The 115,343-nt window shown below is 72.2% G+C and carries 94 protein-coding genes, 1 tRNA gene and 1 pseudogene (1 of these 96 running past the window's edge); 37 read left to right on the plus strand and 59 right to left on the minus strand.

Translation table 11 applies throughout. The annotated features are described in order from the left end of the window. Positions 1 to 233 precede the first annotated feature (233 nt). Complete coding sequence (locus tag OTB19_RS05360; protein WP_420716802.1) at positions 234 to 1,682, plus strand: MFS transporter; 1,449 nt, start codon at positions 234 to 236, stop codon at positions 1,680 to 1,682. A 27-nt stretch (positions 1,683 to 1,709) separates the two neighbouring features. On the opposite strand, the gene OTB19_RS05365 is transcribed toward OTB19_RS05360, so the two are convergent. From OTB19_RS05365 to OTB19_RS05375, 3 genes are all read right to left on the minus strand, one after another. Then, positions 1,710 to 3,122 carry a cytochrome P450 gene (locus OTB19_RS05365; RefSeq protein WP_267796833.1) on the minus strand — a complete coding sequence of 471 codons (1,413 nt, stop codon included), beginning with the start codon at positions 3,120 to 3,122 and terminating at the stop codon, positions 1,710 to 1,712. Positions 3,123 to 3,296: 174 nt separating this feature from the next. Then, positions 3,297 to 4,826, minus strand: coding sequence for a helix-turn-helix domain-containing protein (locus OTB19_RS05370; protein ID WP_267796835.1), 1,530 nt, complete (start codon positions 4,824 to 4,826; stop codon positions 3,297 to 3,299). A gap of 319 nt (positions 4,827 to 5,145) precedes the next feature. Beyond that, on the minus strand, positions 5,146 to 7,041 hold the full coding sequence (locus OTB19_RS05375; protein ID WP_267796837.1) for an amidohydrolase: 1,896 nt from the start codon (positions 7,039 to 7,041) through the stop codon (positions 5,146 to 5,148). Positions 7,042 to 7,295: 254 nt separating this feature from the next. On the opposite strand from OTB19_RS05375, the gene OTB19_RS05380 reads away from it, so the two are divergent. The 5 genes from OTB19_RS05380 to OTB19_RS05400 all read left to right on the plus strand — a co-directional run bounded on the left by OTB19_RS05380 (position 7,296) and on the right by OTB19_RS05400 (position 14,888). Next, positions 7,296 to 8,297 carry a LacI family DNA-binding transcriptional regulator gene (locus tag OTB19_RS05380; RefSeq protein WP_267796839.1) on the plus strand — a complete coding sequence of 334 codons (1,002 nt, stop codon included), beginning with the start codon at positions 7,296 to 7,298 and terminating at the stop codon, positions 8,295 to 8,297. Between the two features lie 155 nt (positions 8,298 to 8,452). Then, positions 8,453 to 11,167, plus strand: coding sequence for an aconitate hydratase AcnA (gene acnA, locus OTB19_RS05385; RefSeq protein WP_324289515.1), 2,715 nt, complete (start codon positions 8,453 to 8,455; stop codon positions 11,165 to 11,167). A 339-nt stretch (positions 11,168 to 11,506) separates the two neighbouring features. Then, positions 11,507 to 12,958 carry an N-acetylglucosamine/diacetylchitobiose ABC transporter substrate-binding protein gene (ngcE, locus tag OTB19_RS05390; protein ID WP_267796842.1) on the plus strand — a complete coding sequence of 484 codons (1,452 nt, stop codon included), beginning with the start codon at positions 11,507 to 11,509 and terminating at the stop codon, positions 12,956 to 12,958. A 43-nt stretch (positions 12,959 to 13,001) separates the two neighbouring features. Further along, a complete protein-coding gene (locus OTB19_RS05395) occupies positions 13,002 to 13,946 on the plus strand; it encodes a carbohydrate ABC transporter permease (protein WP_267796843.1) in 945 nt (314 codons plus the stop codon). A gap of 12 nt (positions 13,947 to 13,958) precedes the next feature. Next, positions 13,959 to 14,888, plus strand: coding sequence for a carbohydrate ABC transporter permease (locus tag OTB19_RS05400; protein WP_267796845.1), 930 nt, complete (start codon positions 13,959 to 13,961; stop codon positions 14,886 to 14,888). On the opposite strand, the gene OTB19_RS05405 is transcribed toward OTB19_RS05400, so the two are convergent. After that, positions 14,881 to 15,603: an MgtC/SapB family protein gene (locus tag OTB19_RS05405; protein WP_267796846.1), complete on the minus strand. Its 723-nt coding sequence runs from the start codon at positions 15,601 to 15,603 to the stop codon at positions 14,881 to 14,883. The two genes, OTB19_RS05400 and OTB19_RS05405, sit on opposite strands and share 8 nt — an antisense overlap. Positions 15,604 to 15,684: 81 nt before the next feature. Continuing rightward, positions 15,685 to 18,402 (minus strand): magnesium-translocating P-type ATPase, encoded by a 2,718-nt coding sequence (gene mgtA / locus OTB19_RS05410; RefSeq protein WP_267796847.1) that lies wholly within the window; start codon positions 18,400 to 18,402, stop codon positions 15,685 to 15,687. A 588-nt stretch (positions 18,403 to 18,990) separates the two neighbouring features. Between mgtA and OTB19_RS05415 the strand changes: the two genes are divergently transcribed. The 7 genes from OTB19_RS05415 (at position 18,991) to OTB19_RS05445 (ending at position 28,099) form a co-directional block, all read left to right on the plus strand. Continuing rightward, a complete protein-coding gene (locus OTB19_RS05415; protein ID WP_267796848.1) occupies positions 18,991 to 20,205 on the plus strand; it encodes an ROK family transcriptional regulator in 1,215 nt (404 codons plus the stop codon). 117 nt (positions 20,206 to 20,322) lie between these two features. Then, the gene (locus OTB19_RS05420) at positions 20,323 to 21,435 is read left to right on the plus strand and encodes a sugar ABC transporter substrate-binding protein (protein ID WP_267796849.1); all 1,113 of its coding nucleotides are present in this window, start codon (positions 20,323 to 20,325) and stop codon (positions 21,433 to 21,435) included. A 204-nt stretch (positions 21,436 to 21,639) separates the two neighbouring features. Further along, entirely contained in the window at positions 21,640 to 22,428 is a 789-nt protein-coding gene (locus tag OTB19_RS05425; RefSeq protein ID WP_053684862.1) for an ATP-binding cassette domain-containing protein, read from the plus strand. A gap of 26 nt (positions 22,429 to 22,454) precedes the next feature. Then, positions 22,455 to 23,744, plus strand: a complete 1,290-nt coding sequence (locus tag OTB19_RS05430) for a sugar ABC transporter permease (RefSeq protein ID WP_385642081.1) — start codon at positions 22,455 to 22,457, stop codon at positions 23,742 to 23,744. Positions 23,745 to 23,994: 250 nt separating this feature from the next. Beyond that, entirely contained in the window at positions 23,995 to 25,911 is a 1,917-nt protein-coding gene (gene dxs, locus OTB19_RS05435) for a 1-deoxy-D-xylulose-5-phosphate synthase (protein WP_267796850.1), read from the plus strand. A 116-nt stretch (positions 25,912 to 26,027) separates the two neighbouring features. Beyond that, entirely contained in the window at positions 26,028 to 27,545 is a 1,518-nt protein-coding gene (locus OTB19_RS05440) for an amino acid permease (RefSeq protein ID WP_267796851.1), read from the plus strand. A 56-nt stretch (positions 27,546 to 27,601) separates the two neighbouring features. After that, complete coding sequence (locus OTB19_RS05445) at positions 27,602 to 28,099, plus strand: GNAT family N-acetyltransferase (RefSeq protein ID WP_267796852.1); 498 nt, start codon at positions 27,602 to 27,604, stop codon at positions 28,097 to 28,099. Between the two features lie 47 nt (positions 28,100 to 28,146). On the opposite strand, the gene OTB19_RS05450 is transcribed toward OTB19_RS05445, so the two are convergent. Next, entirely contained in the window at positions 28,147 to 29,238 is a 1,092-nt protein-coding gene (locus OTB19_RS05450) for an LCP family protein (protein ID WP_267796853.1), read from the minus strand. Between the two features lie 130 nt (positions 29,239 to 29,368). Here OTB19_RS05450 and OTB19_RS05455 point away from each other — a divergent pair, with 130 nt between their 5' ends. Continuing rightward, entirely contained in the window at positions 29,369 to 30,544 is a 1,176-nt protein-coding gene (locus OTB19_RS05455) for a hypothetical protein (protein WP_267796854.1), read from the plus strand. Here the strand turns inward: OTB19_RS05455 and OTB19_RS05460 are convergent. From OTB19_RS05460 to OTB19_RS05510, 11 genes are all read right to left on the minus strand, one after another. Then, complete coding sequence (locus OTB19_RS05460; protein WP_267796855.1) at positions 30,514 to 32,103, minus strand: glycosyltransferase family 2 protein; 1,590 nt, start codon at positions 32,101 to 32,103, stop codon at positions 30,514 to 30,516. The two genes, OTB19_RS05455 and OTB19_RS05460, sit on opposite strands and share 31 nt — an antisense overlap. A 16-nt stretch (positions 32,104 to 32,119) precedes the next feature. After that, positions 32,120 to 32,932: an Ig-like domain-containing protein gene (locus OTB19_RS05465; protein WP_267796856.1), complete on the minus strand. Its 813-nt coding sequence runs from the start codon at positions 32,930 to 32,932 to the stop codon at positions 32,120 to 32,122. After that, positions 32,929 to 33,774, minus strand: a complete 846-nt coding sequence (locus tag OTB19_RS05470; RefSeq protein ID WP_267796857.1) for a rhamnogalacturonan acetylesterase — start codon at positions 33,772 to 33,774, stop codon at positions 32,929 to 32,931. The genes OTB19_RS05465 and OTB19_RS05470 overlap by 4 nt, the downstream gene beginning before the upstream one ends. A gap of 2 nt (positions 33,775 to 33,776) precedes the next feature. Further along, a complete protein-coding gene (locus OTB19_RS05475) occupies positions 33,777 to 35,282 on the minus strand; it encodes a bifunctional cytidylyltransferase/SDR family oxidoreductase (RefSeq protein WP_267796858.1) in 1,506 nt (501 codons plus the stop codon). A gap of 76 nt (positions 35,283 to 35,358) precedes the next feature. After that, positions 35,359 to 37,353 carry a hypothetical protein gene (locus tag OTB19_RS05480; RefSeq protein ID WP_267796859.1) on the minus strand — a complete coding sequence of 665 codons (1,995 nt, stop codon included), beginning with the start codon at positions 37,351 to 37,353 and terminating at the stop codon, positions 35,359 to 35,361. Between the two features lie 160 nt (positions 37,354 to 37,513). After that, positions 37,514 to 38,566 (minus strand): signaling protein, encoded by a 1,053-nt coding sequence (locus OTB19_RS05485; RefSeq protein ID WP_267796860.1) that lies wholly within the window; start codon positions 38,564 to 38,566, stop codon positions 37,514 to 37,516. 152 nt (positions 38,567 to 38,718) lie between these two features. After that, positions 38,719 to 40,857, minus strand: a complete 2,139-nt coding sequence (locus OTB19_RS05490; protein ID WP_267796861.1) for a 3-hydroxyacyl-CoA dehydrogenase NAD-binding domain-containing protein — start codon at positions 40,855 to 40,857, stop codon at positions 38,719 to 38,721. Further along, on the minus strand, positions 40,854 to 42,080 hold the full coding sequence (locus OTB19_RS05495; RefSeq protein ID WP_267796862.1) for a thiolase family protein: 1,227 nt from the start codon (positions 42,078 to 42,080) through the stop codon (positions 40,854 to 40,856). The genes OTB19_RS05490 and OTB19_RS05495 overlap by 4 nt, the downstream gene beginning before the upstream one ends. A gap of 228 nt (positions 42,081 to 42,308) precedes the next feature. After that, the gene (locus OTB19_RS05500) at positions 42,309 to 43,589 is read right to left on the minus strand and encodes a ribonuclease D (protein ID WP_267796864.1); all 1,281 of its coding nucleotides are present in this window, start codon (positions 43,587 to 43,589) and stop codon (positions 42,309 to 42,311) included. Between the two features lie 181 nt (positions 43,590 to 43,770). After that, positions 43,771 to 44,433 carry a helix-turn-helix transcriptional regulator gene (locus tag OTB19_RS05505; RefSeq protein ID WP_007267191.1) on the minus strand — a complete coding sequence of 221 codons (663 nt, stop codon included), beginning with the start codon at positions 44,431 to 44,433 and terminating at the stop codon, positions 43,771 to 43,773. Positions 44,434 to 44,731: 298 nt separating this feature from the next. Continuing rightward, complete coding sequence (locus OTB19_RS05510) at positions 44,732 to 45,388, minus strand: DUF3000 domain-containing protein (protein ID WP_053684722.1); 657 nt, start codon at positions 45,386 to 45,388, stop codon at positions 44,732 to 44,734. A 91-nt stretch (positions 45,389 to 45,479) separates the two neighbouring features. Between OTB19_RS05510 and hemE the strand changes: the two genes are divergently transcribed. Further along, a complete protein-coding gene (hemE, locus tag OTB19_RS05515; protein ID WP_267796870.1) occupies positions 45,480 to 46,544 on the plus strand; it encodes a uroporphyrinogen decarboxylase in 1,065 nt (354 codons plus the stop codon). A gap of 86 nt (positions 46,545 to 46,630) precedes the next feature. Here hemE and OTB19_RS05520 read toward each other — a convergent pair whose 3' ends face one another. Continuing rightward, positions 46,631 to 48,013 carry an FAD-dependent oxidoreductase gene (locus OTB19_RS05520; protein ID WP_267796871.1) on the minus strand — a complete coding sequence of 461 codons (1,383 nt, stop codon included), beginning with the start codon at positions 48,011 to 48,013 and terminating at the stop codon, positions 46,631 to 46,633. A 73-nt stretch (positions 48,014 to 48,086) separates the two neighbouring features. Beyond that, positions 48,087 to 49,118, minus strand: coding sequence for a DUF4349 domain-containing protein (locus OTB19_RS05525; protein ID WP_267796872.1), 1,032 nt, complete (start codon positions 49,116 to 49,118; stop codon positions 48,087 to 48,089). Positions 49,119 to 49,256: 138 nt separating this feature from the next. Here OTB19_RS05525 and hemG point away from each other — a divergent pair, with 138 nt between their 5' ends. Then, positions 49,257 to 50,735 carry a protoporphyrinogen oxidase gene (gene hemG, locus OTB19_RS05530; protein WP_267796873.1) on the plus strand — a complete coding sequence of 493 codons (1,479 nt, stop codon included), beginning with the start codon at positions 49,257 to 49,259 and terminating at the stop codon, positions 50,733 to 50,735. 4 nt (positions 50,736 to 50,739) lie between these two features. After that, entirely contained in the window at positions 50,740 to 51,453 is a 714-nt protein-coding gene (gene hemQ / locus OTB19_RS05535; RefSeq protein ID WP_267796874.1) for a hydrogen peroxide-dependent heme synthase, read from the plus strand. Positions 51,454 to 51,568: 115 nt separating this feature from the next. On the opposite strand, the gene OTB19_RS05540 is transcribed toward hemQ, so the two are convergent. The 4 genes from OTB19_RS05540 to OTB19_RS05555 form a co-directional block, all read right to left on the minus strand. Continuing rightward, on the minus strand, positions 51,569 to 53,227 hold the full coding sequence (locus tag OTB19_RS05540) for an alpha/beta fold hydrolase (RefSeq protein WP_267796875.1): 1,659 nt from the start codon (positions 53,225 to 53,227) through the stop codon (positions 51,569 to 51,571). 146 nt (positions 53,228 to 53,373) lie between these two features. Next, on the minus strand, positions 53,374 to 54,444 hold the full coding sequence (locus OTB19_RS05545; protein ID WP_267796876.1) for a TIGR04222 domain-containing membrane protein: 1,071 nt from the start codon (positions 54,442 to 54,444) through the stop codon (positions 53,374 to 53,376). Then, positions 54,441 to 55,736 (minus strand): DUF692 domain-containing protein, encoded by a 1,296-nt coding sequence (locus OTB19_RS05550; protein ID WP_420716799.1) that lies wholly within the window; start codon positions 55,734 to 55,736, stop codon positions 54,441 to 54,443. The genes OTB19_RS05545 and OTB19_RS05550 overlap by 4 nt, the downstream gene beginning before the upstream one ends. Positions 55,737 to 55,910: 174 nt before the next feature. Beyond that, positions 55,911 to 56,804 carry an aminoacyl-tRNA hydrolase gene (locus tag OTB19_RS05555; protein ID WP_267796877.1) on the minus strand — a complete coding sequence of 298 codons (894 nt, stop codon included), beginning with the start codon at positions 56,802 to 56,804 and terminating at the stop codon, positions 55,911 to 55,913. Positions 56,805 to 56,875: 71 nt separating this feature from the next. Here OTB19_RS05555 and OTB19_RS05560 point away from each other — a divergent pair, with 71 nt between their 5' ends. Genes OTB19_RS05560 through OTB19_RS05570 form a run of 3 tightly spaced genes read left to right on the plus strand, consistent with a single transcriptional unit; the run spans position 56,876 to position 57,899 of the window. Beyond that, entirely contained in the window at positions 56,876 to 57,550 is a 675-nt protein-coding gene (locus tag OTB19_RS05560; RefSeq protein WP_267796878.1) for an AIM24 family protein, read from the plus strand. After that, a complete protein-coding gene (locus tag OTB19_RS05565; RefSeq protein ID WP_267796879.1) occupies positions 57,547 to 57,687 on the plus strand; it encodes a hypothetical protein in 141 nt (46 codons plus the stop codon). The genes OTB19_RS05560 and OTB19_RS05565 overlap by 4 nt, the downstream gene beginning before the upstream one ends. A gap of 14 nt (positions 57,688 to 57,701) precedes the next feature. Next, on the plus strand, positions 57,702 to 57,899 hold the full coding sequence (locus tag OTB19_RS05570; RefSeq protein ID WP_267796947.1) for a hypothetical protein: 198 nt from the start codon (positions 57,702 to 57,704) through the stop codon (positions 57,897 to 57,899). An 82-nt stretch (positions 57,900 to 57,981) separates the two neighbouring features. Here OTB19_RS05570 and OTB19_RS05575 read toward each other — a convergent pair whose 3' ends face one another. The 5 genes from OTB19_RS05575 to zapE form a co-directional block, all read right to left on the minus strand. Then, positions 57,982 to 58,881, minus strand: a complete 900-nt coding sequence (locus tag OTB19_RS05575; RefSeq protein ID WP_267796939.1) for a polysaccharide deacetylase family protein — start codon at positions 58,879 to 58,881, stop codon at positions 57,982 to 57,984. Between the two features lie 23 nt (positions 58,882 to 58,904). Continuing rightward, entirely contained in the window at positions 58,905 to 59,735 is an 831-nt protein-coding gene (locus OTB19_RS05580; protein ID WP_267796940.1) for a PPK2 family polyphosphate kinase, read from the minus strand. A 217-nt stretch (positions 59,736 to 59,952) separates the two neighbouring features. Beyond that, a complete protein-coding gene (locus OTB19_RS05585; protein WP_267796880.1) occupies positions 59,953 to 61,305 on the minus strand; it encodes an alkaline phosphatase PhoX in 1,353 nt (450 codons plus the stop codon). 227 nt (positions 61,306 to 61,532) lie between these two features. Further along, positions 61,533 to 61,958 (minus strand): OsmC family protein, encoded by a 426-nt coding sequence (locus OTB19_RS05590; RefSeq protein WP_267796881.1) that lies wholly within the window; start codon positions 61,956 to 61,958, stop codon positions 61,533 to 61,535. 93 nt (positions 61,959 to 62,051) lie between these two features. Beyond that, positions 62,052 to 63,161: a cell division protein ZapE gene (gene zapE, locus OTB19_RS05595; RefSeq protein ID WP_267796882.1), complete on the minus strand. Its 1,110-nt coding sequence runs from the start codon at positions 63,159 to 63,161 to the stop codon at positions 62,052 to 62,054. Positions 63,162 to 63,197: 36 nt separating this feature from the next. Between zapE and OTB19_RS05600 the strand changes: the two genes are divergently transcribed. The 4 genes from OTB19_RS05600 (at position 63,198) to msrB (ending at position 66,437) form a co-directional block, all read left to right on the plus strand. Continuing rightward, positions 63,198 to 63,971 (plus strand): pyrimidine reductase family protein, encoded by a 774-nt coding sequence (locus OTB19_RS05600; RefSeq protein ID WP_267796883.1) that lies wholly within the window; start codon positions 63,198 to 63,200, stop codon positions 63,969 to 63,971. Positions 63,972 to 64,105: 134 nt separating this feature from the next. Next, on the plus strand, positions 64,106 to 64,573 hold the full coding sequence (locus OTB19_RS05605) for an indole-3-glycerol phosphate synthase (protein WP_267796884.1): 468 nt from the start codon (positions 64,106 to 64,108) through the stop codon (positions 64,571 to 64,573). A gap of 46 nt (positions 64,574 to 64,619) precedes the next feature. Continuing rightward, positions 64,620 to 66,014, plus strand: coding sequence for a UDP-N-acetylmuramate--L-alanine ligase (gene murC, locus OTB19_RS05610; protein WP_267796885.1), 1,395 nt, complete (start codon positions 64,620 to 64,622; stop codon positions 66,012 to 66,014). A 15-nt stretch (positions 66,015 to 66,029) separates the two neighbouring features. Continuing rightward, on the plus strand, positions 66,030 to 66,437 hold the full coding sequence (msrB, locus tag OTB19_RS05615; protein ID WP_053684759.1) for a peptide-methionine (R)-S-oxide reductase MsrB: 408 nt from the start codon (positions 66,030 to 66,032) through the stop codon (positions 66,435 to 66,437). Positions 66,438 to 66,537: 100 nt separating this feature from the next. On the opposite strand, the gene OTB19_RS05620 is transcribed toward msrB, so the two are convergent. The 7 genes from OTB19_RS05620 to OTB19_RS05650 form a co-directional block, all read right to left on the minus strand. After that, entirely contained in the window at positions 66,538 to 67,866 is a 1,329-nt protein-coding gene (locus OTB19_RS05620; RefSeq protein ID WP_267796886.1) for a protein kinase domain-containing protein, read from the minus strand. Beyond that, the gene (locus tag OTB19_RS05625; RefSeq protein ID WP_267796887.1) at positions 67,863 to 68,753 is read right to left on the minus strand and encodes a protein phosphatase 2C domain-containing protein; all 891 of its coding nucleotides are present in this window, start codon (positions 68,751 to 68,753) and stop codon (positions 67,863 to 67,865) included. Before OTB19_RS05625 ends, OTB19_RS05620 begins: the two co-directional genes overlap by 4 nt. Before the next feature lie 36 nt (positions 68,754 to 68,789). Beyond that, positions 68,790 to 69,455, minus strand: a complete 666-nt coding sequence (locus OTB19_RS05630) for a vWA domain-containing protein (RefSeq protein ID WP_267796941.1) — start codon at positions 69,453 to 69,455, stop codon at positions 68,790 to 68,792. Between the two features lie 156 nt (positions 69,456 to 69,611). Next, positions 69,612 to 71,192: a TRAFAC clade GTPase domain-containing protein gene (locus tag OTB19_RS05635; protein ID WP_267796888.1), complete on the minus strand. Its 1,581-nt coding sequence runs from the start codon at positions 71,190 to 71,192 to the stop codon at positions 69,612 to 69,614. After that, entirely contained in the window at positions 71,189 to 73,849 is a 2,661-nt protein-coding gene (locus tag OTB19_RS05640; RefSeq protein ID WP_267796889.1) for a GTPase-associated protein 1-related protein, read from the minus strand. The genes OTB19_RS05635 and OTB19_RS05640 overlap by 4 nt, the downstream gene beginning before the upstream one ends. Then, complete coding sequence (locus tag OTB19_RS05645; RefSeq protein ID WP_267796890.1) at positions 73,846 to 75,279, minus strand: TRAFAC clade GTPase domain-containing protein; 1,434 nt, start codon at positions 75,277 to 75,279, stop codon at positions 73,846 to 73,848. The genes OTB19_RS05640 and OTB19_RS05645 overlap by 4 nt, the downstream gene beginning before the upstream one ends. 1 nt (position 75,280) lies before the next feature. Further along, complete coding sequence (locus tag OTB19_RS05650) at positions 75,281 to 77,533, minus strand: hypothetical protein (protein WP_267796891.1); 2,253 nt, start codon at positions 77,531 to 77,533, stop codon at positions 75,281 to 75,283. A gap of 194 nt (positions 77,534 to 77,727) precedes the next feature. Here OTB19_RS05650 and OTB19_RS05655 point away from each other — a divergent pair, with 194 nt between their 5' ends. Both OTB19_RS05655 and OTB19_RS05660 read left to right on the plus strand, forming a co-directional pair. After that, positions 77,728 to 79,788 (plus strand): phosphocholine-specific phospholipase C, encoded by a 2,061-nt coding sequence (locus OTB19_RS05655; protein ID WP_267796892.1) that lies wholly within the window; start codon positions 77,728 to 77,730, stop codon positions 79,786 to 79,788. Between the two features lie 164 nt (positions 79,789 to 79,952). After that, positions 79,953 to 80,708, plus strand: coding sequence for an alpha/beta fold hydrolase (locus OTB19_RS05660; RefSeq protein ID WP_267796893.1), 756 nt, complete (start codon positions 79,953 to 79,955; stop codon positions 80,706 to 80,708). 76 nt (positions 80,709 to 80,784) lie between these two features. Here the strand turns inward: OTB19_RS05660 and OTB19_RS05665 are convergent. Next, positions 80,785 to 80,857, minus strand: a tRNA-His gene (locus tag OTB19_RS05665). A 183-nt stretch (positions 80,858 to 81,040) separates the two neighbouring features. Between OTB19_RS05665 and OTB19_RS05670 the strand changes: the two genes are divergently transcribed. Beyond that, positions 81,041 to 82,177: an aminopeptidase P family protein gene (locus OTB19_RS05670; protein WP_267796894.1), complete on the plus strand. Its 1,137-nt coding sequence runs from the start codon at positions 81,041 to 81,043 to the stop codon at positions 82,175 to 82,177. 23 nt (positions 82,178 to 82,200) lie between these two features. Here the strand turns inward: OTB19_RS05670 and treZ are convergent, their stop codons facing one another. Continuing rightward, on the minus strand, positions 82,201 to 83,952 hold the full coding sequence (treZ, locus tag OTB19_RS05675) for a malto-oligosyltrehalose trehalohydrolase (RefSeq protein WP_420716800.1): 1,752 nt from the start codon (positions 83,950 to 83,952) through the stop codon (positions 82,201 to 82,203). Between the two features lie 110 nt (positions 83,953 to 84,062). Here treZ and OTB19_RS05680 point away from each other — a divergent pair, with 110 nt between their 5' ends. Further along, entirely contained in the window at positions 84,063 to 84,626 is a 564-nt protein-coding gene (locus tag OTB19_RS05680; protein ID WP_267796896.1) for a DUF1707 and FHA domain-containing protein, read from the plus strand. Between the two features lie 43 nt (positions 84,627 to 84,669). Here the strand turns inward: OTB19_RS05680 and OTB19_RS05685 are convergent, their stop codons facing one another. Beyond that, positions 84,670 to 84,852: a DUF397 domain-containing protein gene (locus tag OTB19_RS05685; RefSeq protein ID WP_267796897.1), complete on the minus strand. Its 183-nt coding sequence runs from the start codon at positions 84,850 to 84,852 to the stop codon at positions 84,670 to 84,672. Next, positions 84,849 to 85,676, minus strand: coding sequence for a helix-turn-helix domain-containing protein (locus OTB19_RS05690; RefSeq protein WP_267796898.1), 828 nt, complete (start codon positions 85,674 to 85,676; stop codon positions 84,849 to 84,851). Before OTB19_RS05690 ends, OTB19_RS05685 begins: the two co-directional genes overlap by 4 nt. Positions 85,677 to 85,782: 106 nt before the next feature. Here OTB19_RS05690 and OTB19_RS05695 point away from each other — a divergent pair, with 106 nt between their 5' ends. Genes OTB19_RS05695 through OTB19_RS43370 form a run of 3 tightly spaced genes read left to right on the plus strand, consistent with a single transcriptional unit; the run spans position 85,783 to position 87,067 of the window. Continuing rightward, positions 85,783 to 85,956: a hypothetical protein gene (locus tag OTB19_RS05695; protein WP_267796899.1), complete on the plus strand. Its 174-nt coding sequence runs from the start codon at positions 85,783 to 85,785 to the stop codon at positions 85,954 to 85,956. Continuing rightward, entirely contained in the window at positions 85,953 to 86,081 is a 129-nt protein-coding gene (locus OTB19_RS05700; RefSeq protein ID WP_267796900.1) for a hypothetical protein, read from the plus strand. Before OTB19_RS05695 ends, OTB19_RS05700 begins: the two co-directional genes overlap by 4 nt. Continuing rightward, on the plus strand, positions 86,078 to 87,067 hold the full coding sequence (locus OTB19_RS43370) for a GNAT family N-acetyltransferase (RefSeq protein WP_324290502.1): 990 nt from the start codon (positions 86,078 to 86,080) through the stop codon (positions 87,065 to 87,067). Before OTB19_RS05700 ends, OTB19_RS43370 begins: the two co-directional genes overlap by 4 nt. Here OTB19_RS43370 and OTB19_RS05710 read toward each other — a convergent pair. From OTB19_RS05710 to treY, 3 genes are all read right to left on the minus strand, one after another. Continuing rightward, positions 87,057 to 88,310 (minus strand): M14 family zinc carboxypeptidase, encoded by a 1,254-nt coding sequence (locus OTB19_RS05710; RefSeq protein WP_420716801.1) that lies wholly within the window; start codon positions 88,308 to 88,310, stop codon positions 87,057 to 87,059. The genes OTB19_RS43370 and OTB19_RS05710 overlap by 11 nt on opposite strands. 128 nt (positions 88,311 to 88,438) lie before the next feature. Further along, positions 88,439 to 89,185: an LppU/SCO3897 family protein gene (locus tag OTB19_RS05715; protein WP_267796902.1), complete on the minus strand. Its 747-nt coding sequence runs from the start codon at positions 89,183 to 89,185 to the stop codon at positions 88,439 to 88,441. Between the two features lie 211 nt (positions 89,186 to 89,396). After that, a complete protein-coding gene (gene treY, locus OTB19_RS05720) occupies positions 89,397 to 91,676 on the minus strand; it encodes a malto-oligosyltrehalose synthase (protein ID WP_267796903.1) in 2,280 nt (759 codons plus the stop codon). A gap of 81 nt (positions 91,677 to 91,757) precedes the next feature. On the opposite strand from treY, the gene OTB19_RS05725 reads away from it, so the two are divergent. Beyond that, positions 91,758 to 93,062 carry an MFS transporter gene (locus OTB19_RS05725; RefSeq protein WP_267796904.1) on the plus strand — a complete coding sequence of 435 codons (1,305 nt, stop codon included), beginning with the start codon at positions 91,758 to 91,760 and terminating at the stop codon, positions 93,060 to 93,062. Here the strand turns inward: OTB19_RS05725 and glgX are convergent. Continuing rightward, entirely contained in the window at positions 93,047 to 95,161 is a 2,115-nt protein-coding gene (gene glgX, locus OTB19_RS05730; RefSeq protein ID WP_267796905.1) for a glycogen debranching protein GlgX, read from the minus strand. The genes OTB19_RS05725 and glgX overlap by 16 nt on opposite strands. 285 nt (positions 95,162 to 95,446) lie before the next feature. On the opposite strand from glgX, the gene OTB19_RS05735 reads away from it, so the two are divergent. Continuing rightward, the gene (locus OTB19_RS05735) at positions 95,447 to 96,706 is read left to right on the plus strand and encodes an SAV2148 family HEPN domain-containing protein (protein WP_267796906.1); all 1,260 of its coding nucleotides are present in this window, start codon (positions 95,447 to 95,449) and stop codon (positions 96,704 to 96,706) included. A gap of 107 nt (positions 96,707 to 96,813) precedes the next feature. Next, positions 96,814 to 97,536 carry a 3'-5' exonuclease gene (locus OTB19_RS05740; protein WP_385643344.1) on the plus strand — a complete coding sequence of 241 codons (723 nt, stop codon included), beginning with the start codon at positions 96,814 to 96,816 and terminating at the stop codon, positions 97,534 to 97,536. A 47-nt stretch (positions 97,537 to 97,583) separates the two neighbouring features. On the opposite strand, the gene OTB19_RS05745 is transcribed toward OTB19_RS05740, so the two are convergent. Beyond that, entirely contained in the window at positions 97,584 to 98,438 is an 855-nt protein-coding gene (locus OTB19_RS05745) for a phosphotransferase enzyme family protein (protein ID WP_267796908.1), read from the minus strand. Positions 98,439 to 98,565: 127 nt separating this feature from the next. Here OTB19_RS05745 and mgt point away from each other — a divergent pair. Both mgt and OTB19_RS05755 read left to right on the plus strand, forming a co-directional pair. Next, positions 98,566 to 99,827 (plus strand): annotated as a pseudogene (gene mgt, locus OTB19_RS05750) (macrolide-inactivating glycosyltransferase). Continuing rightward, positions 99,824 to 100,375 carry a DUF1697 domain-containing protein gene (locus OTB19_RS05755; RefSeq protein WP_267796910.1) on the plus strand — a complete coding sequence of 184 codons (552 nt, stop codon included), beginning with the start codon at positions 99,824 to 99,826 and terminating at the stop codon, positions 100,373 to 100,375. Before mgt ends, OTB19_RS05755 begins: the two are co-directional and overlap by 4 nt. A 92-nt stretch (positions 100,376 to 100,467) precedes the next feature. Here the strand turns inward: OTB19_RS05755 and OTB19_RS05760 are convergent, their stop codons facing one another. Continuing rightward, the gene (locus OTB19_RS05760) at positions 100,468 to 101,316 is read right to left on the minus strand and encodes an aldo/keto reductase (RefSeq protein WP_267796911.1); all 849 of its coding nucleotides are present in this window, start codon (positions 101,314 to 101,316) and stop codon (positions 100,468 to 100,470) included. 44 nt (positions 101,317 to 101,360) lie between these two features. Between OTB19_RS05760 and OTB19_RS05765 the strand changes: the two genes are divergently transcribed. Beyond that, entirely contained in the window at positions 101,361 to 102,362 is a 1,002-nt protein-coding gene (locus OTB19_RS05765) for a ketopantoate reductase family protein (RefSeq protein WP_267796912.1), read from the plus strand. An 18-nt stretch (positions 102,363 to 102,380) separates the two neighbouring features. Here OTB19_RS05765 and OTB19_RS05770 read toward each other — a convergent pair whose 3' ends face one another. The 14 genes from OTB19_RS05770 to OTB19_RS05830 all read right to left on the minus strand — a co-directional run. Beyond that, positions 102,381 to 103,142, minus strand: coding sequence for a sirohydrochlorin chelatase (locus tag OTB19_RS05770; protein ID WP_267796913.1), 762 nt, complete (start codon positions 103,140 to 103,142; stop codon positions 102,381 to 102,383). Between the two features lie 5 nt (positions 103,143 to 103,147). Beyond that, positions 103,148 to 104,047: an ABC transporter permease gene (locus OTB19_RS05775; protein WP_267796914.1), complete on the minus strand. Its 900-nt coding sequence runs from the start codon at positions 104,045 to 104,047 to the stop codon at positions 103,148 to 103,150. Further along, the gene (locus OTB19_RS05780; protein ID WP_267796915.1) at positions 104,034 to 104,825 is read right to left on the minus strand and encodes an ABC transporter ATP-binding protein; all 792 of its coding nucleotides are present in this window, start codon (positions 104,823 to 104,825) and stop codon (positions 104,034 to 104,036) included. The genes OTB19_RS05775 and OTB19_RS05780 overlap by 14 nt, the downstream gene beginning before the upstream one ends. Before the next feature lie 34 nt (positions 104,826 to 104,859). Next, the gene (locus OTB19_RS05785) at positions 104,860 to 105,990 is read right to left on the minus strand and encodes an aliphatic sulfonate ABC transporter substrate-binding protein (protein WP_267796916.1); all 1,131 of its coding nucleotides are present in this window, start codon (positions 105,988 to 105,990) and stop codon (positions 104,860 to 104,862) included. A 202-nt stretch (positions 105,991 to 106,192) separates the two neighbouring features. After that, on the minus strand, positions 106,193 to 107,533 hold the full coding sequence (locus OTB19_RS05790; protein WP_267796917.1) for a sulfate adenylyltransferase subunit 1: 1,341 nt from the start codon (positions 107,531 to 107,533) through the stop codon (positions 106,193 to 106,195). Positions 107,534 to 107,535: 2 nt separating this feature from the next. Beyond that, on the minus strand, positions 107,536 to 108,474 hold the full coding sequence (cysD, locus tag OTB19_RS05795) for a sulfate adenylyltransferase subunit CysD (RefSeq protein ID WP_267796918.1): 939 nt from the start codon (positions 108,472 to 108,474) through the stop codon (positions 107,536 to 107,538). Next, positions 108,471 to 109,016, minus strand: coding sequence for an adenylyl-sulfate kinase (cysC, locus tag OTB19_RS05800; RefSeq protein ID WP_267796919.1), 546 nt, complete (start codon positions 109,014 to 109,016; stop codon positions 108,471 to 108,473). The genes cysD and cysC overlap by 4 nt, the downstream gene beginning before the upstream one ends. 44 nt (positions 109,017 to 109,060) lie before the next feature. Continuing rightward, the gene (locus OTB19_RS05805) at positions 109,061 to 109,762 is read right to left on the minus strand and encodes a phosphoadenylyl-sulfate reductase (RefSeq protein WP_267796920.1); all 702 of its coding nucleotides are present in this window, start codon (positions 109,760 to 109,762) and stop codon (positions 109,061 to 109,063) included. After that, positions 109,759 to 109,938 carry a hypothetical protein gene (locus OTB19_RS05810; protein WP_053684819.1) on the minus strand — a complete coding sequence of 60 codons (180 nt, stop codon included), beginning with the start codon at positions 109,936 to 109,938 and terminating at the stop codon, positions 109,759 to 109,761. The genes OTB19_RS05805 and OTB19_RS05810 overlap by 4 nt, the downstream gene beginning before the upstream one ends. Next, a complete protein-coding gene (locus tag OTB19_RS05815) occupies positions 109,935 to 111,647 on the minus strand; it encodes a nitrite/sulfite reductase (protein ID WP_267796921.1) in 1,713 nt (570 codons plus the stop codon). Before OTB19_RS05815 ends, OTB19_RS05810 begins: the two co-directional genes overlap by 4 nt. Before the next feature lie 226 nt (positions 111,648 to 111,873). Then, positions 111,874 to 111,957, minus strand: a complete 84-nt coding sequence (locus tag OTB19_RS43375; protein WP_323178918.1) for a putative leader peptide — start codon at positions 111,955 to 111,957, stop codon at positions 111,874 to 111,876. Between the two features lie 153 nt (positions 111,958 to 112,110). Continuing rightward, positions 112,111 to 112,674, minus strand: a complete 564-nt coding sequence (locus OTB19_RS05820) for a GNAT family N-acetyltransferase (protein WP_267796922.1) — start codon at positions 112,672 to 112,674, stop codon at positions 112,111 to 112,113. A 5-nt stretch (positions 112,675 to 112,679) separates the two neighbouring features. Further along, entirely contained in the window at positions 112,680 to 113,972 is a 1,293-nt protein-coding gene (locus tag OTB19_RS05825) for a GAF domain-containing protein (RefSeq protein WP_267796943.1), read from the minus strand. Between the two features lie 359 nt (positions 113,973 to 114,331). Next, on the minus strand, positions 114,332 to 115,343 hold the 3' portion of the coding sequence (locus OTB19_RS05830) for an acyl-CoA dehydrogenase family protein (RefSeq protein ID WP_267796923.1). Its footprint extends 632 nt past the window's final position; 1,012 of the gene's 1,644 nt are visible here — the last part of the coding sequence; the start codon falls outside the window, past its right edge — the gene reads right to left on this strand; its stop codon occupies positions 114,332 to 114,334.

Raw genomic sequence — 115,343 nt, forward strand, 5'->3', positions numbered from 1 at the left:
CCACCTCCGACCTGGACGATCTCCTGGCCAGGCTCGACCAGCACACCGCCGATCACCCAGAAGAATCCTCCGCCGCCAAGGCCGCGTGATCAACCCCCGAAGGACTTACGACGCAGACCACTTAGCGTCGAACAGTGGACCCGAACCAACAGCCCGGCGGCGCCGGGACCGACGGCAGGCTCCGAAGCGGGGGACACACGCTCGCGCTGCTCGTGATCGCCTCGTGTCAGCTCATGGTCGTTCTCGACATCACCATCGTGAACATCGCGCTGCCGCACATCCAGACCGCCCTCGGTTTCTCCACCGAGAGCCTCTCCTGGGTCGTGAACGCCTACACGCTGACCTTCGGCGGCCTGCTGCTCCTCGGCGGACGAGCCGGCGACATCCTCGGACGCCGACGCGTGTTCATGTTCGGCGTGCTGCTCTTCGGCCTCGCCTCGCTGTTGGGCGGATTCGCGCAGAACGCCGGGCAGTTGATGGGCGCCCGCGCCCTCCAGGGCGTCGGCGCGGCCATCGCCTCCCCGACCGCCCTGGCACTGATCACCAGCACCTTCCGCGAAGGCCCCGAACGCAACAGGGCCTTCGGCGTGTTCGCCGGCGTCTCGGCCGGCGGCGGCGCCATCGGCCTGCTGGCCGGCGGCATCCTCGTCGAATGGCTCAACTGGCGCTGGGTCCTCTTCGTCAACGTCCCCATCGCCCTGATCATCGCCGTCGTGACGCCCCGGGTCATCCGCGAGTCCGAACGCCACTCCGGCCACTTCGACCTGGCCGGCGCCCTGCTGTCGACCTTCGGCATGGTCGCGCTGGTCTACGGGTTCATCAGCGCGTCCCAGGAGGGCTGGTCCGATCCGGTGACCCTGGGCTCCTTCGGTGCGGCCGTCGTCCTGTTGACCCTGTTCATCGCCAACGAACGGCGCTCGCCACAGCCGATCACCCCGCTGCACATGTTCGCCGACCGCAACCGGGCCGGAACCTACGCGATCATGCTCTTCTTCGCCTGCGCGATCTTCGGCATGTTCTTCTTCCTGACGCTCTTCGTGCAGAACGTGCTGGGCTTCAGCCCCCTGCGGGCCGGCCTCGCCTTCCTGCCGGTCAGCGCGATGATCGCGGTGATGGCGGGGGTCACCTCCCAACTCCTGCCCAAGTACGGGCCGAAGCCGTTCATGGTCACCGGCTCGCTGTCCGCGGCCGGCGGGCTGGCGTGGCTGACGCAGATCGACGTCGGCTCGACGTACCTGGGCAGCATCCTGGGCCCGATGCTCCTGTTCAGCGCCGGCATGGGCATGCAGTTCGTCTCCCTGACGCTGATGGCGCTCTCCAACGTCCCCGACCGGGAGTCGGGCGCCGCCTCCGGACTGCTGAACGCCATGCAGCAGGTGGGCGGTTCGCTGGGCCTGTCGATCCTGGTCACGGTCTTCGGGACGGCCAGCCGCAACGAGGCCAAGGACCAGGTGGGCTCCTTCCTCGGCACGGCCACCCCGGAACAGAAGGCGTTCTTCGCCCGGACGAAGCAGTTCCCGAAACCCTGGAGCGACCAGGTCCTCACCTCGGGCGTGAGCGCGGCGTTCGTGGCCGCGGCGGCCTTCACCCTGCTCACCGCGTTGATCGCGCTCTTCGTCATCCAGGTCCGCCCCTCGGACCTGGAGCGACTCCAGGGCAAACACACCCCGACGGCCGTCTGAGCGCCGCCGCGCCCCTGGTCGAACCCGCTACCCGGCCACCCTGCGGATCCGGCAGCGCATGGGCCCCCGCGTCCGCAGCGTGATCCCGGCGCTCACCGACACCTCCTCGTCCACGGCCTCGAAGCGGTACTCCCGCAGGACCATCGCCAGCGCGAGCACCGATTCCAGCATCGAGAAGTGCTGCCCGATGCAGGCGCGCGGGCCGCCGCCGAAGGGGAACCAGGCGTAGCGCGGCCGGGCGGCCTCCGCCTCCGCGGTGAAGCGCTCGGGGTCGAAGCGGTCCGGGTCGGGCCAGTAGGCGGGGTGCCGGTGCGTCACCCACGGCGCGAGGATCACGTCGGCGCCCGCCGGCACCGCATGGCCCGCCACCTCGGTGGCGGCGACGGCCCGGCGGCCGATCACCGGCGCGGCGGGGTAGAGCCGCATGGCCTCCTTGAGCACCCGGGTGAGGTACGGGAGCCGGTCCAGGTCGGCGGCCTCCGGCATCCGGTCGCCGAGCACGCGGGAGATCTCCTCGCGGGCCCGCGCCTGCAGATCGGGGTGGAGGGCCAGCAGGTGCAGGGCGAAGGCGAGGGAGGTGGCGGTGGTCTCGTGCCCCGCGAGCAGGAAGATCAGTACCTGGTCACGGAGTTCGCCGGCGTCGAAGGACCCGTCGTCCGAACTCTGCGCCGCGGCGAGCAGGGTCAGCAGGTCCTCCCCCTCCCCGCTCCCGTCCCCCTCCAGGCCCGCGCGCCGGCGCTCCGCGATGATCCGGTCGCAGACCCCGTAGAGCTCGTCCATCGCGGCGGCGGCCCTCCGGTTGCCCGGAGTGGGCCAGCCGCGCGGGATGTTGGCGGGGGAGTAGCCGCGCCGCAGCACGTACTCCGTGATGATCGGGAAGCTCCTGTCGACCACGTCGACGGTGGCGTCCACGTCCGCGCCGAACAGGATCCGGGCCACCGCGCGCAGGGCCAGGTGCGTCATCTCGTCGCAGACGTCCACGATCCCGTCGGCGGCCTCCTCCCAGGAGGTCAGCGTCGAGAGGGTCTCGGCGGCGACCGCGTGCGCGTAGCCGTCCACCCGGCGTCGGGTGAACAGCGGCTGGACCAGCCGGCGCTGTCGCAGGTAGTCCTCGTCCTGACTGGTCAGCAGGCCGTTGCCGAAGGATTCCCGGACCTCCTGGTAGAAGGAGTTGTCCTTGCGGAAGTTGGCCGATTCCGATGCCAGGACCTGCTGGGCGCCCTCCGCGGAGAAGACGCAGTACAGCTCGGCACGCAGCCCGGGAGGACCGGCGGTGATCCGTACGACGTCGCCCTGTTCGCGGTGGGCGCGCAGGTAGGTGCCCAGCGAGTCCGCCTTGAGGGCCGGCAGCGACCCCACCAGCGGGAGCCCGGAGAGCACCGGAGGCGCCGTTCCCGCACCCGCGTCCGCACCGGTGTCCGCGATCCTGTCCGTAGCCATGGTCGGCCCCCGCCCCCTCGACGACTTCACGATCACCCGATTCTGCCGGGCCCCGGCCGTCACGGCGAGGGCCCGCACGTCATCAGGCCAGGGCGCGGCGGGGCCCCCGTTCCTCCACCGACGGAGGAACGGGGGCCCCGGACCGCTTGCGCCCGGCCCGCCGGACGGAACGGGTCAGATGTCGCGGAAGATCTCGATCTGGGCGCCGACGGAGTTGAGGCGCTCGGCCAGTTCCTCGTACCCGCGGTTGATGACGTAGACGTTGCGCAGCACCGAGGTGCCCTCGGCGGCCATCATCGCCAGCAGGACGACCACCGCCGGACGCAGGGCCGGCGGGCACATCATCTCCGCCGCCCGCCAGCGGGTGGGCCCCTCCACCAGGACGCGGTGCGGGTCCAGCAGCTGGAGGCGGCCGCCGAGGCGGTTGAGGTCGGTGAGGTAGATCGCCCGGTTGTCGTACACCCAGTCGTGGATCAGGGTCTGGCCCTGCGCGACGGCGGCGATGGCCGCGAAGAAGGGGACGTTGTCGATGTTCAGCCCGGGGAACGGCATCGGGTGGATCTTGTCGATCGGGGCTTCGAGCTTCGACGGGCGGACCGTCAGGTCCACCAGGCGGGTACGGCCGTTGTCGGCGGTGTACTCAGCGGAGCGGTCGTGGTCCAGGCCCATCTCCTCCAGGACCGCGAGCTCGATCTCCATGAACTCGATCGGAACCCGGCGGATGGTCAGCTCCGACTCCGTGACCACGGCGGCGGCCAGCAGGCTCATCGCCTCGACCGGGTCCTCGGAGGGGGAGTAGTCCACGTCCACGTCGATGTTCGGGATGCCGTGGACGGTGAGGGTGGTGGTGCCGACGCCCTCGACCTTGACGCCGAGCGCCTCCAGGAAGAAGCACAGGTCCTGGACCATGTAGTTGGAGGAGGCGTTGCGGATGACGCTGACGCCGTCGTGGCGCGCGGCGGCCAGCAACGCGTTCTCGGTGACCGTGTCCCCGCGCTCGGTCAGCACGATCGGGCGGTCGGGGGAGACTCCGGCCTCGACCTGCGCGTGGTAGATGCCCTCGGTCGCGGTGATGTCCAGGCCGAACCGGCGCAGGGCGATCATGTGCGGCTCGATGGTGCGGGTGCCGAGGTCGCAGCCGCCGGCGTAGGGCAGCTTGAAGTGGTCCATCCGGTGCAGCAGCGGGCCCAGGAACATGATGATGCTCCGGGTCCGGCGGGCCGCGTCCGCGTCCATGGCGTCCATGTCGAGGCGGGCCGGAGGGACGATCTCCAGGTCCACGCCGTCGTTGATCCAGCGGGTGCGCACACCGATGGAGTTCAGGACCTCCAGGAGGCGGTAGACCTCCTCGATGCGGGCCACGCGCCGCAGCACGGTACGACCCTTGTTGAGCAGCGTGGCGCACAACAGCGCGACACACGCGTTCTTGCTCGTCTTGACGTCGATGGCGCCGGACAGCCGCCGGCCGCCGACGACCCGCAGGTGCATCGGTCCCGCGTAGCCCAGAGAGACGATCTCGCTGTCGAGAGCTTCACCGATTCGGGCGATCATCTCAAGGCTGATGTTTTGATTGCCGCGTTCGATCCGATTCACGGCGCTCTGGCTGGTGCCGAGAGCATCGGCAAGTTGACTCTGTGTCCAGCCACGATGTTGCCGGGCGTCACGGATGAGCTTGCCGATGCGTACGAGGTAGTCGTCTGCCATGGGTGCACGGTATCTCAGATATGAGATGGTGATCGCGTCGGGTGCGGCAGACGGGTGTTACCGACCGTCAGATCGCGGCCCTGCGTGAGGATGCGCGTGGTGCGCGTGGTGTCCGACGGTCGGACCGGGAGGCCGTGTGGGCCGCCCCCGTCCGGTCGCGCACGAGGGTGCCGTGTGTTCCCCCTGTGCCATATGGGGGAGTTGTTCCTTTTCGAGTGGTCTGCGCCGGCCCGGCGCGGCCTGCCACCCGACCCCCGACCCCCGACCCCCTCGCGCCCGCCGAAGGCAGGGGTCGGGATCGGGGCCCGGGCCGGCGTCGTCAGTGCCCGCAGGCGTGGTGCCGGCCGCCGTGCACCGCCGCGTACGAGGCCGGGCGCGGCGCGGTCCGCGCACGCGAGGCCCGCGCCGCGGCCGCCCGGCCCGCCGAGGAGTCCGCGTCGTGCACGACACGCCCCCCGACCAGGGTCATCCGTACGCCCGTTCCGCTGATGTCGGCCACCGGGCAGCGGGTCACGTCACGGTCCAGCAGCACCAGGTCCGCCGCCCTGCCCGCTTCGACCGTGCCCGTCAGGGCCTCCTGGCGCAGTTGCCACGCCGTCCCCGAGGTGTGCATCCGCAGGACCGTGTCCCGCCCGAGGCCCTCCAGCTTCCGGTACAGCTCGCCCGCGCCGTGGGCGCCCTGCCTGTCGATCGCCGTCCGCAGCTGGTTCCACACCTGGAGCGCGTCCACGGGCCAGTCGGAGCCGCCCGTCAGACGGGCCCCCGCCTTCTCCAGGCTGCGCGCCGGGTACATCCACCGGTGCCGCTCCGGCCCGATGTACGGCAACAGGGCCTCCATCGTCCAGGTGTCCTTCGCGGCCCACTGGAGCTGCATGCAGGCGGCCACGCCGAGCCGCGCGAAGCGCCGCAGGTCCGCCGGGTCGACGAGCTGGAGGTGCGCGATCGCGTTCCGCGGGTCCCGCCGCCCGGTCGCCCGCAGGGCGTACTCGTACCCGTCCAACGCGGTGCGCACCGCCCGGTCCCCGAGGCCGTGGGCGTGCATCTGCCATCCGGCCGAGTTGAAGGCCGCGGTCAGCCGGCCGTACTCGGCCGCGGAGGTGTACAGCTCGCCCCGGTTCGTCGTCGGCCGGCCGTTGCCGTCCAGGTACGGCTTCAACAGCGCGGCCGTCTGCGCCGGGTGCTCGATGACCCCGTCCAGGAACACCTTGACCATCCCGAACCGCAGGCCCGGCACGCCCTCGAACTCCCGGCGCAGCCCGCGCGCGTACGCCAGGGCCGCCGCGGGATCCTTCGTGTGCCCCACCTCCAGACGGATGGCCGGCACGATGCGCTGCGGCAGCCGCCCCGCCGCGGACAGGGCCCGGTACAGCTCCAGCTCGTGCCGCCCGACCAGGGCGTCCATCATCGTCGTCACCCCCGAGGCCGCCGCCAGCCCCAGCACCTCGGCGCAGGCCGCGACGAGTTCCGCGCGGGAGGGTTCCGGCACGTGCCGCTTCACCAGCACTTGGGCGTCGTCCTTGAGCACGCCCGTCGGCTGTCCGTCGGGCCCCTTGACGATCCTGCCGCCCACCGGGTCGGGGGTGGCCGCCGTGATCCCCGCGATGTCCAGGGCCCGCTGGTTGGCCCACAGGTTGTGCCCGTCGCCGCCGACCAGCGCGATCGGCCGGCGGGTGGGCAGGGCGTCCAGCAGCGAGTGGTGCGGGGCGGTGCCGACGGGCAGCAGTCCGACCGGGTTCCAGTCCTCCACGACCAGCCAGCCGTCGGGCTCCGCGCCCGGGCCGGCGGTGTCGGCCAGGAAGCCGCGCAGGATCTCGGAGAGTTCGGCCACGGTGGTCTCGGCGCCCTCCAGCGAGGGCCGCAGGGACCGTTCCCCGGCGCCCAGCGGATGGGTGTGCCCGTCGTGGATGCCGCTCATCACGGTGTTCCCGCGGGCGTCGACGACCTCGGTGTCCCGGCCCGCGTGCCGCCGCACCACCGAAGCGTCGCCGGTGGCCAGGATCCGGCCGTCCCGTCCGACGGCCACCGCCTCCACCGGCCGCCCGCCGGGCAGGCCGGTGAACACCCGGGCGTTGTGGAACACCAGGGCCGCCGAGCCGCGCCGGCCGGTCGGCGCGGCGGCCGTGGCCGAGGCCGGGCCGGCCCCGAGCAGGCCCGCGGCGCCGGCGGCCCCCACGGCGGAGAGGAGTCCCCGGCGGGACAGCGGTGAAGAGGTCATGGCCACTCCCAGAGTCGGTAGGTGGCCTGGAGACTCGATGGTTAACCCCTTAACCGGAACCCGCCCCGGACGACGGAATCCGCAGCCGAGGCCCGTACCCGGCACCCGGACTCGGCATCCGTGCCCGGAGCCGGCGTGCCCGGAGCCCGCGTGCCCGGCGCCCGCACCCGGCGTCCCTGCCTGGCGTCCGTGACGACTCCCGTGCCCGGCCCCCGTACCTGTACCCGCCGCGCCCCGCTCCGTACGATGACCGCGTGCCAGGCCCCGGACCGACCCTCGCCGACATCGCGCGCGCCGCGGAGGTCTCCACCGCGACCGTCTCCCACGCGCTCGGCGGCACCGGCCGGCTCGGCGAGGGCACCCGCCGCCGGGTCCGCGAGGTCGCGGCCGCCCTCGGCTACGGCACCCGGCGCGGGCCGCTCACCCGCAGCCTCGGCATCGCCGTCACCACGTACGCCGGCTCGCCCTGGGACTTCGCCGGGGTCGCCTACTTCTCCCGGCTGCTCACCGCCGCCACCTCGGCCGCGCACACCCGCGGCTACGCCCTGACCACCCTGCCCGCCGCCCGGGGCGGCGATCCCCTCTGGCACACCCTCGCCGTCGACGGGATGCTGCTGCTGGACAGCCCGGCCGGGGACCCGGTGCTCCGGGCCCTGCGGGCGCGCGGGCTGCCGGTGGTCTTCGACGGCCGGCCCGCCGACCCGTGGCCCGGGGACGCGTGGGTGGACAACGACCACGTCGCCACCACCCGTGAGGTGCTGGACCACCTCGCGGCCTCCGGCGCCCGCCGGATCGCCCTGCACGCCGGGTACGGCCGGGAGTTCTACACCGGGGCCGTCACCGCGGCCTACGCCGATTGGTGCGCCGAGCGGGGTGCCCCCGAGCTGGTCGTCGCCTTCGACCCCGAGGACGTGCCGGGCCACGCCTTCGACGCCGCCTTCGCGGCGCGCGAGCGGCCGGACGCGGTCTACACGGTGTACGACCCGGGCGGCAGACAGGTGCTCGCGGCGGCCGCGCGTCACGGCCTGCGGACGCCGGGAGACCTGCTGCTGGTCTGCGCGAGCGAGGATCCGGGGTACGGGGAGAAAGAACTCTCCGTGACCACCGTCACGCTGAATCCCGAGCGGATCGCCGCATGTGCGGTGTCCTTGCTGGTCACGTTGGTGGAATCCGGGCATGCGGAATCCCCCGGCCAACTGACCGTTCCGGCGGGCATGCGGGTGCGCGCCTCGTCCCTTCCCCCGGACATGTACTAGAGTTATCTCGACATCGAGATATCTGCCGAAGGCGTACCGCAGCCGCCCCCGCTGGTAAGGGTTACCTAACTTAGCCTTACCTTAGCGGATTGGCCAAGGGGCGTGGCGGCAGGATTGCGGTAATACGCGCGAATTCATGCATGAAGGAGACTGTCGTGTCGGCGAACAGCTTCGACGCCCGCAGCACGCTGCAGGTGGGCGACGAGTCGTACGAGATCTTCAAGCTGGACAAGGTCGAGGGCTCCGCCCGTCTTCCCTACAGCCTGAAGGTCCTGCTGGAGAACCTGCTCCGTACCGAGGACGGCGCGAACATCACCGCCGACCACATCCGGTCGCTCGGCAACTGGGACTCGCAGGCCCAGCCCAGCGAGGAGATCCAGTTCACGCCGGCCCGCGTGATCATGCAGGACTTCACCGGTGTGCCGTGTGTCGTCGACCTCGCCACCATGCGCGAGGCCGTCAAGGCCCTCGGCGGCGACCCGGCGAAGATCAACCCGCTCTCGCCCGCCGAGATGGTCATCGACCACTCGGTGATCGCCGACAAGTTCGGCACGAAGGAAGCCTTCGCGCAGAACGTCGAGCTGGAGTACGGCCGCAACAAGGAGCGCTACCAGTTCCTGCGCTGGGGCCAGACCGCCTTCGACGACTTCAAGGTCGTCCCCCCGGGCACCGGCATCGTCCACCAGGTCAACATCGAGCACCTGGCCCGCACGGTCATGGTTCGCAATGGCCAGGCGTACCCCGACACCCTCGTCGGCACCGACTCGCACACCACCATGGTCAACGGCCTGGGCGTGCTGGGCTGGGGCGTCGGCGGCATCGAGGCCGAGGCCGCGATGCTCGGCCAGCCGGTCTCCATGCTGATCCCGCGCGTCGTCGGCTTCAAGCTGACCGGCGAGCTGCCGGCCGGCACCACCGCCACCGACCTGGTCCTCACGATCACCGAGATGCTGCGCAAGCACGGCGTCGTCGGCAAGTTCGTCGAGTTCTACGGTGAGGGCGTCGCCGCCACCTCGCTCGCCAACCGCGCCACCATCGGCAACATGTCGCCGGAGTTCGGCTCCACCGCCGCGATCTTCCCGATCGACGACGAGACGCTGAAGTACCTGCGCCTGACCGGCCGTGACGCCCAGCAGGTCGCCCTCGTCGAGGCGTACGCCAAGGCCCAGGGCCTGTGGCTGGACCCGGCCGCCGAGCCGGACTTCTCCGAGAAGCTGGAGCTCGACCTCTCCACGGTCGTCCCCTCCATCGCCGGCCCGAAGCGCCCGCAGGACCGCATCGTCCTCGCGAACGCCGCCGAGCAGTTCGCGGTCGACGTGCGCAACTACGTCAGCGACGACGAGGAGGCCGGCAAGGAGTCCTTCCCGGCGTCCGACGCCCCGGCGTCCTCCAACGGTGTGCCCACCAAGCCCACCCTGGTGACCCTGGCCGACGGCACCTCCTTCGAGATCGACCACGGCGCCGTCACGGTCGCCGCGATCACCTCGTGCACCAACACCTCGAACCCCTACGTCATGGTCGCCGCGGCGCTCGTGGCCAAGAAGGCGTCCGAGAAGGGCCTGACCCGCAAGCCGTGGGTCAAGACCACCCTGGCCCCGGGCTCGAAGGTCGTCACCGACTACTTCGACAAGGCCGGCCTGACCCCGTACCTCGACAAGATGGGCTTCAACCTCGTCGGGTACGGCTGCACCACCTGCATCGGCAACTCCGGTCCCCTGGACGAGGAGATCTCGAAGGCGATCAACGAGGCCGACCTCGCGGTCACCTCGGTGCTCTCGGGCAACCGCAACTTCGAGGGTCGCATCAACCCCGACGTCAAGATGAACTACCTGGCCTCCCCGCCGCTGGTCGTCGCGTACGCCATCGCGGGCTCCATGAAGGTGGACATCACCCAGGACGCGCTGGGCACCGACACCGACGGCAAGCCGGTCTTCCTGGCCGACATCTGGCCGTCGGAGGCCGAGGTCAACGACGTCGTGGCGAACGCCATCGGCGAGGACATGTTCAACAAGTCCTACCAGGACGTCTTCGCGGGCGACGCCCAGTGGCAGGCGCTGGAGATCCCGACCGGCAACACGTTCGAGTGGGACCCCCAGTCCACCTACGTCCGCAAGCCCCCCTACTTCGAGGGCATGACGATGGAGACCACCCCGGTCTCGGACATCGCCGGCGCCCGCGTCCTGGCCAAGCTGGGCGACTCGGTCACCACCGACCACATCTCCCCGGCCGGTGCCATCAAGGCCGACACCCCGGCCGGCAAGTACCTCACGGAGCACGGCGTCGAGCGCCGCGACTTCAACTCGTACGGTTCCCGCCGAGGCAACCACGAGGTCATGATCCGCGGCACGTTCGCGAACATTCGCCTGCGCAACCAGATCGCCGCGGGCACCGAGGGCGGCTTCACCCGCGACTTCACCGTCGACGGGGCGCCGGTCGCCTTCATCTACGACGCCTCGCAGAACTACCAGGCCGCCGGCATCCCGCTGGTCATCCTGGCGGGCAAGGAGTACGGCTCCGGCTCGTCCCGCGACTGGGCGGCCAAGGGCACCGCGCTGCTCGGCGTCAAGGCCGTCATCGCCGAGTCCTACGAGCGCATCCACCGCTCGAACCTGATCGGCATGGGCGTCCTGCCCCTGCAGTTCCCCGAGGGTGCCACGGCCGCCTCGCTGGGCCTCACCGGCGAGGAGACCTTCGCCTTCACCGGTGTGGAGGAGCTGAACAACGGCACCACCCCGCGCACCGTCAAGGTGACCACCGACACCGGTGTGGAGTTCGACGCGGTCGTCCGCATCGACACGCCGGGCGAGGCGGATTACTACCGCAACGGCGGCATCATGCAGTACGTGCTCCGGAACCTCATCCGAGGCTGATAGCGCGCCAGGCGGAGCGATCCGCCGGCAGTCGGCACCATAGGGCCGTACCCCCGTCAAGGGGGTGCGGCCCTTCCGCTTGTCCGGGCGGTCGGGTATCGGCCAGGCAGGTGACGGTGAGGTCTCAACTCGGAAAAGCCGGGGCAGATACTTGTGCACGATCTTGCTCACCCGAGCGGAAGTGGACTATACCTGTGCCCGTCCGGACCACCGCGAAACGAGCGGCCCCGGACCGGGGGACGGCGGGGACCTGCGGCGATGTCCGCATGCACGGCTACCGCTTGCGGCTGCCGTTTTCCCTTCCTCCTTCACACTCCTGACGAAGGCGAGGACTTGAGCATGGGATCCACCTCCGCCCACGGCGAGAACAGCACCGGTGACGGCCTCGGCCGCCGGGACCTGATCAAGCGCTCCGCGGCACTCGGCCTGATCGCCGTACCGACGATGAGCTTCCTGTCCGCCTGCGCCTCCGGCGGTGAGGAGGCTCCCGAGGGCGGCGCTCCCAAGGGCGCGGTCACCAAGGAGAACCCCTTCGGCGTGGCCAAGGGCAGCAAGATGGACGTCGTCGTCTTCAAGGGCGGATTCGGTGACGACTACGCGAAGGCCTGGGAAGCGGCCTTCGACAAGAAGTGGGGCACCACCAGCACCCACCTCGGCACGCAGGAGATCACCGCCAAGCTCCAGCCGCGCTTCAACGGCGGCAACCCGCCGGACGTCGTCGACGACTCCGGCGCCCAGCAGATCAAGATCGACGTCCTCGCCAAGGGCGGTCAGCTCGCCGACCTCACCCAGGTGCTCGACTCGCCCTCGCTCGACGACCCGAGCAAGAAGGTGCGCGACCTCCTCATCGCCGGCACCGTCGAACAGGGCACCCAGGGCGGCAAGTTCGTCGCCCTCAACTACGTCTACACCGTGTTCGGCCTCTGGTACTCCGGCAAGCTCTTCAAGGAGAAGGGCTGGACCGAGCCCAAGACCTGGGACGAGTTCCTCGCGGTCTGCACCAAGGCCAAGGAGGCCGGCATCGGCGGCCTCGCCCACCAGGGCAAGTTCCCGTACTACATCAACGTCGTCATCATGGACCTGATCGCCAAGAAGGGCGGCCTGGACGCCATGAAGGCGATCGACAACCTCGAACCGAACGCGTTCGAGGGCAACCCGGCCGCCCTCGCCGCGGTCGAGGCGGTGTACGAGGTGGTGGAGAAGGGCCTCCTGATGCCGGGCACCAACGGCCTCACCCACACGGAGTCCCAGACGGCCTGGAACCAGTACAAGGCCGCCTTCATCCCCTCCGGCTCCTGGCTGGAGAACGAGCAGCTCAAGCAGACCCCCGAGGACTTCGACATGAAGTTCCTCCCGGTCCCGGTGCTCGCGGACAGCAAGCTGCCCTTCGAGGCGATCCGCGCCGGCGCCGGCGAGCCGTTCATCGTCCCGGAGAAGGCCGCGAACAAGGCCGGCGGCCTGGAGTTCCTCCGCTCGATGCTGTCCCGCGAGTGGTCCACCCTCTTCGCCCAGCAGGCCAACTCCCTCACCGTCGTCAAGGACGGCGTGGACCCGAACGTGAAGCTGCGCCCGGGCACCCAGTCGGCCGTCGGCGCCCTCAAGGGAGCCGGCACCAACACGTTCAACTACCTGTACCCCGACTGGTACAGCGAGATGGACGCCGAGATCCAGAACGCCTCCAACGAGCTGATGGCCAAGCGCATCCAGCCCAAGGAGTGGATCAAGCGGGCCCAGGCCGCGGTCGACAAGGCCGCCAAGACCCCGAACGCCAAGAACAACAAGCGCAGCTGACACCGCGTCCACCGGTCACCCGGCACCTCCAGGGACGGACACCATGAGCCAAGTAGCCCAGAGCAGGGGAAGGCTCGGTTTCATCACCGGCTTCCTCGTCCTGCCTCTCGCGCTGTATCTGACCTTTGTCATCTGGCCGTACATCCAGACGTTCGGCTACTCCTTCACCGACTGGTCGGGCCAGTCGCCGACGTTCCGGTTCGTCGGCGTCGAGAACTACACGGCCCTGATGAAGGACGAGGTCTTCCGAGGCGCCCTGTGGCACAACCTGCTGCTCCTGGTGTTCGTCCCGACGATCACCATCCTGCTGTCCCTGTTCTTCGCCTTCATGCTGAACGCGGGCGGCCGCGGCGGGGCCGGCGGGGTCAAGGGCGTCCGCGGGTCGGCCTTCTACAAGGTGGTCTACTTCTTCCCGCAGGTCCTCTCCCTCGCCATCCTCGCGGTGCTCTTCGGCGCCGTGTACCGAAGCGACGAGGGCGGCCTCCTCAACGGCTTCCTCACCAAGATCGGCATCGTCGACGCGGCCCGCCCCGTCGAGTGGCTCAACGAACCCGACCTGGTGCTCTGGTGCCTGCTGATGGTGGTCGTCTGGCACGGCGTCGGCTTCTACCTGGTGCTCTTCTCCGCGGCCATGCAGTCCGTGCCGAAGGACATCTACGAGGCCGCGCTGCTCGACGGCGCGGGACGCGCCCAGACCTTCTTCAAGGTCACCCTGCCCCTGCTGTGGGACTCTGTGCAGACCTCCGCGGTCTACCTGGGCATCGCCGCCATGGACATGTTCGTCCTCGTGTCGACCATGACCTCGGGCCAGTTCGGCGGCGGACCCGACCATCACAGCGAGGTCATGGCCACGGTGCTGATGCGCAACTTCCTCTACTTCGGCAAGAGCGGATACGCCTGCGCCATGGGCGTGGTCATGCTGATCCTGACCATGATCCTTTCTCTCATCACGCTGCGCGCCACCCGCCGCGAGCGCATCGAGTTCTGAGCGGGAGACACGATGACCACAGTGACCAAGACCGCCGGCACGACCGAGGCCGAGCGGTCCGGCGGAGGCCGACGCGTCAAGAAGGACGGCGGGAGCCCCCCGTCCGAGGGCGTGGCGCTCAATGTCTTCTCGCACGGCTTCCTGGCCGTCTGGGCGGTGCTGATCGTCCTGCCGCTGGCCTGGCTGATGCTCGGCTCCTTCAAGACCGACTCCCAGATCGGCGGCTCGGCACTCAGTTGGCCCTCGAACTGGCACCTCGACGCCTTCTCCCGCGCCTGGGACAAGGGCATCGGCGACTACTTCGCCAACACGATGATCGTGATGGTGTTCTCGGTTCCGCTGACCATGCTGCTCGGCTCGATGGCGGCGTACGTACTGGCCCGCTACCCCTTCCGGGGGAACCGGATCATCTACTACTTCTTCGTGTCCGGGGCGATGTTCCCCGTGTTCCTGGCGCTGGTACCGCTGTTCTTCATGGTCAAGCGCCTGGACATGCTGAACACGTACCAGGGCCTGATCATGGTCTACGTCGCCTACTCGATGCCCTTCACCGTCTTCTTCATGTACTCGTTCTTCCGCACGCTGCCCACGGCGGTGCACGAGGCGGCGGTCATCGACGGGGCCTCCGACACGCGGATCTTCTTCCAGGTGATGCTGCCGATGGCCAAGCCCGGCCTGATCAGCGTCGGGATATTCAATGTCCTGGGCCAGTGGAACCAGTACATCCTGCCCTCGGTGCTCATGCAGCCCCAGAGCGGATCGGACCCCGAGCGCTACATGCTCACCCAGGGCCTGATCCAACTCCAGTACCAGATGGGCTACGAGACGGACCTGCCGGTGCTGTTCGCCGGCGTGACCATCGCGATGATCCCGATGCTGGTGGTCTACCTGTCCTTCCAGCGGCAGATCCAGGCCGGCCTGACCTCCGCCACCCTCAAGTAGCGGGGTCCGGGACCACCGACCAGCCGGCCGCCGAGACCGAGGGGTCGAGCGAGAGGGTGCTGACCGCGTCCTCCAACGCCCGACCCCCCTCGCCCTCGGCGGTCAGCAGCGCGGACACCGTCACCCGACCCGGCACCGGGCCGTCCTGGCTGCGGATCGAGCGCAGCTGGTAGCCGGGCCGGGCCAGGGCGTCGACCACGCGGCGGCGGATGTGGGCCTCTTCCTCCTCCAGGCACACGGCCTCGAAGTGGAAGTCGGTGGCCACCTCCGCCCCACCGCGCGGCTCCCGGTCCAGGCGCCGACCCAGCGGGCGCAGCAGGAGGTTGGCCCCCACCACGCCCACCGTGCCGAAGGCGGCCAGGACGAACATCCCGGTCCCGGCCAGGCAGCCCACCGCCGCCGAACACCACAGGGTGGCGGCCGTGTTCAAGCCCCGAACGCTCAGCCCGTCGCGCATGATCACGCCGGCGCCGAGGAAGCCGATCCCCGACACGATCTGGGCCGCGACCCGCGAGCCGTCGTACTGCACCTCGGAGACGGTGCCCATGAACCCGTACTGCGAGAGCAGCACGAACAGCGCCGCCCCGCCCGCCACGAGGGCGTTGGTCCGCAGGCCTGCCATCCGGGCCCGCCACTGACGTTCCAGGCCGATCGCCGCCCCGAATCCGAGCGCGGCGGCCAGGTGCCCGGCCATCTCCCATTCGTCGAGCGCCATGTGCCCTCCCCTCCCTCGGTTGTGCGGATTCCTGCGGTCGTGTCGATCCCCGGGGCGTGTCGAACCCCCTGATCGTGTCGATCAGAGCCAGGTGCCGAAGCGGCGGATGTACCAGGTCTTCACGACCTGGGTGAGCGTGCAGTACGCGAGGAGTACGCCGATCAGCCAGGGGAAGTACCCGGCCGGCAGGGCCACGAAGCCCAGCGAGCCGGCCAGCGGGGAGAAGGGCAGCCAGAGCCCGGTCAGCACCGCGAGGACGGTCATCACCATCACCGGCCACGAGGCGCGGGACTGGATGAAGGGGATCTTCCGGGTGCGGATCATGTGGACGATCAGGGTCTGCGACAGCAGCCCCTCGATGAACCAGCCGGACTGGAAGAGCGCCTGCCCGGCCTCGCTGTTCGCGCCGAAGACGTGCCACATGATCAGGAACATCGAGATGTCGAAGATCGAGCTGACGGGGCCGATGGTCACCATGAAGCGGCCGATGCCCTTGGCGTCCCAGTTGCGGGGCTTGCGCAGGTACTCCTCGTCCATCCGGTCCCACGGGGTCGCCAGCTGCGAGATGTCGTAGACCAGGTTCTGTACCAGCAGCATGATCGCGAGCATCGGCTGGAACGGGATGAACGCGCTCGCGACCAGCACCGAGAAGACGTTGCCGAAGTTCGAGGACGCGGTCATCTTGATGTACTTGATCGTGTTGCCGAAGGTGGTCCGGCCCTGGATCACACCCTGCTCCAGGACGGTCAGGTCCTTCTCCAGCAGGATGATGTCCGCCGACTCCTTCGCGATGTCGACGGCGGTGTCCACCGAGATGCCGACGTCGGCGTCGCGCAGCGCGGCGGCGTCGTTGATGCCGTCCCCGAGGAAGCCGACGGTGTGACCGTCCGCCTGCAGGGCCCGTACGATCCGGGCCTTCTGGACCGGGTTGACCCTCGCGAAGACCGTCGTACGGGCGGCCGTCGCGCGCAGGCCGGCGTCGTCCAGGGTGTCGATCTCGGTACCGAGCACCACGCGCCCGACGTCGAGGCCGACGTCCGCGCAGACCCGCGCCGCGACCAGGTCGTTGTCCCCGGTGACCACCTTGACCTCGATGCCCTTGTCGGCGAGGGCCCGCAGGGCCCGGGCCGCGTCGGCCTTCGGCGGGTCGAGGAAGGCGAGGAAGCCGACCAGGGTCAGCCCGTGCTCGTCGGCGACCGTGTAGGTGTCGCGCGGGCCGACGAACGTACGGGTGGCGACGGCCAGGACGCGCAGGCCCCGACGGTTGTTGTCCTCGGCGATCCGGGTGACGCGGCCACGCAGCGCCTCGGTCAGCTCGACCCGCTCGCCGCGGTCCGTCATGTGGGTGCACAGGGACAGGACTTCCTCGACCGCGCCCTTGGTGACCAGGACGTGCTCGGCGCGGGCGCCGCCCACGATGCCGTTGCGGTTCAGCACCACGGACATCCGGCGCCTGGCGAAGTCGAAGGGGATCTCGTCGACCATCGAGAACCGTGCGTCGACGACAACCTCCTCGGCCTCGTCGACGCGGTCGATGACCGCCCGGTCCATGAGGTTCCTCAGGCCCGTCTGGAAGTGCGCGTTGAGGTAGCCGTACTCCAGGACCTCGCCGTCCTCGTCGCCGTGCACGTCGAGGTAGCGGTCCAGGACGATCCGGTCCTCGGTGAGGGTGCCGGTCTTGTCCGTGCACAGCACGTCCATCGCGCCCAGGTTCTGGATCGCGTTGAGCCGCTTGACGACCACCTTGCGCCGGGACATGGCGACCGCGCCGCGCGCCAGGTTGGCGGAGACGACCATCGGCAGCATCTCGGGGGTCAGGCCCACCGCGACGGCGATGCCGAAGAGGAACGCCTCGTCCCAGTCGCCCTTGGTGAAGCCGTTGATCATGAAGACCACGGGGACCATGACCAGCATGAAGCGGATCAGCAGGAAGCTGACCTTGCGCACCCCGGTGTCGAAGTTGGTCTGCGGGCGTTCGCCGACGAGGGAGCCGGCCATCGAACCGAACCAGGTGTCGGCGCCGGTGGCGACGACGACCCCGGTGGCGGTGCCGGAGGTGACCGAGGTGCCCATCAGGACCAGGTTGTCGGCCTCGACGGGGTCGCGCGTCAGCGTCTGACCGGGGTCGTCCGCGCGGGTGTCGGCCTTGGCCACCGGCAACGACTCGCCGGACAGGGCGGCCTGGGAGACCATCAGGTCCTTGGAGGTGACGAGCCGCAGGTCGGCCGGGATGAGGTCGCCGGCGGCCAGCCTGACCAGGTCGCCCGGGACCACCTGGTCCATGGGCACCTCGAAGGTGGTCGGGGCCGAGCCCCCGCCGGCGCGGCGCTGCACCGCGCAGGTGGTGGTGACGAGCTTCTTCAGCGCGTCGGCGGCCCGGCCGGAACGGAACTCCTGCCAGAACCGCAGCAGTCCGCTGATGCCGATCATCACGGAGAGGATGACGACGCCCGGGTCGGCCGGGTCCTGCCAGTACATGATCCCGGCCAGGAAGAGGAGGACGGCGATGAAGGGGTTGGCGTACGCCTTCGCCAACTGCGCGTACCAGCGCGGGGCGCGCTCCCGGGCGACCACGTTGGGGCCGTGTCGCTCCAGGCGCAGGGAGACCTCGTCGTGGGTGAGGCCGTGGCGGCCGGCGGACAGGTCCCGCAGGACCTGGCCGCCGGGGCGGGCGCTGAGGTCGGCGAGCCGTTCGCCGGCGAGACGGGTGCGCGCCTCCAACTCGGCGCTCTTGCGTTCGCGGCGGGCCCGGCCCGGCGGTGCGAGCTTCGTCGGGGTGCGCGGGGTGAGCATGGTCATGGCAATCACCTCCCTCCACGATGTCCGGGCAGCGCGAAGCCGCGCGGTCACGTGGAGTGATCACAGGTCGGTGGGGGGCGGCGCGAAGCGGCCGCGGGCACACCGAGGGGCATGGATGACGCACATCCGTCGAGGGATCCGGGGATCCGGGACGTGCGGAGGGAAAGGGGCGGCGGGCCGAAGGGTCCGCCGGACACACGGAGACGGCGCGGGGGCCGCGGTCGTGCGGAGAGGAAGTGGATCAGTCGACGGACTGATCAGCCGGCGAGGGCGCGGCAAGGACTTCGATCGGGACTCATCCCGAACACCTCCTTGCGTAGCGCCGTCACGTGAGGCGCCCGGTCCGGCCGGAAAGGCCGCAGAGGATCGGCGCCTCAGCGACCGTAGCACGATGTTGAGGGGGTTCTTTCATACTTATGACCGGTAGTGGCTGTTTCGTGCTGCGTCAGCCTCTTGACGTGTGGAGGGCCAAAGGCTCGACTTAAGGTTCACAAGTTGGAGAGACGCCGGGGTCTCGGAGCACACAGCCGCGACTGCCGGCCGGGGGGCGACGGCTCGCCGTCGCTACAGGGCAGGAGTGGATGAGTCGTGCAGACTCCCGGATCGCAGTCCTCGCTGCATCGCGCGAATCTTGAACGGGTCGTGCGGGCGGTGCGCCTCGCGGGTTCGCTGACCCAGGCGGAGATCGCCCGTACCACCGGACTGTCGGCGGCCACGGTCTCCAACATCGTCCGCGAGCTCAAGGAGGCCGGGACCGTCGAGGTCACCGACACCTCGGCCGGTGGCCGGCGGGCGCGCAGCGTCTCGCTCAGCGGCGACGCGGGCATCGTGATCGGCGTGGACTTCGGCCACACCCACCTGCGGGTGGCCGTCGGAAACCTCGCGCACCAGGTGCTGGCCGAGGAGTCCGAGCCCCTGGACGTGGACGCGTCCTGGGTGGAGGGCTTCGACCGGGCGGAGGCGCTGGTCGGGCGGCTCGTCGAGGGCATCGGGGTGAGCCGGGACAAGGTCATCGGGGTCGGGCTCGGCGTGCCCGGCCCGATCGACGTCGAGTCCGGAACCCTGGGCTCCACCGCGATCCTGCCGGGCTGGGCGGGCATCAACCCCCGCCAGGAACTCTCGCAGCGGCTGGGCGTACCCGTGTACGTGGACAACGACGCGAACCTCGGAGCCCTCGGGGAACTGGTCTGGGGGAGCGGACGCGGGGTCAAGGACCTCGCGTACATCAAGGTCGCGAGCGGCGTCGGCGCGGGCCTGGTGATCAACGGTCAGATCTACCGGGGCCCCGGCGGCACGGCCGGCGAGATCGGGCACATCACCCTCGACGAGTCGGGCCCGGTCTGCCGCTGTGGCAACCGGGGTTGCCTGGAGACCTTCGCCGCGGCCCGGTACGTGCTGCCCCTCCTCCAGGGCACCCACGGCCCGGAGCTGACGATGGAGCGGGTGGTGGAGCTGGCCCGCGAGGGCGACCCGGGCTGCCGTCGGGTCATCACCGACGTCGGCCGGCACATCGGCAGCGGCGTGGCGAGCCTGTGCAACCTCCTGAACCCGAGCCGGGTGGTCCTCGGCGGCTCCCTCGCGGACGCCGGTGAACTGGTGCTGGCCCCCATCCGTGAATCAGTGGGGAGGTACGCGATCCCCAGCGCGGCCCGGCAGTTGTCGGTCCTCACGGGGTCGCTGGGCGGACGTGCGGAGGTGCTGGGGGCGCTGGCCCTCGTCCTCAGCGAGATGGGCGATTCGACGCTTTTGGCAGAGAACGGCGTGGGTCTGCGGACACTCACCACCATGTCTTCAGTTAGATAACGGATGGCACCGTTGTCATCTCGTTAAGGATTCACTCCTTGACGGCAAAACGCGGCCGGGGTTGACTCACATCCACCTCGGCCGCAGTGTTGCGGCCTCGTCAGGGAGGTTCAAGTAATGAACACTCGTATGCGTAGAGCCGCCGTAGCCGTCGCCGCCGGCGCCATGGCCGTATCGCTTGCCGCTTGTGGCAGTGCGAAGGAGGCCGGCGACAAGCCGAAGGACTCGGGCGCCGCCAAGGGTGACGCGATAAAGATCGGTCTGCTCCTCCCGGAGAACCAGACCGCGCGCTACGAGAAGTTCGACAAGCCGCTGATCGAGAAGAAGGTCGCCGACCTCACGGGCGGCAAGGCCGAGGTCGTCTACGCGAACGCCAAGCAGGACGCGACCACGCAGAACTCGCAGGTCGACACGATGATCACCAACAAGGTGAACGTCCTGATCATCGACGCCGTGGACGCCAAGGCCATCGCCGGTTCCGTCAAGCGGGCCAAGGACGCCGGCATCCCGGTCGTGGCCTACGACCGCCTCGCCGAGGGCCCGATCGACGCCTACACCTCCTTCGACAACGAAGAGGTAGGCAAGGTCCAGGGCAAGGCGCTCCTGGAGGCGCTGGGCGACAAGGCCAAGGACGGCCAGATCGTCATGATGAACGGCTCCGTCACCGACCCGAACGCCGCCCTGTTCAAGAAGGGCGCGCACTCCGTCCTCGACGGCAAGGTGAACGTCGGCAAGGAGTACGACACCAAGGAGTGGAAGCCGGAGAACGCCAACACCAACATGGCGGGCGCGCTCTCCGCGATCGGCAAGGACAAGGTCATCGGCGTCTACTCCGCCAATGACGGCATGGCCGGCGGCATCATCACCGCCCTCAAGGCGGCCGGCCTGTCCCCCCTGCCCCCGGTCACCGGTCAGGACGCCGAACTCGCCGGTGTGCAGCGCATCGTCGCCGGTGAGCAGTTCATGAGCGTGTACAAGCCGTACGCTCCGGAGGCCGCCGCCGCGGCCGAGATGGCCGTCGCCCTCGCCAAGGGCGAGAAGATCGACGGAATCATCAACCAGAAGGTCGACAGCCCGACCACCAAGGGCGTCCCGTCCGTGCTGATCCCGGTCGTCTCGCTCACCAAGAACAACATCAAGGACACCGTCATCAAGGACGGCGTCTACACGGCCGACGAGATCTGCACCGACAAGTACGCGGCCAACTGCACCACCCTCGGCCTGAAGTAAGGCCCCGTCGCTCCGCTCTTCGAGTCTTCGAGGCGAGCCGACCCCCACGCCTGTCCGGCGCCCCGCCCTTCTCTTCCCCGCCACCGCGGGGCGCCGGGCAGAAACGTTTGCTCCACGCTTTACCCCCACGCTCCACCCGTCCCACCCCCCATTCGCGTTCCTGCTCTTTTGCACGACATCCCCGCCGGTCAGGCGGCGAAGGAGATGGTTCATGTGTCCGCTGCGCCCGTGCTGGCGTTGCGAGGGGTCTCGAAGCGGTTCGGCGCCGTTCAGGCCCTGACCGACGTAGAACTCGAGATCCACTCCGGCGAGGTGGTCGCCCTCGTCGGCGACAACGGCGCCGGCAAGTCCACGCTGGTCAAGACCATCGCCGGCGTGCACCCCATCGATGACGGGGTCATCGAGTGGGAGGGCCGCCCGGTCTCGATCGGCAAGCCCCATGACGCCCAGAACCTGGGCATCGCGACGGTCTACCAGGACCTCGCGCTGTGCGACAACATCGACGTCGTCGGCAACCTCTTCCTGGGCCGCGAGCTCAAGCGCCGCGGCATCCTCGACGAGGTGGAGATGGAGCGCCGCGCCCGCGAGCTCCTGACCACCCTGTCGATCCGGATCCCCAGTGTCCGCATCCCGATCGCCTCGCTCTCCGGCGGTCAGCGCCAGACCGTGGCGATCGCCCGCTCGATGCTCGGCGAGCCCAAGCTGGTCATCCTCGACGAGCCCACCGCCGCCCTCGGCGTCGAGCAGACCGCACAGGTCCTCGACCTGGTGGAGCGGCTGCGCGAACGCGGTCACGCCGTCATCCTCATCAGCCACAACATGGCCGATGTGAAGGCCGTCGCCGACAAGGTGGCGGTTCTGCGGCTCGGCCGCAACAACGGCGTCTTCAGTGTCGCCGACACCTCGCAGGAAGAGATCATCTCCGCCATCACCGGTGCCACGGACAACGCCGTGACCCGCCGGGCGGCCCGCACCGGGGAGGCCCGCAAGTGAGCACCCAGAACCCTGCCGCCGGACCGCTGGACAAGGGCCCGGCCGACCGCGTCGGGCACGTGGACCCGGTCAACCCGGCGGCGGCGGCCGACGCCATCCCGGCCGTCGACCCCCGCCTGCTCGTGCGCGAGCAGGGCTTCGCCGGCTACCTGAGCGAGTTCGGCCGCAAGATGAAGGCGGGCGACCTGGGATCCCTCCCGGTCGTCGTCGGCCTGATCGTCATCTGGAGCATCTTCCAGAGCCTGAACTCGAACTTCCTCGGCCCCGAGAACCTGACCAACATCGCGATCACGATGGTCGCCACCGGCATGATGGCCGTCGGCATCATCTTCGTGCTGCTGCTCGGCGAGATCGACCTCTCGGTCGGCTCGGTCAGTGGTGTGTCGGGAGCGATCGTCGCCGTCCTCGCCGTCACCCACGGCGTGAACGAGTGGCTCGCGATCCTCGCCGCCGTCGCGGGCGGCGCCCTCATCGGCGCGATCCACGGCTTCTTCTTCGCCCGGATCGGCGCCCCGGCCTTCGCCGTCACCCTGTCGGGCCTGCTGTTCTGGTCCGGCGCGATGCTGCAGATCCTCGGCAGCAACGGCACCATCAACCTCGACTCCGAGGGCGTGGTCGGTCAGCTGACCACGTACTTCTTCTCGGACGTGGCGGTCGGCTACGGCCTCGCGGCCCTGGCCGTGGTCGGATACTTCCTGGCCACCTACTTCGACAACCGGCGCCGGCAGGCCGCGGGCGTCCCCGCCCGGCCGCTCACCGAGATCCTGCTGCGCACCGGCGTCCTCGCGGTGTTCACCTTCGGTCCCGCCGTCGTGTTCAACCAGTACAAGGGTCTGCCGCTCGCGGTGGTGCTCTTCCTGCTGGCCCTCGTCGGCACGGACTTCCTCCTGCGCCGCACCTCCTTCGGCCGTCAGGTGTTCGCGCTCGGCGGCAGCGTCGAGGCCTCCCGTCGCGCCGGCATCAACGTGAACCGGGTGCGGATCACGGTCTTCGCCATCGCCGGCACCTTCGCCGCCGTCGGCGGGCTCTTCTGGGCCTCCAAGATCGCGGCCGCCAACCAGAGCGCCGGCGCCGGCGACCTGCTGATGAACGTGATCGCCGCGGCCGTCATCGGCGGCACCAGCCTCTTCGGTGGCCGGGGCCGGACCTGGAACGCCCTCCTGGGCGTCATGGTCATCACCTCCATCCAGTACGGTCTGGCCCTGGAGGGCATCGCCACCCCGATCCAGTACATGATCACGGGTGCGGTCCTGCTGGCCACGGTCGTGATCGACTCGGTCACCCGCAAGACCCAGAAGACGGCCGGACGCGCCTGACCTTCGTCCCAGGCAGTACCCGGCGGTAAGACCCGTCACAGTGCCCGGTGCCACTTCCAGTGGTGCCGGGCGCTCGTGCGTACATTCGTGGGTACAACTGTGCGGGTATACACCCGTTTGGGATGTGTGATTTGGCGATCAGGTGTACAGGTATGACAAAGGCGTGACCCACCCGGTACCGCCCGATGATGCTCGTCGCGAGCGGAACATTAGACTCGACAGACCAGCAAGCAACTGCAAGGAGGCACGGGTGCTGCTGACCCGCATCAAGGGACCGCGCGATTTGGACCGGCTCAGCCAGGAGGAGCTCGAACAGCTCGCCGCCGAGATCAGGTCCTTCCTCGTCGACGCCGTCTCCAAGACCGGCGGGCACCTCGGCCCCAACCTCGGTGTCGTCGAGTTGACGATCGCCCTGCACCGGGTCTTCGACTCGCCGAAGGACAAGGTCCTCTTCGACACGGGCCACCAGGCCTACGTCCACAAGCTGCTCACGGGCCGCCAGGACTTCGGCGGCCTGCGCACCAAGGGCGGCCTGTCCGGCTACCCCTCGCGCGCCGAGTCCGAGCACGACGTCATCGAGAACTCCCACGCCTCCACCGTGCTGGGCTGGGCCGACGGCCTGGCCAAGGCCAACGAGGTGCTGGGCCGCGAGGACCACCACGTCGCCGCCGTCATCGGCGACGGCGCGCTGACCGGAGGCATGGCCTGGGAGGCGCTGAACAACATCGCCGCCGCCAAGGACCGCCCGCTGGTCATCGTGGTGAACGACAACGAGCGCTCGTACGGTCCCACGATCGGCGGCCTCGCCAACCACCTGGCCACCCTGCGCACCACGGACGGCTACGAGCGCTTCCTGGCCCGCGGCAAGGACCTCTTGGAGCGTACGCCGGTCGTCGGCAAGCCGCTCTACGAGACCCTGCACGGCGCCAAGAAGGGCCTCAAGGACTTCATCGCCCCGCAGGGCATGTTCGAGGACCTCGGCCTGAAGTACGTCGGCCCGATCGACGGCCACGACATCGAGGCCCTGGAGTCCGCGCTCCAGCGCGCCAAGCGCTTCGGCGGCCCGGTCATCGTGCACTGCCTCACCCAGAAGGGCCGCGGCTACCAGCCGGCCGTCCAGGACGAGGCCGACCGCTTCCACGCGGTCGGCGTCATCCACCCGGACACCGGCCTCCCGGTCAAGACGGCGGCCGCCAGCTGGACCTCCGTCTTCGCCGACGAGATGGTCAAGCTCGGACAGGAGCGCGCGGACATCGTCGCGATCACCGCGGCCATGCTCCAGCCCGTCGGCCTGAAGAAGTTCGCGGACGCCTTCCCCGGGCGCATCTTCGACGTGGGCATCGCGGAGCAGCACGGCGCCACCTCGGCCGCCGGACTGGCCACCGGCGGGGTCCACCCGGTCTTCGCCGTGTACGCGACCTTCCTCAACCGCGCCTTCGACCAGGTGCTGATGGACGTCGCCCTGCACAAGTGCGGGGTCACCTTCGTCCTGGACCGCGCGGGCGTCACCGGTGACGACGGCGCCTCCCACAACGGCATGTGGGACATGTCGATCCTCCAGGTCGTGCCCGGCCTGCGGCTCGCCGCCCCGCGCGACGCCGAGCAGCTGCGCGCCCAACTGCGCGAGGCCGTCGAGGTCAAGGACGCGCCGACCGTCGTGCGCTACTCCAAGGGAGTCGTCGGCCCGGCCGTGCCGGCCGTCGGCAGGATCGGCGGCATGGACGTACTGCGCACCCCGGCCCCCGAGGTCACCCGTCCGGACGTACTGCTCGTCTCCGTCGGCGCCCTGGCCCCGATGTGCCTGGAGATCGCCGATCTGCTGGACAAGCAGGGCATCTCCACGACCGTGGTCGACCCCCGTTGGGTCAAGCCCGTGGACGAGGCCCTGGCTCCGCTCGCGGAGCGGCACCGGGTCGTCGTCACCGTCGAGGACAACGGCCGCACCGGCGGCGTGGGCGCCGCCGTCTCGCAGGCCCTGCGGGACGCGGGCGTCGACGTACCGCTGCGGGACTTCGGCATCCCGCAGCGCTTCCTCGACCACGCGCTGCGCAAGGAGATCCTGGCCGAGATCGGCCTGACCGCCCCGGACATCGCCCGGCAGGTGACCGGCCTGGTCGCCAAGCTGGACGGGCGCTACGACAGCGAGCCGGCCGCCACCGTCGACTAGTCGACGGGCCGTCGAGCCCCCGACGCGCGGTTGCGTCCGACGGGCCGGGAGATCACCCTTTAAGGGTGGGCCTCCCGGCCCGTTTCGCGTACGCGTCACCTTTCGGAGGTGCGTCGGTGAGCACGGATCGCAACAGTCCTTTCCGCACCAAGTCGGTGGAACAGTCCATCCGCGACACGGAGGAGCCCGAACACGCCCTCCGCAAGTCGCTCTCCTCCTGGGACCTGATGGTCTTCGGCGTCGGTGTCATCATCGGCACCGGCATCTTCGTCCTCACCGGCAAGGTCGCCAAGGAGAACGCCGGCCCGGCCACCGCCCTGGCGTTCGTGGCCGCCGGCATCGTGTGTGGGCTCGCCGCCCTGTGCTACGCCGAGTTCGCCTCGACCGTCCCGGTCGCCGGTTCGGCGTACACCTTCTCCTACGCCTCGATCGGCGAGCTTCCCGCCTGGATCATCGGCTGGGACCTGGTGCTGGAGTTCGCGCTGGGCACCGCGGTCGTCGCGGTCGGCTGGTCCGGGTACGTCCGTTCGTTGATGGACAACGCCGGCATCCATCTACCCGCGGCCCTGGAGGGGCCGGACGTGCCGGGCGGCACCTTCGACCTGCTCGCGTTCCTGCTGGTCCTGGTCCTGACGGTGGTCCTCGTCATCGGCGTGAAGCTGTCCGCGCGCATCACCGCGATCGTCGTGGCGATCAAGGTCACGGTGGTGCTCATCGTGATCATCGCGGGCCTGTTCTTCATCACGGGCAGCAACTACAAGCCGTTCATCCCGGAGGCGGTGCCCCAGGAGGGCGGCGCGGGATTCGACGCGCCACTGGTCCAGCTGATCTTCGGCTACGAGCCGACCAACTTCGGCGTCATGGGCATCTTCACCGCGGCCTCCGTCGTGTTCTTCGCCTTCATCGGCTTCGACGTGGTCGCCACCGCCGCCGAGGAGACCAAACTGCCGCAGCGCGACATGCCGCGCGGCATCCTCGGCTCGCTGCTGATCTGCACGGTGCTGTACGTGGCGGTCTCCCTCGTGGTGACCGGCATGCAGCACTACACCGAACTGTCGGTGAGCGCGCCGCTGGCCGACGCCTTCAAATCCGCCGGACATCCGGTGTACGGAGGCATCATCAGCTTCGGCGCCGCGGTGGGCCTGACCACGGTCTGCATGATCCTGTTGCTGGGTCAGACCCGCGTGTTCTTCGCGATGAGCCGTGACGGCCTGCTGCCGCGCTTCTTCTCGCGCACGCACCCGCGGTTCCGCACCCCGTACCGGCCGACGATCCTGCTCGGTGTGATCATCGCGATCGTCGCCGGATTCACCAGCATCAACGAACTGGCCACCCTGGTGAACATCGGCACCCTGTTCGCCTTCGTGGTCGTCGCCCTCGGCGTGATCATCCTGCGCCGGAGCCGCCCGGACCTGCACCGGGCCTTCCGGACCCCGTGGGTGCCGTTCGTGCCGATCGTGTCGATCGCCGCCTCGGTGTGGCTGATGCTCAACCTGCCGGCCGAGACCTGGCTGCGGTTCGTCGTGTGGATGCTCATCGGCATCGCCGTGTACTACCTGTACGGGCGCAAGCACAGCCGACTGGGCCGGGGCGAGGGCGTGGGCCTCGACCCGCACCACGAGGAACAGCGCTAGAGGTCATCCTCGTACGACCCTGTCCCGCGGCGCGTCCCACGATTAGCCTGGGCGCCATGAAGATCACGTTGGAAGCCTGGGCGGAAGACGACCACTGGCTGCTGCTCCGCAAGAACGAGCCGGTCATGACCGCACACCTCGGCGGCCCGGAGACCGAGGCCAAGCTCCGCGACCGGCAGAGCCGTTACCTGGCGCTCAGCGCCCGGGAGCCCGCGGCCGGCCGGATGTTCCGCGTCGTCGCCGACGGGGAGAGCGTGGGCAGCATCGGCTTCTGGGAGCGCACCTGGAAGGACGAGGAGGTCTACGAGACGGGCTGGGGCATCCTGCCCGAGCACCAGGGCCGCGGCCTGGCCGCGGCCGCGGCCCGCACCCTCATCGCCCACGCGGCCACGCACGGCACGCGCCGCCACCTGCACGCCTTCCCGCCCGTCGACCACGGGGCGTCGAACGCCGTCTGCCGCAAGGCCGGCTTCGTCCTGCTGGGCGAGGTCCCGTTCGAGTACCCCCCGGGCCACTGGGAGACGAGCAACGACTGGCGCACGGTACTGCGCTAGGGGCGTCGTCCAGGAGTGTCGTCGGAGCCTCGCCCGGCCCGACGCGGCTACGGCTTGGCGGCCGTGCCGCCCTTGGCGGGGGACTTCTTCGCGGAGGCCGGGACCTTCTGGTCGGTGCGCAGGGCCTCCCACAGTTGGCCGGCCTGCGGTTCGGCGACGACCACGCGGTTCGGGTCGACCTTGTCGTAGGCCACCGGCAGCATGATGGTCTCCATCGTCGCCGGGTCCACGGCCTTCATGCTCCGCGCGAAGTCGGACAGCGCGGTGAGGGACGCCAGATCGGAGTCGGTGGTCAGCGACTTGGTTCCCGCGTCGGCCAGCTTGTACAGCCGGGCCGGGTTGCCGAGGGCGTCCTGCTTCTTGATCTCCGACAGCATGGCGAGCATGAACTGCTGCTGGAGGCCGATGCGTCCGAGGTCGCTGCCGTCGCCGTAGCCGTAGCGGGTCCGGACGAACTTCAGCGAGTCGGTGCCGTTCAGCCGGTGCGTGCCCGCGTCGAGCTTGAGGCCGCCCTTGGCGCCGCTCATCGGCTGGTCGAGGGTGACGGTGACCCCGCCGAGGGCGTCGACCAGGCCCTTGAAGCCGGCGAAGTCCACCTCGACGAAGTGGTCCACGCGGACTCCGGACATCTGCTCCACGGTCTTCACGACGCAGGCGGGGCCACCGAGGGAGTAGACCGAGTTGAACATGACCCGCTTCGCGGCGGGCGCGGTGCCGCCGTCGTTGTCCTTGCACTCGGGCCGGCTGATCAGGGTGTCGCGGGGGATGCTCACCGCGGTGGCCCTGGAGCGGCCCTCGGGTATGTGCACCAGCATGGCGGTGTCGGAGCGGGCGCCGCTGACGTCGCCGTGGTCGAGGTCGCCGTTGGCCCCGGCCCGTGAATCGGACCCGAGGACCAGCACGTTCTGGGCGTTCTCGACGACCTTCTTCGGGCGGTTGTCGCCGATCGCCTGGTTCAGGTCGACGCTGGAGATGTTCGAGTTGAGGTGGCTGTAGGTCCACCAGCCGGCGCCGCCGACCGCGAGGACGAGCAGGGCCGCCACCGAGAGCACGATCCACAGGACGCGCCTGCCGCGTCGCGGCTTTCGCCGGGAGACAGGGGAGGAGGCCGGGGCCGGTGCCGAGGGCCGGTCAATCATGGAGGCGGAGCCCTTCTATTATAGATGGGGTGAATCATAGGACACGCTTTCGAGTGGCTGGTCCTTTTCGGTGAAAGGCCGTCGGAGGAACGACGGACAGCACTCGACGGAAGGGCGGATGGACGGCGTGATGCGAGGCAACAGCGCCGGTCGGACGGCTTTCTCCGCGCGCGGCGCGGCGTCCGGCGACGCGGGCCGACCGGCCCTTCCGCCGGTCCGACCCCCGGCCGGAACATGGCTGTTCACGGGCGGCGACGGCCGCCTGACGGCCTACGCCTGCGGGCCGGACGGACTGCTGCGCTGGACCGAGGCCGCCGCCCCTGCCTCCGGGTGGACGGGCCCGGAGAGGTTCGAGGTTCCCGGGTGGACCGGCTCCGCGGCCATGGCCCGAAGCCGTGAGGGATATGTCCACTTCGCCGCGCCGGTCACCGCCCGGGACGGTTCGGGCAGACCGGAGATCGCCGTCTCCACCCAGTTCCAGTCAGGCCGCGCCCTCACCGATTGGCGTGGCCTCGGTGTTCCCCACGTCCGCGGCGGCCCCACCGACGACGTGCCGACCGGCCCGCCCCGCGTCGCCGTCAACCAGCGCTCCGGCTCCGTGCACGTGCTGGTGTCCCTGCGCCACGGGGGCATCCTGCGGTGCAGCCGCAACGCCGAGGGCGTGTGGGGTGGTTGGAAGCAGTTGTCCCCGGACCCCTACGAGGGCGAGGTCACCCCGCTGATGCCCGTGGGCGGCCCGCTGGAACTGCTCGCCCTCGGCCCCGCCGGCGCCGACCGCTGGACGGGCGCCGGACAGGGCCGGTTCCGGCACGCCGACCGGGTGCCGTCCCCCGTGGTCCCCGGCACGACCGCGGTGTGCGAGACGGGCCCCCGCCGGGTGACGTACTTCTGGCGCTACCCGGGCGACGGCTCGCTGGTCGCCTGGCGCGCCGGCGAACAGGGGCTCCAGGGAACACTGGTGGGCCTCGGCGACGCCGGCGGCCGGGGCGCGCCGGGCGTGGTCCGCACGATGCTCGGCGGCTACGACTGCACGGTCCTCACGCACATCGGTGCGGACGGCGGCGTCGAACTCACCGCCTACGTCACCGAGAACGAGGCCTACGGCACCTGGCGGGCCTCCCTCGGCGGCCACGGCGCGCTGACCCCCCAGCCCGCCGTCGACGCGGCCGGGCGGATCGTGGTGGCCGCCTTCGACCGCGACGGCGCGCTCGTCCTCACGCGACAGGACCCGGCCCAGGGGCTGGTGTTCGGCCCCTGGGACACCGTCGGGTCCCCTCAGCCGCGACCCGGTACCGGGAAGCGCTGAGCGACCTCGACGCACAAGCCGCCCGTCTCGGTGTAGAACGGCGTCGCCACCAGCTCCGTCTCCGGGGCGTCGGGCGAGGCGGCGACGCGGACCGGCATCCGGGCCGTCGGGTCCACCTCGGCCGCCCGCTTCGGGCCGAGCCGCACCTCTCGGGACACTCCCTCGAAACTCACGGCGAGGTGGACCTCCCAGATGCCCGGCGGGAGCGGCCGGCCGATCGCGGTCTGCGCCAGGTTGATCCGGGCCGAGAAACGGCCCATCGCCCGCGCGTTGCCCTTGGCGTTGGTGAGGGTGTCGTCCCGCCGCGCGGTCACGGCGTACGTCTCCTGGGCGCCGGTGGTCCGCTCCCGCAGCACCACGCGGGTGGCCCGCTCCTTCGTCGACAACTGCTCGAAGAACCCGTACCCGTCGAGCAGCAGCATCGCCCCGTCCCAGCGGAGCTTCTGCAACTCGTGACTGACCGTCATGTCGTCGGTGATGTCGAAGAGTTCGTCCGGCAGGCCGACCTGCGGATCGCGGAAGAACGGCAGCCCGGTGTACACCCGGCCACCCTCCACGGTCTTGCGGACGCCCGGCCGGTTCTTGTCCGCCTCGAAGGCGGCCATCGACCGGGCCTCGGCGATCCTGCCCTGCGCCAGCAGCGCGAACCGCACCGCGAGCGTGCGCGGCAGCAGCGCGAGCGCCCCCGCACGGGCCTGGGTCCGCAGCACCTCGGCCGCCGCCCACAGGGCCTGCTCGGCCTCCGTGGGATCCGTGGCGGACAACAGCGCGGCCGCGGTCGCCTTGCCGAGCTCCACCTCCAGGTGGCGGGAGTGCAGGCGGTCCCGGCGCGGCCCCTCCGGCACCTGGGCGTCGACCAGCGCCAGCATCCGCGAGACCAGGGCCACCCGATCCGCGAGCCCCGCCGGGGAGGCGGGCGAGGCCCCCTTGACCACACAGGTCGCGTCGCCGACGACGGAGACGTTGTCCGCCCCGATGAACGCGGCGGCGGTGAAGGCCTGGTCGTCGCCGATCAGCATGTCGGTGGGGAAGGCCAGCCCGCGCCGCTGGAGCATGCTGGTGCGGAACAGCTTGTCCGGGGTCAGCGACCAGTAGACGCGGGAGGCGTCCACGTCCGTGTAGGGCTGGTTCTTGCGGAACATCGACGTCGCGACGGTGTGCCGGCCCGAGCTCTCCAACTTGCCGAGCACCACGTCGGCCTCGTTGGTGTCCGCCGCCGTGACCATCCGTTCCAACGCGTCGGGCGCCAGCCGGTCGCAGGCCTCCAGGAAGATCACGTACCGTCCGCGCACCTGACTCAGCGCCCAGTTGCGGGCCGCCGCCGGGCTCTGCCCGTGGGTGACCAGGCCCATGCGCAGGAAGGGGTACTGGTGCGCGGCCCTGGCCAGGACGGATCCGCTGTCGTCCGTGGACCCGTCGTCGACGGCGATGATCTCCAGCCGGTCCGTGCCGATCGACTGCCCGACGAGGGAGGCCAGACAGGCGTCGAGTTCGGCGGCCTGATCGCGGACCCGGACGGCGACCGTCACGTCGATGACGTTCACGACGGCTGTGTTCATGGTCGAGTGATCCTCTTCAGTTCTGCGGGGACCGCTGGGGCGCGGGCACGGGCCACGGCATCTCGCCGGTCAGTTCGGGCCACTGCCAGGGGCGGAAGGCGACGTCCGTCGTGTGTTCCGGGAACGCGCCCGGCGTGGCGGCGAGTTCGCCGACGAAGACGTTGACGTGCGAGGTCTGCTCGCCCGCCCCGGGGGTGCCCACCACGTACGCGAAGCGGTCGTACCCGACGAAGCCCGGGTCGGGCGTGTAGGTCACCCACCCGTCGTACGACAGCTGCGCGTCTCCGTGACCCGGCCGGGTCACGGAGACCGCCGCGGACCCCGCGGGCGCGCCCGACAGCACGTGCACCGCGCCGGGGGTGTTCGGCTCGGTCGCGATGCGCAGGCCGCGCGCGGCGGGCCGGCGCAACGGCAGGGCCTGAGTGTCGAGTCGGGCCGTACGGACCATCTTGCGTCCGGTCGCGTCCGGGACGCCCACCATGATCTGGGGACGGATCCGGGGGGCCTTGGCGTTCTCGGCGGCCCGCAGCTGCAGGACACCGGTACCGGTCTCACCCGCCTCCGCGCGCACCCGGAACCAGCGCTGCCGGGGGAAGTACTCCAGCCCCTGGAGGCCGACGATCTCGCCGGCGGCGGTCAGCGGGGCCGCCAGGAGGTACGCGCAGCCGCGCGAGCCCGTCCGGTCCACCGCGACCGAGAGGCCGAACTGGACGACCTCGCCGGGGGCCACGCCGAGTCGCGGGTCCGCCGAGGAGTACAGGCCCGCGTAGGCGGCGCCCTGGGAGGGATCCGAGCCGAGGGCCCGGCCCCGGCCGAGGAGGTGGTTCACGCGCCGGACTCCTTGTTCGCGGGGGCGCCGGCCGGGGCCCCCGGCATCTTCGACACACGGGTCTTGGTGCGGTGCCAGAAGGTCTCCTCGTCCAGCCAGCCCAGTTCCTCGTACGAGAAACGGGTCCGGTCGAGGTCACGGCCCCAGTGCGCGGGGATCACGCCCTGCTCCAGCATGCTGCGGGCGATGAAGCGCGCGCACTCGATCGCGCCCTCGGCCCGCAGGTGCACGTTGTCCCCGTCCAGCACGTGCTCCTGGAGGGGCTCGCCCGGCCGCAGGTAGGTGAAGACGGCCTTGGAGGCCTCCGGCCCGAGTTCCTCCCACCACTGGAGGCTCTGCTCGTACAGGTCGACGACCGGAACGTGCTCGTCCTCGGCCAACTGTCGCGCGGCGACCGGGTAGTCCCCGAGGAAGCGCGCGACGTTGCCGTGCCGGTCGATCCGCCGCCGCTCGTACGGCAGCAGGATCACCGGGTGCGCACCGCGCTCGCGGGTCCCGTGGACGTACGCCGTCATGTGCTCCAGGAAGGTGGAGAACGGCTCGGTGTGCAGCCCGGGGTCCGGCTTCCAGTCCGTCTGCCCGAACCCGAAGAGCAGGTAGTCACCCGGCCGCATGGTGTCCAGGATCCACTGGAGCCGGCCGCGCTCCCGGAAGCTCTTGGAGCTGGCGCGCGCCCGGGAGCAGTTCACCACCTCCACCGCCTCGTGGAGGAACAGCGGCAGCGCCTGGGTCCAGCCCGCCATCGGCAGGAAGCTGAAGGGCCGGTCGACCGCGTTCGAGCCGCCCGCCACGAAGATCCTCGGGCGGTGCTGCTCCTGGCCCGGTCCGGGTGCGTACGTCACGCCTAGACTCCCTCGTCCCCGGCCGTCTGGACCAGGACCGCCGCCAGCGCCGCCTCGAAGGCCGACCGCTGCGCCGCGTTGGTCGTCGGGTCCTGCCGGCGCACGTCGACGACGTGTCCGGTCATCGTGGACAGCAGGACGTCCAGCGAGGTCAGCGCCACCGCCTCGGAGCTCAGCAGGGAACCGGTCGGCTCCTCGCCGAAGGCCTTGACGCGCATCGGGGTGGCGGTGCGCTCCGGGTTCACGCAGTTCACCCGGATGTGGTCCTCGGCCCACTCGTCGGCCAGCGCCTGCGTCAGGTTGACCATGGCGGCCTTCGCCGACGAGTACAGGCTGTAGTTCGCGCGGCCCCGGGTGTAGCTGCTGGAGGTGAACAGCAGCAGCTGCCCCTCGGTCTTGCCGAGGTACTTGTGGGCGGCCCGCGCGATCTGCACGGGGGCCAGGTAGTTGACCTCCAGCGCCTGCCGGATCGTGTCGTCGTCCGTCTCGTCGAGGCGGCCGACCCGCAGCACGCCCGCGGTGTTCACCACGTGGTCGATCCGGCCGGTCTGCGCGTACGCCTCGGCCAGCGCCGCCTCGACGTGGTCGGGGTTCTCCACGTGGGTGCCGGTGGTGGAACGCCCCAGGGCGAAGACCCGGGCGCCGAAGCTCTCGGCGATCCGCGCGATGTCGGCGCCGATCCCGTACGAGCCGCCGAACACCACCATCGTCTTGCCGGACAGCTGCTCGCGGTAGGCGGCCTCGTCGGCGTGCGCGGGTGCGGCGTGCGAGGCGAGCTGGAACAGCTTGTCGGCGATGAACACGTCGACCGGCTGGGTGACCTTCATGTTGTACTCGTCGCCCGTGACCACGTGGACGGGTACGTCGGGCAGGTACTTGACGACCACGGAGCAGTCGTCGGTGGCCTGGAAGAACGGGTCGGCGGCCGCCCGCTCGTACGCGCTGCGGATCGTGGCCAGCCGGAAGCCCTGGGGGGTCTGGCCCCGGCGCAGCCGGGAGCGGTCCGGAACCTCGGTGATGAACTCGCCGTCGTCCCCGTGGGTGCGCGTCACGATCACGGTGTCGGACGACGGGATGGCCACGTCGACGGCCTGGTAGCGCTCCAGGGACTCGACGCACTCGCGGACCACGCGCTGCGAGAGCAGCGGGCGCACGGCGTCGTGGAAGAGCAGGTTGACGTTCTCGTCGGCCTCACGTCCCTGCGAGGCGGCGGCGATGGCGATGCGAGTGGTCTCGCTCCGCGTCGACCCGCCGGCCAGCACCCGGGAGACCTTGGTCAGGCCCGCGTTCTCGACGATCCGGCGGGCCTCCTCCACGTGGTCGGGCGTCATGAGGAGGAGGACCTCGTCCACGTCGGCCGCGGACTCGAAGATGTGCAGCGTGTGCTCCAGGATCGGCTTTCCGGCGATCTTGAGCAGTTGCTTCGGTATCTCGAGCCCGATGCGTTGGCCGGTCCCCCCTGCGAGAACAACGGCGATGGTACGGCGGGGGGTGGTACTGGACGGCACGGTCTCCTTCTTCCTCTGGGCTGGGGATGGGGCCACGGCCGTGCGGGTGTGATGCGGCCGTGTAAGGGTGCGCCGGCTAGGCGGGGAAGGGCGCCGGCTCCGGGTACTCGATCGGGAAGTCGGCGACTCCACGTCGGTAGAGGTCGTTCGCGGCGTCGTTGAAGCGAACGACCGACGGCGGGTACTCCGCGCCGAGGAGGTACTCCTTGAGCTGCTCCCGGTAGGGGGCCATGTGGTCCTCGGCCGGGTTGAGCATCGCCTCGATCGCCTCGGACAGGCCGTTGCAGTCGGCGTCGAGCAGGTACGAGGCGTACGCCGTGCGCTGCTCGTTGCGGAACTCCTGGTCCGGCAGACCGTCGAGGTTGAAGATCGCGTACGGCTTGAGGGTGGCGACGAAGTCGGACACCACGCTCGACATGTCGCCGATGAGCAGGTCGGAATGGTTGAAGCAGTCGTACAGCGCGGGGATCCGGCCGGTCACCACGTGGTGCGCGGCGTCGGGCATCGCGCTCCAGTACAGGGCCCCGGCCTGGTTGCGGGTGCGCCGGATGCGGGCGGTCCGCTCCTCTTCGGTGAGGTCGGGGAACGGGGAACGGACACCGCGCTCGGAGAGGTCGGCGATGCGCTGGTCGAGGCGGGCCAGCTTCCGGCTGGCGGCCTTGGAGTCGCTCACGTTGCGGCCGAAGCGCCGGGCGTTGTCCTCCTCCAGGAGGGCGATGACGCGTCGGTGCGCGGCGGCGGCCTGCGGCGAGCGGGAGCCGGTCAGCGGGTGCGGCTTGTAGATCACCCGGATGTCGAGCTCGTGGTCGAGCAGCGCCCGGATCAGCTTCTCGCCGGCCGGCAGCACCGAGGTGTAGCAGGCGTCGTCGGTCCAGCCCTCCCAGGTGGGGGCGTAGATGACGGTGGGCACGGGGTTGACGGCCCGGCCCGTCCAGCGGTGCAGGGGCATCAGCTGGGGGCGGCCGACCTCGACGATCTGGTTGTGCGTCACCGCGTGCTTGATGCGCTCGTAGCGGTCGCGACCGGCCCGGCCGGCCACCCAGATCTCGTCGAAGACCTTGCTGACGCGGTTGCTGCTGGCGAGCTTGTCGCTGTCGCCGTGGCCGATGAAGACGTGCTTGACCTCGGCGCGCTGGAGCATGTGCACGTTCTTGCCCGCGTTGCCGGGGTAGAGGGCGACGCGGAGTTCGTGCATCTCGATGCGCGCGAGGTTGTCCGCCTTGGGCACGCAGATGACGGGAACCGACGTGGCGTCCAGGTACCGCAGGGTGGCCCGCTCGCGCAGCACGATGAGGGGGCGCAGCTCCAGGGCCTCCAGGGCCTCCAGCCACATGTTCACCTGGTACATGAAGTCTTTGGAGATGGCGGCGAAGGTGAAGTAGAGCGCCACCTGGGGACGGTATTCGGCCAGCTGGTGGTTCAGCTCGTCGATGGCCTCGTCGGTGGTCGGCAGCTTGAGCGCGTTGCGCGCGTCGGGCAGCAGCACCAGCAGGGACAGGTAGGCGAGGAAGACCGTGGTGATCATCCCGTACGTGACCCAGCGCCAGTTGTCGGTCGCGATGGTGGCGAGGGCCCCGGCCACCAGGGGGATGTCCAGGTGCAGCGTCTTGCGGACGTGCTTGTCCACCAGGAACGGGTGCGGCATGCGGCGGATGCCCAGCGCGTCCAGGTCCAGCCCGCGGGTGGTGAACGGCAGTTCGTTGCGCTGCTTGCGGACGTGCTTGAGGAGGGCGCCGTACGCGAGTTGCAGGATGAACAGGAGGAGCAGACCGATGGTCGTCATCTGCGCCACGAACGACTCGATGTCGGCGATGGCCCCGCACAGGCCCAGCAGCAGGAACTGCCGGATCAGGAAGCGCATGGTCAGGCCGAAACGCGAGTCGCGCAGCCGCTCCAGGGTGGTCGACTCGGTGCTGTGCAGCATCAGGTCGGCCGCGTAGCTGAGGGCCGCGCAGTAAGCGAACATCGGCAGGGAGACGGTCGCGACCGCCGCCATCATCCCGAGGAAGCTGAGGATGAGCCCGGCGCTGATCAGAACGCCGGTGACGGCGTGCAGTCGTTTGGGGCCCATCGTGGAAGGCCTCCCCGTGGAGGTGTTGAGTTTCGGCGGAAGTGTCGCAGTAGTATAAGCAGCCGTATGGACGAGTTAAGAACGCGAGGTGACGCTCGGGCCAATGATTGGTGGCCCTTGTGGGTACACCTGTGGCCTTCGTCCCTCAAGGTCCGATTCTTCACCCCGTAAAGCGATACACCGTCAGCTCGCGCCGGTCCTCGGCCTTGATGGAAAAGCCCACGCACAATGCGGGACGGGAATCCGCGGAGCCGATCGCCATTCCCTCCGGTTCCCGGAAGGGAAGATCCGGCGCCACGGTCACCTTGTGCCGGCCCTGGGCCCGTCCCGTACGGATGTCGATCGCCGAGACGTGCGTGTTCCCGCCGGACTTCCGCGGATTGTTCCCGTCCTTGGCCGTGTACGGGCGGCCGGTGAGGATGTAGACGAAGTTCCCGTGCAGGGCGCAGCCCTGGAACCACTCCTCTTCCTTCACCTGGACACCGGCCCGCACGGAGTGCACGGGGTCGAAGCGCCCGGCGAGGAAGTCCGCCATCCGGTACACGGACAGCCGGTGTTCCCCGTCGATCTCATGGCTCACCAGCACGCGACCGCCGGCCAGGTCGAGGGCGGGGGAGACGTCGGCCGCGCCCGGGACCGGATCGTAGTGCGGCACCCGCCGGTCGGACCCGTCGACCACGCCACCGTCGTCGAACAGCACGCGGGCGACCTGGGTCCCGTAGCCGCTGTCCGCGTCGGGCCTGCTCTCCACCCATATGTAGGTGTGCTTCCCGACGGGCTCGACACCGAAGGAAATTCCGTGCCCGAAGCCGCGGAGATACATGTGCCCGAGGGATATCCCCGTACTGCTCATCCTGGTCAGACACATATCGCCGGCGGTCTTTCGGTCGCCGGAAGTCAACGGCTCAGACTCGTCGTCCAGGCGTATGTCGCTCTGAATGGTCTGAAGGGTGTAGACCAAACCGTTGGCATCGTCGAAGGCGAACGACTGCGGACCCGTCGTATTGAATAGCGGCGTCGGTGCCAGCAGTTCGGCGCCCGTCCGCATGTCGAAGTCGCCGGCCGTAGGCTGAGGGTCGGGTTCCTCCCGGGCGGGCTCGTCCGGTTCCGACGAGAGCGCCCACGTCAGGCCGCTCGCGGCCAACCCGGCGGCGACCGCGCCGCCGCCGAACATCAGGGTCCGGCGGCTGAAAAGTGTCGTGTCATCCGCCATGCAGACATTCTGCCGGCCCTCGTGCGGGCCGACGTCGCCGCCCCCGCGCAAGACCCCGCGCGACCCCGCCAACGGCGGAGTCGGCGGAAACGGCGGACGCCCGCCCCCTCTCGGGGGACGGGCGTCCGTCATGCGCGTCGGGGACGCGACGGTCAGACCGGGACGCTCGCCAGGCCCGGGGCGAGGAACCTCTTGCCGTTCACCCGCTCCGAGACGCCCTCACGGTCCAGGTACGGCGTCACGCCGCCCAGGTGGAAGGGCCAGCCGGCGCCGGTGATGAGGCAGAGGTCGATGTCCTGGGCCTCGGCCACGACACCCTCCTCCAGCATCAGGCCGATCTCCTGCGCCACCGCGTCCAGGACGCGGTCGCGGACCTGCTCCTCGGTCAGGACACTGTCGCCCTGGACCAGGAGCGCGGCGACCTCGGGGTCGAGCTCCGGCTTGAAGCCGTTCTCCGCGTGGTAGACGTAGAACCCGCGCTTGCCCGCCTCGACGACCCGCTTGAGGTTGGGGGAGACGGTGAAGCGCTCCGGGAAGGCGCGGTTCAGGGTCTCGGAGACGTGCAGCCCGATGGCCGGACCCACGAGCTCCAGCAGCACCAGCGGGGACATCGGCAGGCCGAGCGGCTCGATCGCCTTCTCGGCGGTGACCACCGGGGTGCCCTCGTCGATGACGTTCTGGATCTCGCCCATGAAGCGGGTCAGGATGCGGTTCACCACGAACGCCGGGGCGTCCTTGGTGAGGACCGCGGTCTTCTTCAGCTTCCGCGCGACACCGAAGGCCGTGGCCAGCGAGGCGTCGTCGGTCTGCTCACCACGGACGATCTCCAGCAGCGGGAGGATCGCGACGGGGTTGAAGAAGTGGAAGCCGACCACGCGCTCCGGGTGCCGGAGCTTCGAGGCCATCTCGGAGACCGACAGCGAGGAGGTGTTGGTGGCGAGGATCGCGTGCGCCGGGGCGACCGCCTCGACCTCCGCGAACACCTTCTGCTTGACGGACATCTCCTCGAACACGGCCTCGATGATGAAGTCCGCGTCCGCGAAGCCCTCGGCCTTGTCCAGGACACCGCTCACCAGGGCGGTCAGGCGGTTGGCCTTGTCCTGGTTGATGCGGCCCTTGCCGAGCAGCTTCTGGATCTCGGCGTGGACGTAGCCCACACCCTTGTCCACGCGCTCCTGGTCGATGTCGGTGAGGACCACCGGCACCTCAAGGCGGCGCAGGAAGAGCAGCGCCAGCTGCGAGGCCATCAGGCCCGCGCCGACGACGCCGACCTTGGTGACCGGACGGGCCAGGGACTTGTCCGGGGCGCCGGCCGGGCGCTTGGCGCGCTTCTGGACCAGGTTGAAGGCGTAGATGCCGGAGCGCAGTTCGCCGCCCATGATGAGGTCGGCCAGGGCCGCGTCCTCGGCGTCGAAGCCCTTCTGCAGGTCGCCGTCCTTGGCCGCCTCGATGATCTCCAGCGCGCGGTAGGCGGCCGGGGCCGCGCCGTGGACCTTGGAGTCCGCGATGGCACGGCCGCGGGCGATCGCCGCGTCCCAGCCCTCGGCGCGGTCCACGTCGGCCCGTACGACCTCGGTGGCGCCGTTCAGGACGTTGGCCGTCCAGATCAGTGACTGCTCCAGGAAGTCGGCACCCTCGAACAGGGCGTCGGCGATGCCCAGTTCGAAGACCTGCTTGCCCTTGAGCTGGCGGTTCTGGTTCAGCGAGTTCTCGATGATCACCGAGACCGCGCGGTCCGCGCCGATCAGGTTCGGCAGCAGGGCGCAGCCGCCCCAGCCCGGTACCAGGCCGAGGAAGACCTCGGGCAGCGAGAAGGCGGGGATGGCCTTGGAGACGGTGCGGTAGGTGCAGTGCAGACCGACCTCGACACCGCCGCCCATCGCCGCGCCGTTGTAGTACGCGAAGGACGGGACGGCCAGCGCCGACAGGCGCTTGAACACGTCGTGGCCGCCCTTGCCGATGGCGAGCGCCTCGTCGTGCTTCTTCAGCAGCTCGACACCCTTGAGGTCGGCGCCGACCGCGAAGATGAACGGCTTGCCGGTGATGCCCGCGCCGACGATGGAGCCCGCGAGGGCCTCCTGCTCGACCTGGTCGATCGCCGCGTTCAGGTTGGCGAGGGACTGGGGGCCGAAGGTGGTCGGCTTGGTGTGGTCGAAGCCGTTGTCCAGCGTGATGAGCGCGAAGCGCCCGGCGCCGAACGGCAGGTCCAGGTGGCGGACGTGCGCGGACGTGACGACCTCGTCCGGGAACAGCTCGGCCGCGCCCTTCAGGAGCTCAGCGGTGGTGCTCACTTGGAGTCTCCCTCGGCGTTGAAGTTCGGGTTCTCCCAGATGACCGTGGCGCCCATGCCGAAGCCGACGCACATGGTGGTCAGGCCGTAGCGGACGTGCGGCTGCTCCTCGAACTGGCGGGCCAGCTGCGTCATCAGACGGACGCCGGAGGAGGCGAGCGGGTGACCGAAGGCGATGGCGCCGCCGTACTGGTTCACACGGTAGTCGTCGTCGGCGATGCCGTAGTGCTCCAGGAACGCGAGGACCTGGACCGCGAACGCCTCGTTGACCTCGAAGAGACCGATGTCATCGATCGTCAGGCCGGCCTGCGCCAGGGCCTTCTCGGTGGCCGGGATCGGGCCGTAGCCCATGACCTCCGGCTCGACACCCGCGAAGGAGTACGCGACCAGGCGCATCTTGACCGGGAGGTTGTTCTCCCGGGCGAAGTCCTCGGACGCGATGATCGCGGCGGTGGCACCGTCGTTGAGACCGGCGGCGTTGCCCGCGGTGACCCGGCCGTGGGTACGGAACGGGGTCTTCAGGCCGGCCAGGTTCTCCAGCGTGGTGCCCGGACGCATCGGCTCGTCGGTGGTGACCAGGCCCCAGCCCGTCTCGCCGGCGGCCTCGTTGGTGTTGCGCACCGAGATCGGGACCAGGTCCTGCTGGATCTTGCCGTCGGCGTACGCCTTGGCGGCCTTCTCCTGCGAGCGCACGGCGTACTCGTCGGCGCGGAGCTTGGTGATCGTCGGGTACCGGTCGTGCAGGTTCTCGGCGGTCATGCCCATGAACAGGGCGGACTCGTCGACCAGCTTCTCGGAGACGAAGCGCGGGTTCGGGTCGACGCCCTCGCCCATGGGGTGGCGACCCATGTGCTCGACACCGCCGGCGAGGGCGACGTCGTACGCGCCGAAGGCCACGCCGCCCGCGACGGCGGTCACGGCGGTCAGCGCGCCGGCGCACATGCGGTCGATGGAGTAGCCGGGCACGGACTGCGGGAGGCCCGCCAGGATGCCGGCGGTGCGACCCAGGGTCAGACCCTGGTCACCGATCTGCGTGGTCGCGGCGATGGCGACCTCGTCGATCTTCGCGGGGTCCAGGTCCGGGTTGCGGCGCAGCAGCTCCCGGATCGCCTTGACGACGAGATCGTCGGCGCGGGTCCCGTTGTAGATGCCCTTCGGGCCCGCCTTGCCGAACGGGGTGCGGACGCCGTCGACGAAGACGACGTCCCTGACGGTACGAGGCACGTTGGCTCTCCTCCAGGTGCGGGTGTGCACTGCTGCGCGGGGGCGCGGTCGGCGTTGTTTGCTGAGCGCCCGCTCACCTGCCCCATGCTACTTGCGGGTAACCAATGTGCACACCCTCTCCGGGAGGAGCGGCGAAGGTCACACTCCCGCCATCGGCCGGCACCGGTGGCCGTCGACGAAGGAAGCCCCCCGGCCGCGGCCGGGGGGCTTCCTTCGTCGACGAGGAGGTCAGTCGGTGGTGGCGAGCGCCTCGACCAGCGCCGGGGTCACCTGCTCGACCTGCCAGGGGCGGGCGCCGTGGGCCGCCAGGGCCTCGGACACCGTGTCGGCCTCCAGGCGCTGCGGCGGCTCCCAGCACAGCCTGCGGACCGTGTCGGGGGTGATCAGGTTCTCCTGGGGCAGGTTCAGCCCCTCGGCCAGCGCCGTGACGGCGGCCCGGGCCGCCGAGAGCCTGGCGGCGGCGGCCGGGTCCTTGTCGGCCCAGGAACGCGGCGGCGGCGGACCCGCCAGGGTGGCGCCCGGCTGCGGCAGTTCGTTCTCGGGCAGCGCCTTGGCCCGGTCCACGGCGGCCATCCACTGCTCCAACTGGCGTCGGCCCATCCGCTGCCCGTAGCCGGGAAGGGCGGAAAGCGCGCTCGCGTTGAGCGGCATGGCCAGCGCGGCCTCGACGATCGCCGCGTCCCCCAGCACCTTGCCGGGAGACACGTCACGCCGCTGCGCGATCCGGTCGCGGGACTCCCACAGCTCGCGCACGACGGCCATCTGCCGGCGTCGGCGCACCTTGTGCATGCCGGAGGTACGGCGCCACGGGTCCTTGCGCGGGGGCGCGGGCGGAGCGGAGGCGATGGCGTCGAACTCCTGGTGGGCCCAGTCCAGCTTGCCCTGCCGGTCCAGTTCCTTCTCCAGGGCGTCCCGCAGGTCCACCAGCAGTTCCACGTCCAGCGCGGCGTAGCGCAGCCACGGCTCCGGGAGGGGGCGGGTGGACCAGTCGACGGCGGAGTGGCCCTTCTCCAGCGTGTAGCCGAGCACGCTCTCGACCATCGCGCCGAGCCCGACCCGCGGGAAGCCCGCCAGGCGGCCCGCCAGTTCGGTGTCGAACAAAGAGGTGGGGGCCATGCCTATTTCGCGCAGGCACGGCAGGTCCTGGGTGGCGGCGTGCAGGATCCACTCGGTCCCGGACAGCGCCTCGCCCAGGCTGGAGAGGTCGGGGCAGCCGACCGGGTCGATCAGCGCCGATCCCGCGCCTTCGCGGCGCAACTGCACCAGGTAGGCGCGCTGCCCGTAGCGGTAGCCGGAGGCGCGCTCGGCGTCGACGGCGACGGGGCCGGTGCCCGCGGCGAAGGCCGCGACCACCTCGGCGAGGGACTCCGCGTCGTCGACCACCGGGGGGATGCCCTCGCGGGGCTCCAGCAAGGGAACGGGCAACCCATCGGACGAAACCTCTTCGTCCGGGGGGCCGCCCCCGGTGGTGGTGCGCAGGTGTGCTGCGGTCTCTTGGGCGTCGGTCACCGGTCAAGGGTATCCGTGGATGTGGCGCGCCCGTCGCCGGAACGTTCCGGCGACGGGCGCGAGGGTGAGACCGGGTGGCGCGGGGGCGAAGTCGGGGTGCGACGGGAGGCGGGTGACGGGGTGGGCTCGGACGTGTCCCGGGGGTCCCCCCGGGACGTCCCCCGGGAGCCACCGGGCGGGGTCAGTGGATGATTCCGGTCCGCAGGGCGACGGCGACCATCCCGGCCCGGTCGCCGGTGCCCAGCTTGCGGGCGATCCGGGCGAGGTGGGACTTCACGGTCAGTGCGGACAGGCCCATCGAGACGCCGATGGCCTTGTTGGACTGGCCCTCCGCGACGAGGCGCAGGACCTCGACCTCGCGGCCGGAGAGCTCTCGGTAGCCGCCCGGGTGGCTCGGGGCACCCGGGGGGCGGCGGTGCATGCGGGCGGCGGCGGCACCGATGGGGGCGGCGCCGGGCCGGGTGGGGAGCCCGATGTTGGTCCGGGTGCCGGTGACGACGTAGCCCTTCACTCCGCCCGCGAGGGCGTTGCGGACGGCGCCGATGTCATCGGCGGCGGACAGGGCCAGGCCGTTCGGCCAGCCGGCGGCACGGGTCTCGGAGAGCAGGGTGAGACCGGAGCCGTCGGGCAGGTGTACGTCGGCCACGCAGATGTCGCGCGGGCTGCCGACGCGGGGGCGGGCCTCCGCGATGGACGAAGCCTCGATCACATCACGTACTCCGAGGGCCCACAGATGGCGGGTCACGGTGGAACGGACGCGCGGGTCGGCCACGACGACCATGGCCGTCGGCTTGTTCGGGCGGTAGGCGACCAGGCTTGCGGGCTGCTCGAGAAGAACGGACACCTAGGCCTCCTGGGGGAGTGGCGGAACGTCTCGGCCGGGGGAAGGAAGCCGGTGCGCTCCGTGCTGATGGTCATTGACTCCTTCGGCACGTCACCCGCCCGGCTTTAGGGAATGATCACGATTTGGTGAGTAACAATTCGGGCAATTCGGACGCACGATCGATCAATGGATGATCAGAAGCCCGCAACGAATGCACGTTCTGGCACTCCGATGCGGGCTCGATCGGTCGACCCGACCCGGGGCGTCGCCCCGGGGGAGCCCCGGACGGGGCCTTCGGTGCGGCCGGCCGGCCCCTCGCCTACGGGTGGTGCGGACCGCGCCGCTGTGGCAGGGACACCACACCGGTGACGGTGTCCGTGGGGCCGACCGGCGGCAGCCCCGCGATTTGACACAGCAGCTCGCACCAGGCCGACAGATGGGCCGAGGTGTCCGGCACCCCGCCCACCCCCTCGCGCGGCGTCCACGAGGCCCTGATCTCGATCTGGGTGGCCGGTCGCCGCTCCGAGAGCCCGCCGAAATAGTGCGAGCTCGCCATGGTCACCGTCCCGCTGGGCTCGCCGTACGTCAGCCCGCGCGCCTCCAGCGCCCCCGTCAGCCAGGACCAGCACACCTCGGGGAGAAGCGGGTCCGCGGCCATCTCCGGCTCCAGTTCCGCCCGTACCAGCGTCACCAGGCGGAAGGTGCCCTGCCAGGCGTCGTGCCCGGACGGATCGTGCAACAGGATCAGCCGGCCGTCGGCCAGGTCGTCCTCGCCGTCGACGACCGCCGCCTCCAGCGCGTAGGCGTACGGGGCCAGTCTCTGCGGCGGCTTGGTGGGGTCGATCTCGATCCCCTGCCGCAACCGCGCCTTCTTCAAGCCGTCGACCGCCCGCCGGAACGGGAGCGGGACGGAGCTCTCCTTCGCGCTGTCCACACCGTCAGCGCCATCTGAAAATCGTCCCTGAGCCGCAGCCATGCGGGGAAGACTAGGCGGAACGAGCGGCCGGACGGCGCAGGGACACCCGCGCCGGGTCGGGCACTTCTTCGTACGTGCGAAGATTTGGGTCGTGAGTGCCAACGACCGCCCCAAGGGCCAGCCGAGTCAGACGTACGATTCCGCCTTCCTGAAGGCGTGCCGGCGGGAGCCGGTTCCGCACACCCCGGTGTGGTTCATGAGGCAGGCGGGGCGCTCCCTCCCGGAGTACCGGAAGCTGCGCGAGGGCACGCAGATGCTGGAGTCCTGCATGCGGCCCGACCTGGTCACCGAGATCACCATGCAGCCCGTGCGGCGGCACGGCGTGGACGCGGCGATCTTCTTCTCCGACATCGTGGTCCCCCTCAAGGCGATCGGCGTCGACCTCGACATCAAGCCGGGCATCGGCCCCGTCGTCGCCCAGCCGATCCGCCGCCGCGAGGACCTCGCACAACTGCGCGACCTCACTCCGGAGGACGTCTCGTACGTCACCGAGGCGATCGGCATGCTCACGGGTGAATTGGGCTCCACGCCGTTGATCGGCTTCGCCGGCGCGCCTTTCACCCTCGCGAGCTACCTCGTCGAGGGCGGCCCCTCGAAGAACCACGAGCACACCAAGGCCCTCATGTACGGGGACCCGCAGCTCTGGGCCGACCTGCTGGACCGCCTCGCCGAGATCACCTCCGCCTTCCTCAAGGTCCAGATCGAGGCCGGCGCCTCGGCGATCCAGCTCTTCGACTCCTGGGTCGGCGCGCTCGCCCCCGCGGACTACCGCCGCTCGGTGATGCCGGCGTCGGCGAAGGTCCTGGAGTCCGTGGCCTCGTACGGCGTCCCGCGCATCCACTTCGGCGTGGGCACCGGCGAGCTGCTCGGCCTGATGGGCGAGGCCGGCGCGGACGTCATGGGCGTCGACTACCGGGTCCCGCTGGACGAGGCCGTGCGCCGCGTCGGCCCCGGCAAGGCGCTCCAGGGCAACCTGGACCCGGCGGTCCTCTTCTCCACCACGGAGGCCGTGGAGGCCAAGACCCGCGAGGTCCTGGACGCCGCCGCCGGCCTGGAGGGCCACATCTTCAACCTCGGGCACGGCGTCCTGCCGACCACCGACCCCGACGCCCTGACCCGCCTGGTGGAGCACGTCCACACCAGCAGCAGGCGCTGACGCGGGGCCCTTCCCCGGGCCGCGTCCGTTCGTGACCAGCGGAGCCCCACCCGTCGACGACGGGTGGGGCTCCGCTGCGTCGGGGGTCAGACGCCGGCCGAGCGGACCGCGGCGACCGCCTTGCGGGCCGCCACCAGGATCGGGTCCCAGACCGGGGAGAAGGGCGGGGCGTAGCCCAGGTCCAGGGAGACGACCTGGTCCACCGTCATGCCGGCCGTGAGGGCGACGGCCGCGATGTCGACGCGCTTCGCGGCGCCGGCCCCGCCCACGATCTGGACGCCCAGCAGCCGGCCCGTGCGGCGTTCCGCCAGCATCTTCACCGTCATCTCGGTCGCGCCCGGGTAGTAGCCCGCCGTGTTCGTCGAGCGGATCGTCGCCGTCACGAAGCGCAGGCCCGCCTCCCGCGCGTCGCGTTCGCGCAGTCCCGTGCGGGCGATCTCCAGGTCGCACACCTTGCTCACGGCCGTGCCGACCACGCCCGGGAAGGTCGCGTAGCCGCCCCCCACGTTCGAGCCGATGACCTGGCCGTGCTTGTTGGCGTGCGTGCCCAGGGGGATGTGCCGCGGGCGGCCCGCCACCAGGTCCAGGACCTCCACGCAGTCGCCGCCCGCCCAGATGTCCTCGTGGCCCCGGACCCGCATCGAGAGGTCCGTCAGCAGTCCGCCCGAGTCGCCCAGGGGGAGGCCCGCCGCGCGGGCCAGGGCCGTCCGGGGTTCCACCCCCATGCCCAGCACCACCACGTCGGCCGGGTACTCGTCCCCCGCCGCCGTGGCCACCGCGCACGCGCGGCCCTCCTCGTCCGTGAGGATCCTCGTCACTTCGGCGCGGGACACCGTACGGATGCCCATGCCGTTCATCGCGGTGTGCACGAGGCCGCCCATGTCCGGGTCCAGGGTGGCCATCGGCTGCTCGCCCCGGTGCAGGACGGTGACCTCGAAGCCCCGACCGACCAGCGCCTCCGCCATCTCCACGCCGATGTAGCCCGCGCCGACCACGACCGCCCGGCGGCCCCGCGTACGCTCCAGGCCGTCCATCAGACGCTGCCCGTCGTCCAGGGACTGGACCCCGTGGACCCCCTGCGCGCCGATGCCGGGCAGCCGGGGGCGGATCGGGCGGGCGCCCGTCGCCAGGACGAGCTTGTCGTACGCCGTCCACGACTCCGCGCCCGAATCCAGGTCCCGGGCGCGGACGCGCCGGCCCGCGAGGTCCAATTCCACGACCTCGGTCCGGGTGCGCAGGTCGATGTCCCGGGCGCGGTGCTCCTCGGGCGTGCGGGCGATCAACTCGTCCCGGTCGGAGACCTGCCCGCCGACCCAGTACGGGATCCCGCACGCGGAGTACGAGGTGAAGTGCCCCCGCTCGAAAGCGGTGATCTCCAGCTCCGCCGGGCCCTTCAGCCGCCGGGCCTGTGACGCGGCGGACATGCCCGCCGCGTCACCGCCGATCACCACCAGTCGTTCCGCCGCCATCGTCCGCACCGTCCTCCACCGCCGCCGTCAGGTGGGGGACACGCTACGGGCCCTCGCCCGAAAGGGTGTTCCCTCAACGGTCGGAGTCGGCCCCGACCTCGGAGTCGGCCGCCTCGGGGGAGTCCGCGGCCCGCGACTGCTGCGCCGGCACGGTCACCCACTTCCGGGTCAGGCCCGTCTTCGGAGTCGCCGGGCGGAACCTGCGGTACACCCGGACGCCCACCGCCACCAGCGCGGCCGCCAAGGCGAACGGCAGGACGGCGCCCACCGCCAGGGCCAGGTACCGCACCAGGGTCGTGAAGACGTCCCAGCCGCCGTGCAGGGCGTCCATGAACGCCGGTTCGTCCTTCTCCTTCTTCTCCGGGGCCGCCCGCTTCGGGGCCGGCTCCGAGACCTCCAGGGTGATCGTGCCGAGCGCGGTCTGGTCCTTCAGCGCGGACTGCTGGGCCAGCAGCGACTCCAGGTCGGACTGACGCCGGCTCAACTCGCTCTCCAGCATGACCACGTCGGAGAGCGCCGAGGCCTTGTCCATCATCTCCCGCACCCGCGCCACGCTGGCCTGCTGCGACCGGACCCGGCTGTCGACGTCCGCGACCTTCTCCGTCACGTCCTGCGCCTCGACCTTCCGGTTCAGCAGCTTCCCGCCGCCCTCCAGCGCGCCCAGGACGGAGTCGAAGCGCTCGCCCGGCACCCGCAGGGTCACCGACGAGGTCATGCGGCCGTCGTCGTCGCGCCGCGTGGACTCGTTGCCGACGTACCCGCCCGCGTTCTCGGCCGCCGTGCGGGCCGCGGAGAGCGCCTTCTGCGCGTTCGTCGTCTCGATCGCGAGGGTCGCCGTACGGATGATGTGCGGGCGGACCGTCACCGGCTTCTGACCCGCGTCCGCCCCCGCCGAGGGAGCCGCCGCCCCGGGCTTGCCCTGGGCCGCGCCCTGCTGGGGGGCGGCCTCGCGCGGTCCGGCCGCGGCCTTGTCGGCGGACGCCGACCGGCCCTCGTCGCCGGAGGAGGCCGAGCAGCCGGTGAGCGCGAGGGCCCCGGCCAGGGAGAGCGCGGCCAACGTCGCCGCCGTGCGGTGTGCGTGGGTGGTCCCGCGTGTGGTGCCCATCAGTGATACCCCCGAGGTTCGGCCGTCGTTGCCCGTTCGACGTTCAGGGTCCGGCCGCGGGTTTCGTTTCCGCGGTCCCGAGGTGATCCCGATGCGGTCACGGTCCGGCCTCGTTGATCGATCTGAGACGATGTGTCCATGCACGAAGCGGACACGCGTACGGATCGACCGGCCCCCGCCGGTCACGTCGTCGTCATCGGCGGCGGTATCGCGGGCCTCGCGGCGGCCCACCGACTCCTCGCCGACGGGCTCCGCGTCACCCTCCTGGAGGCCGGCCCGCGCCTCGGCGGCAAACTGCGCGCCGGTGAACTCGCCGGCCTGCCCGTCGACCTCGGCGCCGAATCGGTGCTCGCCCGCCGCCCCGAGGCGGTCGCCCTCGCCCAGGCCGTCGGGCTCGGGGAGGCCCTCCGGTCACCCGCCACCGCCACCGCCCACCTGTGGACCCGGGGCGCGCTGCGCCCCATGCCGCGCGGCCACGTCATGGGCGTGCCCGGCGACGTGGGCCCGCTCGCCGCCTCCGGCGTGCTCTCCGCCGAGGGCCTGGCCCGGATCGAGGCCGAACACGCCCTGCCGCCCGCCGAGATCGGCGAGGACGTGGCCGTCGGCGAGTACGTCGCCGCACGGCTGGGCCGCGAGGTCGTCGACCGCCTGGTGGAACCGCTGCTCGGCGGCGTCTACGCGGGCGACGCCTACCGCATCTCGATGCGCGCCGCCGTTCCCCAGCTCTTCGAGGCGGCCCGCGCCCACGCGCTGCTCGGCGACGGGGTGCGGGAGATCCAGCGCCGGGCCGCGGCCCAACCCGGCCCGGCCGGGCCGGTCTTCGCCGGCATCGCCGGCGGCATCGGACGACTCCCGCTCGCCGTGGCCGACGCGTGCCGCGCCGCCGGGGCGCGGATCTCGACCGACACCCCCGTGCGCGAGATCGTCCGTACGCCCGGAGGCTGGCGGGTGATCGCCGGATCCGAGGTCATCGAGGCCGACGGAGTGGTCCTGGCCGTCCCGGCCGGGGCCGCCGCCCGGCTGCTCGACGACCTCGCGCCCACCGCGGCCGCCCCGCTGCGCGACGTCGAGTACGCCTCCATGGCCCTGGTCACCATGGCCTTCCGGCGGTCCGACCTGCCCGCCGCGATCGCCGACGGCGGCGCCAGCGGTTTCCTCGTACCGCCCGTGGACGGCCGGACCATCAAGGCCTCCACCTTCTCCTCCAACAAGTGGGCGTGGGCCGGGGCCGACCCCGACCTGTTCCTGCTGCGGACCTCCGTCGGCCGGCACGGCGACGAGGGCGACCTGGCGCGCGACGACGCCGACCTGGTCGAGATCTCGCTGGGGGACCTCGGCGCCGCCGTGGGCCTCGCGGCCCGGCCCGTCGCCTCCACCGTCACCCGCTGGAACGCGGGGCTGCCGCAGTACCCGGTGGGCCACCTCGACCGGGTCGCCCGGATCCGGGCCGCCGTCGGCGCCCTGCCGGGCCTCGCGGTGTGCGGAGCGCTGTACGACGGGGTCGGCATCCCGGCCTGTGTCGCGAGCGCCGGCAAGGCCGCGGACACGGTGCTCGCGGGACTTCGAACGCGTTCGGGACCCCTGGCCACGACCACTGATCAGCACACGGGACAATAGGCACATGACTGCACCAGAGAAGATTCGCAACGCGGGGAAGAAGGCGAAGGACCTGAACGAGGTCATTCGCTACACCCTGTGGTCCGTCTTCAAGCTGAAGGACGTCCTGCCCGAGAACCGCGCCGGTTTCGCCGACGAGGTCCAGGAGCTGTTCGACCAGCTGGCCGCCAAGGACATCACCGTCCGCGGCACCTATGACGTCTCCGGCCTGCGCGCCGACGCGGACGTCATGATCTGGTGGCACGCGGAGACCTCCGACGAGCTGCAGACCGCGTACAACCTGTTCCGCCGCACCCGGCTGGGCCGCGCCCTGGAGCCGGTCTGGTCGAACATGGCCCTGCACCGCCCGGCCGAGTTCAACAAGTCGCACATCCCGGCCTTCCTGGCCGACGAGAACCCGCGCGACTACGTCAGCGTGTACCCGTTCGTGCGCTCGTACGACTGGTACCTGCTGCCCGACGAGGACCGTCGCCGCATGCTCAAGGACCACGGCATGATGGCGCGCGGCTATCCCGACGTGCGTGCCAACACCGTCGCGTCCTTCTCCCTGGGCGACTACGAGTGGATGCTGGCCTTCGAGGCCGACGAGCTGTACCGCATCGTCGACCTCATGCGTCACCTGCGTGCCTCCGAGGCCCGCATGCACGTCCGTGAAGAAGTCCCCTTCTACACCGGACGCCGCAAGTCCGTCGCCGATCTGGTGGCCGGGCTCGCCTGAGACCTCCCCTGGGGGGAAGGAACCGGAGGGACGCACCCCTGACACAGGGGCGGGCCTCCGGTGGATCGGGAGGCCCTGCCCCCGAAACGACGCAGCCGGAGATCCGCCCGGAAGTTCAGACGACAGGCGGCAGCAGGGCCCTGGGAGCATTCCCCGGGGCACGTGTCGCCCGGTCGTCCAGCGACACCGGTGCGGGCTCCGGATGCGGCGCGCACGTCAGACGCCGCCCACCGGTGTCACCCCTCAGCAAGTACCGCGCCACATGGGCGTCGACGCAGTCGTTGCGACCGCCGACCACCCCGTGGGCGCCCGCGCCCCGCTCCGTGACCAGGGCGGCCCGCGCGCCGAGCCGCCGTTGCAGCTCCAGGGCCCCCGCATGCGGCGTGGCCCCGTCCCGCTCCGCGGCCACGATCAGGGTCCGCGGCAGCCGGGAGCCCGGCCGCTCGCCCACCGCCACCGGCCGCTGCCGCTCCCGTACCGGCCAGCTCGCGCACGGCAGGTTCAGGAACGCGTTCGCCCAGGTCTCGAAGGGCGCCCGGCGCGCCAGCTCCGTGTTGTCCCGGTCCCAGGTCGCCCAATCGGCGGGCCAGGAGGCGTCGTTGCACAACACCGCCGTGTACACGGCCGTCGCGTTCTCCGCCCCGGCCACCGCGGCCGGGTCGGCATCCGGTCCGGCCTGGTCCACGAGCGGGCCGGGATCGCCGCGCAGGAAGGCCGCCAGGGCCGCCGCCCGGTCCGGCCAGACGTCGTCGTAGTACGCGGCCCGCAGGAAGGCGGACTGCAGCTCGCCGGTCCCGACCACCCCGCCGGCGGGTACCCGGGCCACCGCGCCCCGTACCCGCTCCCAACTCGCCCGCACGGCCTCGGGGGTGGCGCCCAGCCGGTAGGTGGCGTGGTGGCGGGCCACCCAGGCGCGGAAGTCGTACCAGCGCCGCTCGAAGCCGAGGGCCTGGTCGAGGTTGTTGCGGTACCAGACGCGGCGCGGGTCCGGGTCGACCGCCGAGTCGAAGACCATCCGCCGGACGTGCCCGGGGTACAGGGTGGCGTAGACCGCCCCCAGGTAGGTGCCGTACGAGGCGCCCAGGAAGGTCAGCTTCCGGTCGCCGAGCGCGGCACGGAGCACGTGCAGGTCCCGGACGTTGTTCAGCGTCGTGTAGTACGGCAGGGCCTCGCCGGAGCGTTCCGCGCAGCCCCGGGCGTAGGACCGCGCGGCGGCGCGGCGCTCCGCCTTGTACGCCGCCGAAGGGTCGGCCGGGACCTGGGTGGGAGCCTTCGGCCGCTGCCCGGGGGCCCGACAGGACAGCGGGGCGGACCGGCCGACGCCGCGCGGGGCGTAGCCGACCAGGTCGTAGGCGGCGGCGAGGCCCCTCCAGGCGGGCAGCGCGGCGACGAGCGGGAAGAACATCCCGGAGCCGCCGGGGCCGCCGGGGTTGTGGACCAGCGAGCCCTGCCGGGCCGTCTTTCCCCGGCCGGTGGCGGCGGCCCGGCTGACGGTGAGGGAGATCTGCGGACCGTCGGGGCGGGCGTAGTCGAGCGGCACCCGCAGGGCGGCGCAGCGGACCGGCGCGGGCAGCTCCTCGACGTCGGGGCAGGCGCGGAAGACGAGGGGACTCCGGGCGGCGCGCCCGGCGACGAGCGCGGCGCCCGCCTCGGCGGCCCGATCCGCACCGACCGGCGGCGCCGACCCGGCGGCGAGGGCCGGCGCGGGGGCGGCCAGGGCGAGGGAGAGCGCCATCGCGGCGGCGACCCCGTGGCGTGCGCGCGTCGTCCGCATGGCGGCCCCTTCATCTCGTCGGCTGGTCCGATCAGATGCCGCCGCGAGCCCCCTGTAAAGGATCACCCGCCGATGTCGGGCTCCCGTACCCCCGTTGCCGCGCCCCGTGCCCCCGCTTGCCGTAGGGGGCGCTGCCGATCAGGTCGTCAGGAGCTGCTGGAGCAACTGGACCCGGACGAGCTGCTGCAACTGGAACTCGACGAGGAACAGCTCGAACCCGACGACGAGCAGCTCGAACCTCCCCCGCTCCCGCCGCAGCCGGACCCGGAGGATCCGCAACCCGACCCGCCGCCGGAACAACTCGCGCCGCCACCACCGCAGCCCGACCCGGACCCGGAGGATCCGCAGCCCGAGGTGCCGGTGGCGCTGCCCGCGCACCACACGAGGACGGGCAGCATGTCGTCCCCCGACCCGGACGAGGCGTGCGACCGGTGCGGGCCCGTCCTGGCCCGGGACTGGGCGGCGGCCAGCCGGGTGCTGCGCGCCGCGGGCACCAGCTGTTGGCGCAGGAACGGGTCGCGCAGGCCCCGCAGCCCGAACAGGGCGGTCTGGACGTGCGGGGTGTGGTCGTTGAGGTAGTGGGCCCGGAACTCGCCCAGCGCGGCCCGCCCTGAGGGCGTGACCCGCCGTCCGGCCCGCCGGGCCGCCACGCTGCCGAGCACGATCCCGCCCAGCAGGGCCGGGAACACCAGCACGATGAACGGCACCCGGGGGCCGGTCGACATGGCCAACGAGACGATGGTGAGGGGCAGCGACAGCACCAGCAGCAGGCCGCACGCGGCGGCCTGAAGGATGCCCCAGAGCCGCCAGGGGCGTCCCGTACCGGGAGGGGAGAGCAGCCCCCGGTGGGCCAGGGCGTCGCCGATCTCCTGTACGGAGGGGTCCGACATGGCCGCGTACCGCACCTGGTACAGCCAGCCGGAGGGCGCCAGCCGGAGCGCCAGCAGGACCGCGCGTTCGGCGGCGTCGTGGGCGCGGGCGCCGGGCCGGGCCTGGGCGATGCCCGGGCCGCCGACCATCAGACGGCCGTCGCCGAACAGCGACACGAGGGCGCTGTCCACGACCGCGCCGGGCCCGCCCGCGATGAACGCGGCCTCCGACAGGTCGTGCAGCCGGTCGGACGGGGCGGCCGGGGGCCGCGAGGCCCGCAGCCCCCGCAGGAGCAGGACGGTGGAGACGATGACGCCGATCCAGACGGCGACGGCGAGGATGTTCACGCTGCTCTCCCCACCAGGTTCCGCGCCCAGCGCACGATGCGGCGCGGCGGCCGCGGCCCGGCCCGGTCCCGCCACCAGAGGGTCAGCCTTCGGCGGGCGGACGGGTCCGCCGGAAGGTCCTGGATCAGCAGGTGTTCGGCGAAGTCCAGGGCGTCCCGGCGGTACCCGTCCGTCATGGGGCGGTGGCGCGCGTACCCCAGGAAGGCGGTGCGGTACGCCTCCTCCCCGCCCAGGATCGCGGGCAGTTCGGGCGCCACCTTCGCGACGACCGACGCCCGCTTGGCGCCCAGCGCCCGCGCCTGCACCCGGATCCGCTGCCGGTCGAAGCCCTCGGGTACCGGGGTGCCGGCCACCAGCGCCGACAACAGCGCGGCCTGCTGCAACCCGACCCGCGTCCGCGCCCGCTCCGGCGGGGCCGCGGTCGGCGCGGGGCGGGTGGAGGGGGTGCGGGGACCGGCGGGGCGCGCGGCGGCGTGGCCGGCGTCCAGGACGGCCCGGATCGCGGCGAGTTCGCCCTCCAGCTCGCCCTCGGGCGGGAAGTCGTCGTCGCGTTCCAGCAGCACGCCGGCCGGCTCGAACCGGCGGCGGAGCTCCGCCAGCACGTCCAGCACCACCGGCGGCACGGGGTGCGCGTGCGTGTCGTGCCACACGCCGCCCCGCTCCACGCCGCCGGCGACGTGCACGTACGCCAGGGCCTCCGGCGGGATCGCGTCCAGCACCGCCGCCGGGTCCTCGCCGCGGTTCACCCGGTTCGTGTGCAGGTTCGCCACGTCGATGAGGAGCCGTACCCCCGTACGCTCCACCAGCTCCGTCAGGAACCGGGCCTCCGTCAGCTCCTCCCCGGGCCACGAGAACAGCGCGGCGATGTTCTCCAGCGCCAGCGGCACCGGCAGCGCGTCCTGGGCGATCCGGACGTTCTCGCACAGCACGTCCAGGGCGTCGCGGGTGCGCGGCACCGGCAGCAGGTGCCCGGCCTCCAGCGCGGGCGAGGAGGTCCGTACGAAGGCGATGTGCTCGGTCACCAGCGGCGCCCCCAGGGCCACCGCCCGCTCCCCGAGCGCGGCGAGCTTCCCGGCGTCGGGGCGTTCGGCCCCGCCGAGCCCCAACGAGACGCCGTGCGGGACCACGCGGACGCCCCGGTCGAGCAGCCGGCCGAGCGACGCGGGCAGATGGCCCGGGCAGATGTTCTCGGCCACCACCTCGACCCAGTCCAGGCCCGGCAGCCGTTCCACCGCGTCCGCGATCTCCGGCCGCCAGCCGATGCCCACTCCCAGGTGTGCCATGGGCTTCATGTCCCCCGCCCCCTTTCCTCGGTCCCTCTGCCCGTGTCATGGCCCCGACGCAGTCGCGCCAATCCGCAGGAGGGGACGTTCAGAGCAACATTTGAGGTTCCTCGCGGACGGCGGGAGTCCGGATGTCGGGACGGGTGGCGTTCGGCGGGTGCGCTCCCGCGGCCACGCGGGCCCCTACAGTCGCGCGCGCAGGGCCGGGTGGTCGGAGACCACCGTGCAGGATCCCGGCGCGATCTCGGTGAAACCGGCGTCCCGGACCACCGGCAGCCCGCTGCCGCTCAGCTCGGCCCACCGCTCGCGCGGGGCGGTCCGTACGGCCAGCCGGAAACCGCGGTCGCGCCACGCGGCGCGTTCGGCGGGCTCCAGTTCCCACCACGCCAGCTGGGCGGCGTGTCCGGCCTGGGCCATCGCCTTGCCGGCCGACATGTCGAGGTCCGGGTTGAGCCACAGCACCGGGACGTCGGGCGCGGCCGGGGGGACCGGCTCCGGGTCGTCCAGGTCGGTGCCCGACACCTGGAGCTTGGCCAGTTCCTTCGGCCAGCCGTCGAGCGGCACGGGCGGGAAGACGCGCACCTCGACCTCCGACGAGGTCGGCGCGGGAGCCGCCGGGGACGCTTCGGCGGACGGCTCCGGCGAGGCATCGGTGGGCGCGTCCGGCAAGGTGGGTGCGGAGGTGCGCGGGGCGGCCTCGCCGCGGACCGTCACGCCCGGCAGGGTCCCCGCCTTGCGCCACTCCGCCCCGCGCGCCCGCCGGACCACCTTGCGGATCCGGGCGTCCTGCCAGTCCCGTACGGCCTCGGCCCATTCGCCCTCGCCGTGCGCGCGGTCGTCCGTCAACAGCACCAGCACCGCGCGGGCCGCCGTCTCCAGCGCGGCGGTCCGGGTAGGCGGCGCCGACTTCTCGATCCGCACGACCAGCGGCAGCACGAACTGCGGGGCCTCGTCACGGACGGCGTGCTCCCGCCGGAAGGGGCTGTCGGCCCCGACCGCGGGCACGGGGGTGGGGGCGGGGTCCCGGAGGGTGTCCCGCGCGGGTCCCCGCGCGGCCTGGGTGTCGTCGGTGCTCATCCGGCCAAGTTTGCCGGCCTCCGCCTCCAGGATGATGTCGCAGGGGTCCCCGGCGGGCGAGGATCGGGCGCATGAAGAGTGATCTTTTCGCGTCCGAGAACCTGGTCCAGCCCGCAGCCGCCCCCGGCATGACCCTGCAGAACGCCAAATCCGTCAAGTACGCCGTCAACGGCGAGATGCTCGCCCGCCAGGGCTCGATGGTCGCCTTCCGCGGCAACCTCCAGTTCGAGCGCAAGGGCCAGGGCATAGGTGGCATGCTCAAGCGCGCCGTCACCGGTGAGGGCCTCGCGCTGATGTCCGTACGCGGCCAGGGCGAGGCATGGTTCGCCCACCAGGCCGGCAACTGCTTCATCATCGACTTCGAGCCCGGCGACGCGCTCACCATCAACGGCCGCAACGTCCTGTGCTTCGACCCCGGCCTGTCCTACGAGATCAAGATGGTCAAGGGCGCGGGCATGACCGGCGGCGGCCTCTTCAACAGCCTCTTCACCGGCACCGGCAAGCTCGCCGTCGTCTGCGACGGCAACCCGATCATCATCCCGGTCACCGCCCAGGCCCCGGTGTTCGTCGACACGGACGCGGTCGTCGGCTGGAGCGCTTCCCTGGACACCGGACTGCACCGTTCCCAGTCCGTGGGGTCGATGATCCGCGGCGGCTCCGGCGAGGCCGTCCAACTCAAGCTCAGCGGCGAGGGCTTTGTCATCGTCCGCCCGAGCGAGGTCACCGAGGCGACCTCGGGCCATTGAGACGGACGGAGGCGGGCCGCCGCCACGGCCGGCGGCGACCCTGGGCGCCGGCCACCGGATCGGTGGCGGTCCCGGTCGGCGCCCTCGTGGTCGCGGCGGGCATGGTGGCCTGCGACGTCGCCGCGCGGCGCGGCTGAGTACGCTCGGAGGCATGGACCAGCCCCAGCAGGAGACCTCGTACTGTCCCGCCCCGGCCGCGCCCGCCGAGTCCGTCATGGTGGCCGGACCGCCCTACGCGGACTGCCTGGAGTGCGGCAAGCCCACCGAGTACGGGGTCGCGACCCCGGGCGTGGTGCTGTGCCCGGTGTGCGAGTGGCAGGAGGCGCAGCGCACCGCCTGCTCGGGCTGACCCCGTACCCGGGTCCCGTACGCGGACCCCGTATCCGGTTCGCGCACCGGGGTCCCGCGTCCGCTGCCCGCTCGTGGTCCGCTCACTTCCCGATGAGCTCGGACACCTTCACGAAGCGGTAGCCGCGCTTGCGCAGCTCCGGGACGATCGTGTGGATGGCCTCCTCGGTGACGGGTGCGGCGCTGCGCGTGCAGTGCATGACCACCACGGAGCCGGGCTTGACCCCGGCGAGCACCTGCTCGGCCACCGCGTCGGGGTCCTTGGCGAAGGCGTCCCCGCTGACCACGTCCCACTGGACGGCCGTCACCCTGGCGGTGGCGATGGCCCGCAGCGCCTGGTCGTCGTAACAGCCGCCGGGGAAGCGGAAGTACGGGACGGTGTTCACCGCGCCCGCCGTGCGGAAGGCGGCGAAGGCCCGGTCCACGTCGGCCCGGGCGGCGGCGCCGTCGAGGGTGGGCAGTCCGTAGCAGGGGGACTTGAAGGCGTGGTGGCTGTACGAGTGGTTCGCGATCTCGAAGTTCGGGTCGGTGCCGATCGCCTTCGCCTGGTCCGGGTACTCCTCGGCCCAGCGCCCCGTCATGAAGATCGTCGAGGGCACCTTGAGGGTGCGCAGGGTGGAGATCAGTTCGGGGTTGTCGAACCGTTCCCCCGAGGCGGCGCGCGGCCCCTGATCGGAGGTCATGTCGGCGTCGAAGGTCAACGCCACCGTCTTGTCGGTCTGTCGCCTCGCCCGTTCGAAGACCGGGGTCAGGCCGTTGGGGCCGGGGGCGATGGTCGGGGCCTTGCCGGGCGCGCCGGGCCGAGGGGCCGTCGAGGAGCCCGGGGTTCCGGGAGAGGGGAAGGGGGACGCGGGGGTCGATGCCGCACGGGTGCCCATACGGGCCTCCCCGCCGGCCTGCGACGTGCCGGTGCCGCCCGCGCATCCTGCGAGGGCGGCACCGAGGGCGGTCACGGCCGCGACGTTGCGCACTGAGACTGAAATGGTCACATGAGCAAAATATATGACTATGTGACAAGTAGTCGTTTGCGGCACTCCTCCACGTCGAAGTCACCCTTCGGGTACCGGGGCGCCAAGCCCTCCAGGTGCTCCAGCAGCAGGGTGCTGATCGCCCAGTCGCGGTACCACTTGCGGTCGGCGGGGACGACGAACCACGGCGCGGCGTCCGTGGAGCAGCGCTCCAGGGCCAGCTCGTAGGCGTGCCGGTACTCGCGCCACAGGAGGCGCTCCTCGATGTCGCCCCGGTTGAACTTCCAGTGCTTGTCCGGATCGTCGAGACGCGCCAGGAGCCGCTTGCGCTGCTCCTCGTAACCGATGTGGAGGAACACCTTCACCACGGTCACCCCGTCCTCCGCCAGGGACTCCTCGAACCGGTTGATCCGGGCGTACCGGCGGCCCAGTTGGCTGCGCGGCACGAGCTCGCGGACCCGGGCGATCAGGACGTCCTCGTAGTGCGAGCGGTCGAAGATGCCGATCTCGCCCGGCGCCGGGAGGGCCTTGGTGACGCGCCACAGGAACGGGTGGCCCAGCTCCTCGGGTGTCGGCGCCTTGAACGCCCTGATCCGGCAGCCGGACGGGTTGAACTGGCCGATCACGTGCTTGACCGTGCCGCCCTTGCCGCTGGTGTCCATGCCCTGGAGCACGAGCAGCACCCGCCGGCGGTCCCCGGCGGTGGACGACGCGTACAGCCGCTCCTGGAGGGAGGCCAGCGGCTCGGCCATCCGGGCGATCGCCTCCCGACCGGCCGCCTTGCCGGTGGGACCGACCGGGGTGCCGGCGGGGTCGAAGCGGCGGAGGTCGAGCCGCTCGCCCGCGGGAACCCGCAGGGCCTCCCGCAGGAGTGGGACGCTCCGCGCCCCCGCCCCGTCACCGCGCCCGCCCTTCCCCCGGCTCTTCCCCTTGTCCTTCCTCCCCTTCTCCTTCTCCTTGCCCCTGGTCCCGTTCTCGTCCTCGGCTTCGGGCGTGCTGCGCTTCCTGGCCACCTCTACCCCAATCGCGTCGGCTCCGTCCGATGGTGCAACACATCGAACGCGCTCGCGATGCGAGGTCGGCGGCTCAGTGCCAGGGGCCGGTCACCGCGAACGTGGTCCCCGGGTCATAGGCGTTGACGTACATCGTCCGCCGGTCGGGGGAGAAGGTGACCCCGGCGAACTCCCCCCACGCCGGGGCGCCCGGCCCCCCGATGTCGTCGGCGTTGCGGGCCATCGGATAGACCTCCCCGCCGAGGGTCACGCCGAACACGTACTGGGCGCCGCCGCCGTCCTCGCACACCATCAGGCCGCCGTCCGGCGCCAGGCAGATGTTGTCGGGGGAGTCCCCGGGCAGTTCCACGTCGGAGGCCGGTCCGAAGAGCACGTCGAGCCGGAGCCGCGCCCGCAGCGGGTCGTAGAACCAGACCTGCCCGTGGTGGTCGGCTCCGGCGCCCTCGCCGGAGCGGGCGTAGCTGGACACGAAGTGGACGCCGCTGCCGCCCCAGTAACAGCCCTCCAGCTTCTGGGCGTGGGTGATCCCGCCCCGCCCGAAGTCCTGGAGGCGGATCGGGGTGTCGGCCGCCGAGGGATCCGGAACGGGCACCCACTCGACGGGGAACTCGGCCCCGGGCTCGTCCACCACGGCCAGGTCCGGGAGCCCCCGGACCCGCAGGGCCTCCAGGGTCCCGCCGGCCCGCAGGGACCCGGGGCCGGCGAGGGGGCGGGCGGGCAGGAAGCGGTAGAACAGCCCGAAGGGTCGGACGAAGGCGTCCTCGGTCTCGTAGACCACCCCGGTGTACGGGTCCACGGCGACGGCCTCGTGCGCGAAGCGGCCCAGCGCGGTCAGGGGGACCGCGCCCGAGCGGAGCGGGTCGACGGGGTCCACCTCGAAGACGAAGCCGTGGTCCTCGGTGTACCCGGCGGTGCCGGCCCGGTCCTCGGTCTCCTCGCAGCTGAGCCAGGTGTTCCAGGGGGTGCGGCCCCCCGCGCAGTTGACGGCGGTGCCGGCGAGGGCGACGCGTTCGGCGGTCACCCGGCCGGTGCGGTCGAGCTCCAGGACGGTGCAGCCGCCGAGCGCCCGGGGATCGTAGGTCAGCCCCTCGACGGCGGGGACCCGGAGCGCGGCGGTGGTCCGGTTCTCGTGGTTGCGCACCAGGCGGACGGCTCCGCCGGGGCCCGCCGCGAAGGCGGCCATGCCGTCGCAGTTGGCGGGGACGGGGCCCTCGCCGGAACGGAGCGGGTCGCCGGCGCGCGAGAGGACCCGGTACGAGAACCCGGCGGGCAGATCGAGCAGCCGGCGGGGGTCGGGCACCAGCGGCCCGTACCCCCGGGTCACCGGCTCCGCGCCGGCCGCCCCGGCGAACAGCGCGCCGAGGGATCCGCCGAAGGCGATGCCGATGCCGCCGGCGGTGAGCAGGCTGCGGCGGGTGACGGACATCGGCAACTCCCGGCGGTGGCGTCTGACATGTGACCGGGCCGTGGTACCACGCGGCCCGCCCCGCATCCGCCCGACGCGGCTCCCACCGGTGGGGTGTCACCCCACCGGGTGCCCGCCTCCGACCCGTCGAGGCCTCCGTCGCATCCCGGTCACCGGCGTCGGTCCGGGCGCTCCGGCCGGAGGGATCCGGGGGCGACCCGCTCGGGCCGCGCCCCGGGACGCCGGTGTCAGAGCAGCTCGGCGGAGAGGGTGATCGTCGTACCCGACAGGGCCTGGCTGACCGGGCAGTTCTTCTTGGCGTCCTCGGCCGCGGCGGCGAAGCCCTCGGCGTCCAGACCCGGGACCTCGGCCCGCACGGTCAGGTGGATGCCGGTGATGCCCTCACCGGGCTGGAACGTCACATCGGCCTTGGTCTCCACCCGGGTGGGGGGAGTGCCCGCGCCGTCCAGGCCGTGCGAGAGCGCCATCGAGTAGCAGCTGGAGTGCGCGGCCGCGATCAGCTCCTCCGGGCTGGTCTTGCCGTTCGCGGCCTCGGCGCGCGAGGGCCAGGAGACGTCGAACGAGCCCTGACCGGAGGAGTCGAGGGTGACGACGCCGGCGCCCTTGAGGAGGCTGCCCTGCCAGTCGGTGTGGGCGGTACGCGTGGTGGCCATGATGGATCCCTTCGCAGAGGTGGCAACGACCGGGCCGACCCACGCGGGAACCTTGGACGGATCCGCACGGGAGGGGGCCCGGCGTTCCCCAACCTACTGGGCCACCAGTGGCTTCGCGTCGCGCGCCAGGGCGGTGAGCCGGGATATGGCCCGGAAGTACTTCTTCCGATAGCCGCCGTTGAGCATTTCTTCACTGAACAGCCGGTCGAAGGGCAGTCCCGAGGCGAGTACGGGGACCTCCCGGTCGTACAGCCGGTCGGCCAGGACGACCAGGCGCAGGGCCGTCGACTGGTCGGGGATCGGGCCGACGTCGGTCAGGCAGACGGCCGACACCCCGTCCGTGAGCGCCCCGTAGCGGCTCGGGTGCACCTTCGCCAGGTGTTCCAGGAGCCCCGGGAAGTCGTCGAGGCTCGCGCCCGGGGTCGCGTACGCCGCCTTGGTGACCTGCTCGTCCGAGAACGGCGCGGGCGCCTCGGGCAGGCCCCGGTGCCGGTAGTCCTGGCCGTCGATGCGCAGCGGCCGGAAGTGCGAGGACAGGCCCTGGATCTCCCGCAGGAAGTCGGCGGCGGCGAACCGGCCCTCGCCGAGCTTGCCGGGCAGCGTGTTGGAGGTGGCGGCCAGCGCCACGCCCTGCTCCACCAGGCGGCTCAGCAGCGAGGACACCAGCACGGTGTCGCCCGGGTCGTCGAGCTCGAACTCGTCGATGCACAGGAGCCGGTGCCCGCCCAGCGTCCGCACGGTCTGCTGGAAGCCCAGGGCGCCGACCAGGTTGGTCAGCTCCACGAAGGTGCCGAAGGCCTTCAGCGCCGGTTCCGCGGGGGTGGCGTGCCACAGGGAGGCGAGCAGGTGGGTCTTGCCGACGCCGTAGCCGCCGTCGAGGTACACCCCGCGCGGGGCGGCGGCGGGCGCGGCGGGCTTCCTCGCGAACCAGCGCCGCTTGCCGGAGCCGCTCGCGTGGGCCCCGCCCAGACCGGCCGCGAAGCCGGCGAGGACGGTGACGGCCTCGGACTGGCTCGGCTGCGTCGGGTCCGGGTCGTACGTCTCGAAGCGCACCGAGTCGAAGCGCGGCGGCGGCACCATCTCGGCGACGAGCCGCTCGGCGGGCACGTGCGGGGCGCGGGCGCACAGCGCCTGGGGGCCCTCGTCGGCTATCGGCGGCTGCCCGGCGGCGGCGGAACCAGAGGTCGAGACAGAGGTGGACACAGCCCTTAACTCTACGGGGCGTGCCACACTGCACCGATGCGACGCCTGTTCCCTGTGACCGATCAGACATCAGCAGCCCGGAGCGACCGCGAATGGTCGTTCGACGAGCTCGCGGACGCGTACGCGTACCCGGCGCTCGACGCCGGCGCCCACTGGCTGCGGGCCAACATGGTCTCCACTCTGGACGGGGCCGCCCAGCACGACGGCCGCTCGCAGCCCATCTCGGGCGAGACCGACATGCGGATCTTCGGCACCCTGCGGGCCCTGGCCGATGTGGTGGTCGTGGGTGCGGAAACGGTTCGCCAGGAGGGGTACCGGCCCGCCCGCGCCCGCGAGGCGTTCGCGGCCCGCCGCAGCGCCGCCGGTCAGGGCCCGGCCGCCGCCATCGCGGTGATCACCGCCTCCATGGATCTGGACTTCTCGCTGCCGCTCTTCACCTCCCCCCTGGTGCCCACGCTGGTGCTGACCGGTGCCGGGGCACCCGCGGAGCGGGTCGCGGAGGCCACCCGGGCCGGGGCCGAGGTCGTGGTGGCGGGCGACGGGTCCGCCGTGGACCCCGCCCGGGCGGTGGGGGAGCTCGCGGCCCGGGGGCTGCGCCGCCAGCTGACCGAGGGCGGGCCGAGGCTGCTGGGCCAGTTCGTGGCCGCCGATGTGCTGGACGAGCTGTGTCTGACGATCTCCCCGACGATGACCGCGGGGGGCGCCCAGCGGATCTCCGGAGGGCCTTCCGTCACGGTTCCGCACCGGCTCGCGCCCGCCTGCGTACTGGAAGAGGCCGGGTTCCTCTTCACCAGTTACCGTCGGATCTGACAAGGGGCGGAATTTGTCGTTCCGCTTAGCTTTCGCTGGGCACACTACCTGCGCGGCCCCGTGTGACAGCGGGGCAGGATGGTTTCCGCAGGGGCCGGCTCGACCGGCCTCGGCCCATGAAGGAGAGGGCGTCCGTGTTCACGAGCGTATTGATGATCGAGCAGCCGCTGACCACGGTGGACGTGGACTTCGTCACCACCCTGCACGGAGACGACCAGGTCTCCTTCGTCGTCCTCATGCAACCCCGGGGTGACCAGGACCGCCTGCTCCGCGCCATCGACGACGTCGCGCTCGGCGAACTTCCCGAGGCCGTCCACGAGGGCGAGGAACCCGAGGGGGAGGCCGCCCAGGGCCCCGCCGCGCAGGCCCTGGCGCACTCCCTGAACGCCCTGCGCCACAAGGGGGCCAACGCCACCGGCCAGATCATCGGAGCCCACCCCCTGGACAAGCTGAAGGCCGTCGTGGAGGAGACGAACGCCGACGAGGTGATCGTCCTGACCGCGCCGCACTTCGTCGAGGAGTTCTTCCACCGGGACTGGGCCTCCCGCGCACGGCACAAGGTCGGTGTTCCGGTGCTCAAGCTCTTCGCCCACAACGAATAGGCTGGGCCCGGTTCACCTCTCGTACTCGATTCCTGGAGCGACCTGAATGAAGCCCGGCCTGCCGACCGCCATGGAACGGCCCCACTTCATCGGCATCGGCGGCGCCGGCATGTCCGGCATCGCGAAGATCCTCGCCCAGCGCGGGGCCGAGGTGGCCGGAAGCGACTCCCGTGACTCCGAGACCGCCCGGGCGCTGCGCGCCCACGGCGCCACGGTCCACATCGGGCACGCCGCCGAGCACCTCGCCGACGACTCCACCTGCGTGGTCGTCTCCAGCGCCATCCGGGTCGACAACCCGGAGCTGGTCCGCGCCGCCGAACTGGGCATCCCCGTCGTGCACCGCTCCGACGCCCTCGCCGCCCTGATGGACGGCCCGCGCGCGATCGCCGTCGCCGGCACGCACGGCAAGACCACCACCACCTCGATGCTGGCGGTGTCCCTCTCGGCCCTGGGCCTGGACCCCTCGTACGCCATCGGCGGCGACCTCGACGTCCCCGGCTCCAACGCCCACCACGGCGCGGGCGACATCTTCGTCGCCGAGGCGGACGAGAGCGACCGCAGCTTCCACAAGTACACCCCGCAGGTCGCGATCATCCTCAATGCGGAACTCGACCACCACGCGAACTACGCGTCGATGGAGGAGATCCACGAGTCCTTCGAGACCTTCGTCGGCAAGATCGTCCCCGGTGGCACCCTCGTCATCGCCCACGGTCAGGAGGGCGCCGCCGAGATCGCCCGCCGGGTCGCCGACCGGGACGGCCTCACCGTCGTCACCTACGGCGAGGAGCCCGAGGCCGACGTCCGGATCACGAAGATCACCCCGCGCGGTCTGACCAGCGAGGTCACCGTCGTCGTCGACGGCCGGATGCTCACCTTCACCGTCTCCGTGCCCGGCCGCCACTACGCGCACAACGCCGTCGCGGCCCTCGCCGCCGGTGTCGCGCTCGGCATCCCCGCCCACAACCTGGCCTCCGCCCTCGGCAAGTACACCGGGGTCAAGCGCCGCCTCCAGCTCAAGGGCGAGGAGGCCGGCGTCCAGGTCATCGACTCCTACGCGCACCACCCGACGGAGATGACCGCCGACCTGGAGGCCATCCGCGGCGCCGCCGGGGACTCCCGCATCCTGGTGGTCTTCCAGCCCCACCTCTTCTCCCGCACCCAGGAACTCGGCAAGGAGATGGGCCGGGCCCTGGCCCTCGCCGACGCCTCGGTGGTCCTGGACATCTACCCGGCCCGCGAGGACCCGATCCCCGGCATCACCAGCGAGCTGATCATCGCCGCCGCCCGCACCGCGGGCGCCGACGTGAGCGCCGAGCACGACAAGGCGGCCGTCGCCGACGTCATCGCGGGAATGGCGAAGCCCGGTGATCTCGTTCTCACCATGGGCGCGGGCGACGTCACGGACCTGGGTCCCCAGATCCTCGCCCGGCTGTCGAACTGAGGGAGCGGGAACGTCATGGCGTACGAGGTCGAGAAGACGGACGAGCAGTGGCAGGCGGAGCTGACCCCGTCCGAGTACCAGGTGCTGCGTCTCGCCGGCACCGAGCCCGCCTTCCGCGGTGAGTACACCGACACCAAGACGGAAGGCGTCTACTCCTGCCGGGGCTGCGGCTCCGAGCTGTTCCGCTCGTCGGAGAAGTTCGAGTCGCACTGCGGCTGGCCGTCCTTCTTCGACCCGAAGGACACCGACGCGGTCGAACTGATCGCCGACACCTCGCACGGCATGGTCCGCACCGAGGTCCGCTGCGCGAAGTGCGGCTCGCACCTGGGCCACGTCTTCGAGGGCGAGGGGTACCCCACCCCCACCGACCAGCGGTACTGCATCAACAGCATCTCCCTGCGGCTGAGCCCCGACGCGTCCTGACGCGCCACCCCGTGCCCGTGTCGACACCCCGGTGACGGCACGGGCACGGGCGGGCCGGGAGATCACCCGGTCGTTCGCCGGCTGATCTCCCGGGCCGCGCTCACTTGCGTACGACGGCCCGCGCCCCGCCGAAGTCCAACTCCAGCCCGGAGCGCAGCGGAACGGTCTGGCCCGGGGCGATCTGTTGCGTACCGCCGTCGGCCCGGGTGCCCGTCCAAGTCCCCGACGACCGGTTCGCCAGCCCGAACCGGCCCGGCTTCTGCGGGTGTTCGGTCAGCTCGGCCACCAGCGTCCCGTCCCCGTAGTCGTGCCGGGACGGCTCCGGCGCCAGGTGGTGCGCCTGCACCCGCGAGTGCCGGTGCAACAGGATGTGGTGCTCGGTGCGCGGCGGGGGAGTGGTCAACACCAGCCGGGGCGGCAGCAGCAGCGCGTTCCCGCAGCTCCAGCAGTCGCCCGCGACGGCGCCCCGGGGCTCGGTCATGTTCTGGCGCCCGCAGTGCGCGCACTCCACCACCGAGTCGAGCACCGCCCGCAGGGTGTCCCGCCACTCCGATTCCCGGACCCGGGCCGCCGGATCGACCAGACCGACGGTGAAGTTCCGCGTGAACAGGGCGTGCAGGGAAGCCGGCGCCGCCGCCCAGGTGGCGAGCACCGTCGTGTGCTCGACGGGGTCCGGGGCGTTGGCGTCGTCCTGCGGATCGAAGACGAACAGCGGCCGCTTCCCGTACAGCTTGCGCTCGGCGGCCTCGTCCAGGCAACGGATCTCCAACTCCAGCTTGCCCCGGAGCGGGTGATGGTTCATCAGCAGCATGAACAGCAGCACCGACAGGGAATGCAGATCACTCTGCGTCCCCGGTCGGGCCCCGGGGTCGCCGCGGACCAGTTCGGGAGCCATGAACGCCATGGTCCCCGAGATGCCGGTGCTGTCCCCCTCCACCACCGCGTTGTCGTTGTCGCAGACCAGCACGTCCCCGGTCAGCGGATCGAAGAAGATGTTCCCCCAGGAGATGTCCCGGTACGCGATCCCGCGCGAGTGCAACGCCTGGTACGCCTCGACGGTGTAGAGGCAGGCGGTGAGCAGGGCCCGGGGGGTCGTGCGCAGCGCCCGGCGGAACAGCAGCGGCAGCCCCTTGAACCGCTCGGGCCGGACGTCCATCAGGTAACCGAAGCCGCCCCGGTGGTCGGCGACGAACTCCCGCGGCCACAGGAACCGGTCGTCGTCGAAGTCCCGCTCCACCAACTGGCGCACGATGGCCTGCTGTTCCGGGGTGGCGCAGGACGGGTAGTACCACTTCAGCGCCTGGTCCCCGGCCGGGGTCCGCACCCGGTACACCTCCCCCTGGCCGCCCGAGCCGAGCAGGTCGAAGACCTCCAGGGCGGTGCCGCTGTCCGTGGTCAGCGACGTTCCGCTGTCGAGCATGCCGCTCATCGATCACTCCCGTGCGGTTCCGTCGGTACGTCGTGCGGCGCCGGGTGCGCCGTCGGCGGGGCGGCCGGATGCCAGGCGGCCACCAGGGTGGTGTCGTCCCCGGAGTGCCGTGAGGCCTTGCCCAGCCACTGCGGCAGGTCGGCCCGTACGCGGGACGCGCCGTCCTGCGCCAACCGGTCCTCCAGCCCCGCGATGAACTGGCGAAAGCCCAGGTCGTCGGTGAAGCTCTTGGACAGCCCGTCGGTGGAGCAGGCGATCAGCAGGGGGAGCCGCGCCGGTTCGGTCACCGGATCCCAGTGCGTGCGGACGCGTAGCCAGGCGCGCGGCGTGCACAGCGACTCCGTCTCGTCGCCCAGGTCGGCCTCGGCGGGCGCGAGGGGCACGCTCACCGATCCGGCTCCGGACATCACCGTCAGCTCACCGTCCCCGAGCTGCCAGGCCGCGAAGACCCGGGGGGTGAGGACCGCGCCGACGAACGTGCTCCCGTACAGCAGCACCTTGTCGTCCTCCGACACCCCCGGATCCTCGTGGGTGCGGTGCCGCTCCCAGTGGCCCAGCACCTTCTCCCGCCAGGCGTGGACCAGTTGGCGCGGGAAGGTGTGCTGCGCGTAGTGCATCAGCCAGGCCAGGCTCGGCGGACGGTCGTCACCCGGCGGGTGGGCGAGCCGGCCGAACAGCCGGGCCTCCGCGACGAAGAGGTCCACCGCGTAGTGGGAACCCTGATGGCTGCGCGCGTGCACCGCCGAGCCGTGGCCGTCGGCCACCGCCAGGATCAGCGGCTCCTGCGCGCTGCCGTTCCCCTCGACCTCGCAGTAGTCCTGGTTGCGCGCCTTGTGTGCGCCCTGGACGCTCTCGCGAAAGGTCTCCCAGTGCTGCGCGGCGGGCACGGGGGACGCGGGCCCCCCCCGGGGGCGCGGGGTCGCTCACCATACGTCGTCTTCGTCGTCGTCCAACGTCAGCGGGGCGAACGGGGGCTGCTTGGTCAACGTCACGTCCCCCGGCCCCGCCATCGGCTGCGACGCCGCCTTCACCGCGGCCGTCGAGGCCCACCGGATGGCCGCGGCGAGCTGCTTGGGACTGTTCGCGTCCAGCGGCTGGAGCTCCGGGTTCCCCAGGAACTCCTGGAGCACCGTGCGGTCGGCGTCCGCGCCGATCGCGATGGCCACCCGGACCGCCTTGCGCCCCCACGGGGTCGCGTCGACGGCCCGCAGCCCCGACTTCCAGTCGTCCGTGGGAACCCCGTCGGAGACCAGAGCCAGCACCGGCTTCAGGGCCCGCTGCGGCATCGGCGGCGTCTCCAGCTCGCGCGCCGCCAGGTGCAGGGCCTCACCCAGGTTGGTCATCCCGTCGACCTGGACGTCCTGCCAGGTGAACTGTTCCACGGGCACCGGGTCCTGGTGGTGCCACCGGGCGGTCGTCGAGAACGTCATCGTGCGCAGCATCAATTGGGCCGCCGGATTGTCCTGCGCGACCGCGCGCATCTCCGGAACGGCCTCTCTGATGGCGTAGTTGAGCTGGCCGATCTTCTCGCCCTGCATCGAGTACGAGCAGTCGAGCAGCCAGATGAAATGGACGGGCCGGTGCGCCATGGCTCCGCCGGGGATGTCACTCACCACATACCTCCCTCGAACCTCACATGAGACAAAGAACAGGAATCACGACGGCGGCGACCGCGACCACCGCGACCGCCACCCCGAGCAGGACCAGCATCAAGCGCCGCCCCCGCACGATCTGCGGTGTCACCGTCATCCGGATCCACCTCCCCCGTCCCGCGGCACGAGCGCGCCCACGCGCAGCCCGGTGCGGGACAGCAGCCACAACACCGGCTCCGCCGCGCGACGTTGCTCGGACGGAAGGGCCCCCGCGCCCGTCGCCGCACGGGCACTCACCGCCCAGTACCGGTCGGCCGCGAAATCGTGCCCGAGCGAGCTGACCAGGTCGTCCAGGCCGATCGTGCGGAGCCAGGCCTCGACGGGGGGCGTCGGCGACGGCAGCGAGGTCAGCCGGTCCAGCACGTCCCGCTTGGTCACCACCGTCGCGACCGGCAGCCTCGCGCGCCGGCCACCGAGACCCTGGAGTTCCCCGGTGACCCCCGAGTACGTCTCCACCGGGCCCAGGTCGGCGGGCCGGGCGGCCGCCGCCAGCTGGTGGTCGCCCGCCCGCAGGGAGCGGCGTACGACGGGCGAGGCCAGCACGTCCGCGACCAGCACCACGCCGTCCGCGTGGGCGAGGTACCCCTGGCGGCGCACGACGTCCGCGTCGCGCAGGGACTCGCCCATCGGGTCGTACAGGTACAGCAGTCGGCGGCGGCGGCCGAGACCGATCAGCAGCATCAGCGCGCGCGGCTGCCCGCCCTGGGTCTTCAGGGCCCAACCGGACGCGTCCAGACGGGTGTGCGACTCGTGCCGGTCGGCGGGCGTGGCGTACTCCACGGTCAGCGCGGACTCGTACGACCAGGACCGCAGCCCGTCGAGCATCGCCGCCATCAGCATCGTCTTGCCCGCGGAGGTGCCGCCCACCAGCGGCAGGTGGACCACGCGGGTGGTGCCGATCGCCGCCGGGAGCGACTGGTCGCAGTACGGGCAGCGGGTGGCCAGCTTCCGCCGCCCGGTCAGGGCGGTCGTCGGCAGTCCCCGGCCGCACCGGCAGACGTGCCGCAGCGCGCCGAACCGGCCGGGGCGCAGCTCGCGGTGGGCCGCCCGGCAGTCGGGGCACACGTGCACGGCGAGCGGGAACGGCCGGTAGCAGTCGGGATAGGGGCAGGTCATGCGGATGCCGCGGGTCAGCCGCCACAGCGCGTCGGCGGTCCGTCCGGCCAGTACGCCGGCCAGCGCGACGAGCGCGACCAGGACGAGCTGCACGGCGAAGACCAGGGCCACGCCGAGCAGCAACACCGCGGACAGCACGGCCGACAGGACGGCGGCCACGGTGTAGCCCGGCACGAGCAGCCGGAAGAAGAGCCGGCCGAAGGCACTGCCGGCGAGCTCGTCGGTCCCGCCGTGCCGGCCCCGGAGCAGCCGGTCGCGGATCACGGTGGAGAGCCAGTGCCGGGCGAGGAGGTATCGGACGGTGAGCGCGGCCTCGTTCACGGCGGCCCGGGAGTCCCACCACATCTGGCGGGCCCAGTAGGCCGGCCGGGCGGGCTCGCCCCCCGGGGCCGCGAAGAGTCGGGGATCGACGGCCCCGGGCGTGCGCGGCCCGAAGGCGGCGGCCGCGGCGTCGCGCAGCGCCAGGGCGAGGAACTGCCACAGCGCGTACCCGAGACACACCGCGCCGCCGATCACCCCGGTCGCGACGAGGAAGAACCACAGGACGGAACCCGTCACGCCGACCCACCCCCCGCCCGGCCGTCCACGGGGGCGTCGTCGTCCCCGGGGCCGACGGGAGGCACCGGCCCGCCCGACGCGGGCGGCCGGGTCGGGCGGGCCGGGACCGCCGACCCCGCGGCCCGGGGGGTGACGCCCGCCCAGTCGCCCCCCGCCGGCCCGTCGGGACGGGCGGGGACGTCGGGTGCGGGCGACGGCACCGGGCCGGCGGGCCCGGGCGGCGGCCGCCGGCGCCGGGAGGACGGCTTCAGCCGGTCGCGCAGCCGGCCGAACGCGCCCGGACGCTGCCAGGTGCGGAACTCCTCGGCCCAGCGGCCCCCCAGCCGGTTCAGCTCCTCCTCGACCGCCGCCGACTCCGCGGGCGCCAGCCCCCGCACGACGGGCCGCAGCACCCGGTCGAGCAGGTCCGTACGGGCCTCCTGCCAGACCGGGCCCGCCTGCGGCTGGGAGGACCAGGCGGTGAAGCAGTCCGCCAGCCGGCGCGGGGAGCGCCGCAGCCGCTCCAGGACCGCCGGATCGCGTGCCAGACGCCGGTACGCGGCCAGCAGCTCGACGTCGTTGCTCTCGATCAGCGCCCGCAGGTCGCCCTCGGTCCGGTCGTCGCCGAGCAGCCGCTGCGCCACCGCCGCGTACGCGTGGTCCCTCGGCCCCGGTTCCGGGTCCAGGCTCCGCAGGTTCAGCGCCATCCGGACCCAGCCGGGGCCGGCCGTGCCCGCCCGCAGGTTCCGGGCCAGCTCCAGCAGCAGCAGCGACGGCCGCAGCGGCTCGGGCAGCTCCGCCCGGAACTGTTCCAGCAGCTTCGCCGCCAGCTCCGCCGCCGCCGCGTCGTCGGCCGGCGCCCGCACGGCGGCCTGCGCCAGCGTCCCGCAGGTGCCGGCATCCACGTGCGGCGCGGCCCCGGTCGTCGACAGCAGCAGCGCGGCCTCGGCCGCGCTCGGCGGCTCCCCGTCCCACACCAGCCGCATCGCCGTCCGCAGCACCAACGGGTCGGCGTAGACGCCGGATCCGCTCCGCTCCACCAGGGTGTACAGGGCCGCGACCCGGTCCGGCGCCGAGGCCAGCACCTCGGGGGCCGCCGCGCACATGTGCAGGTACGGCACCGGGTCCGCCGCCCGCAGCCGCAACCCGGTCCGGGCGAACACCCGCACGCCCGCCGCCGGATCGCCCACCGCGAAGGCGTTCAGCCGGTTGAGGAGCAGGTGTCGCAGCGCGGGCAGCTCCGTCAGCGCGGCCCGCGCCCCCTCCCCGTACGCGCGCTCCGGCTCCGCGAGCAGGGCCAGCGCCAGCTTCCGCGCCACCTCGGGCAACAGTTCGGTGGCGTCCACCCCGATCGCGGCGGCCACCCGCAACAGCCCGGCCCGCTCGCCCGGTTCGCGCTCCGGGTCGGCCAGCGCCACTCGCAGTTCCGGTCCCAGTTCGGCGGCGAGCCGGCCACGGGTGGCCGCGCCCAGCACGCCGACCGGCGGCGGGGGACCGGCGCCGCGGACCGCCTCGGTCAGCGCCAACGCCACCAGCGACTCGTACGCGGCGGGCCGACCCCGGCCGTCCAACGACGCCAGCAACCGCCCGCAGGCGGCGGTCTCGGCCGGCGACCGGTCCCCGACCGGCCGCGCCAGGGCCTCGGCCAGCGCGTGCAGCCGCCCCTCGTCCAGCGCCGCCCGATGCTCCGCGGCCCACTCGGCCGCCGCCGTCCTGCCCGCGGAGTCCAGGGTGATCCCGGCGGCCAGGGCCAGCGTGGCCAGCGGGCCCGCTTCGTAGGGCCGGCCGGGCGGCAACCGGCGGACCTCCGCGAACAGTTCGTGGCGGCCCGCCGGCCACACCCGTGCGGCGGTGTCGGCCCACACGTCCCCCGAACCGGTGCCCGCGTCCGCGCCGGTGCCCGGCCGCACGTCCTCGTCGGGGGCGCGCGTGCCGTCGTACAACCGGTACCGGTGGTCCTGCCCGCCCAGGCCGGCGCCGTCCTCCGGCAGCACGCCGATGATCCGGTGCCGGGCGAGCAGGGGCCGCCGGGTGTACGTGGTGAAGGTCAGCCACTGCCCCCGCTGGTGCGGCAGCACGCTGCACGCCAGCATGATCCAACGCGCCACGGCCGTGCTGTCCCGCTCCACCAGCACCACCTGCGGGGCCGCCGGGTCCTCCGCGAGGCGCCGCACGTCGGCGAAGAAGCCCGCCAGCCAGGGCCTGCGCGCGGCGACGAACTCCGCCAGCCCGGCCGCGTCGTACCGGCCCGGCGCGGGGACCTTCTCCAGCGGCGCGGGCGGGCCGCCCGGCGGGGTGTCCGAGGCCCACTGCGGCGAACCCCAGGAGGTGATCGGCAGGGCCCCCTTGGTCGGCCCGGAATCGGCGGGCTGCGGCAGGTGCACGGCGTGGGTGTGGAAGTTGCCCCACCGGCCGCTGTAGTCCGCGCCCGTGTACACCGAGCGGGCCAACAACCGGCTGCCGTCCGACAGCACGCTCAGGCTCAACGCCTCGGGGAAGGCGGCGAGTTGTTCCTCGGTGGGGCGGTCGGGCGCGTCCCGGGGCGGCTCGTACCCGATCAGCTGCTCCGCCTCGCGCAACAGGGACACCGGCGTTCCCGGGCTGACCGCGGTGAAGCGGAAGCCGGAGCCGTCGGGTCCGGGCGGGGCGGAGGTGTAGTGGAGCTGTACGAGGTTCACGCGCCCGCCTCCGAGCCGGCCGGCCCCGCCGAGCCCGCCGGGGCCGCGCCGTCGAAGGCGCTCGCCCCGTCCGGACCCGAGGCCCCGCCCCCCGAACCCCCGACCCCCGACGCCCCGCCCGCACCCGCACCCGAAGCCCCGGCGCCCGGCGCCCCGTCCGGGCCCCGTGTCCCGCCCTGGCGCCGGGGCAGCAGGCCGCCCAGCCCCAGCAGCCACAGCAGGGGATCCTCCACCCGCCACGGCTGCGGTCCCGACCGCGGCGCGTCCGCCGGTGCGTGCGCGGGCGGCGGCGAGCCGAGCGCCGACAGTCCGAACAGGGAGAACCGGGCGAAGTCCCGGTCCAACTGCCGCGTCAACGCACCCGAGTCCCAGCCCTCCAACAGGTCGCGGACCTCCTCGTGCACCGCCAGCCGGTCGTTCTCGTCGACCGCGCCGCCCGAGTGGTCGCCGTTGCGCAGCAGCGGCGAATGCGGGTCCAAGAGCGGGAGCAGGGAGTTAGTCTTGGTGACGGCGACGGCCACGGGCGTGGTGACCCGGCCGCCCGTGCTGCCCCGACCGTGCGCCCGCAGCTGCGCCGCGAGGTCGGCGGCGATCTGCTGCGGCGGGGTGTGCAGGGCGGGCAGCGCCGCGCCGGCGTCCCTCGGCAGCCGGTCGCGCACGGCCCGACTCTGCAGGGGGTCGACCAGCACGATGATCCCGTCGGCGGCCGCCAGGTAGCTGGTGTAGCGGTTCATCGCCTCGGCGTCGGCGAGGTCCTCGCCCGCCGCGTCGAAGAACACCAGCGCCGTGTGCCGGCTGCCGTCCGCGCGCATCCGGCGGGGCCGGGGCAGGCTCAGCCGGTAGAGCAGCGGGTCGTTGAAGCCGAGCGCCACCGGCCTGGTGGCCTGGGGGAGCCGCAGCCGGTCGTACAGGTCCTCGGCCATGTCACGGTCCCGGCGCTGCGTCTCGCCGCCCATCGGGGTGAGCGAGGCCCCGTACGCCCGGCCCACCCGACCGCGCAGCTCGTTCACCAGCACCGACACGTACGTGCTCTTGCCGGAGGCCTTCGGGCCGAGCAGGGCGATGATCCGGGTGTCCTGGTCGCAGTAGTCGCCGGGGAAGTCGCTGTGGCAGCGCAGGCACACCCGGACCGAGGTGGACACCCCGCAGTGCGGGCAGTCCGCGCGCGAGCCGCGCCGGCCGCGGAACGCGCGCGAGCCGGGGCCGGCGCCCGCGATCCGGGAGACGAGGTCGCGCGGTGCCTCGAAGACCGGGCCGCGGGCCGCGCGGCCCGGCGCCACGCCGGGCCCCACGAACTCGGCCCACACCGTGTCCTGTTCGGCGGTGCACGGTTTTCCGCCGCGTACGCCGGTGGCCGACATCTGGCAGCGGAAGGCCAGCCGGGAGGCCGGCGACCGGTCGAAGCAGTAGGGGCAGACGACGGACGTCATGTCAGCGGACCACCAGGGAGGTGAGGGGAGGCTCTTCGAGCCGGACGGTGGCGGCGCCGCCGCCCAGGAGAAAACCGCGCAACGCGTACGAGGGGCCCCGCGCGCCGAGGTGGATGTCCTGCTCCACCGTCCCGGAGGCGGCGAGTTCGGCGCCGCCGATCCGGCACACGGGCGTGCCGTCGGACGGGTCGCGCGGCCGGGCCGGGTCGCGTTCACCGGCGCCCCGGGCGACCAGCACGAAGTCGGGCAGCTCGGTGCCGTCCGGTCGCCCGCCCGGGGCCGACAGGGTCAGGAGCAGGCGGGCCGGCCCGCGCCGCAGCCCGCGCCGGCCGCCGGGCCGCACCCGGTAGGCGATCGACAGGTCGGCCGGCAGCTCGATCCGCTCCCCGGGATCCGGTGCGGCGACCACCGAGCGGGCGTGACGCGGGGCGCTGTACGCGGTGATCCGCAGGGCGCCCGGGCCGGCCGGGACGTGCAGGCCCTCGCGCAGGAACACGCTGCGCGCCACGGGGAACTCCGTCCGCCCGCCGTCCTGTTCGACGACGACCACCACCTGTCCGGCGTCGGCCGGCCAGTCGAAGGTGACCCGGACCCGCCCCCCGGGCGTCCGCCGGACGGCCAGGCCGGCCACCGGTTCGGGCGTCTCGACGAGCACGCTCGGCCCGGCCAGGGCCCGTTCCCCGAGCACGGCGACGGCCGTGACGCGCACCGGCGCCCCGCCCGGCGGCCGGTTCCCGTCGCGCGGTGCGGGCAGTCCCGCCGCGACGAGTTCCGCCCCCGGCTCGGGGGCGTCGCCGGGCCACTCCACGAGCCGTACGTCGGCTCCCTCGCCCCCCGTCCAGGCGAAGGACAGGCCGCCCGGCGCGCGGGCGTCGGCGGTCAGGGTGCGTACCGGCGCGGGCCACGGGTGCACGGTGACGCGGGTCTCGACGCCGGGGGAGAGGACCTCGGGCGACCCCGGTGGCCGGTAGCGGGCCCGCACCCGCACCAGGTGCTCGCCGACGGCCAGCCCCTCGGCGCGGCCGTCCCGCAGCTCCCGGGTGTTCCCGTCGGGCCCGGTGAGGTCGGCACGGGCGCCCGCCGCGCCCGCCGGGACGGACCAGGACGCCTCGATCCGGCCCGGCCCGTCGTCGCAGCGCAGCCCCGTGACCTCGGGCGCGTACAGCAGTGCCGGGGAGATCAGGGGCGGCCCCGCCGCAGGCACGGCCACGTAGCGGACCTCCCGGCCGAGCGGCGCCGACGGATCCGTCAGCAGGTCGCCGCGCGGCGACCCGGGCAGTTCCGTGAGGGGTTCCCCCGCCGGCGCGCCGCGCGTCAGCCGCAGCACCCGCCCCCAGTCCCCGGCGGGTCCGCCGCCGTCACCCGCCGCGGGTGCGTCGGCCGGCGCCCGCCGCAGCTCGACGCGCCCCGCGACGAGCCCGACCTCCAGCCGGGCCCCGCGCGCCGGCGTGGTGTCCGTACCGTCGCCCGCCGGCCCGGCCCCGTCCGACCGGCGGGTGCGCACCAGGCCGCGGATCGCGCGCGGGCAGTCCCCGGCCAGCCGGGCGGCGTCCAGGTACCGGGTCGCGGCCCGCTCCCGGTCGCCCCGCTCCTCGTACCGTCGAGCGGAGTCGAGGAGGGCGTCGGTGTCCCGGACCCGGCGGGCCAGCGCGTCGATCCGCGCGGCCAGTTCGCGGTCGGGGCCGGGCGGCGGCAGCGCGGCGGCGAGCCGGGCGGCGGCCCGCGTCCGTGACGCCCGCCAGTGGTCCTCCAGCGCCTCGGCGGCAGCCCGTTGGCCCTCGCCCAGTCGGGCCCGCGCGGCGGCCGCGCGCACCAGGGCCGGTGCCTCGTCGGCGTCCACGCCGAGCGCGCACGCGGTGTCGGGGTGTTCGCCCCGCGGGTGTTCGTGCAGCAGCCGGGTCAGTTGGTACAGCAGGACCCGGCGCAGGGCGGCGGGATCGGCCCGCTGGATCCGGGCGAGGCGCCGCAGCAGTGCGGCGGCCTCGGGTTCGGCGTCGGCCGTCCGTACGGCCGCCAGCGCCTCCAGGGCGGGGGCGTCCACGTGGCGGCGCCGTCCGCGTTCCTCGACGGTGAAGATCCCGTCGAGCACCCGTAACCGGCCACCGGGCGGTACCAGCAACTCGCCGAGGTGTCGTAAGCCCAGGCCCTGTTGCACGGCGAGGAGTTCCCCGTACCGTGCCACCAAGGGAGCCAGCGGCAGGCCGAGCAGGGCATGGGAGGGCCCGAGGGCATGCCCGAACTCCGTCCCCGCCATCCGTCTGCGCCCCCCGTGCAGTGTGTGGGGGTCATTTCAGCAGATGTACGGCTGCTTCGGGAGGGCTTTCCTCAGGGCTTTCCGTTCGCCCGCTGTACGGCACAAGGTCAGACAGGGATCTCCGTCCGGTACCCCGGGACCGCTGTCCTTGGGGCGCCCCTCGACTTCCCCTCACCCCCAGAGGACCTCACCCCATGGCTGAACTCAACCGTCGCAGGTTCCTGCAGATCGCGGGCGGTACGGCCGCCGCCACGATGCTGAACGAGAGCATCGCCCGCGCCGCCGCCATCCCGGCGCAGGGCGGCACCGGAACGATCCGGGACATCGAGCACATCGTCGTCCTCATGCAGGAGAATCGTTCCTTCGACCAGTACTTCGGTTCGATGAAGGGCGTACGGGGCTTCGGCGACCCGCGCCCCGTCCTCCAGGACAACGGAAAGTCGGTCTTCCACCAGTCCAACGGGACGAAGGACATCCTCCCCTTCAACCCGCAGGTGGACGACCTGGGCATGCAGTTCGTCGAGGGCCTCAACCACGACTGGGCCGGCGGCCACGCGGCGTACAACAACGGCAAGTACGACAAGTGGGTCCCGGCCAAGACGGCCACGACCATGTCGTACATGACGCGGAACGACATCCCGTTCCACTACGCCCTCGCCGACGCGTTCACCGTCTGCGACGCCTACCACTGCTCCTTCATCGGAGCCACCGACCCGAACCGCTACTACCTGTGGTCCGGCCACACGGGCAACGACGGCACCGGCGGCGGACCGGTCCTCGGCAACCAGGAAGCCGGCTACGGCTGGAAGACCTACCCGGAGCGGCTGGAGGCGGCCGGGGTCTCCTGGAAGATCTACCAGGACGTCGGCGACGGCCTGAACGCCGCGGGCCACTGGGGCTGGATCGGCGACGCCTTCCGCGGTAACTACGGCGACAACTCGCTGCTTTACTTCAACTCCTACCGCAACGCCCAGCCCGGCAGCGCCCTCCACGAGAAGGCGCGCACCGGCACCGACGCCAAGGCCGGCGAGGGGTACTTCGACCGGCTGCGCGCCGACGTGGTGAACGGCACCCTGCCCCAGGTCTCCTGGATCGCCGCGCCCGAGGCCTTCAGCGAGCACCCGAACTGGCCGGTCAACTTCGGCGCCTGGTACATCTCGCAGGTGCTCGACGCGCTGACCGCGAACCCGGCGGTGTGGGCGAAGACGGCCTTCTTCATCACGTACGACGAGAACGACGGCTTCTTCGACCACGTCGTGCCCCCGTACCCGCCCACCTCGGCCGCCTGGGGCCTGTCCACGGCGGACGTCACGAAGGACCTGTACGCGGGCGGCGGGGGCTACGCAGCCGGCCCCTACGGACTCGGCCCCCGCGTCCCGATGATCGTCGTCTCCCCGTGGAGCAAGGGCGGCTACGTCTGCTCCGAGACCTTCGACCACACCTCGGTGATCCGCTTCATGGAGAAGCGGTTCGGGGTGCGGGAGCCCAACATCTCGCCGTGGCGCCGCGCCGTCTGCGGGGACCTCACCTCGGCCTTCGACTTCACCAAGGCGGACGCCTCCCCGGCGGCCCTGCCCCCCACGGCCGACTACCTCCCGCCGGACCACAACGCGCACCCGTCCTACCACCCGGTGCCGCCGGCCACCGGCGCCCTGCCGAAGCAGGAGGCGGGCTCCAAGCGGACGCGCGCGCTGGGCTATCAGCCGTACGTGGACGGCAAGGCCACCGTCGCGACGGGCAAGTTCACCCTGACCTTCGCCTCCGGGCCCACCCTGGGCGCCCACTTCCACAGCACCTCCGGCAACCGCACGGACGGGCCGTGGCCCTACACGGTCGAGGCGGGCAAGACCCTCTCGGACACCTGGAGCACCAGCGCCTCCACCGGGAACCAGATCAACCTCACGGTCTGGGGTCCGAACGGCTTCCTGCGCACCTGGAAGGGGCCCGCCGCGAAGGCCGGCCCCGAGGTCACCGCCCGCCACGACGCGACCGCCGGCAACCTCGCGCTGACCCTCGCCAACGCGGGCACGGCCGCCGTCAACCTCACCGTGACCAACACCTACGGGGGCGCGCCGCAGACCTTCAAGGTCAACCCCGGTGCGACGGTGACCCACTCGGTCGACCTGCGCGCCACGGGCCGCTGGTACGACGTGAAGGTCGTCTCGGACGCCGACGCCGGCTTCCTGCGCCGCTTCGCGGGCCACGTCGAGACGGGAGCCCCGGGCGTCTCCGACCCGGCGATCAAGACCGTGTGACGCGGTCCCCGGCCGCGTGCGGCGGTCGCCGCCCCGGGATCGGAAGGTCCCGGGGGCGGTGGCCGCGCACCGTGCGGGATGTCGACTTCACGGTGTGATGGTAGGCCCGGTGGGCAGAACGTAGGGCGTCGAGATCCTCACGTTCCGTCACCGAGGGAGAACGCATGGCCATCGCCCACCGCAGGATCGGCACCGGACCCGTCCGCGTGATCGTGTTGCACGACTGGTTCGGCACGTCCGCCAACTGGGGTTCGGTACTGGACCACTTGGACCCGGGGGAGTTCAGCTACGCCTTCCTCGACTACCGCGGCTACGGCGATCGCCGGGACGTCGCCGGCCGGTACAACCTCGCCGAGATCGCCGACGATGCCCTCGACCTGGCCGACCAGCTCGGCTGGGGCACCTTCTCCCTCCTCGGCCACTCCATGGGCGGCAAGGCCGCCCAGCAGGTGCTGGTCCGGGCGCCCGAGCGGATCGAGAAGCTGATCGGCGTCAATCCGGTTCCGGCCGGCCCCTACCCGATGGACGACGCCACCCACGCGCTCTTCCACGGCGCCGCCGCCGACGAGGACAACCGGCGCGCCATCCTCGACCTCGTGACCGGCAACCGCGCGACCCGCCACTGGATCGACCGGATGTCCGCCCACTCGATGGCCGTCTCCCTGCCCGAGGCCTTCGCCGCCTACCTCGCGAGCTGGGAGTCCCTCGACCTGTCCGCGGCGGTCAAGGGCAACACCGTGCCGGTGCTGGTCCTCGTCGGGGAGTACGACCCGGCACTGAGCGTCGAGGTGATGCGCGCCACCTGGCAGGCCTGGTACCCGCACTGTCGGATCCAACCGCTGCCCGGCGCCGGCCACTACCCGCCGCACGAGACGCCGGTCGCCTTCACCGCCGCGATCGAGGCTTTCCTGCGCCGCTAGAGAGGGGTCGTCTCCGCCCCCGGAAACGCCCGTGAGGGGTACGAGGAAACCTCGTACCCCTCACGGGATCCCACAGGGTGAGTGACGGGACTTGAACCCGCGGCCACCTGGACCACAACCAGGTGCTCTACCAACTGAGCTACACCCACCACGAAGGGCGGCGGACCACCCGTTCGATGTGCAAGCACAGCATAGCCGATCAGCGGGGTGCTTCCGCGACGCCATTTCCCCGCCCGCAGGCCTCCCCGCCCCACCCGTCCCGGCCCCGCCCCGGCGGTTTCCGTGCGGCGCGGCCCCTGCCGCCGTCGCGTGCCGCACGGCAGGATCCCCCCATGGACCTCGACCCGCTCCTCGCCGACACCGAGCCCTTCACCGCCGCCGACTACGCCGCCCGGATGGCCGCCGCCGCGCGGGCCGCCGCCGAGGCGGGGCTGGCCGGTCTGCTGATCGCCCCCGGGCCCGACCTCACCCACCTCACCGGGTACCGGCCCGTCGACACCGAGCGGCTGACCCTGCTCGTGCTCGCCGCCGACCGGGAACCGGTGCTCGTCGTGCCCGCCCTGGAGGCCCCCGACGCCGCGAAGGCCCCCGGTGCGGGAGCCCTGACCCTGCGCGACTGGGCCGACGGGAAGAACCCGTACGACGCCACCACGCCCCTGCTCGACGCGACGGGCCGCTTCGGTGTGAGCGACAACACCTGGGCCCTGCACCTGCTCGGCCTCCAACGCGAGTTGCCCGGGACCGCGTACGCCCCGCTCACCGACGCCCTGCCGATGCTCCGCGCCGTGAAGGACCGGCGGGAACTGGCCCGGCTGGCGGCCGCCGGGGCCGCGGCCGACGCCGCGTACGCCCAGATCCTGCACGTCCCCTTCGCCGATCGAAGGGAGAGCGACGTGGCCGCCGACCTGGCCGCGCTGCTGCGCGTCCACGGTCACTCGCAGGTGGACTTCACCGTCGTCGGCTCCGGCCCGAACGGCGCCAACCCCCACCACGAGGCCGGCGACCGCGTCATCCGGCACGGGGACATGGTGGTCCTCGACTTCGGCGGGCTCCTGCACGGCTACGGCTCCGACATCTCCCGCACCGTCCACGTCGGCGAGCCCACCGCCGAGGAGCGGCGGGTCCACGACGTCGTCCGCGAGGCGCAGCAGGCGGGCGTGGCGGCGGTCCGGCCCGGGATCGCCTGCCAGGACGTGGACCGGGCGGCCCGCGCGGTGATCACCGAGTTCGGCTACGGGGACCGTTTCATCCACCGCACCGGCCACGGCATCGGCGTCACCACCCACGAGCCGCCGTACATGGTCGAGGGCGAGGAGCAGCCGCTGCTGCCCGGCATGTGCTTCTCCGTCGAGCCGGGCGTCTATCTGCCCGGCCGCTTCGGCGTCCGCATCGAGGACATCGTGACGGTGACCGACGACGGCGTGCGCCGCCTCAACAACGCCCCGCGCGAGCTGGCGATCGTCGAGTAGCCCGAGCCACTCCGAGACGGGGCCTACGGGCCCAGCACCACCGCCGACTCGCCCGGCACGTGGATGCGGCCGTCGGGGCCCGGGTGGTCGACGGGCTCCCAGGCGGCCAGCACCCGCACCCCGTTGCGGCCCAGGGCGATGGTCACCGGCTCCGGCGAGAAGTTCACCGCCACCCGGACCTCGCCGCGCCGGAACGTCACCCAGCGGCGCTCCTCGTCGTGTGCGACCCGCACCGCCGCGAGGTCCGGGTCGCGCAGGTCCGGATGGGTGCGCCGCAGTGCGATCAGCGACCGGTACCACTCCAACAGGCGTGCGTGCGAGGGCTGTTCGGGCTCGTTCCAGTTCAGGCAGGACCGGTCGCGGGTCGCCGGGTCCTGCGGGTCCGGGATCTCCTCCGCCTTCCAGCCGTGCGCCGCGAACTCCCGCCGGCGACCCGTCCGCACGGCCTCCGCGAGCTCCGGGTCGGGATGGTCGGTGAAGTACTGCCACGGCGTGCCCGCGCCCCACTCCTCGCCCATGAACACCATCGGGACGAAGGGGCCGGTCAGCGCCACCGTCGCGGCGCACGCCAGCAGGCCCGGGGACAGCGAGGCCGACAGCCGGTCGCCCCGCGCACGGTTGCCGATCTGGTCGTGGGTCTGGGTGTAGCCCAGGAAACGGTGCGCCGGCGTGCGGCGGCGGTCCACGGGCCTGCCGTGCGTGCGGCCCCGGAAGGAGGACCACGTGCCGTCGTGGAAGAAGGCCCGGGTCAGGGTCTTGGCGAGGGCGCCGATCGGGGCCTCGGCGAAGTCGGCGTAGTAGCCCTGGGACTCGCCGGTGAGCGTGCAGTGCAGGGCGTGGTGGAAGTCGTCGTTCCACTGGGCGTGCAGCCCCAGCCCGCCGACGGACCGCGTGCTCGTGACGCGCGGGTCGCACTGGTCGGTCTCGGCGATCAGGAACAGCGGGCGGGCGGTCTCCGCCGCCAGCTCGTCCACGGCCGTCGCCAGCTCCTCCAGGAAGGTGAGCGCCCGCCCGTCGGCCAGCGCGTGCACGGCGTCGAGGCGCAGACCGTCGATCCGGTAGTCCCGCAGCCAGGCCAGGGCGCTGCCGATGAAGTACGCGCGGACCTCGTCGGAACCGGGCGCGTCCAGGTTCACCGCCGCGCCCCAGGGCGTGTGGTGGGTCTCCGTGAAGTACGGCCCGAAGACGGGGAGGTGGTTCCCGGAGGGCCCCAGGTGGTTGTGGACCACGTCCAGGACCACGCCCAGCCCGGCGGTGTGCGCCGCGTCCACGAACCGGGCCAGACCCGCCGGGCCGCCGTACGGCTCGTGCACCGCCCAGGGCGCCACCCCGTCGTACCCCCAGCCGTGCCGGCCCGGGAACGGACACACCGGCATCAGCTCGACGTGCGTGACGCCCAGCCCCGCCAGGTACGGCAGGCGGGCCGCGGCGGCGTCGAAGGTGCCCTCCGGGGTGAACGTCCCGACGTGCAGCTCGTACAGGACCGCGTCCTGGAGCGGGACGCGGGGCGCCGGCGCCGTCGGGTGCAACGCGGCGACGTCGACGACCGCGCTGTGGCCGTCCGGCCCGTGGGGCAGCCGGCGCCCGCGCGGGTCCGGGCGCACCACCGGATCGTCACCCAGCAGGAACCCGTACTCGTCCCCGTCGGCGGCCGGCGCGTCGACCAGCCACCAGCCGTCCCGGCCCGGTTCCGGGTCGGGTGTCATCTCGTAGGCGGTGTCGTTCAGTCGCATGGCGACCCGACCTGTCAGCGGTGCCCACACCTCGAACTGCACGGACGGTCCCCTCGTCTCGGGCGGTGCCCAGCCTGCGTTGTGCGCCCATCATCCCGGCCCCGGCGGGGGAGTTCTGGACACTTCGTCCCCGACGGGCCGACAATCACCCTGTGACGTCGAGTTTCGAGTACCCCGGCCTCCCCGCGCCCCGCCTCTCCGACGCCGAGCGCGACCAGGCGCTGGGCCGGCTCAGAGAGGGCGCGGCCCTGGGAAAGCTGTCCCACGACACCTTCCTGCGGCGCATGGAGCTGGCCCTGGTGGCCCGCCGCGCGGAGGACCTCGCGGTGCTCACCGCCGACCTCCAGAGCCGGCGGGGCACCGAAAGCGCCTGGACCCGTCGGTTGTTCGGCTGGGTGGGCCGGGCGTCGGCCGTGAGCGTCGGCGTCCGCAAGGCCTGGCACGCCGAGCGGCTGCCCAAGCTGCTGCTGCCCCACCCGAGCGCCCTGCCGCTCGCCATCGGACGCGACCCCGGCAACGGTCTGCGGCTCACCCACGAGACCGTGTCCCGGGCACACGCCGAACTCAGCCTGCGCGACGGCCTGTGGGTGCTCAAGGACCTCGGCTCCGCCAACGGCACCACCGTCAACGGCCGCCGCGTGACGGGCTCGGCCGTGGTCCGGGAGGGCGACGAGATCGGCTTCGGCCGGATGGCCTTCCGCCTCTCCCTCGACTGAGCGGCCCGGACGGGGCGGAGCGGCGGGGCGGGAGCAAGCCTGGTCAGCGCCGGTGCCTGGCGAGCGCCAGCAATCCGGCGAACCCCTCCCGAGTCAAGGACAGGTGCGGCCCGCCCGAGTTCTTGCTGTCGCGAACGAGTACGGCACCGGGAGCCGTGGCGACCTCGATGCACTGGCCGCCGTTGCTGCTGTAAGAGGACTTGTACCAGTGGGGTTCGGTCGTCACGGGGTGCCCTTTCGTGCCTCATGGATCATGCCCACGGATGCCGACTGTGGCATCGATTCGGCTTGTAGCTGATGGTAGGCCGTAAGCATCGGCTGAACGAACCTCATATCGCGCTCCAGCCGGCCCTGCTGTGCGGATTCGGCATACGCGATCTGGGACCTGTCGGTGCGGGTCAGCAGTGTCACAGGCAGGTCGAATGACCGCCGCTCGCCGAGGTCGTAGGGGGCGACCTGGACGATCGTGTTCGGCAGCTCGGCAAACTCCATCAGTCGCGTCAACTGGGCGTTCATGACCTTGAGGCCTCCGACCGGCCGCCGGATGCAGCTCTCGTCCAGGACTGCGTGGACGAGCGGGCGAGGAGTGCGTTCTATCGATGCCTGCCGCCGCGCGAGCAGCGTAAGGCGTTCCTCTGCCTGCTGCTCCGTAATGGCTCCCCGACGCACAGCCCCCGATGCGATCGCGGCCGCGTACTCCGGAGTCTGTAGGAGGCCGGGGACGATGCCCAGCTCAAAGAGTCGGATCTCTGTCGCGTCCGACTCGATCTGAACGTATTCGGGGAATCCCTCAAGCAGTGCCGTATGCCGAACGGCCCGACCATGGCGTTCGAACTGGTCCCCGGTGCCGAATACCTTGTCAGCACTTGCCGTGAAGCGAGGAGTTGGGGAGCGGCGCCCGGTTTCGATCGCTGAGATGTGCGTCCCTGTGTATCCCATTCGGACTGCCAGCTCGTCTTGGGTCCAGCCGCGCTCATCTCGCAGCCTGCGTAAACGCTGACCGAACGCCGCACCCGGCGATTCTTCGGGGTCCAACTTCTTCCGGTTCAAGTGCCATCACCCAACTTTCCGTGCAACCAACGCAAGTTGAAGACATCTCGACTCTAGGTCACGCTGAAGCCGCTTGGTAGTGGAACGGCTACGGAGAGGAGTCACGGTGCCCGAGAGCGCAGAGTCCCCGCGGGACGCGTTGGCGGAGCTGGCCGCCGCAATGGAACGCGACGAGGCCCGGCCGGACTGGGGTGACCTGCCCCTGATGCATCGCTGCCCGGCAGCGTTCGCCCTGGCCACCGCGTCGATGAAGGAGCGCGCGGGGGAGCACGTCCGGTGACCGACGACAACGAACACCGGGACCACGCGCGGAGGACCAAGAGGGGCGCGCTCGCCGTCACCCTCGGGGCGGTCGCGTGGATTGCGGCCGTGGCGTTCATCGTCGCTCGGGGGTGGGGCGCGTGACGCCCGGACGGTACGTGTGCGACGCGCGCATCCAGGTGCGCGTTCCGGCACTCCTGATGCTCCTGCTCCGGCTCGGCGCCGATGAGGGCACCGTCCGAGACGTGGCGTCGGCCGGCGTGGAGCTGCGCTGCACACTGGAGACGCATGAAGGCCCCCATGCCGACTTGCTGAGCGAGAACGCGGAGGGATCGGCCCTCTGGGCCCGCTGGACGGACCAGGGCCCGCTCGACGAATTGATGTGGCTGCCGGACTGCCCCGCCGGTGATGACACCCCCGGCGCGAGCGTCGACGGGTGCTGCCAATTCCTCGGCCACCAGGGAGGCCACACCTGGGAAGTCACCGATCCCGAGCTGGAGCGGTTGCGGGCCGTCCTTCCCGCGCTCCACGACCTGACGTTCGGCCACCCCCTCGACCCGGTCTCCACCGGGCCGAGGGCCGCCGCCCTGCGGGTCTTCGCCCGCGCCGGGAACGGGGCGGAGGATGAGGGCATGGAACACACGTCTGTGGTGCGCCCCGCGCGCCCCGAGGATCTGCCGCGGCTCGTCGAACTGATCCACGAGCACATCGCCTACGAGAAGTCCGAGCCCCGCCCGCCCGGTCTGGCCGACCGCCTCGGCCCGCAACTGTTCGCCGAGGACTCCCGGCTGTGGGTGCTGTTGGCCCGGACCCCGGCGGGCGAGGTCGCCGGGTACGCCGCCTGTTCGACGGAGTACGCGTTCTGGGACGCCCGGCACCACCTCCACATGGACTGCCTCTACCTCGCCGAGGACGCGCGCGGCCACGGCCTCGGCGCCGCGCTGATGGAGGCCGTGGCCGCCCTCGCCCGGGAGTTGGGCCTGGACCACGTCGAGTGGCAGACCCCGGACTGGAACGAGGGCGCGATCCGCTTCTACGACCGGCTCGGCGCGACCGGGATGCCCAAGCGCCGGTATGCCCTGCCGGTCGCCCCGCCGGTCGCGCTGCCGGGGGAGCCCGCTACCGGTTGACCGCCCTGAGTCGTTCGTAGGCGGCCAACACCGTGCGGGCCTGGTGCTCCACCTGCGTGGCCACCGGGATCCAGCGTGCCTGGAAACGGGCCGCGAACTCCTCGCACCACCCCGTCACCAGGCGGTCCAGCCCCGGCGCCGCCGGATGCCCCTGCGCCCGCAGCACGCGCAGCAGCATCGCGGCGGCGCGCAGCGACAGCCGCCGCCCGAACGCGTCGATGCTGCCGATGTGCGCCGTGGTGGCCTCGGCCGGAGCCCCTGGGCCCGTCCACTCGACGGTGATCCGGGGGATCAGGGCGAGCGTCCAGTCCACCGCCCGCAGCAGGGGCGCGGCGTCCGGGTCCACCGCGTGCACCCCCGTGCGTACGGCGGCCACCCGGTCGGCGTCCCCGCTGAGCCGCCCGGCCAGCATGCGCAGCGCGCGCCGCGGGTCCGGGTGCGGGGCCGGGTCGTCCACCAGGTCGGAGGCCCACATGGGCACTTCGACGATCGCGGTGGTGCCCGCGTACCGGTGGGCGTGGTACCAGGTGCTCAGCCGGGTGTCCTCCGGGTGGAAGGCCCCGGCCGCCTCAGTGCCCGGCTCGGGCATCACGAAGATCCCGGGTCCGGGGGAGGGCCACCCGGTGGCGTCGGAGGCACCCGTCTCCACCGGGATCCGCAGCTCGGCCGCCGACTTGGCGAAGGGCTCCGAGAGGCCGGGTATGTCCTGGGTGAGCTGGACCCAGGAGCCGCCCAGGTCGGTGCCGTGCAGGGAGATCTGGAGTACGGGGCGCAGCTCGTCGATGAGCGCGGTCAGGGCCCGGGTCTCGGGCGGCAGTCGGTCCGGAGGCAGTAAGGACGGAGCCCATTCGGGCTGTTCGGGCCCGGGGGGTCGGAAGAAGTTCCGGTGGTAGTCGAGGAGGGAGTGCGGGCGGGGAGTGAGGTGCAGGGCCGCCCCGTCGGGGTCCGCGCAGAGCAGGAAGTGCCAGCCGCAATCGGCCCGGGGGGCGTGGTCGCGGATGACGCGCCGGGCCAGGGAGAGGGCCGTCGGGCCGCCGACGGGCTCGTTGGCGTGCGCCCCGGCGACGACGAGGACGTTGCGGCCCGGCGTGCCCGCCCCGTCGGGCTCCCCGCCGACGGAGAGCAGCCACAGCGGCCGGCCGGCCCGGGAGGCGCCGACTTGACGCAGCCGCGCCAGAGCGGGGTGTTCGTCCGCCAGGGCGCGTGCGGCCAGGGCGAGTTCGTGCGGAGTGGGGTAGCACATGTCTCGTAGGAGGGTCACATGTCATGCCATGCCCGCCGCGCACGCCCCCTACTGCTCCGGGCGCCCCGTACTTCCCCGAAACCCGAGGAAAACCCCTGGCCAACGCCTCGCGCGGCGTTCCCGTGCGGTCAGTCCATCCCGACCAGGCAGTAGACGTACTCGTTGAGGGGGATCCCGTTGCGGGTGTAACTGTACGAGAAGGCGTACTCCGTCTTCGGGTTGTCGTTGCAGCGGTCCAGGTCCGAGGTCATCGGGATGCTCTCGATCACCCGGTAGTGCGCGTCGGACGCCGAGCAGGGAACCTCCCGCACCCCGGTGACCCGTTGGGCGGTCGTCGAGTCCGGCAGCGTCCCGTTGAGGCAGGTGCCCCGGTCGAACGGGCTCGGGGCGGCCTCGGACGGTGACGGTGTGGGGTCGGGCACGGACACGCCGGTCGATGTGGTCGGCGTCGGGATGACCACGGGGGGCGGGGCGGGCGCGGGGGACCAGATGCTGAGCGTGGGCGTGGCGGTGGGCGTCGGGGAGGCCACGCCCTTGTCGTCGTCCCCGCTGTTCAGCAGGACCACGCCGACGATCACGGCGGCGAGGAGCCCGACCGCCACCAGGCACCCCTTCTTCGAGCCGGACGGGCCGGCCGTGCCCGCCGTGCCGGGCGCGCCCGAAGCCGCGGGCTGCCCCGGGACCGTGCCCGCGACCGGGCCCACCCGGATGCGCAGCATGACGTCGGTGTCGCCGACCCGGGCCCGGACGAGTTGACCGTCCGTGCAGGAGGGGATCCGAAGGCGGGCGGGCCCCGACGCCAGGGCCACGGTGAGGATCACGCCGTGGGCGGCCTGCTGCGGGGTGATCGTGAGGGGGATCTCCTGAGGCGACACCGGCTGCTCCCAGAGTGGTGGTGGTGCGGACGCTGTCTGACGAACCCGGGAGATTCTGCCCGCCCCGCGCACGGTGACGCAGTCATTCCGCCCGAAGTCCCCCCGAACGTACGTCCGTTGGTCCGCACCGGCGACGGCCACCGCCGTCCCTGCTCCCGCCCCCGCCCTCGGACCCGGTGGGCCCGGGAGGGGCGGGAGCGGAAGACCGGTGCTAGCCGGCCGCCTCCGACCCGATCAGCACCACCGCCGGACGGTCCGCCAGCAGGACCGACAGGGCGACCTCGCCCTCGTGCACGTCCCCGTACGGCAGGGACGTCCAGCGCCCCGCCGGCAACGGCAGCAGGGTGTCGCGCCAGCCGCCCGCGCCCGCGAGCCGGTGCGAGAGCCGGGTGGCCACCGCGATCAGGCCGGTCGAGCGGGCGAAGGCCACGCAGTGGTCCGCGGCCGGGCCCCGCGCGGCCAGCGGCGCGTACCCGGCGAACAGGTCGGGCCGGGAACGACGCAGCCGCAGCAGCGCGGTGGTCAGGGCCAGCTTCTCCTGCGCCACGCCCCGCGGGGTCCCGCCCGCCTCCAGCAGGGCCGCGGCCTCGCGCGGGTGGACGGCGGGACGCCGGTTGTCGGGGTCGACCAGCGCCCGGTACTCGCTCTCCTCGCCCTGGTACACCTCGGGGACCCCGGGCATCGCCAGGTGCAGCAGGGTCATCCCGAGGAGGTTGGCCCGGGCGGCCTCCCGCAGTTCCGGCGGGAGGTCCGCCGGGAGCGCGCCCGGGCGGGACGCCGCCTCGGTGATCCCCGCCTCGTACCGCTCGTCCGGTTCCGTCCAACTGGTGTGCAGCCCGGCCTCGCGGGCCGCCTTCAGCAGGGCCGCCGACAGCCGGGGCCCGCGTTCGGGAACCTCCCCGAGGCCCAGGGCCGTCTGCCGCGCCACCCACGCGGCCCGGGGATCGGGGCCCCCGTCACCCGGTCCGGCCATGTGTTCCGGAGCCTGCGAGAGCGTCGAGATCCGCGCCCGGACGTCCGCGCTCCGCTTGGTGTCGTGGGTGGACAGCACCGTGCCCGAGGCGGGCCAGTCCCGTTCCAGGTCGGCGCAGTACGCGTGGAACCCGGCCACGGACACCGCCGGTCGGCCGGGCTCCCCGCCGACCTCCGTGGCCGACAGCAACGGGGCCCAGCGGTAAAAGGCCCGGTCCTCCAACGACTTCGCGCGCAGGGCGGCCGAGGTCTGGGCGAAGCGCGCGGCGAAGGCGGGGTCCCGCGCCACCAGGTCCCGCACGCCGGCCACCGCGTGGGCCCCGGCCCGGGAAGCGGCCTGCTCCAGCGCCCGCGCCGGCATGTCCGGTTCGCCGGGGTAGGGCCGGTACACCGGGTAGGCGATCAGCAACTCCCTTACCGCCGCCGCCAGATCGGCGCCGGCGCGCCGCTGGAGCGTCGCCAGTTCGGCCGCCAGGTCACCGGTCAGCACCTCCCGGGTCGCCGCCGCCGCGGTCTCCTCCCAGGAGGGCGCCGCGGTCGACTCCCGGTACAGGCGCGCCAGTTCGTCGACCCCGACCGGATCCGCGAACACCCCGTCGACCCGGTGCAGTGCGTCGTACCCCGTGGTCCCGGCGACCGGCCAGTCGGCGGGCAGCCGCTCCCGGGGCGCGAGGATCTTCTCCACCACGATCCAGCAGCCCTCGCCCACCCCCGCGCGCAGCCGCCGCAGGTACTCCCGCGGATCCGCCAGCCCGTCCACGTGGTCGATCCGCAGCCCCGACACCACCCCGTCGCGAACCAGCTCCAGCACCTTGGCGTGGGTGGCCGTGAACACCTCCGGGTCTTCCACCCGAACCCCGATGAGATCCGAGATGGTGAAGAAGCGGCGGTAGTTCAGGGCGGTCCGGGCCTCCCGCCAGCACGCCGGCCGGTACCACTGCGCGGCCAGGAGTTCCGCCGTCTCCAGTGCGGCCGCTCCCTCCCGCAGCGGGAACTCGTGCTCCCCGCAGCGCAGCACCCCGCCGACGACCTTCACCTCGGCCGGGTCGAGCGGTTCGGCGAGCACCGGCAGCAGCACCTGCCCGTCGCCCGCCTCCCAGTCGATGTCGAACCAGGCCGCGTAGGGCGACGCCGGCCCCTCCCGCAGCACCTCCCACAGCGGCCGGTTCAGCCGCAGCGGCGACGGCACCGCCATGTGGTTCGGCACGATGTCGAGCACCACGCCCAGCCCGTGTTCCCGCGCGGTCGCGGCGAGCGCCCGCAGCCCCCGCTCCCCGCCGAGCTCGGCCCGCACCCGGGTGTGGTCGGTGACGTCGTATCCGTGGGTGGAGCCGGGCACGGCCTCCAACACGGGCGACAGGTGCAGATGGGACACGCCGAGCGAGGCGAGGTACGCGACCTCCGCCTCGGCCGCCGCGAACGGGAACTCGGGACACAGCTGGAGACGGTAGGTGGACGCCGGAGTGACGGATGTCGGAACATCGGTTTCCGCTTGGCTGCTCAAGTACTCCTGGGTCATGAGAACGTACGTACCCAGCCTGCGGGATTCCGTGCCATGACCCAATGCATCCGAGTGACTGCGCCGGGTTACCTTCCTCAAGTGTTTGGAACCGTCGACACCTATCGCAAAGTCATCGCCCTGACCGGGCCCCTTCTGCCGCTCGTCTCCTTCCTTGCCCGACTTCCCGTCGCCATGTGCCAGTTCGGCAGCGTGCTGCTGATCGCGGAGACCACCGGCTCCCTCGCCACCGCCGGGATCGTCGGTTTCTCCCTCTCCGCCGGACAGGTGGCCTTCGGACCCGTCCTGGGCCGGCTCGCCGACCGCCGCGGACAGCGCCCCGTCGTCCTGGGCGCCGTCGCCGTCAACGCGGTCGCCACCGGAGCCCTGGTCGCCGGGGCCCTCGCGCACCTCGACACGGTCCCGCTCGCCGCGATCGCGGTGGTCGCCGGCGCCTCCATCCCGCTGATCGGGCCCCTCGCCCGCAGCCGCTCCGTCGCCCTGGCCCGCCGCGCCGACGCCGACGAGAGCGTGGTGGGCGCCGTGCACTCGCTCGAAGGCACCCTGGACGAGGTGTCGTTCGTCATCGGTCCGGCCCTCGTCGGCGCGGCCACGCTCATCGCGCACCCGGCCGCGGCCCTCGCCGCCGCCGGCCTCGTCGCCGTCTTCGGCAGCGTCTACGCCCTCCACCCGACGGCCTCCGTCACCGCCGGCTCACCCGCCCCGGCCCGTCCCGCGGGCGGCCGGTCCCGGCCGCCGGGCGTCGTGTACTCCGTACGGGCCTCCCTCGCCCTCCAGGGAGCCGTGTTCGGCGCCTGCCAGGCCGGCATCGCGGCCCTGACCCTGAACCTGGGCGTCCCGGGACAGGCGGGCATCGTCTACGCCTCCATGGGCGTGGTCAGCGCCGTCGTGGGCCTGGCCATGGGCGCGCTGCCGGCCCGCTTCGGGCTGCGACTGCGCTGGAGGCTGGCCACCGCCGCGGGGCTGGCCTTCTCGGTGCCGTTGGTGTTCACCGACAGCCTGCTGCCGCTGTACGCCGTCGTCACCGTGCTCGGCGCCGCCTGCGCCCCGCACCTGATCACCGCGTTCGCGCTCACCGAACGGCACGTGGAGCCCGCCCGGCTCGCCGAGGCGATGGCCTTCGCCGCCAGCTCGCTCGTCGCCGGCCAGGCCCTCGCGTTGGGGATCAGCGGTCAACTCGCCGAGTGGTACGGGCCTGCGGGCCCCTTCGCGCTCGCCGTGGCCGCGGCCGCGCTGTGTCTGGTCCTGGCCCTGGCCACCCGGGTGCCCGCCGCCCGCCCGCACCCCGCGATCGCCATCCCCGCACAGGCGACGGCGCCGCGGACCGGGGCGGCCGGCGAGGAGGCGGCGGCCGCCACCGGGCGGACCACCTACGCCGGCCGCTGAAGCACCACCATGCACCGACCCGTCAACGCCACCCGGTCACCCGCCGCGAACTGCGGCCCGGTGCCGGGTGGCAGTACGTCCGACCGGGCCGTGTCCACGATCAGGCGCCACTGGGCGCCGTGCCCCGCCGGGACGGTGAAGTCCTGCGCCTCCGCACCCGCGTTGAACATGAGCAGGAACGAATCGTCGGTGATCCGCTCGCCCCGGGTGCCCGGTTCGGAGATCGCCTCGCCGTTGAGGAACACCGTCAGCGCGCGGGCGTGCTGCGCCTGCCAGTCACGGGCCCGCATCTCCTCGCCGTGCGGGGTGAACCAGGCGATGTCCGAGAGCTCGTCGTGGGTGCCCTCCACCGGCCTGCCGTGGAAGAACCGGCGCCGTCTGAACACCGGGTGGTCCCGGCGCAGCCACACCATCTGCCGGGTGAACTCCAACAGCCCGGGCGCCGGTTTGCCCGGTTCCGGCCAGTCCACCCAGGACAGTGCGTTGTCCTGGCAGTAGGCGTTGTTGTTGCCGCCCTGGGTGCGGGCGAACTCGTCACCGTGGCTCAGCATCGGCACGCCCTGCGACAGCATCAACGTGGCCGTGAAGTTGCGCATCTGACGAGCGCGCAGTTCCAGCACCTCCGGGTCCTCCGTGGGACCCTCCACCCCGCAGTTCCAGGACCGGTTGTGGGTCTCCCCGTCCCGGTTGCCCTCCCGGTTCGCCTCGTTGTGCTTCTCGTTGTAGGAGACCAGGTCGTTCAGGGTGAAACCGTCGTGGCACGTGGTGAAGTTGATGGAGGCCAGCGGGCGCCGCCCGTCGTCCTGGTAGAGGTCGGAGGAGCCCGTCAGTCGTCCCGCGAACTCCGCCAGCGTGCGCGGCTGCCCGCGCCACATGTCCCGGACCGTGTCGCGGTACTTGCCGTTCCACTCCGTCCACAGCGGCGGGAAGTTGCCCACCTGGTAGCCGCCCTCGCCCAGGTCCCAGGGCTCGGCGATCAGCTTCACCTGGCTGACCACCGGATCCTGCTGGACCAGGTCGAAGAACGACGACAGCCGGTCCACCTCGTGGAACTGCCGGGCGAGGGTGGCCGCGAGGTCGAAGCGGAAGCCGTCGACGTGCATCTCCGTCACCCAGTAGCGCAACGAGTCCATGATCAGCTGGAGTACGTGGGGGGACCGCATCAGCAGGGAGTTCCCGGTGCCGGTGGTGTCCATGTAGTGCCGAGGGTCCTCCGCCAGTCGGTAGTACGAGGCGTTGTCCAGGCCCCGGAAGGACAGCGTCGGCCCCAGGTGGTTGCCCTCGGCCGTGTGGTTGTAGACCACGTCCAGGATCACCTCGATCCCGGCCTCGTGCAGGGCCCGCACCGCCGACTTGAACTCCAGCACCTGCTGGCCCCGGTCACCGGAGGCGTAGCCGTTGTGCGGGGCGAAGAAGCCGATGGTGTTGTAGCCCCAGTAGTTGCTGAGCCCGTCGTCCACCAGCCGGTGGTCGTTGACGTACTGGTGCACCGGCATCAGCTCCAGCGCGGTCACCCCGAGCTTGGTCAGGTGCCCGATGATCGCCGGGTGCGCGAGGGCGCCGTAGGTGCCGCGGAGCTCCTCCGGGAGGTCCGGGTGCCGCATCGTCAGACCCTTCACGTGCGCCTCGTACAGCACCGTGTGGTGGTACTCGTGGCGCGGCGGCCGGTCGTTGGCCCAGTCGAAGTACGGATTCACCACGACCGAACTCATCGTGCGCGGGGCCGAGTCCAGGTCGTTGCGCGAGTCCGGCCGACCGAAGTGGTAGCCGTACACCTGTTCGCCCCAGTCGACGCTGCCGCTGATGGCCCGCGCGTACGGGTCGAGCAGCAGCTTCGCCGCGTTGCAGCGCAGGCCGTGCTCGGGTTCGTACGGGCCGTGGACCCGGAATCCGTAGCGCTGGCCCGGCATCACGCCGGGCAGGTAGGCGTGGCGGACGAAGGCGTCCGTCTCGCGCAGTTCGACGGCGGTCTCCGAGCCGTCGTCGTGCAGCAGGCACAGCTCGATCCGTCGGGCGGCCTCGGAGTAGACCGCGAAATTGGTGCCGGCGCCGTCGTACGTGGCACCCAGCGGATACGCCTGTCCCGGCCAGATCTGCATGGATGAAGACTCTTCCCTCGTTGTCGGTGGATGCCCCTGGTGATCCGGCGTACACCACGTCACTGCCAGATCTTCCCCGAAAGAGCGCCCCCAAGCGGGGACTTGGGATGCTCCTACCGGGTGACCCGGAGAGCTGATATGCGGGTCAGTGGACTGTGTGGGCATCGGATAATGGGTCAACGGGCAGCCGGTGTACGGGCCATCGGGCTGCAACCGGCCGCGCGCGCGGAGTACCCTTCCGTGATCACTGGAGACGGGCGTCCAGACGCAGAAGGCGGTGCACGGGTGAGCTCGGGAGGTCTGGAGCTGCCCCCTGGTGACGGCGGTCACGAGGGTGGCCCGGCGGACACCGCGGGGGGCGGGCCCGCAGGAGCGCCGGCCGGAGCGGTGTCGCTGGCCCCGCCGGAGGCCGAGGGCTCACGGGCCGGAGCCGAACTGGACTGGAGCGCGGAGGCCTGGAGCGAGGTCCGGACCCGGGCCCAACGGGCCGGACGCGCCTACATCTGGCTGAACCTCATCGAACAGCGGCTGCGCTCGGTGGTCGGGGCGGTGCTGCGACCCGTCTACGAGCCGGCGCACGGCGGGGACGACTGGGTGGTCGCCGCCGCCGGGCCCGCCGGGCAGGAATGGGTACAGCGGGCGGTGGCCGTCCGCGAGGTCAGCCGGCGCAAGGGCTACCTCCTGGACCCGGCCGACGACAACGTTCTCAGCTTCCTGACGCTGCCGCAGTTGCGGGAGCTGATGGTCCAGCACTGGCCCTGCTTCGAACCGTACTTCGACGACCGGCGCGAGATCGAGCTGGCCCTCGACGAACTGGAGGTCACCCGGAACGTGGTCTCTCGCAACCGGGCCCTGTCACGGGCGGTGCTGGAGCAGGCCGAGCGGGCCTCGGCGCGACTGCTGGAGGTGCTCGGCGGCGGCTCGGGTTCGCCGTCTGCCGACCGGCTGCCGATCGACGCCGTCGAGGACCTGGTCGGCGACCGGTACGCGGACGTCATCTCGGTCCACCCGGACCGGGTGCGGCTCCAACGGCAACTGCCGGCGGAGGACCTGTTCGGCGGGGCGCGCCGGCTCGACGCCATCGGCATAGGCCTCAACCTGCTGGTCCAGAACTTCTCCGGGCGAAGACTCGTCCGGCTCACCGAGGCGGGCTGCCGGGTCCGACTGCTCTTCCTGAACCCGGCCAGCAGCGCCGTCAAACGGCGCGAACGGGAACTGGGGCTGCGCAAGGGAGAGCTCAGCCGGTCGGTCGAGATGAACATCCTGCACGTGCGGCGGGTCCGGGCCGGCCTGCGGGACCCCTCGCGCTTCGACATCCACGTCTTCGACGAGACCCCCCGCTTCACCGCGTACCTGGTGGAGGGCGAGTCCTCCGGGATCGCCGTGGTCCAGTCGTACCTGCGCCGGGCCCGGGGCATGGAGGCCCCGGTGCTCGTGCTGCGCGGCGGCGGGCGGGGCGTGCCCAAGGACGCCGACCACGGGCTGTTCACCACGTACCGGGAGGAATTCGAATCGGTGTGGGAGGACTCCCGGCCGGTGTCGTGACCCCCGCTCCGGCGGACCGGAACCGACCCGGCGGTCGGGCTGTCAGTACCCCGTGGCAGGCTGAAAGTCGTTGACCGGAAGTTTGTACGGGGGAGGGGCGCGTCATGGTGGCGTGGCACGGGGGAACGTTGGTCGGGTTCGACCTGGAGACGACCGGCACGGAACCGGGGGAATCGCGGATCGTGACGGCCGCGGTGGTCGAGGTGCGCGACGGCGAGGTGCGCGAGCGGCGCGGCTGGCTCGCGGACCCGGGCATACCGATCCCGGAGGGGGCCTCGGCCATCCACGGGATCAGCACCGAGCGGGCCGTCGCGGAGGGCCGCCCGGTGCGGGAGGTCGCGGACGAGGTGGCCGCCCTCCTCGTGGAGCACTGGCGGCGGGGCGCGGTGGTCGTCGCGTACAACGCGGCCTTCGACCTGACCCTGTTGACGGCGGAGCTGGCCCGGCACGGGCTGCCCTCGCTGGCCGCACGGCTCGGCGGCGCCGAGACCGGTCCGGTGGTGGACCCGCTGACCATCGACCGGGCGGTCGACCGCTACCGGCGCGGCAAGCGCACGCTTGAGGCGGTCTGCGGGGTGTACGGGGTGACCCTCGACGACGCGCACGACGCCGGCGCCGACGCGCTGGCCGCGGTTCAGGTGGCCCGGGCGATAGCCGCCCGCCATCCGCAGGTGGCCGAGCTGACCCCGGCCGACCTGCACGACCGTCAGGGCGCCTGGCACGCGCGCTGGGCCCGGGACTTCCAGTCGTACCTGCGGGGCCAGGGCACCCCGGACGCGGTGATCGACACGGCGTGGCCGCTGCGGGGCCTGTTGGCGGCCCACGCCTGAGCCGGCCGACCCACACCTGACCCGTCCGGGGTCCGGGCGCGGCCGGCCTAGAAGGGATGCCAGCGCGTCCCGGTGTCGCCGTCCCGCAGCGAGGCCACCCGGCGGCGGAACTCCGCCAGCGCCTTCGGGTTGTCGGGCGCGTGCTGGGAGACCCAGGCACAGCTCGCCGTCTCCCGGGCTCCGCGCAGGACCGCGCAGCCCTCCCACTCGCGCACGTCCCATCCGTACGCCGTCACGAACGCCTCGTACGAGGCGGCGGGCAGCCCGTAGCGGTCGAGGGACAGGGCCATCACCACCAGGTCGTGCTCGCGCAGGTCGCTCGACACGGTCTCCAGGTCGACCAGCACCGGCCCGTCCGGACCCACGTGGACGTTGCGGGGCAGGGCGTCGCCGTGGATCGGGCCCAGCGGCAGGCGCGGGGTCAGCGCGGCCACCTCGCCCGCGTACGCGTCGCGCCGGGCCCGCAGGTACGCGGCGTCCGCCGGGTCGACGGCGTCGCCGGCGAACCGCAGCCAGCGTTCCACCCCGCCCAACAGGTCCCGCGCCGGCAGGGTGAACGGCGGGGCGGGCAGCGCGTGGATCAGGCGCAGCAGCGCCGCGAGGTCCTCGGGCCCCGCCGGCCGGACCGCGGCGGGCAGCCGGTGCCACAGGGTCACGGGATGACCGGCCACCAGCCTGGCCGACGGCTCGGCGGCGCGCACGGCGGGGACCCCGGCCTCCGCGAGCCAGCCCGCCACGGCCAACTCCCGCTCGGCGCGCTCCCACAGCGCGGCCTCGCGGCCCACCTTGGCCACCAGGTCGTCGCCGACCGCGAAGACGGCGTTCTCGCCGAAGGTCAGCAGCTCGGCCCGGCCGGTGAGCCCCGCCGCTGTGAGTACGTCCCTGGCCCGCGCCTCGTCCATGCCTGCTGTCCGCCGTCTCTCCGGATCGTGGTGAATCCGCCAAGTCTGTCATCCCGGCGCGATCGGCCCGGCACCCCGGCAGGCAGCCGGCACGCGGCGCCCCGGGGACTCGACGGGGGGAAACTCGTTGCACGAGACGTCTCGTCTCGTTATGGTCGACTCATGACCTCAGCCAAGCCCGCCCACATCGCCATGTTCTCCATCGCCGCCCACGGGCACGTGAACCCGAGCATCGAGGTGATCCGGGAGCTCGTCGCCCGAGGCCACCGCGTCAGCTACGCCATCCCCGCCTCCTTCGCCGAGAAGGTCGCGGCGACCGGCGCCACCCCGGTGATCTGGGAATCCACCCTCCCCACCGAGGACAACCCCGAGGCCTGGGGCACCGAACTCATCGACAACATCGAGCCCTTCCTCGACGACGCCATCCAGGCGCTGCCCGGGCTCGCCGCCGCCTTCGAGGGGGACGAGCCCGACCTCGTCATCCACGACATCACCTCCTACCCGGCGATCGTCCTGGCCCGCCGCTGGGGCGTCCCCGACGTCTCCCTCTCCCCGAACCTGGTCGCCTGGACCGGCTACGAGGAAGAGGTCGCCGCACCGATGACCGCACAGCTGCGCGCCGGCGAACGCGGCAGGGCGTACTACGCCCGCTTCCGCGCCTGGCTCGACGAGAACGGGATCGCCGAGGACTCCGACCACCTGATCGGCCGCCCCCGGCGCAGCATCGTGCTGATCCCCAAGGCGCTGCAACCCCACGCCGACCGGGTCGACGAGTCCGTGTACACCTTCGTCGGCGCCTGCCAGGGCGACCGGGCCGCCGACCAGGGCACCTGGACCCGCCCCGCCGGTGCCGCCGGCAAGAAGGTGCTCCTGGTCTCGCTCGGCTCCGCCTTCACGGACCGGCCCGACTTCTACCGGGCGTGCGTCGAGGCCTTCGGCGACCTGCCGGACTGGCACGTCGTCCTCCAGATCGGCAAGAAGACCGACCTCGCCGCACTGGGCGCCGTCCCCGACCACATCGAGGTGCACCGCTGGGTGCCCCAACTCGACGTCCTGCGCCAGGCCGACGCCTTCATCACCCACGCGGGCGCCGGCGGCAGCCAGGAGGGCATGGCCACCGCGACCCCGATGGTCGCCGTCCCGCAGGCCGTCGACCAGTTCGGCAACGCCGACGTGCTCCAGGCACTCGGCATCGCCCGCCACGTCCCGATGGAGGAGGCCGACGCCGCGACCCTGCGCGAGGCGGTCCTCGCACTCGTCGCCGACCCCGAGGTCGCCGCCCGCGCCGAGGCCGTCCGCGCCGGGATGGCCGCGGAAGGCGGCACGCGACGGGCCGCCGACCTCATCGAGGCGGAACTGTCGGTGCCCCGCCCTATCGTTCGGGCATGACTCCTCGGAAGTACGCCGCACTGCTGCGCGGCATCAACGTCGGCGGGAACAAGAAGGTCCCGATGGCCGAACTCCGCCAGGTCCTGGAGGGCCTCGGTCACGAAGACGTACGGACGTACCTGCAGAGCGGCAACGCCGTCTTCGCCGGCGCGGAACGGGACACCACGAAACTCGCCCGCGCGCTGGAGGCGGCCATCGAGGCCCACTTCGGCTTCAAGGTGCCCTGTCTGGTGGTCGACGGCGACCACCTGCGGGCCGTCGTCGACGCCTGCCCCTTCCCGGCCGCCGAGCTGGAGGGCAGGCAACTGCACGCCACCTTCTGCTCCGTGCAACCCGGCGAGGAGCGCTTCGCCGCCATCGACGCACCCGCCTACCTCCCCGAGGAGTTCCGGGTCGGCGACCGGGTCGTCTACCTCCACACCCCGGACGGCCTCGGCCGGTCGAAGCTGGCCGAGGCCCTGGCCAGGCCCGCCGTGGTGAAGGGGCTCGACGTGACCACCCGCAACTGGAACACGGTCGTCAAGCTCGTCGAACTCACCCGGGACTGAGCCGCCGACGACACCCCGCCCGGCCGCCGGCCAAGCGCCACGCCGGGCGCCAGGCCAGGCCGCGCACCACACGACGCCCACCACACCACCCACTACGCCACCAGGGCGTCCAGCAGGGCCAGTTCCCGCGGGTCGAGCCGGATCGTCGCCGCGGCCAGGTTCTCCGCGAGATGCGCGGGGGACCCGGTACCCGGCGTGGGGCACAGGTTCGGGGAGTGGTGCAACAGCCAGGCCAGGGCGATCTGGCCCGGGCCCGCCCCGTGCTCGCCCGCGACCGCGGTGACCGCGGCCGCGCTCTCGCGGGTGAGGGCGCCGCTGCCCAGCGGGTAGTAGGGCAGGAAGGCGACCCCGTGCGCCTCGCACAACGCCAGCACGTCGGCCGAGGAGCGGTCCAGCAGGTTGTACGGGTTCTGCACCGACGCGATCGGCATCAGCTCCAACGCCGACGCCAACTGCGCGGCCGTCACCGTGTCCAGGCCGACGTGCCGGATCTTGCCCTCGGCCTGCAACTGGGCCAGCAGGCCGAGCTGTTCCACCGCGGGAACGACAGGATCCAGGCGGTGCAACTGGTACAGGTCGATCCGCTCCACCCGCAGCCGGCGCAGACTCGCCTCGCACTGCTCCCGCAGCCGCTCCGGACGCCCCGACACGTGCCAGAGGTCCGGACCGGTGCGCACCACCCCGCCCTTGGTGGCGATCACGAGCCGCTCCTCGTACGGGTACAGGGCCTCGGCGATCAGCTCCTCCGCCAGGTCGGGCCCGTAGTTGTCGGCCGTGTCGATCAGGGTCGCCCCGAGCTCCACGGCCGTGCGCAGCAGGGCCAGGGCCCCGGCCGGCTCCCCCCGCGGGCCCCAGTAACCGGGGCCGACCAGACCACCCGTACCGAGCCCGAGCCGGCGCACGGGCAGGTCCCCACCGAGTCTGAACATCGTGTCCGTCATGGCCCGACGGTAACCCGGGACGCCGGATGTGCCAGGCTCTGCGGATGCGTTACATCATCATCGGCGCCGGGGCGATCGGCGCGACCATCGGCGGCCGGCTCGCACGGACGGGCCGGGAGGTCGTCCTGTCCGCACGCGGCGCGCACGCCGAGGCGCTGCGGGCCGACGGGCTGCGGCTCACGACCACCGACGGGACGCAGGTGCACCGGCTGCCGGTCGTCACCGGCCCGGCGGAACTCGGCGAGCTGCGACCGGACGACGTGCTGCTGCTGGCCGTGAAGACGCAGGACGCCGTCGCGGCACTGGACGCGTGGGGCGACGCGGAGGTCGCGGGCGGCGGTACGGCGGCGCAGCGACTGCCCGTGCTCTGTCTGCAGAACGGCGTGGAGAGCGAACGGCTGGCCCTGCGCCGCTTCGCCCGGGTGTACGGGGTGTGCGTCTGGCTGCCGGCGACCTTCCTGGAGCCGGGCGTGGTCTCCGCGGTGTGCGCGCCGCTGACCGGGATCCTGCACCTGGGCCGCGCGGCCGGCGGCAGCGACGCCCGGATCCGGGCCGTCGCGGCCGACTTGGAGGAGTCCGGGTTCGAGGCGCCCGTCGTCGAGGACGTGACGCGCTGGAAGTACGCGAAGCTGCTCGGCAACCTCGGCAACGCGATCCAGGCGACGACCGGCCCCGAACCGGCCCCCGCGAAGGCGGCGTTGCTGCTCCGGGCGATCCGCGAGGCGCAGGCCGCCTTCGAGGCCGCCGGGATCGCGTACGCCTCCGAGGCCGAGCAGACGGCGGCGCGCGCGGGGAAGGTGGACCAGCCGCCGGGCGTGCGGGGCGGGTCGTCCTGGCAGAGCCTGGCGCGCGGGACGGGAACCGTCGAGGCGGACTACCTCAACGGGGAGATCTCCCTGCTGGGCCGGCTGCACGGCGTGTCCACCCCGGTGAACGACACCCTGCGGCACGCGGCGAACATCTTCGCCCGGGAGGGCCTGCCGCCGGGCGCCATGTCCATCACGGACCTGACGGCCCTCGCCGACGAGGCGGCGGCCCGCGCCTGACGGGGTGGGACCGCCCGCTCAGGCCGACAGCGCCGAGAGGCGCGCCGGGGCCAGGGCGGCCGCGTCGTAGCGGCGCAGCAGCAGCCGGGCCAACTCGGGCGCCGCGCCCAGGACATCGGCCAGCACGTCCGCGCCCGCGGCCTCGGCGCCCGCCGCGATCCGGTCCGGGAGCCGGCCGGGGGCGATGACGTACGGGGCCACGGCCACCCGCCGCACGCCCTCGGCGCGCAGCGCCCGTACGGCGTCCTCCGTACGGGGCAGTGCCGCGGAGGCGAACGCGGGCCGCACGGCGCACCAACCGGTGTGCCGCCACTCCCGCGCGATTTCAGCGATCACCGCGATCGCCTCCGGGTCCGAGGAACCGGCGGACGCGAGCACCACACCGGTGCCGGCGCGATCCGCCGGGGTGAGGCCGGCTTCGAGGAGCCGGCGCTCCAGGGCCGCCACCAGCAGGGGCGACGGCCCGAGGACGTCCGCGACCCGGACCGTGAGGCCCGGGAGGCGCACGCAGGCCTCCGACAGCACGGCCGGGATGTCGGCCTTGGCGTGGAAGGCGCGGGTCAGCAGCAGCGGGAGGGCCACCACGTCCCGGACGCCGGACGCGTGCAGGGAGGACAGCACCTGGTCCACCCGCGGGGCGTTGAAGTCCAGGTACGCCGTCTCCACCCGCAGTCCGGGCCGCAGCGCCCGCGCACGCCGGGTGAGGGCGTGCACGGTCGCCGCGTGCCGCGGATCGCGGCTGCCGTGGGCGATGACGAGGAGGGCGGGGGCGGCGTGCACGGGAATCAGCTCTTGACCAGCAGGCCGCGGCTGCGCAGCACCCAGCGCTCGACCGGGCTGAAGATCAGCAGGTCGATCGCGATGCCGACGACCAGGATCAGGATGATCGCGAGGAACACGCCGGGCAGGTCGATGTTGTTGCGGCCGTTCTCCAGCAGCTGGCCGAGCCCGAGGCCCAGGTCGGGCGAGCTGGCGATGATCTCGGCGGCCATCAGGGAGCGCCAGGAGAAGGCCCAACCCTGCTTGAGGCCGGCCAGGTAGCCGGGCAGCGCGGCCGGCATGACGATGTGTCGGGCCCCGCGCAGACCGGTGGCCCCGAGGGTGCGGCCGGCCCGCAGGTACAGCGGCGGTACCTGGTCGATGCCGGACACGAGTCCGTTGGCGATCGAGGGGACCGCGCCGAGCAGGATCACGGTGTACATCATGGCGTCGTTGAGGCCGAACCAGAGGACGGCCGGGGGCACCCAGGCGACCGAGGGCAGGGACTGGAGGCCCTGGAGGATCGGGCCTATCGCGGCGCGGACGAACTTCACCCGGGCGACCAGCAGGCCGAGCGGGGTGCCGATGGCCAGGGCCAGCAGGAAGCCCAGCAGACCGCGCGAGACGCTGGTCCAGACGACCTCCAGCAGCGTGCCCTGGAGCCACATGGCGGACAGGCTGTCCCACACGGCGGACAGGGACGGGAGCTTCGTCTCGTCGGTGACCTTCGTCGCGACGAGGACCTGCCAGACGACGAGGACCAGACCGACGGCGATGACCGGCGGCAGGACCTTCTTGACGAGGACCTCGCCGATCGGGGTGCGGTGGGTCTGGACCGCGTCGAGCGCGTCCAGGCCGGCCTCCAGGCCGGCCAGATCGTCCGCGCCCTTGGCCGCGCCCTTGAGCTTGGTGTCAGTGCTGGCCATGGCGGCGGATCTCCCCACGCAGGTGTTCAGTGATCTCGACGGACAGCTCCGCGACGTCCGCGTCCTCGATGCGGCGCGGCTGCGGGATGTCCACGGTCCATTCCTTCGCGATCCGTCCGGGACGCGAGGAGAGCAGGACCACGCGCTGGGCGAGGCGGACGGCCTCGCGCACGTTGTGCGTGACGAACAGGACGGAGACGTTGGTCTCCTCCCAGATGCGGGTGAGTTCGCCGTGCAGGACGTCCCGGGTGATGGCGTCCAGGGCCGCGAACGGCTCGTCCATCAGCAGCAGTTCACTGTCCTGCGCCAGGGCCCGGGCGAGCGCCACGCGCTGGCGCATGCCGCCCGACAGCTCGTGGACGCGCTTGCCGTACGCGCCGCCGAGCCGCACCAGCTCCAGCAGCCGCTCGGCCTCCCGGCGGCGCTCCGCCTTGGCCACCCCGCGCAGACGCAGGGCGAGTTCGATGTTCTTGCCCGCCGTCAACCACGGGAAGAGGGCGTGCTCCTGGAACATCAGGGCCGGGCGGCCGGAGGTCTCGATGGTGCCCACGCTGGGCTTGTCGAGACCGGCGACGAGGTTGAGCAGGGTGGACTTGCCACACCCCGACGCCCCCAGGATGGTGACGAACTCGCCGGGAGCGACATCGAGACTGATGTCGTCCAGGACGAGCTGCGATCCGGCCGGGCCGGGGAAGGACTTCGAAACGTGTTCGATGCGGGCGGCGTGCCCGTGCTCGGCCGCGGTGCCCTCGGCAGCCTTGGCAAGTGTGGTGGCCATGGTCGTCACCTCCTGGGGATTCTCTGGACCGGGGTTACTTGGCGCCGAGGCCGGCGTCGGAGACCTCGGGCTTGCCGGCGGCTTTGAGGACCTTGTTGAGGATCTTGAGGTCGTAGATGCCGGCGAGGTCGGGTTCCTGGATGAGCTTGGCCTTGACGGCCCAGTCGGATTCGGTCTTGAGGGTGCTCGCGAGGGGGTCGTCGGTGACGAGGATGCCGGGCCAGGCGGGGTCGATGACCTTGGGGTCGAGTGCCTTGCCGCCGAGGGTTTTCAGGGCGGCGTTGGCGGAGGCCTTGGCCTTGTCGGGGTTGGCGTTGATCCAGTCGTTGGTCTTGACGGTGCCGCTCAGGACGGCTTCGACGACGTCGGGGTGTTCCTTGAGGAACTTCTGGGACACGATGACGTGGGTGATGACGAACTTCTTGTCGGGCCAGAGTTCGGTTTCGTCGAGGAGGACCTTGGCGCCTTCGGAGACGAGTTTGGAGGCGGTGGGTTCGGGGACCCAGGCGCCGTCGATGGAGCCTTGCTTGTAGGCGTCGGGGGTGACCTTGTTGTCGGTGCGGACGACGGAGACGTCGCCCTTGCCGGATTCGGGGTCGACGTTCCAGCCCTTGGTGCCGATCCAGTTGAGGAAGGCGACGTCCTGGGTGTTGCCCTTTTGGGGGGTGGCGATCTTCTTGCCCTTGAGGTCGTCGAGGGTTTTGATCTTGTCGGGGTTGACGACGAGCTTGACGCCGCCGGAGGCGGAGCCGGAGATGATGCGCAGGTTGGTGCTCTTGGACTTGACGTAGCCGTTGATGGAGGGGGAGGGGCCGATGAAGCCGATGTCGAGGGAGCCGCCGTTGAGGGCCTCGATTTCGGAGGGGCCGGCGTTGAAGGTCTGCGGCTTGAGGGTGGTGGCGCCCAGTTCCTTGGCGATGAGGCCTTCCTGGATGCCGACCAGGGCGGTGGCGTGGGTCAGGTTGGGGAAGTAGCCGATGCGGACCTCGGGGGCGGAGAGCTTCTTGCCCTCGGCGCCGGCGGGTGCGGGCTTGTCGGCGGACTTGTCCTTCTCGGCATCGGAGCCGTAACCGCAGGAGGCGAGCGCGCCGATCAACAGCGGCAGGGCGGCGGCGGCGACAACGCCGCGGCGCAGGGTCTTACGGGCGGTACCGGTGGCAGGCACGGGAGAGGTTCCTCTCAAGGCGTCGATTCACGACGCACGTCTTCGTCTACGGAGCGGGGGCGACCCGTGGGGGGTGAGGGCGCGCGAGCGGTGCGCGTACGTCATCACGCACATCGCGCCACGCCTCCCTGGCCGCTGCCGAGGGAGCCGCTGCCGACGCGGCCGCCCTCCTTCGCGAAGGTCGCGTAGATGTCGAGCACGGTTAGAAGTCCCACCCTTCCTCATCCGCCTGCACGGTGGTGTGGGCCTGGGAGGCGAAGGACTCGCCCGCCATGCCCGCGGCCAGGGTGGTCCCGTCGGCCGGGTCGATCAGCAGGAAGGACCCGGTACGGCGCGAGGCCGCGTACGCGTCGAGCGCCAACGGCTCGGCGGTGCGCACGACCACCCGGCCGATGTCGTTCGCGACGAGCTGCCCCGGGTTCGGGTGCTGGGACAGGTCGTCCAGGGTGAGCCGCGAGGGGATCTCCTTGACGATCGCCTTCACCGTGCGCGTCGTGTGCTTGAGCAGCACCCGGGCGCCCACGGCCAGCGGCTGGTCGGCGACGTGGCAGACCGTCGCCTCGACGTCCTGGGTGGTGGCCGGCGTGCTCGCGGACGGCGCGATCAGGTCGCCGCGCGAGATGTCGATGTCGTCCCGCAGGCGCAGCGTCACCGACTGCGGCGCCCAGGCGATGTCCACGCTCTCGCCGAGCGCGTCGATCCCCTCGATCACCGAGGTGCGGCCCGACGGCAGGACCGTGACGGGCTCGCCGACGCGGAGCACGCCGGAGGCGATCTGGCCCGCGTAGCCGCGGTAGTCGGGGTGCTCGGCGGACTGGGGACGGATCACGTACTGCACGGGGAACCGGGCCGGGCAGGCGGTCAGGTCGTGGCTGACCGGAACCGTCTCCAGGTGCTCCAGCACGGTCGGGCCGCCGTACCAGTCCATGTTCGCGGAGGGCTCCACCACGTTGTCGCCGGCCAGCGCCGAGATCGGGATGGCGGTGATCTCCGGGACGCCCAGGTCGGAGGCGTACGCGGTGAACTCCTCGGCGATCCTCGCGAAGGCCTTCTCCTCGTAGCCCACCAGGTCCATCTTGTTGACGGCCAGGACCACGTGCGGGACCCGCAGCAGGGCCGCGACGGCCGCGTGCCGCCGGGTCTGCTCGATCACGCCGTTGCGGGCGTCGACCAGGACGACCGCGAGATCGGCCGTGGAGGCACCGGTCACCATGTTCCGGGTGTACTGCACGTGCCCGGGGGTGTCCGCGAGGATGAACCGGCGCCGGGTCGTCGCGAAGTAGCGGTAGGCCACGTCGATCGTGATGCCCTGCTCCCGCTCGGCCCGCAGGCCGTCGGTCAGCAGCGCCAGGTCGGGGGTGTCCTGGCCGCGCTGGGCGGACACGGCCTCGACGGCCTCCAGCTGGTCGGTCAGGATCGACTTGGAGTCGTGCAACAGCCGCCCGACCAGGGTGGACTTGCCGTCGTCGACGGAACCGGCGGTCGCGAAGCGCAGCAGCGTGGTCGCCGAGAGATCGGCGAACTGCTCGGTGGTGGAGGTCATGTCTAGAAGTACCCTTCGCGCTTGCGGTCTTCCATCGCGGCCTCGGACATCTTGTCGTCGGCGCGGGTCGCGCCCCGCTCGGTGAGCCGGGAGGCGGCGATCTCGGTGATCACGGCGTCCAGCGTGGTGGCCTCGGAGTCGACGGCACCCGTGCAGGACATGTCACCGACGGTCCGGTAGCGGATGAGACGCGTCTCGGTGGACTCGTCCCGCTTCGGACCGCCCCATTCGCCGGCCGTCAACCACATGCCGTTGCGCCGGAACACCTCGCGCTCGTGGGCGAAGTAGATCTCCGGAAGCTCGATGCCCTCGCGGGCGATGTACTGCCACACGTCCAGCTCGGTCCAGTTGGAGAGCGGGAAGACGCGCACGTGCTCGCCGGGGGCGTGGCGGCCGTTGTAGAGCTGCCACAGCTCGGGGCGCTGGCGCCGCGGGTCCCACTGGGAGAACTCGTCGCGCAGGGAGAACACCCGCTCCTTGGCGCGGGCCTTCTCCTCGTCACGGCGGCCGCCGCCGAAGACCGCGTCGAACCTCAGCCGCTGGATCGCCTCCGTGAGGGGGACGGTCTGCAGCGGGTTGCGGACGCCGTCCGGGCGTTCGCGGAGCTTGCCGGCGTCGATGTACTCCTGGACGGAGGCCACGTGCAGGCGCAGGTTGTGCTTCTCCACGGCCCGGTCGCGGTAGGCGAGGACCTCGGGGAAGTTGTGGCCGGTGTCCACGTGCAGCAGCGTGAAGGGGACCGGCGCCGGGGCGAAGGCCTTCAGTGCCAGGTGCAGCATGACGATGGAGTCCTTGCCGCCGGAGAACAGCACCACCGGCTTCTCGAACTCGCCCGCCACCTCGCGGAAGATGTGCACGGCCTCCGATTCGAGGGCGTCGAGGTGCGACAGCGCGTAGGGCGCGTCCGTCCCTTCGTGGACGTGTGCGACGGTGGCCGTCATGCCAGACCCCTCTCGGTGAGCAGCGCGTGCAGGGCCGAGGCCGACTCGTGCACGGACTGCGTGTGCGACTCGATGCGGAGGTCCGGGGACTCCGGCGCCTCGTACGGGTCGTCGACGCCGGTCAGACCGGATATCTCGCCCGCCGCCTGCTTGGCGTACAGGCCCTTCACGTCGCGCTCGGAGCAGACCTCGACCGGGGTGGCCACGTGGACCTCCAGGTACGTGGTGCCCTCGGCGGCGTGCCGCTTGCGGACGGCCTCCCGGCTGTCCGCGAACGGCGCGATCACCGGCACGAGCGCCTTGACGCCGTTGCTCGCGAGGAGTTCGGCGACGAACCCGATGCGCTGCACGTTGGTGTGCCGGTCCTCGCGGCCGAAGCCGAGGCCCGCGGAGAGGAACTCGCGGATCTCGTCACCGTCGAGGACCTCCACCCGGTGGCCGTCGGCGCGCAGCCGCTCGGCCAGCGCGAGGGCGATCGTGGTCTTGCCCGCGCTCGGCAGCCCGGTCAGCCACACGGTGGCGCCCTGGTCGCTCACGCTCATCGTTCTCGTCTCCGTCGGTTCTTCGTTCGCTTGGCGGTCGGTCATCAGCCGTGCAGCCCGCACTCGGTCTTGGCGCGCCCGGCCCACCGGCCGGCCCTGGCGTCCTCGCCCTCGACCACCCGGCGGGTGCAGGGGGCGCAGCCGACGGAGGCGTAACCGTCCGTCAGCAGCGGGTTGGTGAGCACGCCTTGCTCGGCGACGTACGCGTCCACGTCGTCCTGCGTCCAGCGGGCGATCGGCGAGACCTTCACCTTGCGCCGCTTCTCGTCCCAGCCGACGACCGGGGTGTTCGCCCGGGTCGGGGACTCGTCGCGGCGCAGACCCGTCGCCCAGGCCTCGTACGCGACCAGGCCCTCTTCGAGGGGCTTGACCTTGCGCAGCGCGCAGCACAGGTCGGGGTCCCGGTCGTGCAGCCGGGGGCCGTGCTCGGCGTCCTGCTCGGCCACCGTCCGCCGCGGGGTGAGGGTGATGACGTTGACGTCCATCACGGCCTCGACGGCGTCCCGGGTGCCGATGGTCTCCTCGAAGTGGTAGCCCGTGTCGAGGAAGACCACGTCCAGGCCGGGGGAGACCCGGGAGGCGAGATGGGCCACGACGGCGTCCTCCATGGAGGAGGTCACCGCGAACTTCTCGCCGAAGGTCTCGGTGGCCCAGCGCAGGATCTCCAGCGCGGAGGCGTCCTCCAGGTCACGGCCCGCCTGCTCGGCCAGCGCCTTGAGGTCGCGCGTCTCCTGAATGGTCGTCATGTCTCTTCGCCTCCACCGGAGTTGGACTGAACGCCTCGGGACAGCAGCCCGAGGTACTTCAGCTGGAAGGCTCGGTTGCAGGCCCTGCATTCCCAGGCGCCGTGACCCGTCTCGTTGGGGAACAGGTCCTCGTCGCCGCAGTACGGGCAGTAGAAGGGGGCCGCTCGCTCGCTCACGACAGGGCCTCGTCGCTCGCTCGGGTCACCCAGGCGGCGAAGCGCTCGCCCTCCTCGCGCTGCTCCTGGAAGCGCGTGACGACCCGCTCGACGTAGTCGGGCAGACCGGCCGCGGTGACCTTCAGGCCGCGGACCTTGCGGCCGAAGCCGGCCTCCAGGCCGAGCGCGCCACCGAGGTGGACCTGGTAGCCCTCGACCTGGTTGCCGTCGTCGTCCAGGACCAGCTGGCCCTTGAGACCGATGTCCGCGACCTGGATGCGGGCGCAGGCGTTCGGGCAGCCGTTGATGTTGATGGTCAGCGGTTCGGCGAAGTCCGGCAGGCGCCGCTCCAGTTCGTCGATCAGCGAGGCGCCGCGCGCCTTCGTCTCGACGATGGCGAGCTTGCAGAACTCGATGCCGGTGCAGGCCATGGTGCCGCGACGGAAGGGCGAGGGCTTCACCCGCAGGTCCAGCGCCTCCAGGGCGGCCACGACCGAGTCGACCTGGTCGGGCTCGATGTCGAGGACGATCATCTTCTGCTCGGCGGTGGTGCGCAGCCGGTCGGAGCCGTGCTGCCGGGCCACGTCCGCGATCTTGGTCAGGGTGGCCCCGTCCACGCGTCCCACCCGGGGCGCGAAGCCGACGTAGAAGCGGCCGTCGTTCTGCTCGTGCACGCCGACGTGGTCGCGCCACTCGCCCGAGGGCTGCTCGGGGGCGGGCCCGTCCGTCAGCTTGCGCCCCAGGTACTCGTCCTCCAGGACCTGGCGGAACCGGGCCGGGCCCCAGTCGGCGACGAGGAACTTCAGGCGCGCGCGGTTGCGCAGCCGGCGGTAGCCGTAGTCGCGGAAGATCGAGATGACGCCCTCGTAGATGTCCGGGACCTCTTCGAGCGGGACCCAGGTGCCCAGGCGCACACCCAGCTTGGGGTTGGTGGAGAGGCCGCCGCCGACCCAGACGTCGAAGCCGGGGCCGTGCTCGGGGTGGTTCACGCCGACGAAGGCGATGTCGTTGATCTCGTGCGCCACGTCGAGCAGCGGCGAGCCGGAGATCGCGGACTTGAACTTGCGGGGCAGGTTGGAGAAGTCCGGGTTGCCGACGATCCGGCGGTAGATCTCGTCGATCGCGGGGCTGCCGTCGATGATCTCGTCCCGGGCGATGCCGGCGACGGGGGAGCCGAGGATCACGCGGGGCGTGTCACCGCAGGCCTCGGTGGTCGAGAGGCCGACGGCCTCCAGGCGGCGCCAGATCTCCGGGACGTCCTCGATCCGGATCCAGTGGTACTGCACGTTCTGCCGGTCCGTGAGGTCGGCGGTGCCGCGGGCGAACTCCTCGGAGATCTCGCCGATGACGCGCAACTGCTCGGTGGTCAGCCGGCCGCCGTCGATGCGGACGCGCAGCATGAAGTACTTGTCGTCCAGCTCCTCCGGCTCCAGGATCGCGGTCTTGCCGCCGTCGATCCCGGGCTTGCGCTGGGTGTAGAGGCCCCACCAGCGCATGCGGCCGCGCAGGTCGTTGGGGTCGATCGAGTCGAAGCCCGCCTTGGAGTAGATCGTCTCGATGCGTGTCCGCACGTTGAGACCGTCGTCGTCCTTCTTGAACTGCTCGTTGCCGTTGAGGGGCGTGTGGTGTCCGACGGCCCACTGACCCTCGCCGCGGTGACGGCCGGTCTTGCGGCGCGCGGCTGCGGCCGCGGGGGCTGCGGCTGCGGGCGTTTCGGGGGTGGCGGCCATGGCTGTACGTCCTTCTCGGGCGGCTGGGGGCAGGGGCAGGGGGCGCGGCGCGGTGGCGCCCCGACGGTGCGCCCGCCGCTGAGCGGGTGCGGCGCAGTGCCGCTCCTCACCGGGATTGCCGGTGGTCGGAGCGGTGTTCGGCCTTCAGGGGGCGGGCGGTGCTACGGAGCGTCGACGGGTCCGCGGCGGCGGGGACGGCGTCGACGTGCGGCGGTGGCTGGTTCCGTCAGCGCGCCGGACAGATGGCGCTGGACATGCGGCCGAGGTCGACGTGCCGCCGACTCACCAAGGCAATTCCAGCTGCATCCATGGCGGAAGCGTGGCACGGGCCGATTGGAGGAGTCCACTACTGTCCATCATTCGGACGAACTCGTCTCGGATCATGGGATTGCGTGATCCGGATCACCCCGGTCCGGCCACCACCGGCGAGCCGGGTGGGGCCGGGGCGGTCCCGGTGGGACGGTCAGGCGCCCGGCCAGGGGCCGGGGGTGGGGGTCTCCTCCTTGGGTTCCGTCTCCGTCTTGAAGACCTTGAAGCCGCGCCGCTCGTAGTTGGCCATGGCCGTCGGCCCGTCCTGGCTGCACGTGTGGACCCAGACCCGCCGGGTGTCCTCGCGGCCCGGCCAGCGGTCGGCCAGCGACCAGGCGGCGGCCACGCCCACCGTCAGCAGGTGACCGCCGATGCGCAGGCCGCGGAAGTCCGGCAGCAGCCCGAAGTACATGATCTCCACGACGCCGTCGTCCTGGGGGTCGAGCTCGCAGTAGCCCGCCGGGGTGCCCCGGTCGTACGCGACCCACGTCTCCACGCCCGGCCGGCCCAACTGCTCCACCCACTGCGCGCGGGTCAGCGCGAGCCGGTCCGTCCAGTGGATGTCCCCGCCCACCGAGGCGTAGAGGAACCGGCTGAACTCGGGGGACGGCACCTCCGCCCGTGAGACGGCGATCTCGGGGCCGGGGACGGCCGCGGCGACCAGTTCCTCGGGCGAGGTCATTTCCAGGGACCAGGTGGTGAGTGTGATGGTGCTCATGGACGTCAGGGAATCACATCGCCCGACCGGCTCCGGGGCGACCCCCAGGGCCCCGCGGCGTCCAGCCGGGCCCTGATCACCGCGGGGGCCGTGGAGTGCGGCAGCAGGTCCCCGGGGCGCTCCGGGCGGATCAGTTCCACCTCCACGTCCTGCGCGAAGCGGTACGGGCGGTGGGTCAGGACCCCCGCGAGCCGGCGCCGCACCCGGGACAGCTCCGCGCGGACGGTGACCGTGCGGGTCGGGTCCCCGAACAGCTCGGCGGACAGCTCCGCCGCCGAGCGCCCCCTCGGGGCCTCGGCCAGCAGGAACAGCAGCTCCGCGTGGCGCGGGCTGAGCTCCTGCGACCAGCTGCCCGCGGCCCCGTACACGGTCGCCGTCCAGGTCCCGGCCCGGCTCAGGTCGAGCACCACCCGGCTCGCGGCCGTCGAGGCGGGACCGGACGCGGTGATCCGCAGCAGCCAGCCGCCGGGCAGCGGCTCCGCCACGCAGTCGCCGAGCTGCGGCAGCCACACGGGCCCCGGACCGAGCCCCTTGGGCAGCGGGATCCGGTCGGCGGGCGCCAGTCCCGTCACGGCCGCCGTCCAGCCGTGCGGGTCGACGGCCACCGCCCGGCCCGTCAGGCGGGCCAGCAGCGGGGCGGCGACCGCCCGCAGCCGCTCCAGGGACTCCAGGTGGCGGACCCGCAGCTCCCGCTCGGCGAGCCGGGCCACCGCGCCGACCCACGCCAGCGTGGCCGGGTGCATGGTGGCCAACGGCCCGCTGACGTCGACCACGCCCAGCAGTCGTCCGTCGCGGGGGTCGCACACGGGAGCCCCGGCGCAGGTCCAGTCGTGGTGGGTGGAGACGAAGTGTTCCGCCGAGAACACCTGGATCGGCCGGCGGGCCACCAGGGCCGTGCCGACCCCGTTCGTGCCGACCACGGCCTCCGCCCAGTCGGCGCCCACCGCGAAGCCCAGCCGGTCCGCCTTGCGCAGGATCGAGGCGTGCCCCTCCCGCCACAGCAGCCGCCCGTCCGCGTCGGCGACGACCATGATGTGCAGCGACGCGTCCAGGGCGGGCAGCAGGCCCTCGCGGAGCACCGGCAGGACCTCCCGCAGGGGCGAGACCTGCCGCCGTTCCTCGGTCTCGGCGGCCGACAGCAGCCGCGAGCGCGCGTCCCGGTCCGGGTGCACCCCGCAGGCCAGCATCCGGCGCCAGGACTCGGCGATCTCCGGCCGGGGGGCGGCCGGGGGCCGGTCGCCGGCCAGCGCGGCCGCCCGTACCCCCTTGAGCAGACGCGCGGCCTGCCGCGCGTCCATGGCCGAGACGCGTGCCGCGTCGACCGCGCTGCCTGCGGTGTGGGTCACCGGAACCTCCCCGTGCGGAACGGACGTGCGGGGGGAAGTCGCCCGGTGGCCCGCGCCGCCGACTCCCCGTGGCGCGCGCGGCGGGCGATCCCCGACTCGATGGGACGACTGGGGTGCAGGGTTGCAACGGTATGCAACTCTCGCCAACCCCCGGTCGCCCGACCGAAACTATCGGGACGTCGCCGAGCGGCGTGACAGCTCCTTCCTCGGGGCTTCTCGGAGCCGGGGTGGCGCCGAGTCGGCGCGGCGCCATTCCCGGTCTTCCGGCCGACGGGCCCGGATCACGGCAGTGAGCGGTTTGGGGACCACTCCTAGGCCGCGATCCGTGCCCGGGCCACGATCGAACCCAGGTCCAGACTGTGCGGCAGCGTGCCGAACGCCGTGCCCCAGTCGCCGCCGAGCCGCGAGGCGCAGAACGCGTCCGCCACCTCCGGCGGGGCCCACCGCACCAGCAGTGACCCCTGCAACACCAGTGCCATGCGTTCCACGACCCGGCGGGCCCGGGCCTCGATGCCCTCCAGGTCCGCGAGGTCGGTCAGCAGGTCCTTGACGGCGGCGTCCAGCCGGTGGTCGGCGCCCCGGGCCAGCCCGACCTCCCGCAGGAAGGCGTTCAGCGCCTGCGGTTCGCGCTGGAGCGCCCGCAGTACGTCCAGGGCCTGGACGTTGCCCGAGCCCTCCCAGATGGAGTTCAGCGGGGATTCGCGCAACAGTCGCGGCAGTCCGGACTCCTCGACGTAGCCGTTGCCCCCCAGACATTCGAGGGCCTCGGCGACCATCGGCGTACACCGCTTGGTCACCCAGTACTTGGCCGCGGGCACGGCGAGGCGCAGGAAGGCCTTCTCCTCGTCGGTGCCGGCGTCGTACGCGGCGGCGAGGCGCAGGGTGAGGACGGTGGCGGCCTCCGACTCCAAGGCCAGGTCGGCCAGCACGTTGCGCATCAACGGCTGCTTGATGAGCGGTGCTCCGAAAGCAGAGCGGTGCTCCGTGTGGTGGACGGCCTGGGTCAACGCCTGACGCATCAACGAGGCCGAACCGATCACGCAGTCCAGCCGGGTCGCCGCGACCATCTCGATGATGGTCCGCACCCCCCGGCCCTCCTCGCCCACCCGGCGGGCCCAGGTGCCGTCGAACTCGACCTCGCTCGACGCGTTCGACCGGTTCCCCAGCTTGTCCTTCAGCCGCTGGATCGCGAAGACGTTGCGGGTCCCGTCCGGCAGCACCCGCGGCACCAGGAAGCAGGTCAGCCCGCCCGGAGCCTGCGCCAGCACCAGGAACCCGTCGCACATGGGAGCGGAACAGAACCACTTGTGCCCGGTCAGCAGG

The sequence above is a fragment of the Streptomyces sp. H27-H5 genome (assembly GCF_026627505.1).
GTDB lineage: Bacteria > Actinomycetota > Actinomycetes > Streptomycetales > Streptomycetaceae > Streptomyces.

Coding starts and splice junctions, on each gene's coding strand:
- OTB19_RS05360 (WP_420716802.1), top strand. CDS start 234: ATGGTCGTTCTCGACATCACCATCGTGAACATCGCGCTGCCGCACATC.
- OTB19_RS05365 (WP_267796833.1), bottom strand. CDS start 3,122: ATGGCTACGGACAGGATCGCGGACACCGGTGCGGACGCGGGTGCGGGA.
- OTB19_RS05370 (WP_267796835.1), bottom strand. CDS start 4,826: ATGGCAGACGACTACCTCGTACGCATCGGCAAGCTCATCCGTGACGCC.
- OTB19_RS05375 (WP_267796837.1), bottom strand. CDS start 7,041: ATGACCTCTTCACCGCTGTCCCGCCGGGGACTCCTCTCCGCCGTGGGG.
- ngcE (WP_267796842.1), top strand. CDS start 11,507: ATGGGATCCACCTCCGCCCACGGCGAGAACAGCACCGGTGACGGCCTC.
- OTB19_RS05395 (WP_267796843.1), top strand. CDS start 13,002: ATGAGCCAAGTAGCCCAGAGCAGGGGAAGGCTCGGTTTCATCACCGGC.
- OTB19_RS05400 (WP_267796845.1), top strand. CDS start 13,959: ATGACCACAGTGACCAAGACCGCCGGCACGACCGAGGCCGAGCGGTCC.
- OTB19_RS05405 (WP_267796846.1), bottom strand. CDS start 15,603: ATGGCGCTCGACGAATGGGAGATGGCCGGGCACCTGGCCGCCGCGCTC.
- mgtA (WP_267796847.1), bottom strand. CDS start 18,402: ATGACCATGCTCACCCCGCGCACCCCGACGAAGCTCGCACCGCCGGGC.
- OTB19_RS05420 (WP_267796849.1), top strand. CDS start 20,323: ATGAACACTCGTATGCGTAGAGCCGCCGTAGCCGTCGCCGCCGGCGCC.
- OTB19_RS05425 (WP_053684862.1), top strand. CDS start 21,640: ATGGTTCATGTGTCCGCTGCGCCCGTGCTGGCGTTGCGAGGGGTCTCG.
- OTB19_RS05445 (WP_267796852.1), top strand. CDS start 27,602: ATGAAGATCACGTTGGAAGCCTGGGCGGAAGACGACCACTGGCTGCTG.
- OTB19_RS05450 (WP_267796853.1), bottom strand. CDS start 29,238: ATGATTGACCGGCCCTCGGCACCGGCCCCGGCCTCCTCCCCTGTCTCC.
- OTB19_RS05455 (WP_267796854.1), top strand. CDS start 29,369: ATGCGAGGCAACAGCGCCGGTCGGACGGCTTTCTCCGCGCGCGGCGCG.
- OTB19_RS05460 (WP_267796855.1), bottom strand. CDS start 32,103: ATGAACACAGCCGTCGTGAACGTCATCGACGTGACGGTCGCCGTCCGG.
- OTB19_RS05480 (WP_267796859.1), bottom strand. CDS start 37,353: ATGGGCCCCAAACGACTGCACGCCGTCACCGGCGTTCTGATCAGCGCC.
- OTB19_RS05485 (WP_267796860.1), bottom strand. CDS start 38,566: ATGGCGGATGACACGACACTTTTCAGCCGCCGGACCCTGATGTTCGGC.
- OTB19_RS05510 (WP_053684722.1), bottom strand. CDS start 45,388: ATGGCTGCGGCTCAGGGACGATTTTCAGATGGCGCTGACGGTGTGGAC.
- OTB19_RS05520 (WP_267796871.1), bottom strand. CDS start 48,013: ATGGCGGCGGAACGACTGGTGGTGATCGGCGGTGACGCGGCGGGCATG.
- OTB19_RS05525 (WP_267796872.1), bottom strand. CDS start 49,118: ATGGGCACCACACGCGGGACCACCCACGCACACCGCACGGCGGCGACG.
- hemG (WP_267796873.1), top strand. CDS start 49,257: ATGCACGAAGCGGACACGCGTACGGATCGACCGGCCCCCGCCGGTCAC.
- hemQ (WP_267796874.1), top strand. CDS start 50,740: ATGACTGCACCAGAGAAGATTCGCAACGCGGGGAAGAAGGCGAAGGAC.
- OTB19_RS05540 (WP_267796875.1), bottom strand. CDS start 53,227: ATGCGGACGACGCGCGCACGCCACGGGGTCGCCGCCGCGATGGCGCTC.
- OTB19_RS05550 (WP_420716799.1), bottom strand. CDS start 55,736: ATGAAGCCCATGGCACACCTGGGAGTGGGCATCGGCTGGCGGCCGGAG.
- OTB19_RS05555 (WP_267796877.1), bottom strand. CDS start 56,804: ATGAGCACCGACGACACCCAGGCCGCGCGGGGACCCGCGCGGGACACC.
- OTB19_RS05560 (WP_267796878.1), top strand. CDS start 56,876: ATGAAGAGTGATCTTTTCGCGTCCGAGAACCTGGTCCAGCCCGCAGCC.
- OTB19_RS05570 (WP_267796947.1), top strand. CDS start 57,702: ATGGACCAGCCCCAGCAGGAGACCTCGTACTGTCCCGCCCCGGCCGCG.
- OTB19_RS05585 (WP_267796880.1), bottom strand. CDS start 61,305: ATGTCCGTCACCCGCCGCAGCCTGCTCACCGCCGGCGGCATCGGCATC.
- OTB19_RS05590 (WP_267796881.1), bottom strand. CDS start 61,958: ATGGCCACCACGCGTACCGCCCACACCGACTGGCAGGGCAGCCTCCTC.
- OTB19_RS05600 (WP_267796883.1), top strand. CDS start 63,198: ATGCGACGCCTGTTCCCTGTGACCGATCAGACATCAGCAGCCCGGAGC.
- murC (WP_267796885.1), top strand. CDS start 64,620: ATGAAGCCCGGCCTGCCGACCGCCATGGAACGGCCCCACTTCATCGGC.
- msrB (WP_053684759.1), top strand. CDS start 66,030: ATGGCGTACGAGGTCGAGAAGACGGACGAGCAGTGGCAGGCGGAGCTG.
- OTB19_RS05620 (WP_267796886.1), bottom strand. CDS start 67,866: ATGAGCGGCATGCTCGACAGCGGAACGTCGCTGACCACGGACAGCGGC.
- OTB19_RS05630 (WP_267796941.1), bottom strand. CDS start 69,455: ATGGCGCACCGGCCCGTCCATTTCATCTGGCTGCTCGACTGCTCGTAC.
- OTB19_RS05645 (WP_267796890.1), bottom strand. CDS start 75,279: ATGACGTCCGTCGTCTGCCCCTACTGCTTCGACCGGTCGCCGGCCTCC.
- OTB19_RS05650 (WP_267796891.1), bottom strand. CDS start 77,533: ATGGCGGGGACGGAGTTCGGGCATGCCCTCGGGCCCTCCCATGCCCTG.
- OTB19_RS05655 (WP_267796892.1), top strand. CDS start 77,728: ATGGCTGAACTCAACCGTCGCAGGTTCCTGCAGATCGCGGGCGGTACG.
- OTB19_RS05660 (WP_267796893.1), top strand. CDS start 79,953: ATGGCCATCGCCCACCGCAGGATCGGCACCGGACCCGTCCGCGTGATC.
- OTB19_RS05670 (WP_267796894.1), top strand. CDS start 81,041: ATGGACCTCGACCCGCTCCTCGCCGACACCGAGCCCTTCACCGCCGCC.
- OTB19_RS05710 (WP_420716801.1), bottom strand. CDS start 88,310: ATGTGCTACCCCACTCCGCACGAACTCGCCCTGGCCGCACGCGCCCTG.
- treY (WP_267796903.1), bottom strand. CDS start 91,676: ATGACCCAGGAGTACTTGAGCAGCCAAGCGGAAACCGATGTTCCGACA.
- glgX (WP_267796905.1), bottom strand. CDS start 95,161: ATGCAGATCTGGCCGGGACAGGCGTATCCGCTGGGTGCCACGTACGAC.
- OTB19_RS05745 (WP_267796908.1), bottom strand. CDS start 98,438: ATGGACGAGGCGCGGGCCAGGGACGTACTCACAGCGGCGGGGCTCACC.
- OTB19_RS05755 (WP_267796910.1), top strand. CDS start 99,824: ATGACTCCTCGGAAGTACGCCGCACTGCTGCGCGGCATCAACGTCGGC.
- OTB19_RS05760 (WP_267796911.1), bottom strand. CDS start 101,316: ATGACGGACACGATGTTCAGACTCGGTGGGGACCTGCCCGTGCGCCGG.
- OTB19_RS05765 (WP_267796912.1), top strand. CDS start 101,361: ATGCGTTACATCATCATCGGCGCCGGGGCGATCGGCGCGACCATCGGC.
- OTB19_RS05775 (WP_267796914.1), bottom strand. CDS start 104,047: ATGGCCAGCACTGACACCAAGCTCAAGGGCGCGGCCAAGGGCGCGGAC.
- OTB19_RS05780 (WP_267796915.1), bottom strand. CDS start 104,825: ATGGCCACCACACTTGCCAAGGCTGCCGAGGGCACCGCGGCCGAGCAC.
- OTB19_RS05790 (WP_267796917.1), bottom strand. CDS start 107,533: ATGACCTCCACCACCGAGCAGTTCGCCGATCTCTCGGCGACCACGCTG.
- cysD (WP_267796918.1), bottom strand. CDS start 108,474: ATGACGGCCACCGTCGCACACGTCCACGAAGGGACGGACGCGCCCTAC.
- cysC (WP_267796919.1), bottom strand. CDS start 109,016: ATGAGCGTGAGCGACCAGGGCGCCACCGTGTGGCTGACCGGGCTGCCG.
- OTB19_RS05805 (WP_267796920.1), bottom strand. CDS start 109,762: ATGACGACCATTCAGGAGACGCGCGACCTCAAGGCGCTGGCCGAGCAG.
- OTB19_RS05815 (WP_267796921.1), bottom strand. CDS start 111,647: ATGGCCGCCACCCCCGAAACGCCCGCAGCCGCAGCCCCCGCGGCCGCA.
- OTB19_RS43375 (WP_323178918.1), bottom strand. CDS start 111,957: ATGGATGCAGCTGGAATTGCCTTGGTGAGTCGGCGGCACGTCGACCTC.
- OTB19_RS05820 (WP_267796922.1), bottom strand. CDS start 112,674: ATGAGCACCATCACACTCACCACCTGGTCCCTGGAAATGACCTCGCCC.
- OTB19_RS05825 (WP_267796943.1), bottom strand. CDS start 113,972: ATGGACGCGCGGCAGGCCGCGCGTCTGCTCAAGGGGGTACGGGCGGCC.